We start from the raw sequence: 115,343 nt of genomic DNA, 5'->3' as shown, positions 1-115,343 counted from the left end.
CACCTCGAGGATGCCGCGCGCGATGACCTCCTCGACGACGTTGCCCGAGACGACCGATCCCAGCGTGTCGAAGATGGCCTGGCCCCAGGGGTTCATCTTCTCCTGAGCGTCGCCCGGAAGGTACCCGAGCTCCTGACCGCCCACGGCGAACAGCGGCCGGAAGACGATGATCTTCTTCTGCTGCTGGCGCTCGAGCACCGATTCGAGCGCCGCGCACAGGGCGAGCGCCGACTTGCCGGTGCCGGCCCGTCCGCCGAGCGAGACGATCCCGACCTCCGGGTCGAGGAGCAGGTCGATCGCGATGCGCTGTTCGGCCGAACGGCCGTGCAGACCGAAGACGTCGCGATCGCCGCGGACGAGCCGGAACCCCTCTCCGCCGGTAGCGCGTCCGAGCGCCGAGCCCCGCTCGGAGTGGATGACGAGGCCGGTGTTGACCGGCACGCCGCGCAGCTGCTCGCTGGTGCCGACCTCGGTCTCGTACAGATCGCTCATCTCGTCGCCCGAGAGCGCGAGAGAGGTGGTGCCGGTCCAGCCGGAGTCGACGGCCTGCTCGGCGAGGTACTCCTCGGCGGTGATGCCGAGCGACGCCGCCTTCACCCGCATCGGGAGGTCCTTCGACACGACCGTGACCGGCTGCCCCTCCTGTGCGAGGTGCATCGCGACCGCCAGGATGCGGGTGTCGTTGTCGCCCAGCCGCATCCCCGCCGGGAGCACGGAGGGATCGGTGTTCGTGAGCTCGACGCGGAGCGTCCCGCCCTCGCCGACCTCGACCGGGAAGTCGAGTCGCCCGTGCTCGACGCGGAGATCGTCGAGGTGGCGGAGCGCCTGCCGTGCGAAGTAGCCGATCTCGGGGTCGTGCCGCTTGCCCTCGAGCTCGGTCACCACCACGACCGGGATGACGACGGAGTGCTCCGCGAAACGGAACATCGCCCGCGGGTCGCTCAGCAGAACAGAGGTGTCGAGGACGTAGGTGCGCAGGTCCTGATCGGACGCCCCCGCATCCCGGTGCATGACACGACGCTGACTGTCGGTGATTCGTGCGGCCACAACCCACTCCCCGCCCCCGGGTGTGTCACCCGGATCTTCACGAGTCGACCGTTGGGTCACGGATCGTGATCGGCCGACCCGAACGGGCACCGTGCCCGTTGCGATGACAGTACGACCGTCACGCGTCGCCCGCGGCACGCGACACGCCCGGATATGTTGCGGGCTGATGAACGGTCGGTGAGGCGCGCTCAGCCGCCGAAGCGGCGGTGGCGCGAACCGTAGTCGCGGATCGCACGCAGGAAGTCGACCTCGCGGAGGTCGGGTCCCAGCGCCTCGACGAAGTAGAACTCACTGTGCGCCGACTGCCAGAGCAGGAAGTCGCTCAGTCGCTGCTCGCCGGAAGTGCGGATCACGAGGTCGGGGTCGGCCTGACCGACGGTGTAGAGGTGCTCGCCGATCTGCTCGGGCGTCAGGCTCTCGGCCAGCTCCTCCATCGACCCGCCGCGCTCGTGGTGCGCCGTGATGATGCTGCGCACCGCGTCGACGATCTCGCCGCGGCCGCCGTAGCCGACCGCGAGGTTGACGTGCAGGCCCGGGTTGTCGCGCGTGCGGTCCTGCGCTGTGCTGAGGACTCGCGCGAGATCGGGGGGCAGCTGGGCGGCTCGGCCGACGTGCTGGACGCGCCAGCCGGGCTCTTTCGAGAGCTCTTCGGCGAGCTCTGCGATGATCTCGATGAGGTCGGCGAGCTCGCCCGAGTCCCGTTTGGCGAGGTTGTCGTGCGAGAGCAGGTAGAGCGAGACCACCTGGATGCCGAGCTCATCGCACCAGCGCAGGAACTCGTGCATCTTCGCGGCTCCGGCTCGGTGCCCCTCCGCGGGCGTGGGGTAGCCGGCCAGGCGCGCCCAGCGCCGGTTGCCGTCGATCATCATCGCGACGTGGTGCGGGACGGTCTCGGGGGTCAGGTGACGACGCAGCCGCGACGCGTACAGGCGGTAGAGGGGGCCCCGCCCCTGATTCGAACCCACAGGCCTACGCTACCCCCAGCTCTCATGTGACCCGCGGCATGCACGAGAGCGTACGCTCGTTGTGTGACACGACCCTCTGTCGACGACGGCGCCGAGATGCCGCAGCTTCCGCTCCTGGACGCCGCAGCGGTGAGCGCGCAGGTCGAGCTCCGTCCGTCGTGGCGCGGCTGGATCCACGCGGCCACCTTCCCCGTCGCGATCGCCGCCGGCGTCGTGCTGATCGTCCTCGCGGAGGGCACACCGGCCAAGTGGGCCAGCGCCGTCTTCATGGCGACGTCGCTCCTGCTCTTCGGCAACTCGGCCCTCTACCACCGGTTCGACTGGAAACCGCGCACGAAGGCGATCCTGAAGCGGATCGATCACGCGAACATCCTGCTCCTCATCGCCGGCACCTACACGCCGCTGGCCGTCCTGGCGCTCCCGACCGACCAGACGGTCCTGCTGCTGTCGCTGGTGTGGGGCGGAGCGATCGCCGGCATCGTCTTCCGCGTGTTCTGGATCAATGCGCCCCGCTGGCTGTACGTCGCGCTCTACCTCGCCCTGGGCTGGGCTGCGGTCATGTACATCGTGCCGCTGTTCGAGGCGAACGCCGCCATGATGATCCTCGTCATCGTCGGCGGCCTGCTCTACTCGGGCGGCGCGGTCGTCTACGCCCTCAAGCGACCGAACCCGTGGCCGGGCCATTTCGGCTTCCACGAGATCTTCCACGTCTGCACGGTGCTCGCCTTCCTGTGCCACTGGACCGCGAGCCTGCTCATCGCCCTCGACCCGGCCTACCACGGCGGCTGACCGGGGTCGCCGGCCGCCTCAGCGCGGGACGCTGCCGCCGTCCGGGCGATCGACGTCGCGCCCGTCGGCGCCGGCGGCATCCGCCTCCTCGGCGTCCAGCTGCTCGCGGATCTCGGAGCGGTAGCGGCCGCGCCGGACGCGCCGCAGCATATCGAGAAGGAGCAGCACGACGGCGACCGCCAGCAGTGCGATCGCGGCGAAGCCCCAGGGCCCGGGTGTGACGGACGTCGGATTGACCGTGATCTCGGGGATCGGAGTCGCCGCCGACGTGAGCCACAGTAGGGAGTGCATTGATTCCTCGATCCGCGCCCGGAGCGCTTAGCCTGGAGCTACCAGCCTAATCCGCCCCGCACCTTCCGGAGACCGTCGCCATGTCCGTGCAGTCCGTCCAAGACAAGCTCGACGAGCGGTACGGGCGACGTCGCGGGGGCGCCTCGCGACGAGGCGCGATCATCGGAAGCGCCATCGTCGGCACGGCGATCGCGGCCCTCGTCACCTGGACGGCGCTCGCGGGCGCGGGGGCATCCGTCGACGCCGATGCGACCGGGTTCAGCATCGACGACGACGGCCACCACGCCACCGTCTCGTTCACGGTCGGCGGCGCGCGCGGCCAGGACGTCGCCTGCGCGCTCGAGGCGCAGGACACCGAGCACGGCGTCGTCGGATGGCGCATCGTCGAGTACCCCGCGAACGACGAACTCACCCGCAGCTTCACGGAGTCGATCCCCACGACCGCGGAGGCGACCGTCGGTTTGGTCGCGTCCTGCTGGATCCCGTAGTCTGGCAGTTCTCTCGCGCCCCGGCTGCTGCCGGGGCGTTCGACATAGGCGGCCGGGGGGCCGCCATCAGTTCAAGGAGACAGCATGTCGAACGACGCCCCCGTCACCTTCCTCACCCAGGACGCCTACGACCGCCTCGTCGCGGAGCTGGAGCACCTGTCGACCACGGGACGTGAGGAGATCGCGAAGCGCATCGAAGCGGCGCGCGAGGAGGGCGACCTCAAGGAGAACGGCGGGTACCACGCCGCGAAGGACGAGCAGGGCAAGCAGGAGGCGCGCATCCGCACGCTGCAGCAGCTGCTGAAGGACGCCACCGTCGGCGAAGCACCCGAGTCGGACGGAACAGTGCTGTCGGGCACGGTCGTGACGGCCGTCGTCGCCGGCGGCGACGAGGTCTTCCTCCTCGGCAGCCGCGAGATCGCTTCGGGCTCCGAGCTCGACGTCTACAGCGAAGCCTCTCCCCTCGGCGCAGCGATCCTCGGCCTGAAGGAAGGCGACAAGACCTCGTACACCGCGCCGAACGGACGCGACATCCCCGTCGAGATCGTCAAGGTCGAGACCTACTCGGGGCAGTGACCCCTCGCGCCGGCGGTCAGTCCCGGACGACCGTCGGCGCGAACCCCGCCTCTTCGAGCAGCGCGATCACCTGCGCGCCGTGCTCGACACCTCGCGTCTCGACGCTCAGCTGAAGCACGACCTCGCTGATCTGGAGCCCCTGCCCGTGCCGGGTGTGCAGCACCTCGGTCACGTTGGCGCCGGCGGCCGACAGCAGCTCCGACACGCGCGCGAGCTGTCCCGGACGGTCGGGCAGCGGGATCTGCAGGGTCATGTAGCGACCGGATGCCGCGAGCCCGTGCGCGACGACGCGCTGCAGCAGCAGCGGGTCGATGTTGCCTCCCGAGAGGATCGCGACGGTGGGCCCGCTCGCCCGCACCTTGCCCGCCAGAATCGCCGCGACTCCGACGGCGCCGGCCGGCTCGACGACCTGCTTCGCACGCTCGAGGAGCACGAGCAGGGCGCGGGCGATGTCGTCGTCGGTCACCGTCACGACCTCGTCCACGAGCTCGCGGATCACGGCGAACGGCGCATCGCCCGGTCGCGCCACGGCGATGCCGTCGGCGATGGTCGGCGTGGTCGCGACCGCGACAGGCTCCCCCGCCGCGAGGGAGGCCGGATAGGCAGCCGAATTCTCGGCCTGGACCCCGATCACCCGCACGGTCCGCCCCGCGGCGGCCGCGCGCGCCTTGACGGCGGCTGCGGCTCCCGCGACGAGCCCGCCGCCCCCGATCCCGACGAGCATCGTCTCGATGTCGGGTATCTGGTCGTAGACCTCGAGACCGAGCGTGCCCTGCCCGGTGATGACATCGGCGTGATCGAACGGATGGATCAGCACGGCACCCGTGCGCTCGGCGAACTCCGCCGCCAGGCGCAGGGGCGTCTCGACCGTCGCGCCCTCGAGGATGACGTCGGCCCCGTAGCCGCGGGTCGCGAGGAGCTTGGGCACCGGCACCCCGAGGGGCATGAAGATGGTGGCCGAGATGCCGAGTTTCTGGGCCGCGAGGGCGACGCCCTGCGCGTGATTGCCGGCGGAGGCCGCCACGACGCCGCGTGAGCGCTCCTCGGCGGTCAGCCGCGACAGACGGTAGGTGGCGCCGCGGATCTTGAACGAGCCGGTGCGCTGGAGGTTCTCGAGCTTGAGATGCACGGGCACGCCGAGGACGTCCGAGAGGTGCTCGGAGTACTCCATCGGGGTGCGCGTCGCGACACCCTCGAGAACGGCCGCGGCATCTGCCAGCTCGGCGAGGGTAGGTCCCGTCACGTTCGCGTGCTCCTGTCTCGGGGAACGGTGCTCCAGATCGCCTCGCCGGGCCTCAGCCCGACACCGGTCTCCCAGGAGCGGCGGGAGACGTAGAGCACGACGACGTTGACGAACGCGGCGAGCGGCACGGCGAACAGCGCACCGGGGATGCCGGCGATCATGGCGCCGCCGGCGACGACGATGACCACGGCGAGCGGGTGGACCTTGACCGCCGATCCCATGAGGAGCGGTTGGAGGATGTGCCCCTCCAGCTGCTGCACGCCGAGGACGATCACGAGCATCCACAGAGCGATCCACGGGCCGTTGTAGACGAGCGCCAGGAAGACGGCCAGAGCGCCGGTGACCACGGCCCCGACGAACGGGATGAACGCGCCGAGGAAGACGAGCACGGCGATCGGAGCCGCGAGGGGCACGCCGAGCAGGAGCGCGCCGAGACCGATACCGGTCGCGTCGATCGTGGCGACGAGGAGCTGCGTCCGCGCGTAGGTCACGACCGTGCGCCAGCCGGTGCGCCCGGCGCCGTCGACCGCGGGTCGGGCGGCGCGCGGGAACAGTCGCGTCACCCAGCGCCAGATGCCCCCGCCGTCGGCGAGGATGCAGAGCAGGATGAACAGCACGAGCAGCGCACCGGTCGCGACGTGGCCGACGGTCGAGCCGATCGCGAGCGCGCCGGTCCACAGGAGAGACGCCTGCTGCTCGAGGAACTCCCAGCCCTGCCGGAGGAGCCCGTCGATCTGCTCGGAGGTCAGGTGGAGCGGCCCGTCGATGAGGTACTGACGCAGCTGCCGCACCGCCTCGACCGTCCTCCCCTGGACGGACGCCCACTGCTGGCTGATCTGCCAGATCGCGAGCCAGAGGAGCCCGGTGATCACGGCGATCGTCGCCAGGACGCTGATGACGATCGCGGCCCAGCGCGGCACGCGGTGCGCGAGCAGCCAGGTGAAGCCCGGCCAGAGGAGTGCGGCGATGAGGATGGCGATGAGAAGCGGGATGACGAGGAGCTTCAACTGGATGACGATCCAGATCGCGACCCCCACCGCGGCCGCCACGACGAGGAAGCGCCACGCGTATGCCGTGGCGAGCCGCAGCCCGCGCGGCACGCTCGTCGAGGTTTCGGACGCGACCGTGCGGATGCGCAGGGCGTCGAAGAACGACCGCCCTGGTTTCTCGTCGCTCATCGGGCCAGTCTAGAACTCACGGAACGGCGGTCCGTTCTCAGAATTGGACGCGCGGAGGCTCGGCGATGGCGGTGCCGCCTTCGACCTCGAAGAACTCCCGCTCGGTGAAACCGAGGCTTCGCGCGAAAAGGTTGTTCGGGAAGACCTTGATCTTCGTGTTCAGCTCCCGCACGCCGCCGTTGTAGAAGCGTCGCGACGCCTGGATCTTGTCCTCCGTGTCGACGATCGCCTGCTGGAGCTGGAGGAAGTTCTGGCTCGCCTGGAGCTGGGGGTAGCCCTCGGCCACCGCGAAGAGCGACTTCAGGGCCTGCTGCACGTGCCCTTCCGCGATGCCGGCTTCGGCCGGACCGTTCGCCGAAAGCGTCTCGGCCCGAGCGCGGGTGACATTCTCGAAGACGGCCTTCTCGTGGGCGGCGTAGCCTCGCACCGTGTCGATGAGATTCGGCAGTAGATCGGCTCGACGCTTGAGCTGGACGGTGATGTCGCTCCACGCCTCGTCGACGCGGACGTTCAGCGCCACGAGCGAGTTGTACGTCGCCCACAGGTAGATGCCCACGGCCGCCGCAACGACGACGACGGCGATGACCGGGATCAGCCAATCCATAGAAGCCCCCTCTATTCCATCGACCATCCTAAACAAGCCGCACGGACGAACCTGGGTGCGGTCACGGATACGCAGGCCTTACCCGGGCAGCGGCGGGTGATGACGGCCCGATACGAGTGCCCCCGCTGGGACTCGAACCCAGACTGAAGCGATTTTAAGTCGCCTGCCTCTGCCATTGGGCTACGGGGGCCCAGAGTCCCACGTTACCGCCGCGCACGAGGACGCCCCCGCACCGGAAGAGTGCGGGGGCGTCCTCGTGCACGCAGTGGTCAGCTGTTCGCCGAGACCTTGTTGTCCTTCTCGGCGGGAGCGACGGCCTGCGCACCCTCGTCCTTGGCCACGCTCTTCGGGTCGATCGCCGGCTGGGGGTTCGCCTCTTCGGGCTTCGACGGCCGCGGACGCGCGGCGAACTCCTCGAAGGTGGCCCGCGGCGTGAGCGTCGCCTCCATCGAGACGTTGTCGCGTCCGAGCCAGAAGTTCATCCACCAGTCGCCCACGACGCGCCACTTGCGCTCCCACGACGGCATCGCGAGACCGTGGTAGCCGCGGTGCGCCACCCAGGCGAGGAATCCCTTGATGGCGATCTTGCCGGACTGGAAGACGCCGCTGCCGAGTCCGAGACCGGCCACCGCGCCGAGGTTCTTGTGGTAGTACTCGCGAGGCGACTCGCCCCGCAGCACCGCAACGAGGTTCTTCGCGAGGAGCTTCGCCTGACGCACCGCGTGCTGGGCGTTGGGCACGCAGTACCCGCCCACGCCGCCGCCCGTGAGGTCCGGGACGGCCGAGACGTCACCGGCTGCCCAGGCACCCTCGACGAATTCCTCGGGCGTGCCCACGCGCAGGTCGGCGCGGGTGCGGATACGACCGCGCTCCTCCACCGGCAGGTCTCCGCCGCGGACGACCGTCGGGTTCGCCATGACGCCCGCGGTCCAGATGATCAGGTCGGTCGGGATGACCTCGCCCGTCGACAGCGCGACGTTCCCGCCCTCGGCGCCCTGGACCTGCGTGTCGAGGTGCACGTTGGCGCCCCTCTTCGCGAGGCTCTTGAGCACCCACTGGCTGGTCTCGAGCGAGACCTCGGGCATGATGCGGCCCATCGCCTCGATGAGGTGGAAGTGCGTGTCCTCGAAGCGGAGCTGCGGGTAGTCCTTCAGGAGAGCGGACGCCATCGCACGGAGTTCGGCGAACACCTCGATGCCCGCGAACCCGCCGCCGACGACGACGACGGTGAGCAGGCGGTCGCGCTCGGGACCGGCGGGCAGGTTGGCCGCACGGTCGAAGTTCGTGAGGATGCGGTCGCGGATCGCCATCGCCTCCTCGACCGTCTTCAGGCCGATCGCGTTGTCGGCGATGCCCGGGATCGGGAAGGTGCGCGAGACCGCGCCGGCCGTCACCACGATCTGGTCGTAGTGGTGCTCCCACGGCTCGCCGTCGGCGGGCGTGATGGTCGCGACCTTGTTCGCGTGGTCGATCTTCGTGACCTTCGCCACGACGACGTTCGTGCGCTTCAGGTGGCGGCGCAGGCCCACGACGACGTGGCGACCCTCGATCTGACCGGCGGCGACCTCGGGGAGGAAGGGCTGGTAGGTCATGTACGGCAACGGGTCGACGATCGTCACCTCGGCCTCGCCCTTACGGAGGTGCTTCTCGAGCTTCCACGCGGTGTAGAAGCCCGCATACCCTCCACCGACGACGAGAATTCTGGGCACGGAAGTGGACACGTTCGGATTAACTCCTTGATCAGGGGCTCGACTAGCGCGACGCGCGGGCCGATCGGATGCGCCGGACAGCAGCGGTGACGCCGAGCGCCACCAGTATAGCGGCCAGCGAGAATCCCAGGAGCGGGACGGTCCCGTAGACGAGCGTGTCGACGGTCGGGAGCAGCGGAGGTCCCGGATCCGACCGCGCGTCGGCGGCGGGGAGCTCCGGCAGCACCACGGGTGTCGCGCTGGGGACCGGCGCCGGCTCCTGCTCGGCGCGACGGTAGATGCGGATCCACTCGGCCAGGTCGCCCATCGGGTTCGCCGAGACGGCCGGGACGTTCGCGGTGACCGCGGCACCGGCATCCAGCAGGCCGTATCCGTACAGCGGGTCGGGTGTGCTGCTGACGCCGGGCACCGGCCGAGCCGTGCGGATGATGCGGTTGATGACGTTCGCGGCATCCATCCCCGGATGGGCGGAGCGCACGAGCGCGGCGACGCCCGCGACGATGGGTGCCGCGCCGCTCGTTCCATCCCAGACGACGATCCGTCCGTCGGGCGAGACGCCGAGCAGCTCCTCGCTCGGGGCCGAGATGCCGATCGTGATGCCCTGCGTCGAGGCCTCCTGGCTGGCGGTTCCGGTGCGGTCGACCCCGCCCACGGTCAGGACGCCGGGGATCGTCGCCGGCGCGCCGACGCGGTCGGTGCCGGTGCCCCGGTTCCCCGCGGCGACGACCACGACGACGTCGTGGTCGTAGGCGTACATGAAGGCGTCGTCCCACGACGGATCCCACTCGAGCAGGTTGGTCGTGAACGAGAGGTTGATGACGTCGGCACCCTGATCGACCGCCCACACCATCGCCTCGGCGACCTGCGTCGTGAACGGGATGGCGGAGTTCTCGCCGAAACCGATCGAGAGCGAGAGCAGCTGCGCCTCGGGGGCGACGCCGATCATCCCCGCGTCGGGACCGGTGCCGCGACTCGCCGCGAGCGACCCGACCCAGGTGCCGTGGTTCTTGTCGGCGTCGCCGCCGACCGGAGTGCGCCCGTCCGCGCTCCCGACCCCCGAGAAGTCGGCGCCGGCCTTCACCGCCCCGCTGAACTCGGCGGGGCCCTGGGCGATGCCGGTGTCGATGACGGCGATCGTCGTGCCGGCGCCGCGCGTGGTCTCCCAGGCCGACCGGATGCCGTAATCGTCGAGCCAGTATTCGGCTGCCCGCGCGGGGTCTGGCGGTGGAACGGTCGCGCCCGCCGTCGTCAGAGCGATGACGATCGCGACGACCGCGAGCCGCGCGAGCCGAGACCTCATCCGCCTGCTCCGGGTGTCACGCAGACGCACCGCGCCGGCGACCACGACGACCGCTCGAGAGCGACGTCGCCGATCGGATTCACCCCTGGGCCGGCCGCGAGCGCGTGCGCGGCCACGGCGTGGAGGCACTTCACGCGCGTCGGCATTCCACCGGCGGAGATGCCGGCGATCTCGCCGGGTTCGCCGTACGCGGCGCGATCGGCGAGGTAGCGCTCGTGCGCCTCGCGGTAGCCCGCGGCGATGTCCTCGTCCTCGAGAAGAGCCTCGATCTCCTTCATGACGTGCGTCGCCTCGAGCTCCGACATCGCTGCCGTTGCTCCCGGGTGGGTCAGGTAGTAGAACGTCGGGAACGGACTGCCGTCGGGCAGCCGCGGCTCGGTGGCGACGACGGTCGGGTTGCCGCACACGCATCGCGCGGCGATGCCGACGACGCCGCGCATCGGTCGCCCGAGCTGCTCGCGCATGACCACGAGGTCGACGTCGGTCGCGGGCGTCAGAGTGGCGGCAGTCACGCTCTCAGGCTACCGTTCCGAGCCTGACGGGCTGCTGGGGCCGGCGGAGGGGTCACGGGGCGACGGCGGTCCGCGCGTCGCCCGCCGAGACCACGGAGCGGACGAACTGCGACATCCAGTCGGTCGACGTGCGCTCGACGTCCTCCGACACGGTGCCCGCCGTCTCGGGGATCGCCGACTCGGGCAGGTCGTCGTCGATCAGGTAGACGACTTCGCCGGGACGGACGTAGTAGAGCCGTTCCCGGGCCTGCGTCGTGATGAACGCCGGATCGGTCCACTGCTGACGCTCGGCCTGCAGCGCCTCGACCTCGTCCTGACCGACCCGGACCGACTCCTGGAGCGCCGCGATCTGAGCGCGCTGGTCGAGGTACGTGCCGACCGACGGGACGAGCACGAGGGCGGCGAGCGCGACGAGCCCCAGCATGATGAAGGCGAATCCCGACAGGCGGATGCCGCCGAGCCAGTCTCGTACGTCGACGCGCCGCCCGGCCGGCGCCGGCGACGCACGCCGTTGCGCCGAGGAACGCGGAGAGGGAGCCGTCGTCTTGACCACGGCTCCCCCTCTCGTTACGTTTCGGCGCAGATCAGCCCTGGAATCGCGGGAACGCTGCGCGGCCGATGAACTCCGCCGCGTCGCCCAGCTCCTCCTCGATGCGCAGAAGCTGATTGTACTTCGCCACACGCTCGGACCGAGCGGGCGCGCCGCTCTTGATCTGACCGGCGTTCACGGCGACCGACAGGTCGGCGATCGTCGTGTCCTCGGTCTCGCCCGAGCGGTGCGAGAGCATGGTGGTGTACCCGGCGCGGTGCGCGACCGAGATCGCGTCGAGCGTCTCGGACAGGGTTCCGATCTGGTTCACCTTCACCAGCAGCGAGTTCGCGGCTTTGCGGCGGATGCCGTCGGCCAGACGCGCGGGGTTGGTGACGAACAGGTCGTCGCCGACGAGCTGCACCTTGTCGCCGAGCTTCTCGGTGAGGGCGGTCCAGTTCTCCCAGTCGTCCTCGGCGAGAGCGTCCTCGATCGTGACGATCGGGAAGTCGTTCACGAGCTGCACGTAGTAGTCGGTCAGCTGCTCGGCGTTCCAGTCCTTGTTGTCGAGGCGGTAGACGCCGTCGCTGAAGAACTCCGTCGCGGCGACGTCGAGACCGAGGGCGATCTCGGAGCCGGGCGTGAAGCCGGCCTTCTCGATCGCCGTGACGAGGAACTCGAGGCCCTCGCGGTTGCTGGGCAGATCGGGCGCGAAGCCGCCCTCGTCGCCGAGGCCCGTCGCGTAACCGGCCGCCTTCAGCTCGCTGCGGAGAACGTGGTACACCTCGGTGCCCCAGCGGAGCGACTCGCTGAAGCTCTCGGCGCCGATGGGCGCCAGGAAGAACTCCTGCATGTCGATGCCGTTGTCGGCGTGCTCGCCGCCGTTGATCACATTGAACAGCGGAACGGGCAGAACGTGCGCGTTGGGACCGCCGAGGTAGCGGAACAGCGGCAGATCGGCCGAGTCGGCCGCGGCCTTCGCGACGGCCAGCGACACGCCGAGGATCGCGTTCGCACCGGTGCGCGACTTGTTCTCGGTGCCGTCGGTCTCGATCAGGATCTCGTCGATGATGCGCTGCTCGCTGGCGTCGACACCCTCGATCGCCGGGCCGAGCTCGTCGATGACGGCGTCGACGGCCTTCCGCACGCCCTTGCCGTTGTACCGGCTCTTGTCGCCGTCGCGCAGCTCGTACGCCTCGAAGGCGCCGGTGGATGCGCCGGAGGGAACGGCCGCCCGCTGGACGATGCCGTCGTCGAGCAGCACCTCCACCTCGACGGTCGGGTTGCCACGCGAATCCAGGATCTCGCGTGCGCCTACAGCCTCGATCAGTGCCACAGGGGTACTCCTTGCTTGTGGAGGGTGAGTCTCGGAACGTCGTCGGTCCGGATTCGAGTCTAGTGACCTGAGGCCCGCGCGCCCGGGTCGGTGTCTTCCGGAGTCGGATCGGCCACGACGCGCGCGGTCGCCTCGTCCGAACCGGCGAGCACGGCCAGGGCGATGCCGTCCCAGCCCTTCGCGTCGAGCGTCTGCAGCGCGGTCGCGTCGAACCGCGGGTCGCGCGCGAGCATCTCGAGTCCACGGCGGACGCCGGCGACCTGCTCGTCCTCGGTGGCCGGGTCGGCGACCCGACCGGCACGGACGACGTTGTCGACGACGACGATCGCGCCCGGTCGGCCCAGGCGGGCGGCGTGGTCGAGGTAGACGGTGTTCGACTCCTTGTCGGCGTCGATGAAGATCAGATCGAACGGCCCGTCGACGGTGGGCAGCACGTCGGCGGCACGACCGACGATCACCGAGACCCGGTCATCGAGCCCCGCGCGCGCGATGCTCCGACGGGCGATCTCGGCGTTGAGCGTTTCGGCTTCGATCGAGACGAGTCGCCCGCCATCGGGGAGGGCCCGCGCCATCGCGATCGCCGAAAAGCCGCCGAGCGTCCCGATCTCGAGCACGCGCTCGACGCGGCCGATGCGGATGAGCAGCTGGAGGAGCTTGGCGCTCAGGCGCGAAACCTCGATCGCGGGCAGTCCCGCGGCCTCCTGATCGGCGACCGCGCGCTCGAGGGCGTCGTCGCGTTCGAGCAGCGTCTCGGAGAGGTAGGCATCGGTACGGCGCCAGTCGGCGGGTGTGGGATCGGCCATCACCCCAGCCAATCGCACCGCGCTCGCGGGCGCCAGCATCCGATCGGCGGCGACCTCGGCGAGAGCGGCGACGACCGCCGGCAGCAGGGCGTCCGCGGTGCGCCGATATCCGAGTGCGCTCGGGTGGAACCGGTCGAGGCTGAACATCCGGTCGGGCTCGTCGACGAAGACCGGGCCCACGGTGCGACGCAGGGAGACCACACGCGCCCCGGCGGCGCGAGCTGCGGACTCCTGCGCCGCCGCGAGCGAGCGCGACGCGCGCGACGCGAAGCTCCGAAGCGGCTCCGGAACGGGCCGGAGGGCGCCGAGGTCGGGGCACGTGCCGACGACGACCGCGCATCCGTCGGCGCGCAGACGCGCGACGGCTCGCGCGAGGCTGCGCGCCGCCTGGCCGGCGGGAACGCGGTGGGTCACATCGTTGCCCCCGACGACGATGACGGCGACATCGGCACGGGCGTCGTCGCCGAGCGCGTCGATCTGCGCCATGAGCGTCGCCGACTCCGCACCGACGACCGCGCCGGTCCGAAGACGCACGGGTCGGTGCGCGCGCAGCGCCAACCCCTTCGCCAGTCGCGCGCCGAGGGTGTCCTTCCGCCGCGCGGCGCCGAGCCCCGCGGCCAGCGAGTCGCCGAGCATCACGAGTCGCACCGGCTCCCCCGCGAGCGATCCGCGCCAGAGCCGATCGGCGTCGAGAGCGGACTCGCCCAGCGGCTTGCCGATGCGATCGCGCGCGATCGCCGCCTGGCGACCGAGCACCCTGCGCGATGCCACGGCCACGGCTCCGAGCGAGAGCGCCGCGCCGCCGAGGGCGGCCGCCATCCGTCCGGCAGGGGATGTCATGGCGCCAGGACAGCACGCGCCGGTGAACGGATGCCGACGCTCGAACCACCGACGGGATAACGTTCCCGCGTCAGGCGGGCTCGGCGGCGACGCCCAGGTCGCGCACGAGGTAGACCCAGGGGAACGCCCGGCAGCCGATCTCCCACCCCTCGGCCCGCACGCTCTCCAGCGACACGCGCCACAGGATGCGTCGATGCTCCCACTGCGTACCGGTGCGCAGCATCCGGTGCGCGAGCATCCCCACCCCGACCGTGTGCCACCCCTGGCGCCCCGCCGCGTCGAGCTCGGGCAGTTCGTCGAAGGCGGTCACGGGGCCGAGCCAGCGTTCCTCTCCCGGGGGCGCGGCCGAGACATCGGCGCTTCCCGGCTCGGCGCCGAAACGCTGCTGCGCCGCCTGGCGGGACATGCCGAGCTCCGACCCGATCCGGGCCCAGCTCGCTCCCCCGGCCCGCGCCGCGGTGATCGAGCGGTGAAGCAGCATCCGCACGTCCGCCTCGGCCCGACTGCTGGCCGCGACGAGGCGGAGGTGTGCGTCGACGTCGAGGGGCGCCCCGATCGAGTCCGCGGACTGCGGAACGCGCGCGGCGGCGAGCACGGCCCGGCCGATGGATTCGGCCAGGACGTCCGGATCGTCGGTGCTCACGCAGCGGATTCCGAGGGTGCGCTCGCGGGCCGCCACGCGGGCGTCGCGGCCCCCCGCCGCATGCCGGTGACGAGACCCAGCAGATAGGCCGCGACGACGACCATGGCGATGCCGGACCCCAGCGCGAAGCCACCCCAGAACCCCGCCCAATCGAGGACGAGCGCCGTCAGCACCAGCACGGCACCGACGACCGCGGCGGACAGCGCGACGAAGCGGATGCGGGCGATCGGTTGCGACGGCGGCTGCGTGCGAGTCATCTGTCAATCTTGGATTGACAACCCTTGCCGCGTCAAGAGGCTCTTGACGTCAGGCGTCGAGCGATCGCGGCTCCAGGGCGGCGATGTCGTCGCCGGCGCGGAGCGACACGAACGAGGTGTAGCCGTCGGCGGCCGCCCGCTCGAGCATCGCCTTGACGTTCTTCGGGCGCTGCTCGAGGCGCACACGCGCCCCCGTGGCGACCACGTGCGCCTTCGCCGCGAGCAGCTCGCCCAGCGGCACGTCCCGGTCGTGCACCAGCACCACCGCGGGCTGCTGCCCGGCGTCGGCCACGCCGAGGAGGTCCACCAGCCTCTCGAAGCCGAGCGAGAAGCCTACCGCCGGCACGTCCGTGCCGAGGAATCGGCCGATCATGCCGTCGTAACGGCCACCGCCGCCGAGGGAGTACGACACCGACGTGTGGGCGAGCTCGAAGATGGTCCCGGTGTAGTACCCCATCCCCCGCACCAGGAACGGGTCGAAGACCAGCGGAATCTCGCCCGCCGCCGGACGCGCCGCACGCACGGCCTCGCCGATGCCCACGAGGTGATCGATGACCTCGGCTGAGACGCCCTCGGGCAGCCGCGCTCGGATGTGGTCGGCACCGAAGGCGGCTGCGTCCGGCGCGGGCAGGCGCAGGAAGCGCTCGAACCCGGCCACGGCGGACTCGTCCGCGCCGCGCTCGCGGAGCTCCGCGACGACCCCGTCGACACCGACCTTGTCGAGCTTGTCGATCGTGATGAGGATGCCGGGGCGCTCAGCCTCCCCGAAACCGAAGGCCGCGAGCATCCCGTCGAGCACCCGCCGGTCGTTCACGCGCACGGTTCCGCCCTCGAGGCCCAGCGCGTCGAGCGCGTCGAGACTCGCGACGATCAGCTCGGCCTCGGCGCGGGCCGTCGCGTCGCCGATGATGTCGATGTCGCACTGCACGAATTGGCGGTAGCGACCCTTCTGAGGCCGCTCGGCCCGCCACACCGGGGCGATCTGGATCGCGCGGAAGACCGACGGCAGCGCGGCGCGGTGCGAGGCGTAGAAGCGCGCGAGCGGCACCGTGAGGTCGTAGCGCAGACCCAGGTCGGTCAACGCGGCCGGGTCGTCGGCGGCGGCGCGGATCGTCTCGGCGTCGAGGCCCCGGGCGAGGACGTTGTAGGCGAGCTTCTCGTTGTCGCCGCCGATGCCGGCGTGCAGCCGCCCGTACTCCTCCATGACGGGTGTCTCGATCTCGTCGAAGCCGTGACCGCGGTAGCGGTCGCGGATGACGGCGAGGACGCGCTCGCGGCGGGATTTGTCAGCGGGCAGGAAGTCGCGCATGCCGCGCGGCGGGTTCACGGTGGGCACCGCCCTATCCTTCCAGGTCGCCGAACCCCTCCGTCCGGCGCACCTCCGCCTCGACACGGCGGAGCGCACCGCGGAGCGCCCGTTCGGCGTCGAGGCCGTGCACCCGCGCACCCGCCACGAGCGCGAGAAGCGCGTCCCCGAGCTCGTCCTCCGATGTCGGGACGGACCGCGGCGCGACGGGAGCGGCCGGACCGGCGACGCCGACGCGTTCGGCACGGCCCAGCACCTTCTGCGCGCGGGCGAGTCCCGGCATCCGCTCGGGGACCCCATCGAGCACGCTTCGGCGCTCCCGCTTCTCGGCGGCCTTCGCCGCGTTCCACAGCACGAGGACCTGCTCGGGCGTCTCGGCGGTCTCGCCCGCGAAGACGTGCGGATGCCGTCGCACCATCTTCTCGGTCAGCCCGCGCGCGACGTCGTCGATGTCGAACGGCTCCGCGGCGCCGCGCGACGCGATCTCGGCGTGGAAGAGCACCTGCCAGAGCAGATCGCCGAGCTCCTCGCGCAGGTCGGCCGAGGTGCCGGTCTCGACCGCCTCGATCACCTCGGCGGCCTCCTCCTCGAGATACGGCACGAGGTCGTCGTGGGTGATGGCGGCCGACCAGACGCAGCGGTCGCGCACGGCGCGCATCGTCTCGGCGGCCTGGCGGAGCGGGTCGGTCATGGCGTGTCCTTCCGGCGGGATCCCTCAGGCTAGCTCGCGAGGCACCCCGGTCGCCCGAGGCGCCCGCACCGGGACGGCGTATGACGGCCGTGTCGGGAGCATCGCCCCGATGCCAGTAATTTGGACGTGTGCGCGAGATGACCCGAACCGAAGCCATCGACATCGTCGGACGCTACGAGGCCGAGCAGGAGATTCCCGAGGCGATGCGCTCGGACGTCCGGATGCTCGGCTCGATGCTCGGCCAGGTGCTCCGCGAGAGCGGCTCGGCGGGGCTGTTCGAGGACGTCGAGCGGCTGCGCGGCGCGACGATCCAGGCCTACACCGACGAATCGCCCGAGGCGTTCGAGCGGGCCGCGGCCATCGCGGAGTCCTTCAGCGTCGCCCGAGCCGACGAGGTCGCCCGCGCCTTCACCGTCTACTTCCACCTCGTGAACCTGGCCGAGGAGCACCAGCGCGTGCGCCTGCTGCGCGAGCGCGCCGGCATCTCCGACCAGGACAGCGCGGGCGATTCGATCCCCGCGGCGTTCGCTCGGCTCTCCTCCGAGATCGGTGAGGACGAGGCCCGCCGTCGTCTGCGCGACATGCGCTTCCACCCCGTCTTCACCGCCCACCCGACCGAAGCCCGTCGCCGCGCGGTGTCGGAGAGCATCCGCCGCCTCGTCACGCTCCTCGACACCCTCGAGAACTCCTCGGCGGGCGGCGCCGAGCACCGTCGTGCGCGCCGCCGCATGCTGGAGGAGATCGACACGCTGTGGCGCACCTCGCCGCTGCGGGCCGAGAAGCCCACGCCCACCGACGAGGTCCGCGCGGTGATGTCCGTCTTCGACGACACGCTGTACACGACCATTCCGCTCGTGTACCGCCGCCTCGACGACGCCCTCCAGGGGGATGCCGCCGGCAGCACCCCGCCCGTGGTCGCGCCCTTCGTCCGCCTGGGCACCTGGGTGGGCGGCGACCGCGACGGCAACCCGTTCGTCACCGCCTCGGTCACGAAGAAGGCGGCGGGTATCGCCGCCGAGCACGTCCTGCTCGGCCTCGAGCGCAGCGCCGACCGCGTCGGCCGCGGCCTCACGATGTCGGGAGAGACGACCCCCGCGAGCCCCGCGCTCCTGGCCCTGTGGGACCGGCTCGCCGCCTCCGACGACGACGGCGCGACGAACGCCGTCAAGCGCGCCCCCGGCGAGCACCACAAGCGCGTCATGATGCTGCTCGGCCGCCGCATCCGGGCGACGCGGCTGCGTGACGCCGACCTCGCGTACACCGACCCGCAGGAGCTCCTCGCGGACCTGCGCACGGTGCAGGAGTCCCTCCGACTCGCCGGAGCCGCCCGTCAGGCCTTCGGAGCGCTGCAGCAGCTCATCTGGAGCGTCGAGACCTTCGGATTCCACCTCGCCGAGCTCGAGGTCCGTCAGCACTCCGCCGTCCACCGCACGGTCCTCGCGGAGTGCGAGGCCGGCGGGGAGCGCAGCGAGCTCGCGACCGAGGTGCTCGAGGTCTTCCGCACGATCGCCCAGGTGCAGAAGCGGTTCGGCCCGCGCGCCGCCGGCCGCTACATCGTCTCGTTCACGCAGTCGGCGACCGACCTGCAGAACGTCCACGCCCTCGCGCGCCACGCGGTCGGTCCCGAGGGCACGCCCCCGGTGCTCGACGTCATCCCGCTGTTCGAGACCTTCGCCGACCTGCAGGCGGCCCCGGGTATCCTGGCCGAGATCGTCGAGCATCCCGCCTTCGCCGCGCGCCTCGAGGCCACCGGGCGCCGGCTCGAGGTCATGCTCGGGTACTCGGACTCGTCGAAGGACGTCGGCCCGGTCGCCGCGAACCTGGCCCTGTACGAGGCGCAGGCGAAGATCGCCGCGTGGGCACAGGCCGAGCGCATCGAGCTCACGCTCTTCCACGGCCGCGGCGGCGCCCTCGGCCGCGGCGGCGGACCGGCCAACTCGGCGATCCTCGCGCAGCCGCCGCACTCCGTCGACGGGCGCTTCAAGCTCACCGAGCAGGGCGAGGTCATCTTCGCCCGCTATGGCGACCCGGACATCGCCCTCCGCCACATCGACCAGGTGGCCGCGGCCATCCTGCTGGCCTCGGCGCCCTCGATCGAGGAACGCAACAGTCGCGCCGCGGAGCGTTACGCCGACATCGCGGCGACGATGGACACCGCCTCCCGCGAGCGGTTCTTCGCGCTGGTCAAGGCACCCGGCTTCGCTCCCTGGTTCGCCACGGTCACCCCCATGGAGGAGATCGGACTGCTCGCGCTCGGCTCGCGGCCGGCACGCCGCGGCCTCTCGGTGGAATCGCTCGAAGACCTCCGCGCCATCCCCTGGGTGTTCGCCTGGACGCAGGCCCGCATCAACCTGGCCGGATGGTTCGGTCTCGGCACCGCACTCGAGGCCGTCGGCGACGAGGCGCTGCTGCGCGAAGCGTACGAGCAGTGGCCGCTGCTGCGGACGGTCATCGACAACGTCGCGATGAGCCTCGCGAAGGCCGACCCGCGTATGGCGCGGCGCTACCTTGCTCTCGGGGATCGCGACGAGCTCGCCGAGCTCGTGCTCGACGAGATGCTCCTCACCCGCGACTGGGTCATCCGCATCGCCGGCGGCGACGGACTGCTCGCCAACAAGCCGGTGCTGCAGCGTGCGGTCAAGATGCGCAGCCCCTACGTCGACGCACTGTCGCTGCTCCAGCTCCGCGCTCTGCGCGCCCTCCGCTCCGGCGATGCCGGCGCCGAGACGCCCCCCGAGTGGCAGCGCCTGCTGCTCCTCAGCGTCAACGGGGTCGCGGCCGGGCTGCAGAACACGGGCTGATCCCCCGCTTCACGCGTCGACGGAGTCGTCGCATTCTGCTTCATAGGGCCCAAGGTGACCGCAGAAGGCGACGAGTCCGCATGGTGCGTGTCGACGGAGTCGTCGCTTTCTGCTTGATGGGACTCCCGGTGACCGCAGCAGGCGACGAGTCCGGGCGTGCGCCGGAGACGGGACGCTCCCGGGCGCGCCGGCCTCGCATAGGGTGGTAACCCGTGTCTGCTGCTCCGACGTCCCCCGCCACCGCACCCGGCGAGGCGGGATCGACCCGTGTCTCGATGCTCACGCTCTCGACGTTCGTCGTGGGCTCGATGGTCGGCGCGGGGGTCTTCTCGCTCCCGGCCGGATTCGCATCCGAGACCGGAGTCGCGGGCGCCCTCGTCGCCTGGGCGATCGCCGGCGGCGGGATGCTGACCCTCGCGTTCGCGTTCCAGCTGCTCGCCGTGCGGCGGCCGAACCTCGACGCCGGCGTCTACAGCTACGCGCGGGCGGGCTTCGGGCGATACCTCGGATACGTCTCGGCCTTCGGCTACTGGGCGAGTGCGTGCGCCGGGAACGTCTTCTACTGGGTCTTCATCATGTCGACCCTCGGTGCCGTGGTCCCCGGGCTCGGCGCGGGCGACACGCCGCTGGCCGTCGCGCTGGCATCGATCGGTCTGTGGCTCTTCTACGTGCTCATCCGCCGCGGAGTCCGCGTCGCGTCGGCAGTGAACCGCGTCGTCAGCATCGCCAAGACGGTGCCGATCGTGCTGTTCATCGTCCTGTGCCTCACCGTCTTCGACCCCGCCGTGTTCGCCGCCAACTGGGCCGGCACGCCCGGCATCCCGATCTGGGACCAGATCCGCGCGACGATGCTCGTCACGGTCTTCGTCTTCATCGGCATCGAGGGCGCGAGCGTCAACTCGCGTCACGCTCGCTCGCGCCGCGACGTCGGACGCGCGACGCTCCTCGGCTTCCTCAGCGTCCTGGCCATCTTCGCCTCGGTGACCGTCGTCTCGTACGGCGTCCTGCCGCGCGACGAGATCGCCGCCCTCTCGGAGCCGTCGCTCGGCGGCGTCCTCGAGGCGGTCGTGGGCCCCGTCGGCGCGGTGTTCGTCGGCGTCGCGCTCATCGTGGCCGTCCTCGGCGCCTACCTGTCGTGGACGCTCATGGCCGCGGAGGTGCTGCTTCAGGCCTCGCGCTCCGGTGACCTGCCGCGCTTCCTCTCGCGGACGAATGCGCACGACGCCCCCGTCGGCGCGCTGACGCTGTCGACGGTGATGGTCCAGGTGCTGCTCGTGGTCGTGCTCTTCGCCGAGAACGCCTTCGACGTCGCACTCGACCTCACGAGCGTGCTGGTGCTCATCCCGTTCGTGCTCTCAGCGGCCTACGCGCTGAAGGTCGCCCTCGGCCGGGACGGCGGCGTCGACCCCGAGGGCGAGAGCCCGGCCCGCCGCCGACGGATGCTGCAGATCGCCCTCACGGTGATCGCCACCGCCTATACGGCGTTCCTCCTCTACGCCGCCGGTCCCGCCTATCTGCTGCTGTCGCTGCTCATCATCGTGCCCGGCTCGGTGCTGTACGTCGCCGCGCGCCGGCGGGCCGGCGAGCGGCCGTTCACCCCGGTCGAGGTCGTCCTCCTGGTGATCGGCATCGCCGGCGCCCTCGCGGCGATCGTCCTTCTCGCGACCGGCGCGATCACGCTCTGAGGCCGCCGGGAGCCGCCTCGCATCCGGCTCAGACCGTCGCCGACTCCTTCGCGGGCAGCGGGAAGAGCTGGTCGAGGAGCTGCCCCGTCCAGGTGATGAGGTCCGCGTCGCCGAGAGGCGTGCCGCCGGCCGACGGCAGCGGCACGACGAGCGCTTCGCCGCCGGCCAGCAGCTTGGCCTTCGGGTAGAGCCGCTGCACGCGGATACGCATGGACTCAGGCAGCCGCGCGGGCGCGATCCGCAGGTTCGCGCCCATCGCGACGACGTCGGTGAGACCGGACTGGGCGGCGCGCCGGCGCAGGCGTGCCACGGCGACGAGGCCGGTGACCTCCTGCGGCGGCCGGCCGTAACGGTCGGTGAGCTCGTCGACGACGAGATCGATCGCGTCGTCCTTGGCCGACACCGCCGCGGCCGCCGAGAGCTTCTGGTAGGCCTCGAGGCGAAGCCGCTCGCTGTCGATGTACTCGTCCGGGATGCGGGCCGCGACCGGCAGCTCGAGGCGGAGCTCGGCGGGTCCGTCGACCTCCTCGCCGCGGAACGTCGAGACCGCTTCGCCGATCATGCGCAGATACAGGTCGAACCCGACGCCCGCGATGTGCCCGGCCTGCTCGGCGCCCAGCAGGTTGCCCGCGCCACGCAGCTCGAGGTCCTTCAGGGCGACCTGCATCCCCGAGCCGAGGTCGTTGTTCACCGCGATCGTCTCGAGGCGGTCGGCGGCGGTCTCGCTCAGCGGCTTGTTCTCGTCGTAGAGGAAGTACGCGTACGCGCGTTCCCGGCCGCGTCCGACGCGTCCGCGCAGCTGGTGCAGCTGGCTGAGGCCGTACTTGTCGGCACGGTCGATGATGATGGTGTTCGCGTTGGAGATGTCGAGACCGGTCTCGACGATCGTCGTGGAGACGAGCACATCCGCGCGCCGCTCCCAGAAGTCGTCGACCACCTGCTCGAGCTGGTGCTCCCCCATCTGACCGTGCGCGACAGCGATGCGAGCCTCGGGCACCAGCTCGCCGAGCTGAGCCGCGACGCGCTGGATCGACTGCACGCGGTTGTGCACGAAGAACACCTGCCCTTCGCGCAGGAGCTCGCGCCGGATCGCGGCGGCGATCTGCTTGTCGCTTCGCGGTCCGACGTAGGTGAGGATCGGATGCCGGTCCTCGGGCGGGGTCGCGAGAGTCGACATCTCTCGGATGCCGGTGACCGCCATCTCGAGCGTGCGCGGGATCGGGGTGGCGCTCATCGCGAGGATGTCGACGCCCGTCTTGAGCTTCTTCAGGGCGTCCTTGTGCTCGACGCCGAACCGCTGCTCCTCGTCGACGATGAGGAGGCCGAGGTCTTTGAACACGACCTGCTCGGTGAGGATGCGGTGGGTGCCGATGACCATGTCGACGGTGCCGTCGGTGAGACCGGCGACGGTGTCGCGCGCCTCCTTCGCCGTCTGGAACCGCGAGAGCGACCGCACCTTCACGGGGAAGCCCGCGAAACGCTCGGAGAACGTCTCGAGATGCTGCTTGGCGAGCAGCGTCGTGGGCACGAGCATGGCGACCTGCTTGCCCTCCTGGATCGCCTTGAAGGCCGCGCGCACGGCGACCTCGGTCTTGCCGAAGCCGACATCTCCCGACAGCAGTCGGTCCATCGGGATCGGCTTCTCCATGTCGGCTTTGATCTCGTCGATCGTCTGCAGCTGGTCGGGGGTCTCGGCGAACGGGAAGGCCTCCTCCAGCTCGCGCTGCCACGGCGTGTCGGGACCGAACGCGTGCCCCTTCGAAGCCATGCGCGCGGAGTAGAGCTTGACGAGCTCGACGGCGATGTCGCGCACCGCCTTGCGAGCCTTGCCCTTCGCCGCGGCCCAGTCGCTGCCGCCCATCTTCGACAGCACCGGCGCCTCGCCGCCGACGTAGCGGGAGAGCTGGTCGAGCTGATCGGTCGGCACGAAGAGCTTGTCGCCCGGGTAGCCGCGCTTGGCCGGCGCGTACTCGAGCACGAGGTACTCGCGCTGGGTCTTGACGGCATTGCGGCCGCCCGACGAGACCTCGCGCTGGACGAGCTCGACGAACTTGCCGATGCCGTGGGTCGCGTGGACGACGACGTCGCCGGGCTTGAGCTGGAGCGGATCGACCACGTTCCGACGGCGCGAGGCGAGCTTCTTGACGACGCGACCGTCGCCGCCGATCGTGCGTCCGTAGAACTCGCTCTCGGTGAGCACCGCCAGCCGGGCCTCGGGTGCCTCGAAGCCGCGCTCGAGCGAGGCGACGACGCACACGGCCACCGGCTCGTCCGTCAGGTCCGTGACGTCACCGGCCGTGCGCGCCGCGATGCCGCGCTCGGCCAGGACGTCGCGAGCGCGATCGACGAGGCCCGGGCCCGACGCCGTGACCACGACCCGCCACCCCTGCGCGAGAAGGCCGCCGATGTAGGTCGTCGCGCCGTCGACGTTGCCCGAGAACGAGGGGATGGCCGACGCCGTGATGCGGCGGTCGACGTCTCCGCCGCCCTCGGTATCGGTGAGTCCTTCGGCCAGCGCATCGGCGGCACCGGAGTCGAACGCGCTCAGCTCCCACCACGGCCCCGAGCGCTCGCGCGCCGCCTCCCGCAGCTCGGGAAGGGTCAGGAAGTCGCCGGCCCGGAGGTCGACGGGACTGTCGGCGCCCGCCGTCGCGGCGCTCCACGCGGCCTCGAGGAACTCCCGGTTGGTCTCGCCGAGGGTGCGTGCGCGCGTCCGCGACCTCTCGGGATCGACGAGGGCGATCCCGGCCCCGCGCGGCAGATAGTCGACGAGCGGAACGACCCGGTCGACGAGCGCCGGGAGCAGCGACTCCATGCCCTCGACGGGGATGCCCTCGGACATCTTCTCGAGCATGCCGGTGAGGCTGGGGAAGGATGCCGTCATCCCCCGCGCGCGCTCGCGGACGGCATCCGTCAGCAGCAGTTCGCGTGCGGGCAGGAGCTCGGCCGAGGTGATCTCGCCGGGAAGCGATCGCTGATCGGCGATCGAGAAGGCGCGGATCTGGTCGACCTCGTCGCCGAAGAAATCGACGCGGAGCGGGTGGTCGGCGGCGGCGGGGAAGACGTCCAGGATGCCGCCGCGCACCGCGAACTCGCCGCGGCGCGACACCATGTCGACCCGGTGGTAGGCGAGCTCGACGAGCCGGCGTACGACGTTCTCGAGCTCGGCGCCGCGCGCTCCGACGACCAGGCGTACGGGCTCGGCCTCGGTCAGTCCTGCGGCGATGGGCTGCAGCGCCCCGCGCACCGACGCCGTGACGACGAGGGGGGCGTCGCCGTGATGCGCGGCCAGGGTGCGCAGCACCTCGAGTCGGCGTCCCACGGTCTCGGCACTGGGGCTCAACCGCTCATGCGGAAGCGTCTCCCATGCCGGGAAGTGCATGACGGCGGCGTCGGGTCGCAGGCACGTGATCGCCTGTCCGATCGTCTCGGCACGGCGGCCGGTCGGCGCGATCACGAGGATCACGGGAGGCTGGCCGGCGGCGCGGCGCCGGTCGATGAGTGCCGCCAGCAACGGCGCATCCAGGCCGTCGGCCAGGGCGACGTCGACGCTGCCGGAACTGCCGGCGGCCACCGCCTCCCGGAAGGAGTCAGCCTGCGAAAGGGCGCGCACGATCCCGGGAACTGTCACCGGAGAAGCCTACCTCCGGCCGCCGACACGGGCGCTCGGCCGGCCTCGACCTTTCTAGGATGGGCAGGGTGAGCACGCCCCCTCCGGCCGGGAATCCGGCCTTCGCCGCCCCCTACCGCGTCCCGCCGCCGGGAACCCTGCCGCCGTCCCCGGCGGCACGACGCTCGCGGGCCGTCGGCATCGCCGCCGCCGCGACCGCCGCGCTCACGCTGTGCGCGGCGGTCATCGCGAACGCCCTCGCCGGTGCGCGGTTCGGCGCGAGCGGCGCCATCGCGGACCTGCTGGCCAGCGGCGGCGACCTGCGAGCCCTGTCGCCCGTGCGCGGCTGGGTCCTCGTCGTCGAGATCGTCTTCTGGTCGGCGGCGGCCCTGTGGACGGCGGCGATCGTGCTGGGCATCGTCGCGGTGGTCGGCCGGCGCGGTCGCGCGCTCGGCGTCGCCGCCATCGTCACGGCCGCTCTGGGCCCGGTCGTCGCGCTCGCGGCCGGTTCCGCCGCCCTGGCCGTCACGGGCTGATCGGGGCCCGCTGGAGCTTCGACCGCCGCTCGGCGGCCGCGCGCTCAGCGTGGCGCGTGGAACCGCTGCTGAGCGGCGAGAAGGCCGTCTTCGACCACGGTCTCCACGGCGTCCGCCGCGTCGGAAACGAGGATCTCGAGGGTCTTCCGCTCCGCCGGCGAGAACGGATCGAGGACCCAGTCCGCCGGATCCTGCGCGCCGACCGGTCGGCCGATGCCGACGCGCACGCGTGGGAAGTCGGGCGTGCCGAGCGCTTTGGCGACGTCGCGGACGCCGTTGTGGCCGCCGTGACCTCCCCCGGTCTTGAGCTTGATGGTGTCGAACGGGATGTCCAGCTCGTCATGGACCACCACGACGCGTTCGGGAGCGACCCCGTAGAAGCTCGCGAGACCGGCGGCCGGCCCTCCCGAGACGTTCATGAAGGTCTTCGGCTTCGCGAGCACCATCTTCGCCGCGCCCGGCCGCAGCCAGGACTCGGCCGCGAGGGCGTTCGCCTTGTGGGACCGGAGCGTCTCACCTCGACGGCGGACCAGCTCGTCGATGACCATCTGCCCGATGTTGTGCCGCGTGGGAGCGTACCGCGGACCCGGATTGCCGAGTCCGATGATGAGCCAGGTGTCTGCCATGGCCTGCCTTCCGAACGACGGAGCCCGCCCCCACCGTGGTGAGAGCGGGCTCCGCAGGGGTGTGCCTTACTCGGACTTCTCGTCGCCCTCGGCCTCGGCCTCATCGGCCTGCTCGGCGGCGGTCGCCTCGTCGGCGGCCTCGATCTCCTCGACGGCCGCGAGGGTCGCAGCGGGCACCGAGACCGCGACGACGAGCGTCTCGGGGTCGGCCAGCAGCGCGGCGCCGCGCGGGAGCGTCAGGTCGGCGGCCGTGATGCGCGCGCCGTCCTCGAGGCCCTCGACGTCGACCTCGAGCGTGTTCGGAATGTGGGTCGCCTCGACCTCGAGCGAGATCGACGCCGCATCCTGCGTCGCGATGGTGCCCGCGAAGGGCTCGCCGGTGACGACGACGGGAACGTCGACGTGGACCTTCTCGCCCTTCTTCACGACGAGCAGGTCGATGTGCTCGATGATCTGGCGCACCGGGTCGCGCTGAACGTCCTTGACGAGCACGAGCTGCTCGGCGCCGTCGACGACGAGCTCGATGACCGCGTTCGCGCGGCGCACGAGCAGGAGCATCTGGTGGCCGGGCAGGGCGACGTGCACCGGCTCGGTGCCGTGGCCGTAGATGACGGCGGGGATCTGGCCGGCGGCACGCAGACGGCGGGCGAAGCCCTTGCCGAAGTTCGTGCGCGTCTCGGCGTTGACCTTGGTGTCGGTCTCGGTGGACATGCGTCTCTCCTTGCGGGCCGGAGAAGCCCTGGTAGCGGTATGCGGGTTCGACGCGAACGCGAGCGCGTGGAGAGGAAGCGTCCTGCACACACCCTCGTCGATCACGGATGCCGGTGCGTCACCGATGCGGTGACGTGCAGCATCCCTCGCCGAAGTACACGCCCACTCTACCAGCGCTCGGTAAGGTGGATGCGACGTCGTCTACGCCACGGAGGAATTATGGAATACGGCTGGCTCTCCCACGTGCTTCTGTGGGTCATCGGTGCGATGACGCTCGGATCGATCGTCTCGGTCACCCTCGCGCTGTATTCGATGGGCCGCCAGGGATACCGCAAGAGCTGACCGCACGCTCTCCCACCCGCTTCGCGCACGAGCGCGCCGCCCCTCGGGGACGGCGCGCTCGCGTCGTTCTCGGGCGGATGTCAGTCCGTCGGCCAGACGGCCACGACGACCTTGCCGGAGGACTGCGAGTCGCGCGCCGTCTCGAATGCCGACACCACGTCGTCGGCCTCGATGGTGTGGGTGACGACGCGCTCGATCCCGGGCTCCGCATCGAGCAGGCGGACCGCTGCGTCGATCTCGTCGGCGAACCGGAAGGTGCCCGAGTAGGTCACCTCCTTGGCGATGAACGGAGCGAGGTTCACCGGTCGCGGCTCGTTCGGCATCATGCCGACCTGCACGACGGCGCCGGCCGGCCGAGCTGCGCGCAGCGCCGCCGAGACGGATGCCGCGACGCCCGAGCACTCGAGCACGATGTCGTAGGCGTCAGCCGGCGGCTGCTCGACGGTGACGTCGAACGTGCGCGTCGCACCGACGGCGCGCGCCCGCTCCAGGGGCCCTGACAGGACGTCCGTCGCATGCACCTCGGCGGCTCCGGCCGCCACGGCTGCGGCGACGGCGAGCAGCCCGATCGGGCCCGACCCGGTGATGAGCACCGTGGCGCCGTCGACGGACCCGGCCTTCGCCAGGCCGTGCATCGCGACGGCGAGGGGTTCGGCGAGAACGGCGCGGGCGACCGGCAGCGTCGCCGGCAGCACCCGCACCATGCCGCGGTCGACGAGGATCTGCTCGGCGAGCGCGCCCTGCGTGTGGGGCCACGTCGACGCGCTGCCGAGGTATGCGCCGCCCGGCCAGAGATGAGGCGACTCGGCATACGCGGCCACGGGGGTGCCGAAGGTCGCGGGGTGGACCGTCACCGGGGTTCCGGACGGCCACTCCCCCGTCGGATCCAGATCGATGCGGCCCGACAGCTCGTGGCCCGGGACGAGGGGCTCGCGAACGACGAACGCGCCGTTCGCGCCCTCGAAGTAGTAGTGCAGGTCCGACCCGCAGATGCCGACGTACTCGACCCGGATCCGCACCTGACCGGCGCCCGGCTCGGGAGTCGGGACATCCCGGATGTCGATGTCCTGCTTGCCGGTGATGAATGCTGCGCGCATGGTGCCGCCTCTCGGTGGGCGGGTGGCGTCGGTGCCGCCGGGCGTCCGGAACCCCCGCGTTAGGATTCGGGTGCGCCGAGGGGTCGACTCGGCGCTCGAGGTGAGTCTACATAAAATAGTATCTTTCACTTTCTGTCATCACATGTTTGGGTGCTCTCATGGCGCAGGCTTCGCACGGTTCGGTGCTCGACGACCTCGGCGGCCGGATCGCCGCGGGTGAGCAGGCCCCCGGATCCGTGCTCACGCTCGCGGGCCTCGAATCGCACTACGGCGTCTCGCGCACGGTCGTCCGCGAGGCCGTCCGTGTCCTGGAGGCGATGGGCATGGTCGAGTCCCGGCGGCGCGTGGGCATCACCGTGCGGCCCATCGACCGGTGGAACGCCCTCGACACCCGCCTGATCGACTGGCAACTGCGCGGACCGAGCCACCGGCATCATCTCGCCGTCGTGACCGAACTCCGCGCAGCGATCGAGCCCGTCGCCGCAGCCCTCTCCGCTCGGCGCGCGAGCGACGTCGAGCGCGCCGAGATCGCGCGCCTGGCCGCCGAGCTCCAGCGCCTCGGCGCGGCGGGACTCGGCGACTCCGACGAGTACCTCGCGATCGACATCGCCTTCCACGAACTCATCCTCGACACGAGCGGCAATCTCATGCTCGCAGCGACGAAGGCGGCTATCTCGGCCGTGATCGCCGGACGCGCTCGCCTGGGTCTCACTCCGGGCGATCCGCACGACGTCGCGCTCGAGAACCACGTCGCGACCGCCCGGGCCATCGCCCGCGGCGACGCGGCTTCGGCCGAGGAGCACACCCGGACGTATGTCGAGGCGATCCTGTCGGAGGTCCGCTCGAGCTGAGGGGCGGGTCAGCCCGCAGCGGGATCGACCGGGCGCGTGCGCTCGTAGGCCTCCCGATAGCGGGCGAAACCGGCGTCGTACTGCTCCCGGAGCTGCGTCCGCGGCACGACGGTGCGCGTCGGGGCGGAGTCGAAGGCGGGATGACTCATCCCCATGCCGCTCGCGCTCAGTCCCATCCGCACGGCGCCGACGATCGAACTGTGCTGGCGGGTCGACGCCTCCATCTCGGCGCCGAACACGTCAGCCGTCAGCTGCGTCCAGAACGGTGACGACAGCACGCCTCCCGACAGGATGATGCGCCGCGGCATCCCGTTGAGAGCCGTCAGCTCGCGATAGCAGTGGAAGAGCGAGTACACGATGCCTTCGAGCACGGCCTGGTACATGTCCGCGCGCGAGTGCTGCGGCTCGAGGCCGAGGAAGCCGCCGCGGCGCTGATCCTGCCAGCCGGGACTGCGCTCGCCGAACAGGAAGGGCAGGAACACCGGCATCGAGCGGTCCTGCGCCGACAGCAGCGGCTCGATGTCGGCGTAGTCGGTCTCGGCCGGGAACAGATGGCCCTTCGCCCAGTCGACGCAGTTGCCGCACCCCGAGGTCGCCGCTCCGCTGAGCGGGCCGACCGGCGAGCGGTAGGCCCACGTGCTGCGGTTCGGCGAGAGAGCCGGATGCCGCGTCGAGAACCGCAGCGCTCCGCTCGTGCCCATCGAGAACGTCATGTCGCCGGGTTCGGTCGCGAGGTCGCCGATCTGGTTCAGCCCGCCGTCGGGTCCCGGAGTCAGCACGGGGATGCCCGCTCGCTGCCCCAGCAGTCGTGCTCCCTCCTCGGTGAGCGGAGCGGTGTCGGTCGCCGCCCGCAGTTCGGGCAGCAGCACCCCGGCGAGATCGAAGTGCGCGATGATCTCCGGGTCCCAATCGGCCGTCTCGGCGTTGAGCAGGCCGGTGCCAGATGCCACCGAGGCGTTCGTCCAGGTCTCGCCGGTCAGGCGCGCGAAGGTGACGGTGGCCTGATCGAGAGCGACCCGGCCGTCGATGCGGATGCCCTGCTCACGCAGGTGGACGAGCTTGAAGACGGGATAGCTGGCGTTCACCATGCACCCGGTGCGGCCCGAGAACCATCGCGCGAAGTCGTCGTCGAGCCGCAGCCGCGCGCAGAGCTCCCGCGCACCCGTGTAGGGCCATTCGTACACGGGCGTCGCGGGAGCCAGGTCGGGCTCGCGCAGGGTCAGCCCGTGCCAGGTGCCGCTGAGCACGACGAGGTCGACGCGAACGGTCTCGGCCGCCTCCCGCCCGAGCGCGAGCAGCTGTTCGACGAGATCGTCGGGGTCCCGCACCGCCGTGTCGGAGCCGCTCAGCACGAAGCGGCGATCGCGGACGTCGCTCCAGCCCGACTCGGTGTCGAAGAGCATCGCCTTCGCCGATGTCGTGCTGGATTCGAGAGCGAGGATGATCATGAGTCCTAGTCCGTCGTGAGGGGGCGGGGTGCCACATGCGGTGGCCGACCGGACCGAGGACGACCTCGGCCCAATGATATGATCATATCGGGATCGCCTCGCGGGCGAGGACCTGTCGACGCCGTGTCACGAAAGCGTGGGGCGGATGTCGCGGCAGTACGCTGAGACCGTGGGACGCACTCTCCCGCATCCCGTCCACCCGCACGCGAACCTGGAGCTACGCATGGCGTCGACCCCCTCACCGACAGGACCCTCGACCGATCAGGATCAGGCGCCGCACGAAGCGGCGACGGCCCACGAGGGCGCTCCCCGCCCCGAGGACGTCGACCGTCCGACGCCGACCGAGAGCTCCGCACCGTCCGAGGCGGGTACCGGATCGGCCAACATCGGCGTCGTGGGGCTGGCCGTCATGGGCTCGAACCTCGCACGCAACCTCGCGAGCCGTGACGGCAATACGGTCGCGGTCTTCAACCGCTCGCGCGGGAAGACGGACGAGCTCATCGAGACGCATCCCGAGGCCGAGTTCGTCCCCGCCTTCTCGTACGAGGAGTTCGCGGCGAACCTGCAGAAGCCGCGCACCGCCATCATCATGGTGAAGGCCGGCGGCCCCACCGACGCCGTCATCGACGAGCTGATGCGCGTGTTCGAGCCCGGCGACATCATCGTCGACGGCGGCAACTCCCTCTTCACCGACACCATCCGCCGCGAGAAGGCCGTCCACGAGGCCGGCTTCAACTTCGTCGGCATGGGCGTCTCGGGCGGCGAGGAGGGCGCTCTCCTCGGCCCGTCGCTCATGCCGGGCGGACCCGACGAGTCGTGGGTCACGCTCGGTCCCATCCTGAAGTCGATCGCCGCCGTCGCCGAGGGCGAGCCGTGCGTCACCCATGTCGGACACGATGGGGCCGGACACTTCGTCAAGATGGTGCACAACGGCATCGAGTACGCGGACATGCAGCTCATCGCCGAGGCCTACGACCTCATCCGACGCGGCACCGGCAAGTCCCCCGCCGAGATCGCCGACATCTTCGCCGAGTGGAACCGCGGCGAGCTGGAATCGTACCTGATCGAGATCACCGCCGAGGTGCTCCGCCAGACGGATGCTGCGACCGGCAGGCCGCTGGTCGACGTCATCGTCGACCAGGCCGGCGCCAAGGGAACCGGAGCCTGGACGGTCCAGACCGCCCTCGACCTCGGCGTGCCCGTCTCCGGCATCGCCGAGGCGGTGTTCGCCCGCTCGCTCTCGAGCCACCGCGAGCAGCGCGACGTCTCGGGCTCGCTGCCCGGACCCGACGACGCGTCGTTCACGGTCGAGGACCCGACCGCGTTCATCGAGCAGGTCCGCCTGGCACTGTACGCCTCGAAGATCGTCGCGTACTCGCAGGGCTTCGACGAGATCCGCGCGGGGGCGTCCCAGTACGGCTGGAACATCGATCTCGGCGCGGTGTCGAAGATCTGGCGTGGCGGCTGCATCATCCGCGCGCAGTTCCTCAACCGCATCGCGGACGCGTACGCCGCCGAAGCGGAACTGCCGGTGCTGCTCACCGCGCCGTATTTCGTCGAAGCCCTCGGGCGCGCCCAGGACGCGTGGCGCCACATCGTGCAGGCCGCCGCGGGTGCCGGCATCCCCGCCCCCGCGTTCAGCTCGTCGCTGTCGTACTATGACGGGCTCCGCGCCGAGCGTCTGCCCGCCGCTCTCATCCAGGGCCAGCGCGACTTCTTCGGTGCGCACACCTACAAGCGCATCGATAAGGACGGCACGTTCCACACGCTGTGGTCGGGCGACCGCTCCGAGGTCGAGGCCGAAGACACGCACTGACGCACCGCATCGGCGTCGACGGCCCCGGCGAGCATGAGCGCTCGCCGGGGCCGTCGGCATCTGCACGACCGAGGCGGCCTCAAAGCCAGTCGTTGCGCTTGAAGACGACGTACAGCCCCGCGCTGAGGAGCACCATGAATCCGATGGCCATCGGATAGCCCCACGGCAGGTCGAGCTCGGGCATGTATCGGAAGTTCATGCCGTACAGGCTCGCGACGAAGGTCGGCGCGAACCCGATGGCCGCCCACGACGAGATCTTCTTGACCTGCTCGTTCTGACGCACCTGCACCTCGGTGAGGTCGGCCATCTTCTCGTCCAGCCGCTGGTTGACGAGGGTCGCATGGATCGTGAGAGCGTCATCGAGCGTGCGACGCATCGCCTGGACGCGCTCCGAGACGTAAGCGGCCCGGCCGCGGAGGTCCGTCCACCCGGGCGTCTCGGCGCCGTCGAGGGCGATCCAGGAACCGAGACGCTCGAGGACGTCGGGCAGCGGTGTCGTCGCGTGCGCGAGATCGATCGCCTCGCGCTGGAGGTCGAAGATGCGCCGCGACACGGCCGGGTCGTCGCCGAAGAGCTGATCCTCGATCTCGTCGATGTCGTTCTCGACCCCGTCGAGGACATCGCGGTACCCGGCGAGGACGGTCTCGAACATCGCCCAGAGAATCGCGTGCGGACCACGTGCGATGAGGTGCGGGTGGTCGTCGAGGCGCCGGCGGATGCTCTCGAGGTCGAGGCGTCCCGATCGTGTGGCGGTGATCAGCATTCCGTCGACCAGGACGACGTCGACCTCGTCGCAGCGCACGGTCTCGGCCGCATCGTCGTAGGTGGCCGGCTGCAGCACGACGAACGCGTCGTCGCCGTAGCGCTCGAAGAGCGACCGCTGGTGGGTCCGGGCGAGCTCCCGCGCCGCGACCGGGTGCACGCCGACCTCGGCGACGATCTGTGCGAGCCGGTCGGTGTCGTCATCGACGATCGACACCCACGCGAAGCCGCCGGCGTCGCGGGCGGCCGCGCGTGCCGACCTCGCATCGCCCGCCGCGCCCGCCGCGTCGATGCGCGCGCCGCCTGCGTAGACGGCCGTCGTGACCTGGGTCATGACGCCACTGTAGAAGGCCGCGACCCGCCCGGACGGGTTCACAGGGCACGCATAGGACTATCCATAGCTTTGACATAGCTATGAGCGCACAATGGGCGCATGACCACCCCTGCCCCGGCTCCCCTGAAGCGCGCCGACGGATCTCCGCTGCGCGTCCTCGTCGTCGACGACGAGCAGATGCTCACCGATCTGCTGTCGATGGCGCTGAAGATGGAGGGCTGGGACGTCCGAACCGCCGGCTCGGGCTTCGAGGCGCTCAGCGAGGCGCGGGAGTTCGGTCCCGACGCGATGGTCCTCGACGTGATGATGCCCGACCTCGACGGCATGGCGGTGCTGCAGCGGCTCCGTCAGTCCGGCGATGACGTCCCCGTGCTCTTCCTCACCGCGAAGGATGCCGTCGCCGACCGTGTCGCGGGGCTCACCGCCGGCGGCGACGACTACGTCACGAAGCCGTTCAGCCTCGAGGAGGTCGTCGCGCGGCTGCGGGGTCTCATGCGGCGCGCCGGCACCGCTACAGCGGGCGGCGCCGATCCGATCCTGCGCGTGGGCGATCTCACGCTCAACGAGGACTCGCACGAGATCGAGCGGGACGGCGCCTCCATCGAGCTGACGGCGACGGAGTTCGAGCTTCTCCGCTACCTCATGCGCAACCAGCGACGAGTGGTGTCGAAGGCGCAGATCCTCGACCGCGTCTGGAACTACGACTTCGGCGGACGCTCCTCGGTCGTCGAGCTCTACATCTCCTACCTGCGCAAGAAGATCGACGCGGGACGCGAGCCGCTCATCCACACCGTCCGCGGCGTCGGCTACATGATCAAATCGCCCGCATGACGGCTGCGGCGACGGGCGCCGCGCCGAAGCGGCCCTGGCAGCGACGATGGAGTCTGCAGACGCGCCTCATGGTGACCGTCGTCGGGATCGTCGCGCTCACGCTCGTCGCGAGCGCGATCGGCCTCGCCACGATCATCGGGTCGGTTCTGACGAGCAATGTCGACACGAGCGTCGAGGCCTCGACCCGGCAGCTGAAGCTGTACGACACCTACGTCGGCCGCGTCCTGGATGCCGACCAGGTCCTCTCGGAGACGAACAGTCTGCCGGTGGGCTACGCCCTCGTCGTCACCGGTCCGACGGGCGACATCACCGCGGCGACGCTCGACGAGGACGACGGCGTCATGCCGCTCACATCGCAGCAGTCCGACGAGTTCCTGGCGGGCGCGGACAGCGCCGGAGCGACGACCGTCGAGATCACCGGCCTCGGCGCCTACCGGGTCGTGTCGTGGCAGGCCGGCCCGCTCACCGGCGTCGCGGGCCTGTCGCTCGCGCAGCTGAACGCGACGATCGCGCAGCTCGTCACGACGATCGTCCTGGTGACGAGCGGCGGCCTGCTCCTGTTGAGCGCGGCCATCGCCGTCGTCATCAACCGATCGTTCCGCCCGCTGCGCATCGTCGCCGCCACCGCGCAGCGTGTGGCGGCGCAACCCCTCGCGCGCGGCGAGGTCACCATCTCGGAGCGGGTTCCGGCATCCGAGACGGACGAGGACGACGAGATCGGCCGCGTCGGAGCAGCGCTGAACACGCTCCTCGACCATGTCGACTCGTCTCTGGTCGCACGGCATCGGAACGAGGAGCGGATGCGATCCTTCGTGGCCGACGCGAGCCATGAGCTGCGGACGCCCCTCGCGTCGATCCGCGGCTACTCCGAACTCTCGCTCCGGGCTCTGAGCGCCGGTATGCCGAACACCGAGGCGACGACGATCTCGGCACTCGAGCGGATTCAGGCGCAGTCGCTCCGCATGACGAGCCTCGTGGAGGATCTTCTGCTGCTCGCACGTCTCGACGAGGGCCAGGAACTCGTCTACGGCGCGCTCGATCTCAGCCAGCTCGCGGTCGAGTCGGTCGCCGACGCCCGGGTCGCAGGCGCCGACCACGAATGGGTGCTCGACGTCCCCGATCAGTCCGTGGTCGTCGCGGCGGACGGGTCCCGGATCACCCAGGTCGTCGCCAACCTGCTGGCGAACGCCCGCGTGCACACGCCCGCGGGCACCTCGGTGACCACCTCGGTGCGCATCGACGACGGAACGGCCGTTCTGGCCGTGCACGACGACGGCCCGGGCATCGACCCGGCCGCGGCCGACGAGATCTTCGAGCGGTTCTCGCGCGCCGATCGGTCCCGCGCACGCCAGACCGGCGGGACGGGCCTCGGACTCTCCATCGCCCGCGCCATCGTCTCGGCTCACGGCGGCTCGCTCACGGTGCGCAGCGAGCCGGGCTCGACGACGTTCGAGCTCCGCCTGCCCGCGCGTCCCGCCGACCCCGACGCGACCTGACCGCCCGCCCGTCAGCCAGCCAGCCGGCGGCCGCCGGGTCAGTAGCCCGCGAAGGCGTCGGTCGTCAGCGAGCGCGCACGACCGAGGGCGGGGGCGAGGTCGGCGATGAGACGCGGCGGTCCCGACACGAAGGCGTGCCGCTCCCCCAGGTCGGGCACGAGCGCGGCGAGCCGCGCCGCGTCGAGGCGAGCAGCACCCGCCCACGACCAGCTCTCCGGAAGATCCGCCGGCTCATCGCGTGTCACGACGAGGACCGGGATGCCGGCGGCGACGATGTCATCGCGGAAGGCGAGTTCCTCGGCGGTCGAGGCGACGTAGACCATCACCGCGTCGCGCCGCTCGCCCGCCAGTCGCATCTGCCGCAGCTGCGAGACGAACGGCGTCACCCCGATGCCGGCCGCGACGAGCAGCACCTTCGCATCCGTCCGAGCCGGCAGGACGAAATCGCCCCACACGCCGGTGACCGGAAGCTCCCGCCCCGGCTCCACACCCGCCAGCGCCTTCCTGTAGCTCGACTGCGACCCGTCGCGCATCGCGATCCGGACCACGGGAAGCTCGGCCGGCGCCGACACGATCGAGAACTCGCGCCGGGTGCCGCGCGCATCGGGACGAGCATGCGGCACCTCGAGCTCGAGATACTGCCCCGGCTGGAATCGGAATCCGCGATGCGCCCGGAACGTCAGTTCGCGCACCGACGGCGTCGGCGCGGACCGCCCGACGAACTGCAGCCGCACCGCGGCACGCCACGCGAAGGCGAAGGCGACGAGGTTGCCGATGATGAGTGCGCGTTCCTGTCCGAGACTGATCTCGCCGATCAGGATCGGCCACCCCGCGAGCGCCCCGACGATCGCGGCGACGAGATACTGCTGGCGACGACGCGGGGGCAGGGTCAACGGCTCGGAGAGCATGAAGGCCCCGAGGAAGAGGAACGGCGACGACCAGAGCACCGACGAGATGACGGTTCCGTCGACGGCGATGCCGACCTCGGCGTACTGCACGAACGTGCGGACGAGCGCGACCCCTACCGCCACGGCGAGGAAGACCAGGACGACCCGCACCTTCTCGGTGCGCACGAGAACGAGGCCGCCGAGGACGATCACCGGGATCGCGAGCACCGGCGACCCGATCCACCACGCGGATGCGCCCAGGTCGGGGAAGGGGATGCTCAGCACGGTCAGGATCGTCGCGCCGGCGGCGGCGGGGTTGAGGATGTGGCGCCCGCGCCAGGCGACGAGGTACTTCGACGCGGATGCCGCGACCCCTGCGATCGCGATGCCCGCCAGACCCGCGGGGTCGAGGGTGGGCCGCAGGACGAACAGCAGGATCAGTGCCGTGATGACCGCCGATTCGACACGCCAGGAGCGCCCGATCAGGCGCTGCGCGACAGCGTCGACCGCCACGATCGCGACGACCAGCACGAGCAGGGTCGCCGGCAGCGCGAGCGGCTCCCCCGCCAGATGCCCGGTCAGGGTGAGCACGAAGGCGACGACGGCCAGCAGCCCGAGCGCGACGAGCACGAAGCGGTACATCGACACGCGGCCGAGGGCGCCCACGGCGCGGTTGCGGACGGCGGTGAGAGAGGTCATACGAACAGCTCCGCTTCACAGGAGGGGGACCACTCGACGGACCCGTCGGTGCGCATCCGCACCCAGGACGCATCGCGCTCCGCGGCGAACCGCGGACCGCCGTCGAAGAACAGGGCGGTGGCGACGGCATCCGCCGTCATGGCGTCGGACGCGACGGCCCAGGTCGCGGCGTACTCGCGCACCGGTTCGCCCGTCCGGGCGTCGAGGACGTGATGCAGTCCCTCGCCCCACGTCCGCCGGTTCGTCGCCGACGCGCACAGCGCGCCGCGGGTGATCGTCCACACCCCGATCGCGCGCGTCGGCCGGTAGGGGTGCTCGAGCCCGATGCGCTGGGCGGTGCCGTCGACGAGGAGGTCGCCGCTGGCATCGACGACCAGCCAGCCGTCGAGTCGTCGTCGCAGCATCCCGTGCACGAGGTCGACGAGGCGTCCCTTGCCCACCGCACCCACGTCGATCGTCGCGCCGGTACGGAGTGTGAGCTCGGTGCCGGTGAGTCGGATCAGCTCCCGCCACGGCGGCGCGGGCTGGGCTCCGTCGTCGCGCAGCGAGTAGGCGGAGTCGTAGCCGCGCCGAGCCAGGGAGTCGCCGACGAGCGGATTAACGGCTCCGTCGGTGGCCGCGTCGAGCCGCGCGTAGAGCTCGAGCATCGGCGCGGCATCCGGGGGCGCCGCAACCGTGCCACCGCCGGCCAGGCGCGCGACGAGGGAGTCGTCGCGGAATCGCGACCAGGTGCCGTCGAAGTCCGCGACGAGCCGATCGACGGCGGCACGGTCCTCCGGACCGAGCTCGCACTCGCTGTCGATGCGCCACGCGGTCCCGATCGCCTCGAAGTCCCAGCGGGACGGCGAGAGCGACGTCACGTTCATGCCGCAGCGTCGGTGCGGATCTCCTCGACCGCGGCGTTGAAGCCGCCGCTCGTCAGCGACGAACCCGCGACGCGATCGACCGAGACATCGGCCAGGTCCTTGCCGACGACGAGCTCGTCGATGCCGCCGATGAACTGCGACTGGTACTGCTTGCTCTCGCGGCGGGTCGGCTCTCCGACCACCTCGACCTCGGTGACGACGTCGGATGCCACCGTGAGCGTGACGGTGATCGTCTCGGGCCCCTCCGGCGTCTGATACGTGCCCTCCGCGGTGTACGAACCGTCGGTGTAGGCACCGTCCGTCGAGCCGGCGGCCCCCGACGAGTCGGTGCCCGAGCCGGCGGAGGGAGTCGCCGTCGTCGAGGATGCGGCGTCGTCGGCGACGGGCTGCTCGGCGTCGGCCTGACCCGCGCAGCCCGCGAGGAGGGCGAGACCGGCGACGGATGCGGCGGCGGCGGTCACGCGAAGCGAACGGGGTACGGCAGTGGTGCGGATCATGGCGGTCCTCCGGTGTCGTGCCCCTCCGGGGGGAGGTGGGCTGATCCCACGCTAGCGGGCCGAATCCCCGTCACCCTTGGCGAAACCTATGCGTTTGCATCGAGGGCGGACGCCGATCGGAGCGCCGGCATCCGGCGCGCTATGCGCAGCCCTCAGGCGGCGCCGTCGAACATGCTCGTGACCGAGCCGTCCTCGAAGACTTCCTTGATGGCGCGCGCCAGCAGCGGCGCGATCGGCAGCACCGTCAGCCCGGGGAACCGCTTGTCGTCGCCGAGCGGGATGCTGTCGGTCACCACGACCTCGTCGATCGCGGCATCCTGCAGCCGCTCGGCGGCGGGGTGGCTGAAGACCGCGTGCGTCGCCGCCACGATGACGCGCTCGGCACCGCTGCTCTTCAGCGCCTGGGCCGCCTTCACGATCGTGCCGCCGGTGTCGATCATGTCGTCGACGAGGAGGCACACCCGCCCGCGCACATCCCCGACGATCTCGTTGACCGTGACCTGGTTGGCGACGTTCGGGTCGCGGCGCTTGTGGATGATCGCGAGGGGCGCGCCCAGGCTGTCGGACCAGGTGTCGGCGACGCGGACGCGGCCGGTGTCGGGCGAGACGACGGTGAGCTTCGCGCGGTCGTCCGCGCTCAGCGAGCGCTCGAAGTGCTCGAGCAGAACCGGCTTGGCGAACAGGTGGTCGACGGGGCCGTCGAAGAAGCCCTGGATCTGGGCGGCGTGAAGATCGACGCTCATGACCCGGTCGGCCCCGGCCGTCTTGAACAGGTCCGCGACGAGGCGCGCGCTGATGGGCTCGCGACCGCGACCCTTCTTGTCCTGACGGGAGTACGGGTAGTACGGGGCGACGACGGTGATGCGCTTGGCCGATGCGCGCTTCGCGGCATCCAGCATGATGAGCGTCTCCATCAGCCACTCGTTCACCGGCGGGCCGAAGGACTGGACGAGGAAGAAGTCGCAGCCGCGGATCGAGACCTCGAACCGCGTCAGGATCTCACCGGACGCGAACGTGCGGTGTTCGGTGGGAACCAGCTCGGTGCCCAGCGACGCGGCGACCTCGCGAGAGAGCTCGGGATGCGAGCCGCCGGATGCGACGACGAGCCGCTTCTTGGTCTTCGCGACCAGCCCGGGCGCGATGCCGCGAGCGACGTCGAGATCAACCGTGTTCTTCTTGCGAGCCATCGTCCGCTTCCTGTGAAGACCGCACGCGCGCCGCTGCTGCGGCCGCGCCAGTACCGGGTCTGTTCTTCTCGACCCACCCATCGACGTTGCGCTGGGGGGAGACGCTGAGGGCGAGGGCACCGGCCGGGACGTCCTTGCGGATGACCGCTCCAGCGCCCGTCTTCGCGCCCTCACCGATCTTAACGGGCGCCACGAACACGTTGTGCGAGCCGGCGTGCACCTCGTCGCCGATCACGGTGCGGTGCTTGGCGAGGTCGTCGTAGTTGGCGGTGATCGCGCCCGCACCGAGGTTCACACCGCGGCCGATCTCGGCGTCTCCCACGTACGACAGGTGCGGAACCTTGCTGCCCTCGCCGATGACGGAGTTCTTCGTCTCGACGAACGTCCCGATCTTGCCGCGCTCCCCCAGCCGGGTGCCGGGGCGGAGGTACGAGAACGGCCCCACCGTGGCGCCCGCGCCGATGACGGCGAGGGTCGCGTCGCTGCGGGTGACCGATGCCCCCGCGCCGACCTCGCAGTCGGTGAGCGTCGTGTCGGGGCCGATCGTCGCGTTCTCGGCCACGACCGTCGCGCGGAGGATGTGCGTGTTCGGCAGCACCGTGACGTCGGCGGCGAGCGTCGCTGTCACGTCGATCCACGTCGTCGCCGGGTCCTGCACCGTCACGCCCGCCAGCTGCCAGCGGCGCACCGTGCGGGCGTTGAGCAGCCGCCCCGCCTCGGCGAGCTGGACGCGGTCGTTCACGCCGACGATGAGGCCGGGGTCGGCGACGATCTGGGCCGCGACGCCGAGCCGATCGGCGCGCAGCAGGCCCACGACGTCGGTGAGGTACTTCTCGGCCTGCGCGTTCTCGGTGCTCACCCGCACGAGGGCCGCCCGCAGCGGCGATGCCTGGAAGGCGTAGACGCCGGCATTGATCTCGTCGACCGCGCGTTCGGCCTCGGTCGCGTCCTTATGCTCGACGATGCGGTCCACTCCCCCGGCCCCGTCGCGGATGACGCGTCCGTAGCCGGTCGGGTCGGCGAGCCGCGCGCTCAGCATCGTGGCGGCCGCGCCCGAGCCGCGGTGCGCCCGCACGAGATCACCGAGGGTGATGTGGTCGAGCAGCGGCACGTCGGCGCTGAGCACCAGCACGTCGCCGGCGAAGTCGGGGATCCGCTCGAGCGCGACCTCGACGGCGCGGCCGGTGCCGGGGATCTCGTCCTGGTCGACGACCACGACCTCGTCTCCGACGCCGAGGACGGCCTCGGCCACCCGGTCCCGCTCGTGGCGCACGACGACCAGCACGTGCGCGGGCGCGAGATCACGTGCCGTGTCGAGCACGTGGCCGACCAGCGGCCGCCCGCCGATGCGGTGAAGCACCTTGGGCAGCGACGACTTCATACGCGTGCCTTGGCCCGCGGCGAGGATGACGACGGCGAGGCCGGAATCGAGGGTGGTGTCGCTCATGCTCCGCCGCCAGGACTCGAACCTGGACCTCACAGCTCCAAAGGCTGTCGTGCTGCCATTACACCACGGCGGAACGCCGTCCCCGGGGACGGCCTGTCAAGTCTGCCAGAGGCCGGGCCGCATCGCCTGCGCACGCGCACCGGCGGCCGTGCTCGGCGGCTCCGTCGAGCACGGCCGCGATAATGGGCGCATGGCTCACGAGACCGACGAGGTCGACCGCATCGTCGGGGCGTGGTCGCTGCAGCGGCCGGACCTCGACTTCTCGCCGCTCGAGGTGCTCTCGCGCGTCGACCGCCTCTCACGCCACCTCGACCGCGCGCGGCGCGAGGCCTTCCGCCGAAGCGACCTCGAGCCGTGGGAATGGGATGTGCTCTCCGCGCTGCGCCGAGCGGGCGAGCCCTACCAGCTGAGCCCCAAGCAGCTGCTCCAGCAGACGCTCGTCTCGAGCGGCACCATGACCAACCGCATCGACCGCCTCGTCGGACGCCGTCTCGTTCGCCGCGAAGCCGACCCCGGTGACGGCCGGAGCGTGCTGGTCACGCTCAGCGACGACGGGCGGATCCGGGTGGATGCCGCGATCACACGGCTCGTGGACGCTGAAGCACTCCTGCTGGCCGGCCTCGCGAAGGGCGACCGCGACCGGCTCGCGAACCTGCTGCGCAAGCTCTCGCTCGGCTTCGACGCCTGACCGGCTCGCCCCGGCACCGGTCGCGAGCGCCGTGGCGCCGCGGCATCCGCGCCTGGCCTAGCCTGGAGAGGATATGGCGCATCTTCTGGGAGCCGAGGGGCTCCGTCTCGAGTACCCGACCAAAGTCGTCTTCGACGGCGTCTCGCTCGGCGTCGACGAGGGCGACCGCATCGGCATCGTCGGTCGCAACGGCGACGGCAAGTCGAGCCTCATGCGCATGCTCGCGGGGCTCGTCGAACCGGATTCGGGCCGGGTGACCGTCCGCGGCGGCGTCCGCGTGGGCGTTCTCTCGCAGGCCGACGAGCTCGACGACGACCTGAGCATCCGCGAGGCCGTCGTCGGCGACCTCGCCGAACACGAGTGGGCGGGCGACGCGCGCGTGCGCGACGTGATCGCGGGCCTTCTCGGAGACCTCGACTGGGAGGGGCCGATCCGAGGACTCTCGGGCGGACAGCGCCGACGGGTCTCGCTCGCCGCCCTCCTGGCCGGGGACTGGGATGTCATCTTCCTCGACGAGCCGACCAACCACCTCGACGTCGAGGGCATCGCATGGCTCGCCGAGCACCTCAAGCGACGGTGGTCGGCCGGATCGGGTGCCCTGCTGGTCGTCACGCACGATCGCTGGTTCCTCGACGAGATCTGCACCGCGACGTGGGAGGTGCACGATCGCATCGTCGAGCCGTTCGAGGGCGGCTACGCCGCATACATCCTGCAGCGCGTCGAGCGCGACCGACAGGCCGCAGCAATCGAGGCGCGGCGGCAGAACCTCGCTCGCAAGGAGCTCGCCTGGCTGCGCCGCGGCGCACCCGCCCGCACCGCGAAGCCGAAGTTCCGCATCGACGCGGCGAACGAGCTGATCGCCGACGTCCCCGAGATCCGCGACCCCGTCGCCCTCCAGTCGCTCGCCGTCACCCGGCTGGGCAAGGACGTCGTCGATCTGCTCGACGCGGGTGTGACGTACGGCGATCGCGTCGTCCTCGAGAAGGTCGAATGGCGGGTCGCTCCGGGCGAGCGCACCGGCATCCTCGGCGTGAACGGCGCGGGCAAGTCGACGCTCCTCGGACTCGTATCGGGCACGGTCGCGCCGACCGCCGGACGCGTCAAGCACGGCAAGACGGTCAAGGTCGCGACTCTCTCGCAGCGGATGTCGGAACTCGACGAGCATCTGCAGGACCCGGTGCGCGTGGTCGTGTCGCGGCTGCGCACGAGCTACACGATCGGTTCCGGCTCGAAGGCGCAGGATCTGACACCCGGACAGCTCCTGGAGCGCATGGGCTTCACGTCCGCACAGCTCTCGACCCCGGTGAAGGACCTCTCGGGCGGCCAGAAGCGACGGCTCCAGCTCCTGCTGGTGATCCTCGATCAGCCGAACGTGCTGATCCTCGACGAGCCGACGAACGACCTCGACACCGACATGCTGGCCGCCATCGAGGACCTCCTCGATTCGTGGGCGGGCACGCTCATCGTCGTTTCCCACGACCGCTACTTCCTCGAGCGCGTCACCGACCAGCAGTACGCGGTGCTCGGCGGCCGGCTGCGTCACCTCCCGGGCGGCATCGACGAGTACCTGCGCCTGCGTCGGGAGCAGCCCGCACGCACGGGAGCGGCCCCGGCGCCGGGCGCACCGGCGACCGGCGGGAGTGCCGCCGCGACGGTCTCCGGAGCGCCGGCGCTGGCAGGTTCGGATCGCCGCGCGGCCGAGAAGGAGGTCGCCTCGATCGACCGCCGCCTCGAGCGGCTGCAGCGCGACATCGGCGGGGTGGATGCGGAGCTCGCCGATGCGCACGAGGACTACGAGCGGCTGCTCCAGCTGCAGCGTCGTCGCGACGAGCTCGTCGCCGAGACGACGCAGCTCGAAGAGCGCTGGCTCGAGCTCGGCGAAGCGCTCGACGCCTGATCCGCATCCCCGCGAGAAAGCACTTTCGCGCCGAGACCGTGGGGTGAACCCACGATGTCGGCGCGAAAGTGATGTGTCGCGGTGCCCCGGAGGGCTGGATCGAGGTCAGACGAGACCGTTCTCCTCGAGCCACGCCTTCGCGATGGCGGCCGGCTCGAGCTTGTCGACCGTGCTCTGCACGTTCAGCGCGACGAGGGCCTCCGGGGTGAGCTTGGCACTCACGGCGTTGATGGTGTCGGCGACCTCCGCCTCGACGCTCGTGTTGACGACGGGGACGACGTTCGAGGCGAGGAACAGACCCTCGGGGTCCTCGAGGACGACGAGGTCGTCGGTCTGGATGCGCGGGTCGGCGGTGAAGACGTTCGCGATGTTGACGGTGCCGGCGACGAGGTCGTCCACCGTGGTCTCACCGGTGGCCTGGAACGCCGCCTGCACGCCGTAGGTCGCCTCGAGTCCGCTCGGTCCGTACGGGCGCTGCTCGAGCTCGGCCGGTCCGCCGAGCGTGAGCGGCTCGGTGACGTTGGCGAGGTCGGCGATCGTGGTGAGGTTCCACTGCTCGGCGAACGCCGCGGTCACGGTGTACGAGTCCTGGTCGCTCGCGGTCGCCTGGTCGAGGACGGTGAGGTTCTCGGGCAGCGCGTCGGCGAGGGCCGCGTACACATCCTCGGACGTACGGGCCTCGGTCTCGGCGTCGAAGTACTGCAGCAGGTTGCCGCTGTACTCGGGGAAGAGCGTCAGCGAGCCGTTCTCGAGCTCGGGCAGGTACGCCTCGCGCTGCCCGGTCGTGAACTGGCGGTCGACGGTCTTGCCGGCGCCCTCGAGAGCCTGCGCGTAGATCTCGGCGATGATCTCGTTCGAGTAGTAGTCCTGCGAGCCGATGACGATCGTGCCGTCGGCCGCGGGCGCGCTGGCGTCGCCGCCGCCGTCGGCGAGCGGGTCGGAGCCGGCGCAGCCTGCGAACAGGGTGGTGGCGGCGATCACGCCGACACCGGCCGTCAGCAGACGGCGGGTGGAGAAGCGAGACATGTTGTCCTCTTTCTGGTGCTGTGAATGGGGCAGGGGTCGGGTGGGTACGGGTGGGGTGGGGAGGGGTCAGGCCGTCGCCGCGACGGGACGACGCCGTCGCTCGGGGGCAGGCTCCGCGGCGCGGACGCCCCGCGGCACGCTCAGGCGCTGCAGCAGGGCGAAGATCGCATCGAGGGCGAGGGCGAGCAAGGCGAGAAGCAGCGCCGCGCCGAGCACCTGGTCGATCGCGCGCAGATCGATGCCCTGGATGATGCGGAAGCCGAGCCCACCGAGATCGGTGTAGCCGGCGATGGTCACGGTCGCGACGACCTGCAGCACGGCCGAGCGGAGACCGCCGATCAGCAGCGGCAGACCGAGCGGGACCTCGACGCGCCAGAGGATCTGCCACTCCGTCATCCCGACCGCCCGTGCGGCGTCGATCGTGCGACGGTCGATCGCCTCGAGTCCGCTGTAGGCGCCTGCCAGCAGCGCGGGGATCGCGAGCACGACGAACGTGATGAACGCGGCCTCGACCTTCTGGGTGACCCCGAGCAGGAGGATCAGCAGGATGAGCAGACCGAACGACGGGATCGCGCGCGCCGCGCCCGACACGGCGACGGCGAACTCGCGACCGCGACCGGTGTGTCCGATCGCCCATCCGATCGGCACGGCGATCACGGCGGCGATGAGCACCGAGATGAACGTGTAGAACAGCTGCTGACCGACGAGGACCGGAAGGGAGTTCGAGCCGCTGTACTGGGCGGGGTCGACGAGCCAGGCGATGGCATCGAGGAAGACGTTCATGCGACCGCCACCCGTCTGCGGCGTTCGCGTCGCGGCGCGCCGGCACGCGCCCAGGGCATCACGACGCGCCCCAGGAGGACGAGCAGCACGTCGATCACGAGCGCGATGACCGCGACGGCGACGATGCCCGCGAAGACCTCCTCGAGGAGGCGGCGCTGGATGCCGTTGGTGAACAGGTAGCCGAGGTTCGTGACTCCGACGAGGATGCCGACGGTGGCGAGCGACACGGTGGACACCGACATGACCCGCAGGCCCGCGAGGATCACGGGTCCGGCGAGCGGGAGGTCGACCGCCCAGAAGCGCCGGAAGCCGCCGTAGCCCATCGCCGTTGCGGCCTGACGGACGCCGCTGTCGACGGAGTCGAAGCCGTCGGCGACGGAGCGGGTCTGGATCGCGATCGCGTAGATCGTGAGCCCGACGATGAGGTTCGTCTCGGTGCGGATGCCGTAGCCCAGCACGCTCGGCAGGAGCACGAGCAGGGCGAGCGAGGGGATCGTGTACAGCAGTCCGGTCACGGTGATGACCCAGCCGCGCAGGAGGCGGTAACGCCATGCGACGAAGCCGAGCGGCACCGAGAGGACGAGGCCCAGGACGATCGCGATGACGCTCTGACGGATGTGATCGAGCGCCAGCGAGAAGATGAGATCGAGGTTCGACCAGATCCACGACACGTCAGGAGCCGCCCTCGACCAGCCGGCCCTGTGCGCGACCCTCGGAGTCCACCAGCACGGTGCCGCTCTCGGTGCGCTCGACGCGCAGCGCGCGCTTGCCGCGGTCGACGCCGATGAAGCTCGAGACGAAGTCGTCGGCGGGTTCGCGGATGATCTCGCTGGGAGAGCCGACCTGGAGCTTGTTCGCCCCGGCGGCCAGGATGACGACCTGGTCGCCGAGCAGGAACGCCTCGTCGATGTCGTGCGTCACGAACACCACGGTCTTGCCGAGCTCCCGCTGCAGGCGCAGCAGCTCCTGCTGCAACTCGTCGCGCACGATGGGATCGACGGCGCCGAACGGCTCGTCCATGAGCAGGATGTTGGGGTCGGACGCGAGTCCGCGGGCGACGCCCACGCGCTGCTGCTGTCCGCCCGAGAGCTGCGCCGGGTAGCGGTCGGCCATCTTCGGGTCGAGACCGACGGTCTCCATGAGCTCCAGCGCGCGCCGGCGTGCGTCGCGGCGGCTCGTCCCCGTGAGGACCGGCACTGTGGCGATGTTGTCCGCGACGGTGAAATGCGGCAGCAGCCCCGAGTTCTGCATGACGTACCCGATCCGTCGGCGCAGCTCGACGGGCGACCCGCTCAGCACGTTCTCGCCGTCGATCTCGATGACGCCCGAGGTCGGCTCGACCATCCGGTTGATCATCCGCAGAAGGGTCGTCTTGCCGCATCCGGACGAACCGACGAAGACCGTCGTCTTGTGCGAGGGGATGACGAGCGAGAAGTCCTGGACGGCCCGCGTGCCGTCGGGGAACTGCTTCCCGACGCCTCGGAACTCGATCACCCGCGGATCAGCTCTCGACCGTGACGGACGGATCGAACGCCACGTAGCCGGAGAAGTCGGTGCCCACGCGCTCGATCGCCGTGGCGTAGGGCGTCGGGTACGACCACGCGAGGTCGGTCCGGCCGGCCACGTCGAAGTACTGGGCGTCGCCCTTCCAGGGGCAGGTGTAGGGGGTCGCGCTGGGGCTCAGCGCCCCGTCGGCGATGCTCTTCGGCGGGAAGTACCAGTTCCCCTCGATGCGGACGAGATCGTCCTGATCGGCTTCGGCGATGATCTGTTCGCCCAGTCGTGCGCGCATGGTGCCGCCCTCCGTCATGGACCTCTCACGCTAGCGGCCACCGCTGACATCGGGGTCGTGTTGCGTCACAGCGGGAAATGGACTATCTCTGCCGGAATCGGCCGGACCGTCGTCAGTACCAGAACGCGACCCGCGGGGTCACCGGCCACCCGAAGGTGCGTGCCAGGCTCTCGACGTCGTCCGCCCTCACCCGCCCGGCGCGCCCGAGAGCGACCGCCGAGACGTCGCCGAGGTAGAGCGATGCGAGGACCGAGCTGTCGAGCGACACCGACGTCGCCCCGGGCGGCACGGCGTCCGCCGGCTCGAGCCGGGTCACCGCCGCGGTGCCGTCGGCGGCGACGTCGAGCATGACGCGACCGCCCGCGATGCCGAGCCGATCGGCCACCTCGAGTGCGAACCGCCCCGGCGCGGCGTACCGCCGCGCCTCGAGGGCTCCGGCGAGATCGAGGATGCGCAGGTACTGGTGGTCGAACACCGACACCGACGCCGCGCGCCGGTCGCCGATCATCCAGAGCACGGGCTCGTCGACGGCGCAGAGCTCCGCGTGCACGCGCGTGACGAGATCGAGCTCGAGCACGAAGCGCCACAGCGCCGCGTACGCCTCATCGGTCTCGGCGACGAGCGCCGTGATGGTCGCCGTGCCCTTGATGCGATCGCGGTCGTCGAGCGCGATCGTGTAGGCGAGGATGCCACGCACCTCCCCCGACTCGTCGCGGTACTGCACGCACCGCGTCGCTCCGCCGCGCTCGGCGTCGGGGGCCGTGCCGGTGAAGCGGTGCTCGTGCCCCGGCGGCAGCGAGACGTCACCGGGAACACCTCCGCGCGCGCGCTCGTGCAGCGCGACGAGCTCGCGCTGCGCAACGTCGCGAGCCGCATAGTCGAGACGGCCGCCCGGCACGGGACCGGCCCACCGCACGCGGCGGGTGTCGATGTCGATGATCGCGCCGGATCCGGCGGCGCCGAACCCGTAGCGGCCGTACAGCGTCGACTCGGTGACGGTGAGCGAGGCGAGCGGGATGCCGGATGCGGCCGCTGCGCGCAGCTCGCCCTCCAGGAGGGCGCGGGCGATGCCGCGTCGGCGGTGGGTCTGCGCGACGGTGACGGCGCTGATCGCGACGGACGAGGTCGACCCGCCGGGCACGGTGAGCTCCCCCGCCCAGGACGCGATCGTCCCGACCGCGACCTCGGGCTGGGCGCCGTCACGGTCGAAGACGCCGGTCAGGCGACGCTCGCTGTTGCGCTCCCGCGCGGCCGCGACCTGCGCGGCGCTCGGCTCGCCGTCTTGGAAACCGCGGACGACGCCCGCGAGCCAGCCGTCGAAATCCGGGGAACCGCTCGCCACGATCCGGTACTCGAGGCCGTGATTCCCGAGGGCCTCCTCCGACGCGGCGTCCACGGCGCCGGCGACCCAATCCTCCTGCTGCTGCGTCATCGGTGCATCACCTTCGCTCCCGGGACCGGTCCGTACACGTGGCGGGCGCGATGCCCGGCGGCTCCGAGGTCGTGCTCGAGACGACGAGCCGAATCCGCATCGGCGGCCAGGAGGGCGACCGTCGGTCCCGATCCCGAGACGATCCCCGCCACGGCTCCGGCGCCGGCGGCGGCGTCGAGCACGTCACGGAGCCGGGGTTCGAGCGAGCACGCCGCATCCTGGAGATCGTTGCGGAGCCCCGACGCGAGCGTGTCGACCGCGCCCGACCGCAGCGCCGCGAGCACCGTGGGATCGACCTCCGGGACGCCCGGTTCCGGGGCGATGTCGAGGCGGCTGGCCGCGCGGAGGCGGTCGAGCTCGTCGTAGACGGCCGGAGTCGAGAGCCCCGTGGTGCGCGAGACGAGCACCCAGTCGAAGCGTGCGCGAGCGAGCGCGGGACTCAGGCGATCGCCCCGCCCCGTGCCGACGGCGCTGCCGCCGAGGAGAGCGAAGGGGACGTCGGCGCCGAGCCGCGCCGCCATCTCGTGAAGGGCGAGGGACGTGAGGCCCGCGCCCCAGAGGGCGTCGCACGCGACGAGGGCCGCCGCGGCATCCGCCGATCCTCCGCCCATGCCGCCGGCCACCGGGACGGCCTTGCGGATGTCGAGGTGCACGCCGCCGAGATAGCCGATCTCGCGCGCGACCATGCGCGCCGCCCGCAGCGCAAGGTTGCGATCGTCGTCCGGCACCCCGGCGACGGGTCTGCCGGTCTCATCGACCACCCGCACGGAGAACTCGTCGTCGAGGCTTGCGACGACCTCCTCGTAGAGCGAGACGGCCTGGTAGACGGTGGCGACGTCGTGGTAGCCGTCGTCGTGGACGGCGCCGACCTCGAGGAACAGGTTGATCTTGCCCGGGGCCCGGACGCGCACCCGCTCGGGGACGACGCCGAGACTCATGAGCGGTCCGGATCCGCCCAGACATCGCCGATCCCGGCGGCGATCTCGTCGATGCGCCGCAGCTCGTCGGCGTCGAAGTCCGGCGCATCGAGCGCGGCGAGGTTCTCGTCGAGCTGCGACGTCCGCGACGCCCCGATGAGCGCCGAGGCGACCACGGGATCGCGGAGGGTCCAGCGAATCGCGAGCTGCGCGAGAGTCTGACCGCGGTCGCGCGCGATGTCCGACAGCGCACGCAGGCCCTTCAGTGCGCCCTCGGTGAGCCGTCCCTCCTCGGGAAGCGAGAAGCGCTGCATCGACCGGTCCGAGGTGCCGTCGTCGAGGTACCGACCGGTCAGCAGGCCCTGCTGCAGCGGCATGAATCCGATCACTCCCATGCCGTCGGAGCGGAGCTGATCGGTCAGGCCGTCCTCGATCCAGCGGTTGAGGATCGAATACGACGGCTGATGGATGACCAGCGGCGTGCCGAGGTCGCGTGCCACGGCGGCGGCCCGCGCGGAGTTCTCGGCCGAGTACGACGAGATGCCGACGTAGAGGGCCTTGCCCTGCCGGACGAGGGTGTCGAGCGCGCCGACCGTCTCCTCGATCGGCGTGGTGTCGTCCTCGCGGTGCGAGTAGAAGATGTCGACGTAGTCGATGCTCATCCGCTGCAGCGACTGCTCGGCGCTCGCGATGAGGTACTTCCGCGAGCCCTGGTTGCCGTAGGGGCCGTCCCACATGTCGTAGCCGGCCTTGGACGAGATGATCAGCTCGTCGCGGTACGGGGCGAAGTCCTCCCGCATCATGCGCCCGAAGTTCGTCTCGGCCGAGCCGTACGGCGGGCCGTAGTTGTTCGCGAGATCGAAGTGCGTGATGCCGCGGTCGAAGGCGTGGCGCAGCACCGAGCGCTGACGATCGAACGGGATGTTGTCGCCGAAGTTCCACCACAGCCCGAGCGAGATCGGCGGAAGGTATAGACCCGAGGAGCCGACCTGACGGTAGGTCGTCGACTCGTATCGGTCGGCGGCTGCGGCGTAGGGACGGGAGAGGTCTCCGCCGCGCGAGGCGGGGAAACGGGACGAGGCGGTCACGGTCCGAGCCTATCGACCCGGCCTGCCGCGGACGACCGCGCGACTGATCGAGGTGCGGGAAACACCGATGTAACGGAGAATGTCTAGTCTGCCCTTCGAATATTTCCCCCGAGGAGGAAACCCTGGCCCTTTCCGCTCTCCCCCGCCGCGAGAACCCCTGGATCGATCTGCCCGCCCGCCGCGCCGACGTCGTGCTCGACGAGGGTGTGCTCCGACTCGTCCACGACGAGACGACTCCGGACGCCGCCCGCACCGCCGACCTCCTGCTCGTCGCCGACGCGTTCGCGACCGCCGGCATCCGAGCCCTGCTCATCCGGCACGATCTCCACACGCCGGCGCTCGCGCTCGACCTCGCCGACGCCGCACGGGCACAAGCCGTGCTCCGCACCCTCGCGCAGGACGAGCCGCTCTATCTCAAGGCCAAGGGGACTCCGGCGGTGTTCGCCGACGAAGCCACCGTCCCCGCGGCGGTGCCCCACGCGCTCCGCGCCTACCGCCCGCGTGTCTCGGCCGGCGGCGGTCGCCGATACGACCACGAGTACGGCGTGCGGATCGAGTTCTGGCGCTTCGGCGAGACGACCGTCGAGGCGCCGCTGGCGAACGCCCTCATGCGGCGGATCACCCCCGCCCAGGACGTCCGCATCGTCACCGCGACCCGATACGAGCGCGAATGGAGCACCGTCGAGGGGATGCTGGACCCGCATCCGCGCGAGGTGACGCACGACGTCGACATGGTCTTCTCCTGGGTCGACGGCTCGGCGAGCGACTTCCAGCGCCAGCGCGCCGCGCAGCTGTCGGAGTACGTCGTCGGCGAAGGCGATGACGGGCCCGCCCGCTACCGTCACGTCGACGAGCTGCGGTACGCCCTGCGGAGCGTGCACATGTACGCCCCGTGGGTGCGCCGGATCTTCATCGCGACCGACTCCCCGGCGCCCGCGTGGCTCGCCGAACACCCGAGGGTCACGATCGTCCGCAGCGAGGAGTTCTTCGCCGACCCCTCGACGCTGCCGACGCACAACTCGCATGCCGTCGAGGCGCAGCTCCACCGCATCGACGGGCTCGCCGAGCACTTCCTTTACTCGAACGACGACATGTTCTTCGGGCGGCCCGTGCACCCGGAGCTGTTCTTCTCCCCCGGCGGGGTGTCGTCGTTCGTCGAGTGCGACGTCCGCATCGGCGCCGGCGACCCGCGCCTCGAGCGCTCCGGGCACGACAACGGCCTCCGCGTGAACCGCGCACTCCTGCAGGAGCGGTTCGGACGCGTGATCGTCCGCGATCTCGAGCACTGCGCGGCTCCGCTGCGCCGCAGCATCCTGAGCGAGCTCGAGGAGACGTTCCCCGACGACTTCGCCCGCACCGCGGGCTCGCGCTTCCGCGCCGCCACCGACATCTCGGTGACGAACTCGCTGTACCACTACTACGCGATGTTCACGGGGCGGGCCATCCCGTCGTCGGTGCCGCGCACGCGCTACGTGCAGACGACCCTCGCCCGATCGCTCGCCGGCATGGAGCGCCTCGCCAAGCGGCGCGACATCGACATGTTCTGTCTGAACGACGGCGGCGAGACCGAGGTGCCCGAGGAGCTGCGCGTGCGTTCGCTCCGTGACGTGCTCGAGCGCATGTTCCCGGTGCGGGCGCCGTGGGAGATCCCGGTCGTCAGCGAAGCACAGGCACGGGACGCGTCGGCGGCGCGCTCCGGCGTGAAGCGCTGACCGGCGCGATGCCGGCCTCGGCGAGGCGCCGCTGCGCCTCGCCGGCGTCGGTGTACTCGAGGGTCGTCGGCGCCTCGACCGGCACGACGGAGTGCACCACGGTCTCGTCGTAGACGTGCACGAAGTTGAACGACTGCGCGCCGTCCTGCGGACGGGTGCCGCCCACCGGGACCGTGAGGTCCTGCGCGTAGCAGGTGGATGAGGCGACCGACACCGGGATGCCGGCGAAGGTGGCGAACGTTGAGTAGTGCAGATGGCCCGCGATGATCGCGCGGACATCCGACCCGCGCAGCACGGCCGCCAGGGCCCGCTGATCGCGGAGCTCGACGCTCGCGGCGAGCGGCAGCACGCTCGGCACCGGCGGGTGGTGCATCGCGAGGATCGTCCCGAGCGGCGCCGGCGTCGCGAGCACGTCGCGCAGCCAGGCGAGCTGATCGGGCCGCACGTCGCCGTGATGCTCGCCGGGGACGCTGGTGTCGAGGGTGATGAGCCGCAGCCCGTCGATCTCGTCGACGCGGTCGGCCGCGGCATCCGAGCCCGGTTCGCGCCACAGAGTCTCGCGGAAGCCGGCGCGGTCGTCGTGGTTGCCCATCACCCAGAACAGGCGCGTTCCCAGACGCTCGGCGAACGGTTCGACGAGGTCGCGCAGCTCGGTGTAGGCGTCGCGCTCGCCCAGGTCGACGAGGTCGCCGGTGAAGACGATGCCGTCGGGTCGCAGCGCGGCGGTCTCGATGGCCGCGAGGGCCCGGCGCAGGTGCGCGGCCGCGTCGACGCGGTCGAAGAGCTGCGAGCCGGCGGCTCGCAGGTGGGTGTCGCTCAGGTGCAGCAGCACCCTCTCGGGTGCCGGGTACTCGGCGGTTCGCATCGTCTCTTCCGGTTCGGGTGATGCTCGCCGCGACGCTCGCGGCTCCCCCGAGATGTTACCGGCGTGTTTCGGGAGTTTCCGATGACGCGCGGATGAGCGTTCAGTGAACGGATGCCGCGAGCCGCTCGAAATCGTCGATCGAGAGCTGCTCGCCGCGGAGCGTCGGGTCGATCCCGGCCTGCTCGAGCGCCGCCGCGGCCGCAGCGGCGGACCCGCCGAGAACCGACGAGAGAGCCTGCCGGAGCATCTTGCGCCGCTGGCCGAACGCGGCGTCGATGAGCTCGAAGGTGCGCCGGCGCAGCGCCTCGTCTCCGCGCGGTTCGTCGGCGCGCTCGAACGCCACCAGCAGGCTGTCGACGTTCGGCACGGGCCAGAAGACCTGACGCGACACCGTGCCGGCGAGGCGCCACGCCCCGTACCAGGCGGCTTTCGCACTCGGAGAGCCGTAGACCTTCGACCCCGGCGGCGCGGCGAGCCGCTCGGCGACCTCGGCCTGCACCATGACGACCCCGCGCCGGAGGTAGGGGAAGGTCTCGAGGAAGTGCAGCAGCACCGGCACGCTGACGTTGTACGGCAGGTTGGCGACGAGCACGGTGGGTTCGCCCGGCAGCTCGGTCACCCGCAGCGCATCGGCGTCGACGACGGTGAGGCGGCCCTCGGGCACCCCGTGCCCCGCCGCCGTGGCGGGGAGGTGAGCGGCGAGACGGTGATCGATCTCGACCGCCGTGACCCGTGCCCCCGTCTCGAGGATCGCCAGGGTGAGCGAGCCGAGCCCCGGACCGATCTCCACCACGCGGTCGGCGTCGCTGACCTTCGCGGAGGTCACGATCTTGCGGACGGTGTTGGCGTCCACGACGAAGTTCTGGCCGAGCTTCTTCGTGGGCGTGACGTCGAGCTCGGCCGCGAGCGAGCGGATCTCGGCGGCACCGAGCAGGGTCACAGGCATGAGGACCAGCCTAGTTGCGGCGCGCTCACCCCGATGCGGCGGCGGCTCGGGCGGCGCCCGGTAGCGCGTCGAGGATGCGCGCGAGCGCGGCGTCGTCGTGGGCCGCGGTCAGGAACCACGCCTCGAAGGCCGACGGCGGGAGCGAGACCCCGGCGTCGAGCATGGCGTGGAAGTACGCGGCGTAGGCCGCGGCATCCTGTCGCGTGGCGGTCTCGTAATCGGGCACCCCGCCCGCGACCTCGGCACCGAAGAAGATGCTGAACAGCGTGCCGGCCCGCTGCACGACGTGCGGAACGCCGGCCTCGTCGAGGGCGGCGGACGCCGCGGCCGAGACCGTGTCTGCGGCGTGGCCGATGCGGGCGTAGACGCTCTCGTCCGCGAGGCGGAGCGTCGCGAGGCCCGCGGCGACCGCGACCGGATTGCCCGAGAGCGTTCCGGCCTGGTAGACGGGACCGAGAGGCGCGAGCAGGTCCATGATCTCCGCGCGCCCCGCGAGGGCCGCCACCGGCAGACCTCCCCCGACGACCTTGCCGAAGGTGAGCAGGTCGGGGGCGACGTCCTCGCCGGCCTCGCGCAGCACTCCCCAGTACCCCGACGCTCCGGAGCGGAACCCGGTGAGCACCTCATCGCTGATGAGGAGCGCGCCGTGCCGCGAGGTGATCTCGCGGAGGAACGTCGTGAACCCGGATGCCGGCGGCACGACACCCATGTTGGCGCCGGCGGCCTCGGTGATGACCGCGGCGATGTTCTCGCCGTGCTCGGCGAACGCCGCCTCGAGCGCCGCCTCGTCGTTGTAGGGCACGACGAGGGTCTGCGCCGCGATGGGCGCCGGAACCCCCGCCGAACCCGGCAGCGCGAGGGTCGCGAGGCCCGAACCGGCCTGCGCCAGCAGACCGTCGGAGTGGCCGTGGTAGTGGCCCGAGAACTTCACGAGCAGGTCGCGGCCGGTCGCACCGCGCGCCAGGCGGATCGCCGTCATCGTGGCCTCGGTGCCGGTCGAGACGAGACGGATCTTCTGCGCGATCGGGACGCGCCGGCGGATCTCCTCGGCCAGCTCGGTCTCGGCGGGCGTCGACGCGCCGAATGACAGACCCCGACCGGCCGCGTCGACGACCGCCGCGATCACTTCGGGGTGCGCGTGGCCCACGAGGGCCGGACCCCAGCTCGCGACGAGGTCGACGTAATCGCGCCCCTCGGCATCGGTGACGTACGGCCCTGCCGCCGAGACGTAGAACCGCGGCGTGCCGCCGACCGATCCGAAGGCGCGGACCGGCGAATTGACGCCGCCGGGGATGACGGCGCGGGCGCGCTCGAAGAGGTCGTCGTTGCGGCTCATGCCAGGTCCTTGCCCGCGCGGATCCACTCCGCGACTTCTCGTGCCCAGTAGGTCAGGATGACGTCGGCCCCCGCGCGGCGGATGCCTACGAGGGATTCCGCGATCGCGCGGTCGCGGTCGATCGCTCCGGCCCGGGCGGCGAGCTCGATCATCGCGTACTCCCCCGACACCTGGTACGCCCAAACGGGAACCGTCGAGGCGTCCGCGACGCGCGCGAGCACGTCGAGGTACGGACCCGCCGGCTTGACCATCACGTAGTCGGCGCCCTCGGCGATGTCCTGCACGGCCTCGGCGAGGCCCTCCCGGCCGTTCGCGGGATCGAGCTGGTAGGTGCGCCGGTCGCCCTCGAGCGTCGACTCCACCGCGTCGCGGAACGGACCGTAGAAGGCCGAGGCGTACTTCGCGGAGTACGCCAGGATCGCGACGTCGCTGTATCCGGCGGCGTCCAGCGCAGCACGGATCACCGCGACCTGGCCGTCCATCATCCCCGACAGCCCGAGCACTTCGGCTCCGGCACGTGCCTGCGCCAGGGCCATCTCGGCGTACACCTCGAGCGTCGCATCGTTGTCGACCGAGCCGTCGGCCGCGAGCAGTCCGCAGTGCCCGTGATCGGTGAACTCGTCGAGACAGAGGTCCGCCTGCACCGTGATGCGTCCGCGCGCGGCCTCCCGCGCGACCCGGATCGCACGGTTGAGGATCCCGTCGTCGGCCACGGCGCCCGAGCCCGTCGCGTCGCGGACGGCGGGGACGCCGAAGAGCATGATCCCGCCGATGCCGGCGTCGGCGGCATCGGTCACGACGCCGGCGATCGCCTCGAGCGGATGCTGCATCACGCCCGGCATGCTCGCGATCGGCAGCGGGGCGTCGATCCCCTCCTTGACGAAGACGGGCAGGACGAGCTGCGCGGCGGCGAGGTGGTTCTCGGTGGAGAGCCGCCGCATCGCGGGGGTGCGGCGGGTGCGGCGCAGTCGCCGCTCGGGGAACGTGCTCACGGGGATTCCTCCGTTGCCGGTCGCGCGTCGAGCTCTGCGATGAGGGCGTCGACGCTCTGGGAGTGTGCGGTGTGGTGGACGGTGAAGCCGAGCTTCTGCGCATCGCGGGTGGTGCCGGGGCCGATCGAGGCGATGAAGACCCCGTCGCCCGGGATGCCGACCTGGCGGCGGAGCTCGCGCCCGACGCTCAGCGAGGTCAGCAGGACCGTGTCGATCGCGCCGGTGCGGATGTCGGCCGCCACGATCGGATCGAGGTCGACGCCGACGGTGCGGTAGGCGATGCAGACGTCGACGTCGTATCCCTGCAGCTCGAGCTCGTCGCTGATGACGGCCATGGCGAGGTCGGAGCGCAGCACGAGGCAGCGGCCGGTCGAGCGGGGCGACCGGCCGGCGCACCACTGCGCGATCATGTTGGTCGCCGACGACGTGCCGACGGGAACGAACTCGACCTCGAACCCCGCGTCGGCCACGGCCCGCGCGGTGGGTCGTCCGACCGCGGCGATCCGCGTGCCGATCGGGATCGTCGCCCCTCGGGCGACGAGCTGCTCCACGGTCGCGGCGCTCGTGATGAACACCCACGCGTAGTTCCCGGCCGCGAGCCTGGCGAAGGCGGCATCCCGGGCATCGGTGTCGCGCGGCGGACGCGACTCGATGAGCGGGGCGATGACGGCCTCTCCGCCGCGGCGGACGATCTCGTCGCGGACGCGGGAACCCCAGGCGCCGCCGCGCGGGATGAGGACGCGGTGGCCGCGCAGTCCGCCGGTCACCGGCTCGTCCCCGGCAGATCGGCGATGTCGGCGGCACCGCCGTCCAGCAGCTCGGCGACGACGTCCGCGGCGATGCGCTCGCGCTCGTCCGCACGCGCGAGGTCGATGGAGAGCGAGCGGGTCGCGCGCACCGTGCGCTCGCCGCCCGGCGCGTAGACCTCGGCGAGGAACGTCGTGTCGGCGCCGAGACCGGTCGCCGAGATGCCCACAGGCGCCGCGCACCCGGCTTCGAGCCGGCGCAGCACGGCGCGCTCGAGCAGAGCGCGGGACGCGGATTCGGCATCGTCGATGAGACGCACGGCGCGGCCGATCGGGCCGTCGGCGTCGCCCGAGCGGATCTCGACCGCGAGGGCCCCCTGTCCGGCGGAGGTCGGCCAGCGGTCGAGCCCGAAGGTCTCCCCGATCGCCGATCCCCGGTCGATGCGGCGGAGTCCCGCCTCGGCCAGCACGATCGCGTCGTACTCGCCGCCGCGCATCTTGCGCAGCCGCGTGTCGATGTTGCCGCGGATGTCCCGCACCTGCAGATCGGGGCGACGACTGAGCAGCTGGGCCACGCGTCGCGGCGATCCGGTGCCGACGACGGCGCCCTCCGGCAGGGCGTCGAGCGATGCGCCCGCGACCGGCCCGCACAGGACATCGCGCTGCGGCGCTCGCGGCGGCACCGCGGCGATCTCGAGGCCCGGGTAGGGCGCGGTCGGCAGGTCCTTCATCGAATGCACGACGAGGTCGCAGTCGCCGCGCAGCAGCGCCTCGCGCAGCGCCGTGGCGAACACGCCCGTGCCGCCCATCTGCGCGAGCGACCCGGTGAGCACGTCGCCGTCGGTCGTGATCTCGACGAGCACGACCGGGATGCCGGTGGCCGCAGTGATCGCGTCGGCGACATGCTGCGACTGCGTCGTGGCGAGAAGGCTCGCGCGCGTCCCGAGCCGCAGCGAAGCGCCGCCCGCCGAGCCGAGATCCGTCATGGGGCGACCCCCGCGAGAGCCGGCTGGAAGCCCAGTCGTTTGTTCTCGCAGCATCCGGGACGGCATACGTCGTACCAGGGTCCGAGAGAGGTCACCGCGGGCCGCTCGGCGGCGGGCGTTCCGGCGAGACGCTCCTCGACCAGGTCGACGAGTCCCGCGACGTACGCCGGGTGCGTGCTCGGAGAGGCGGTGCGCACGGCGAACAGCCCGTGCTCCTCGGCCGTCTCCATGGCCTCGGTGTCGAGGTCCCAGAGCACCTCCATGTGGTCGCTGACGAAGCCCAGCGGCACGATCAGGACGGCCTTCCGACCCGCGGCGGGGAGCTCGGCGATGGCGTCGTTGATGTCCGGCTCGAGCCACGGCACCGACGGCGGGCCGGATCGGCTCTGGAACACCAGCTGCCAGGGGCTCGTCGTCCCGAGCTCCGCGACGATCGCCTCGGCGACGGCGGTGTGCTGGGCGACGTACGCGCCGCCGGGCCCGAACCCGCGTTCGGGGGGACCGGAGCGGTCCGCGTCGCTGTTCGGGATCGAGTGGGTCGAGAAGAGGATCTCGACGTCCTCATCGGCGATGCCGCGCTCGCGGATCCGCGCGAAGCCGTCGCGAAGGCCGTCGACGAACGGGGCGACGAAGCCCGGGTGGTCGAAGAACTGCCGCACCTTGTCGATCTCGACCTCGCCCGCCAGGCCGGTCGCCGCCATCGCGTCGGCGAGGTCCTCGCGGTACTGACGACACGAGGAGTAGGAGCTGTACGCGCTCGTGGCGACCGCGATCACGCGGCGCCGACCGTCCGCGTGGAGGTCGCGGAGGGCGTCGTCGACGTACGGCATCCAGTTGCGGTTCCCCCAGTACACCGGCAGGTCGAGGCCGCGCGCGGCGATCTCGGACTCGAGCGCCGCCTTCAGCTCGCGGTTGTGCTGATTGATCGGCGACACGCCGCCGAAGTGGCGGTAGTGGTGGGCGACCTCCTCCAGGCGCTCGTCGGGGATGCCGCGGCCCGCCGTGACGTTGCGGAGGAACGGCAGCACGTCGTCCTGCCCCTCGGGCCCGCCGAAGCCGAGCAGGAGGAGGGCGTCGTACGCGGTGGGCTCCGAGACGTGCTCGGGGCCGGCGCATGCCGCGGCGCTCGCGGCGGGGACGGCGCAGCCGGGGGCGCACGCCGGGGCGCTCTGTGCGCGCGGGGGCTTCGGACGGAACTCGGGAGCGCTCATCAGGACAGCACCTCCGCCAGCTCGGCGACCTCGATGCGGCGTCCGGTGTAGAACGGCACCTCTTCGCGCACGTGGCGCCGCGCGTCCGTGGCCCGGAGATCGCGCATGAGGTCGACGAGGCTGATGAGCTCATCGCTCTCGAGCGGCAGGAGCCACTCGTAGTCGCTCAGCGCGAAGGTCGACACGGTGTTCGCGACGACGTCGGTGAATTTCGCGCCCTGGCGCCCGTGCTGCGCGAGCATCGCCGAACGCTCCTCGTCGGGCAGCAGATACCACTCGTAGCTGCGGACGAACGGGTACAGGCAGAGCCAGTCGCGGGCGTGCTCGCCGCGGAGGTAGCCGGGCACGTGACGCTTGTTGAACTCCGCCTCGCGGTGCACGCCCATGGCGCTCCACTCGAGGTCGAACGCGGCCAGCGCCGTCGTGCGGCGAAGCGCACGGAGCGCGCGCTGCAGCGCGGCCGGATCGTCGTCCGAGCCGGGCGCCGCGTGCAGCCACACCATCAGGTCGGCGGAGCCGCGCATGCCGGTGACGTCGTAGAGGCCGCGCACGGTGACACCGGCCTCGGGCAGCGACGCCACGACGCGCTCGAGCTCCTCGAGGTCGGCGGCCGTCGTCGCGGCCGGTCGCGGGCGCGGGCCGGCGAGGATCGCGAAGAGGGTGTAGCCGAGCGGGATCTGTTCGGACATCAGGACTCCTTTCGGACGGGGGACGCGGCGGCGTCGGGGGTGGCGTGCGCCGCGAAGAGTTCTCGCGCGAGAGCGCGGGCGTGCGGGATCACCGAGGCGAGGCCGGTGCCGGCGGCCACGGCGCCGGTGACGTGGATGCCGTGGGTCACGGCATCCATCACGGTCGCCGTCCACGCATCGGACTCGGCGGGCACGACGGCGTCGCGCCAGCGGGTCGTGACGATCTCGCCGATGTCGTCGCGACCGACGCGGGCGCCGGTGAGCGCCGAGATCTCCCGGGCTACGGCGCCGGCGGAATCGAGACCGGCGGGCTCGTCGGCGCGCGCCGACAGGCGGACGAGATGCGTGCCCGCGGGCAGCGCGTCGCGCGCCCAGGCCCACTTCGCGTCGATGTGCGTGAGAGCCTTGGCGGCGGTGCGCGCATCGGGCGAGACGATGACGCCCGATCCGACCGGCTCGGCGGCCAGATCCGGCGCGGTGACCGCGGCCGTGAGCAGACGGACGGCGGGCTGGATGGGCGCGGTCGCCGCCTCGTCGATCTCGGCCGTCGGCACCCCGAGCACGGCGGCGGCGGCGCGCGGCCCCGAGGCCACGACCACACGGTCGGCGTGGAGCTCGCCGGCGTCCGTCCGCACGCTCACGCGACCGCCCTCGGGGCGGACCGCCTGCGCGGCGACACCCGTCCGCACCAGGGCGCCGCGTTCGCGGGCGAGCGTCTCGACGGCGTCGGCCAGCCGCCACATGCCGCCGGAGATGCCGCCCACGGCGGTGCCTCCGGGGGCGTTCGGCGCCACCTCGGCGGCAGCCGCGAGGAGCGACCCGGTGCGCTCGAGCGCCGCCCACATCTTGGGGTGCAGTCGCGGCAGGGGCACGGCAGCGGCCGGCTGCGAGTAGATGCTCCGGCAGAGCGGGTCGATGAGGTCGTGCAGGATGCCGGCGCCCAGACGCTCCTCGACGACGTCGGCGAGCGACGCGGTCGGGTCGACGGGCGCGGCCGTGACCTCGGCGGCGGCGCGGCGCGCGGCGCGCTCGCCGATGATCGCGACGACGTCGGCGGCGAGCGGGTCGGCCGGGATGCCGATGACGGTGCGCCGTGGAAGGGGCAGCCGGCTCCACCGTCCGCCGAGGCGCGGCGCGACGAGATGCGCGGGACCGGAGCGCGGCGAGACGATGTCGAGCGGCAGCGAGAAGTCCGCGACGAGGGCCGGCACGGCGTCGGTGCGCTTGGCGAACGACTCGGCGCCGAGGTCGACGTCGACGCCCGCGAGGCGGCCGCGACGCAGCATCCCCCCGGTGCGGTCGTCGGACTCGAGCACGAGCACGCTCGCTCCCGCCGTGGCAGCCTCGAGGGCGACCACGAGACCGGCGATGCCGGCTCCGACGACGATGAGGTCAGGCTGAGTGCTCATGCACGCCAATCGTGGACGGTGCGGACGACGAGGCCGGCGCAGCCGGCCGCAACGACGACCATGGACGACCCCGTCATGACGCACGCCAATCGTGGACGGTGCGGACGACCGAGCTGATCGCGCCGGGGTCCGCCTGCATCGGCACGCCGTGGCCGAGGTTGAACACGTGCGCACGGGCGGCGCGGCCGGCCTCGAGGATCTCGTGGATCACGCCGTCGCGCACCTCGGCCGGCGCGAACAGCAGGGCCGGGTCGAGGTTTCCCTGGAGCGTGAGCTCGTTGCCCACGCGGCGCGTCGCCTCGTCGAGCGGGATCCGGTAGTCGACGCCGAGGGCGTCGACGCCGATCGAGGCCATGTCGGCGAGGATCTCCCCCGTCCCGACGCCGAAGTGGACGAGCGGCAGATGGTCGATCCCCGCCTCGGCCGGGATGTCGAGGGCGCGGACGGCGTCGAACGAGGCGGCCGACGACGGCAGCACCGCGGCGCGGTAGTCCTCGGGGCGGAGCGCTCCCGCCCACGAGTCGAACAGCTGCGCGGCGCTCGCACCCGCCGAGACCTGCAGCGCGAGGAATTCCCCGGTGACCCGCGAGAGCCATTCGGTGAGGGCGGCCCATGCCGCCGGGTCCTCGTGGATGAGTCGGCGCGCCGCGAGGTGGTCCTTCGACGGCCCCCCTTCGACGAGGTAGGCGGCGAGGGTGAACGGCGCTCCCGCGAAGCCGATGAGCGGGAGCGGCTCGCCGCGGGCCTCGGACTCCTCAGCGAGCAAGCCGGTCGTGAGCTCGACGGCGCGCGCGATCGACCCGCCGCGCTCGCGCACGAGGGCGGGGTCGATCTCCACGGCGCGGGCGATGTCGGCGGGCGTCGCCAGCGGCGACGAGAACACCGGGCCGCGCCCGGCCTCGATCTCGACGTCGATGCCGATGAGCGCCAGCGGCACGATGATGTCGCTGAAGAAGATCGCCGCATCCACACCGTGCCGGCGCACCGGCTGGAGGGTGATCTCGCTCGCGAGCTCGGGGGTGAGGCACGCGTCGAGCATGCTGCCCTGCGACCGCAGCGCGCGGTACTCCGGCAGCGAGCGGCCGGCCTGACGCATGAACCAGACAGGGGTCTGCTCGGGACGTTCGCCGAGCAGAGCGCGCACGAGTCGGCTCGAGCCGGTCGCGTGCGCGACGAGGGGGTGGGCGGATGCCGGAATGATGATCTCCTCGAGTGAGTTAATCGATATACTAGTAGCGAATTCAGGGGGTTCTTCCGCACGTGCTCGTCGCTCTCACCGCTCATCAGCGCTCGACGCCGCTCGATTCTCTCGAGCGACTCTCCGTCATCGGCGACGACGTCGGCACCCGCTTGACACAGGCGCACGACGCCATCCAGGGCGCCGTCGTCCTCGCCACGTGCAATCGCTTCGAGGCCTACTTCGACCTGCGCGACGACGACGACTTCCCCTCGACGATCCCGGCGATGGATGCCGCGATGGAGGAGATCGCCAAGCTGAGCGACCTGTCCTACCGCGACGTCCGCGAGACCGTCGACTTCGCCCACGGCAACAAGGTCGCCCACCACCTGTTCTCCGTCGCGTCCGGGCTCGACTCGGTCGCCGTCGGCGAGGACGAGATCGCCGGGCAGGTCCGGCGCGCTCTCGAGGGAGCGCGACGGAACGGGCAGACGACGGCCCCTCTAGAGCACCTGTTCCAGCGCGCGACCGAGACGTCCCGCGCCGTGAAGAACAGCACGCGCATCGGGGAGTCGGGCCGCTCGCTCGTCCGCCTCGCCCTCGAGCTCGCCTCGTCGCGGATCGCGGACTGGTCGGCCGCGCGCGTGCTGCTCGTCGGCACCGGACGGTACGCCGCGGCATCCCTCGCGGCGCTCCGCGACAAGGGAGCGGTGGACGTGCGTGTCCACTCGCGCTCGGGGCGCAGCAGGTTCGCCCAGCGCGAGCACCTCGTCGCCGTCGACGCCGACGCCTACGGCGCCGAGGCCGCGGCCGCCGACGTCATCATCACGTGCACCACGACGACCGACAGCTACGCGCTGACCGCGGCCGACCACGCAGCGCGTCGCACCGGCGCCGCCGGGACGCAGCTGATCATCGACCTGGGCCTCCCCCGCAACGTCGACCCGGCCCTCCGCGACGTCGCCGACATCGAGCTGCTCGATCTCGAGACGATCCGCGTGCACGCACCGATCGACGAGTTCGCCACCCTCGGCGAGGCGCGCGAGATCGTCGCGGGCGCCGCCGCACGGCACGCCGCCGCGCGCCGCGTGCACGAGGTATCGCCCTCGGTCGTCGCGATGCGGGGATACATCACCGGCATCCTCGACGACGAGATCGACCGCGCGCACCGGCGCGGCGACTCCCCCGAGGTCGAGGCGGCGCTGCGGCACTTCTCCGGCGTCCTGCTGCACCGCCTCATCGCGCAGGGGCACACGCTCGCGTCCTCCGGCGCGGGATCGACGTGGGCCGACGCGGTGCGCTCGGTCTTCCCGATGTCGGCAGAGCGGGAGCCCGCCGAGCGGCGACCGGACACCCGTTCCCCTGGCGAAGCAGCGGGCCGCCCGTGACGAGACAGGTGACCCTCAAGGACATCGCGCTGCGCGCGGGTGTCTCGACGGCCGCCATCTCGCAGGCGCTGAACGACCGCGGGAGCCTCCGCCCCGAGACGCGCGAGCGCATCAAGGCGCTCGCGGCCGAGCTCGGCTATCAGCCGAACAAGTACGCCGCCGCGCTGCGCAGCGGCCGCACGATGTCGGTCGGATTCGTCGTCCCCGAAGGCGCCGAGCTCGACCTCTCCAAGCGCGGCGCGCTGCACCGCACCCGCCACATCGGCGCGATGGTTCGCGCGGCGGCCGACCAGGGCTTCACGGTGACGATGCTCCCCGCGGCGCGACCCGACCTGCTGCGCGGCGCGCAGATCGACGTCGTGTACTTCGCCGAGGTGGCCGCCGACGACTCGCTGCTGCGCGAGGCGATCGCGCGCGGCATCCCGGTCGCCACCAACGATCTTTACGTCGACACGCAGCGCTCGATCACCGTGCGGACCGGCTACGACGAGGCGGTGCGCGCCGCGCTCGGGCTGCTCGAGGCGCGCGGTGCCCGCCGGATCGGGTTCCTCGTGGATGACGCCGGGTCTCCCCGCGACGAGATCGGCGAGACCGCCTATCGCGCGTGGAGCACGGTGCGCGGCCGCGATCCCCTCGTCGCCCACCTCGACGCCGAGCACGACGCGCTGCCGCGGCGGGTGGCCGAGCTGCGCGACGCCGGCGCCGACGCGATCTTCTCGTTCGCCGAGGAGGGCCCGGCGATCTACCTGCAGCTCGATGCGATGGACCTCGTGATCCCGCGCGACGTGCAGCTCATCGCCCTGTGCACGTCCGACTGCGCCGTGAACGCTCGGCTGGGTGTCACGCACGTCTGCGTGCACCCCGAGCAGGCCCCCGCCGCGATGTTCCGCGCCCTGGGCGCCGTGCGCGACCTCGACCGCGACGCGCCCGATGTCGTCGACCTCCCCTGGGAGCTCGTCCGCGGCTCCTCGACCCGCTGACGGCTCACCGGGGTCGCCGGGGCAGCCGGGGGTCAGAACTCGCCGTAGACGGCGAGCGTATTGGCGGCGACCTGCGCGGCGAGCTCGTCGACCTCGATGCCGAGCTCGGCGGCCATGAAGCGCAGCGTGACTGGGATGAGGTAGGGGGCGTTCGGCCGGCCGCGATGCGGAGCGGGCGTCAGGAACGGTGCGTCGGTCTCGACGAGGATGCGCTCGATCGGCGTCACCGCGAGGGCGTCGCGGAGGTTCTGCGCGTTCTTGAAGGTGATGTTGCCGGCGAAGCTCAGCCAGTAGCCCCGTTCGGCGGCGATGCGCGCCATGTCGGCATCGCCTGAGAAGCAGTGGAAGACCGTGCGCTCGGGCGCTCCCGCCCGCTGCAGCGTCTCGAGCACGGCGTCATGCGCATCGCGATCGTGGATCTGCATCGCCACACCGTGCTTCTTCGCCAGCGCGATGTGCGCCTCGAAGCTCTCGAACTGCGCGGGAAGACCTTCGTCGCCCGTGCGGAAGAAGTCCAGGCCCGTCTCGCCGATGGCTCGCACGCGGGGCTGCGCGGCGAGCTCGTCGATCACGCCGATGGCCTCGGCCAAGCGGCCGGCTGCCGCATACACCGGCGCCTCGTTCGGATGGATGGCGACCGCGGCGAGCACACGGGGGTGGGAGGCCGCGGCCCACGCCGACCAGCGGGACGACTCGATGTCGCCGCCGGCCTGCACGACACCGAGGACGCCGACGGCGGCCGCGAGCTCGAGTTGCTCCTCGAGCGAGCGCGGCTCGTCGCCGTCCTCGATCTCGAGGTGCGTGTGATTGTCGTAGACGGGCACCGTGAGCGGCTCGGGGGCCTCCGGCCAGCGCACATCCCGCGCCGACTGCTCGCGCCGTCGCACGTACTGCGAGACGTCGTCCGTCGACTCGCCAGAGACGGCGGGTCCCGAGCGGGTCGGATCCGCGGAGTCTGGCGAGTCGACCACGGGCGTCAGGCCGTCTGCTCGACGCGCGGGAAGAGCGGCGTCAGGCCGGTGACGGTGGTTCCGGGCGACAGGATGGCCCAGGTGCCGGCATCGCGGACGGGCTGATCCTCCAGCCGCGCATCGATGCCGAGCGCGGTCCAGAGCTTCGCCGTCGACTCGGGCATGACCGGCGAGAGGAGCACGGTCAGGGCGCGCAGGCCCTCCGCCGCGGTGTAGAGGACCGTGCCGAGCCGGGCGCGCTGCGCCTCGTCCTTCGCGAGCGCCCACGGCTCGTTCTCGGTGATGTACCCGTTGAGAGCATCGACGATCGTCCAGATCGCACCGATCGCCTCGTCGGGCCGGAACCGCTCCATCGCCGCGTCGGCGGCGGTCGCGGCATCCGCCACCACCTGCTGGATGACGAGGTCGCCGTCGGTGTACTCCGCCGCGGGAGGGACGATCCCCTCGAAGTAGCGCTCGATCATCGCCACGGTCCGCGAGGCGAGGTTGCCGAAGCCGTTGGCGAGCTCGGCCTGGTAGCGCGCCGAGAGGTCCTCCCACGAGAACGAGCCGTCCTGCCCGAACGCGATGGCCGAGAGGAAGTAGAACCGGTACGCGTCGGAGCCGAAGACGTCGGTGATCTCGGTCGGCGCGATACCGGTGAGCTTCGACTTCGACATCTTCTCGCCGCCCACGAGCAGCCAGCCGTGCGCGAAGATGCCGCGCGGCACGTCGAGCCCGGCGGCCATGAGCATCGCCGGCCAGATCACGGCGTGGAAGCGGAGGATGTCCTTGCCCACGACGTGATACGCGGGCCAGCGGCGGGCGAAGTCGTCGGGGTCGGTGCCGTAGCCGATGGCGGTGGCGTAGTTCAGCAGCGCGTCGACCCAGACGTAGATGACGTGCGACGGGTCCCACGGCACCGTGATGCCCCAATCGAACGCCGACCGCGAGATCGACAGATCCTTCAGACCCGATCTCACGAACGAGACGACCTCGTTTCGCGCCGATTCGGGGCGGACGAAGTCGGGGACGGTCTTGTACAGGTCGAGCAGGCGATCCTGGAATTCGCTGAGCTTGAAGAAGTAGTTCTTCTCCTGCAGCAGCTCGAGCGGCTTCGAGTGGATCGCGCAGACCTTCAGGCCCTCGAAGGCACCCGTGCCGTCGACGATCTCGGCCTCGGGCTTGAACTCCTCGCAGCCGACGCAGTACAGCGCCGCGTACTCGCCGGCGTAGATGAATCCACGGTCGAAGAGCGTCTGCACGAACGCCTTGACGCGCTCCTCGTGCCGCTCCTGCGTCGTGCGGATGAAGTCGTCGTTGGCGACGTCGAGCGTGCGCAGTAGCGGGAACCACGACTCCTCGACGAGCTTGTCGACCCACTCCTGCGGGGTCACGCCGTTCGCCGCGGCGGCGCGGAGCATCTTCTGCCCGTGCTCGTCGGTGCCGGTGAGCATCCAGGTGTCGTCGCCGGCCTGGCGGTGCCACCGCGCGAGGGTGTCGACCGCCACCGTCGTGTACCCGTGCCCGATGTGGGGCAGATCGCTGGGGTAGTAGATCGGCGTGGTGATGTAGAAGCTGCGGCCGTTGCTCACCCGGAGATTCTAGTCAGGCACGGCACGGGGGCCGCGCCGTGTGACGGGCTCAGGCCGTCTCGCGCACGACCAGCGTCGTCGGCAGCACGAGCGGATCCGGCTCGCTGCCGCCGATGACCTGCAGCACCATGTCGACCATCGCCGAGCTGATGTCGCTCCAGGGCTGGCGCATCGTCGTCAGCGGCGGGTCGTGCGTGGCGGCGAGTCCCGAATCGTCGAAACCGGCGACGGCGACGTCCTCCGGAACCCGTCGGCCCGAGCGCCGCAGGGCCGCGATGGCGCCGACGGCCATGACGTCGGATGCCGCGAACACCGCGTCGATGTCGGGCGCGCGCTCGAGCAGCCGCGCCATCGCCGCGGCGCCGGCATCGCTCGAGTAGACGTCCTGCTCGACGAGGTCCGGGTCGAACAGGTCGCCCATCTCGTCGCGGAACCCCTCGAGCCGGTGACGGCCGCCGGGGGTGTCGTTGGGACCGGTGATGACGGCGATGCGGCGATGGCCGCGGCCGCGCAGGTAGCGCGTCATCTCGCGAGCGGACTCCTGCTCGTCGACCGACACGGTCGGCACGTGAGCGCGGTCACCGAGGGGAACGCCGGTGCAGACGGTCGGGATGCCGGCGGCGACGAGCGACCCGAGGAGGGGGTTCGACTCGTGCGACGAGATCAGCAGCACCCCGTCGACGTGGCCGGCGCGGACGTAGCGCTCGACGTTCGCGCGCTCGGCGGCGGTGTCGGCGATCATCAGCACGAGCGTCATCGACCGCTGCGCGAGCGCCTCGGTCGCCCCGCGCAGGAGGAGCGCGAAGGTGGGGTCGGCGAACAGCAGGTGCTGGGGCTCGGTCAAGAGGAAGGCGAGCGAGTTCGAGCGTCCCGTGGCGAGGCTGCGCGCGGCGTGGTTGGCCGTGTAGCCGGTCGCCACGATCGCCTGCTCCACCGCCTCGCGAGCCACCGGCGACACCCAGTGCCCGCCGTTGATGACCCGCGACACGGTGCCGTGCGAGACACCGGCCGCCGCCGCGACGTCGCGGATGGTCGGCTTGCGCCCCGCGCCGGTGGTGCCATTCACGCCGCGAGTCTATTGCGCCCGGGTCGTCGCGGAGGCCATGTTTCTGTGACCGGTCACAGTTCGGTAACGAGAGCCGTCTTCCGCGCACCCGTCGGCGTATGCTGAAGCGCGGCTGTGACCGGTCACAGGACGATCGCCCCGGCCGCGGACGAGCATCACGACCGAGACCCGAGGAAGAGTTTCATGCCTGCGAGCCCCTGGCCGGCCATCGACGGGATCGCCTACGGCGGCGACTACAACCCCGAGCAGTGGCCCCGCGACGTGTGGCCCGAGGATGTGCGCCTCATGCGCGAGGCGGGCGTGAACCTGGTCAGCGTCGGCATCTTCTCGTGGGCCCTCATCGAGGTGAGCGAGAACGTCTTCGACTTCGGCTGGCTCGACGAGATCCTCGGCCTCCTGCACGAGGGCGGGATCGCCGTGGACCTCGGCACTCCGACGGCCTCGCCGCCGGCATGGTTCTTCGCCGCTCACCCCGACGCCCGCGCCGTCAACCGCGACGGCGTCCCGATGGGCTTCGGCTCGCGCGGCATGGCGTCGCATTCCCACCCGGCCTACCTCGACGCGTCGACGCGCATCGCCGATGCCCTCGCAGCACGCTACGCCGAGCACCCGGCGGTCGTGATGTGGCACGTGCACAACGAGTACGGCGTGCCCGTCGGCGAGGACTACTCCCCCGCCTCCGTCGCGGCCTGGCGCGCATGGCTGCGGACGCGCTACGGCTCGCTCGACGGACTGAACTCCGCCTGGGGAACCGCATTCTGGGGCCAGCACTACGGCGACTGGGAGCACGTCGGCGCGCCGGCGACCGCCCCCTCGACCCTCAACCCCGCGCAGAAGCTCGACTGGGCACGGTTCACCGACGACCGGCTGCGGGCATGCTTCGTCGCCGAGCGCGACGCGATCCGCGCGCACTCGGACCTCCCGGTCACCACGAACTTCATGGCCAACCAGCACACGGGCACCGACCTGTGGGCCTGGGCGCGCGAGGTCGACATCGTCTCCGACGACCACTACCTGTGGGCCGCCGACGAAGAGGGCGAGATCGGTCTGGCGATCGCCGCCGACCTGTCGCGCTCGGTCGGCGGCGGCAAGCCCTGGATCCTCATGGAGCACTCGACGTCGGCGGTCAACTGGCAGCCGCGCAACGTCGCGAAGCGCCCCGGCGAGATGGCCCGCAACTCCCTCAGCCATTTCGCTCGGGGGGCCGACGGCATCCTGTTCTTCCAGTGGCGCGCCGGACGCTCCGGAGCCGAGAAGTTCCACTCCGCGATGCTCCCGCACGCCGGCGCCGACTCGCGCGTCTTCCGCGAGGTCGTCGACCTCGGCGCGACGCTCGGCCGGCTCGGCGAGGTGCGCGGGTCGAGCGTTCCGGCCGAGGTCGCGATCCTGTGGGACTTCGAGTCCTTCTGGGCGCAGGACCTCGAATGGCGTCCGTCCGAGGACCTCTCGCACGGCGAACGCATCCGCGCGTACTACGAGGCGCTGTGGCGCGAGGGCATCACGGTCGACTTCGCCCTCCCCGGCCACGACCTCTCGGGCTACAAGCTCGTCATCGCGCCGGCCCAGTACCTGCTGCGCCAGGCGGACGCCGACAACCTCAACGCCTACGTCGCCGCCGGCGGCACCCTCGTGGTGTCGTACTTCTCGGCCGTGGTCGACGAGAACGACGCCGTGCACGCCGGCGGATTCGCCGCGCCGCTCCGGCCGGCGCTCGGCATCCGCGTCGAGGAGCACCTGCCGCTGCGCGAGGGCGTGACGACGACCGTTCGCTTCGGCGACGACGATCTCACCGCCGACGTCTGGCACGAGCACCTCGTCCTCGCCGGCGCGCAGACGCGCGGCTCGTACGTCGACGGCCCCGGAGCCGAGATGCCCGCGGTGACCCGGAACGTCCACGGTGCGGGCGTCGGCTGGTACGTCAGCACGCGTCCGGATGCCGCGGGCCTCCGCGCGATCCTCGACGAGGTGCTCGCCGACGCCGGCGTGGCGCTGCCCGGCATCCCCGCAGGACTCGAGGTCGTCCGCCGCCGCGGCGCCGACGCCGACTACGTCGTCGCCATCAACCACGCGGCATCCGACCTCTCGCTCGACCTCACCGGCACCGACCTGATCTCCGGGTCGGATGCCGCGGGCTCGCTGACCGTGCGTGCCGGCGACGTCGCCGTCGTCCGCACGCAGCGCGCAGCATCCGGGGGTGGTCGCTGACCATCCCCACCCCCGGAGGACGGTGCACGTCCTCCGGATCGCACTGAGAGAACGCCCCGGCCGCCCGGCCGAGGCACCACACATCGGTCGTGACGGCGCGACCTCGCACGAGGCGCCGGATCGACCACCATCGGAAGGAAGATCCATGCGCAAGATCGGGATCGGAGTCGTCGCCCTCGCGACGTCGTCCCTCCTGCTGGCCGGATGCGCCGGCGGCAGCACTCCGAGCGAGAGCGGCGATGCCGCCGGCGGCTCGGGCAACGCCCTCGTGATCTGGACCGACGAGAACCGCGCTCCCGCGATCGAGGCAGCCGCCGAGGCGTTCACCGCCGAGACCGGCACGCAGGTCGAGCTCGTCCAGAAGAACTTCGAGGACATCCGCAACGACTTCATCAACCAGGTCCCCACCGGCGAGGGTCCCGACATCACCGTCGGCGCGCACGACTTCCTCGGCGCTTTCGTCGCCGCCGGTGTCGTCGACACGATCGACCTCGGCGCGACGGCCGACGAGATCGAGCAGGTCGCCGTCGACGCGTTCACCTACGACGGCCAGCTCTACGGCTTCCCGTACGCGCTCGAGTCGATCGCCCTCATCCAGAACACCGACCTCGTCGGCGAAGAGGCACCCACGAGCTGGGACGACATGATCGCCCGCGCGCAGGCGGCCGGCGCCGAGCGACCGCTCGTCATCAACACCGCCGGGCAGACCGGTGACGCGTACACGATGTACGGCTTCCAGACGTCGTTCGGCGCTCCGGTGTTCGTGCAGGACGACTCGGGCTCGTACACCTCCGAGGTGGGTATGGGCGGCGCGGCCGGCGAGGCCTTCGCCACGTGGCTCGGCGCTCACGGCGAAACGGGTTCGGGCGAGATCTCGACGACCGTCGACTACGACACGAACAACGAGCTGTTCGCGGCCGGCACCGCCGCATACACGATCCAGGGCCCCTGGGCGATCGCGGACCTCACCGCGAACGGCGTCAACATCAAGGTGAACCCGATCCCCTCGGCCGGCGGCGAGACCGCTGCTCCGTTCGTCGGCGTGCAGGGCTTCTACGTCAGCTCGCAGAGCAAGAACGCTCTGCTCGCCCAGGAGTTCCTCACCACCTACCTCGCCACCGATGAGGCCCAGAAGGCGCTCTACGAAGCCGACCCCCGCCTCCCCGCGTGGAAGACGCTCGCCGAGGAGGTCTCCTCGGATCCGAACGTCGCCGGCTTCCTCGCCTCCGCCGCGAACGGCGTGCCGCAGCCGTCCATCCCCGAGATGGGCTCGGTGTGGGACCTCTGGAACGCCGCGCAGGTGCAGATCATCAAGGGCGCCGACCCCGTCGGCACCTGGAACACCATGGTCGCCGACGTCCAGGCAGCCATCGGCTGATCACCTCCGGGGGCGGAGCGACCCTCCGCCCCCGGCCCCCTCTTTCGAAGGAGAAGCAATGTCGGTGCCCCAGGGAACCGTGAGCGAGAGCGCGCCGCCGGCGGACTCGCCCCTCCGGTCGTCAGCGACCGAGCCGCACGGCCGGCGGTGGAACGGTCTCGGATGGGGCTTCCTCGTGAAGCTCCTGCTCATGGCGATCGTCAACGCGTTCGGCCTCATGGGCATCGTCGCGGCGGTCCAGGCGGAGTCGTGGATCATCGCGACCGCCGCGGCCGTCCTGCTCATCGCCGCCGACATCGTCTACTTCACCAAGCGCGCGCTGCCGCTGAAGTACCTGCTGCCGGGCCTCGGCTTCCTGCTGGTGTTCCAGGTCTTCATCTTCGGCTACACCGCCTACATCGCCTTCACGAACTACGGCGCCGGCCACGTCGGGTCGCAGGAGCAGGCGGTCGCCGCCGCCCTCGCTCAGGGCGAGCGCCGCATCGACACCTCCCCCAGCTACCCCCTCGCCGTCGTCGAGCGCGGCGGCGAGTACGGCTTCGCCATCAACGACGACGGCGACGTCCGCGCGGGCGGCCCCGAGAGCCCCCTCGAGTCCGTCGGCGAGACCTCCGCGACCGGCGCGCCCACGGACGTCCCGGGATGGAACATCGTCCCGCGCGGCACGTTCCTCGGCGATCCGACCCTGCAGCAGCAGGTCGTCGAGCTCCGCGTCCCCGTCTCGGACGACCCGAACGACGGGTCGATCCGCACCCGTGACGGCTCGACCGGCGCCGTCTACCTCTCCACGCTGTCGTGGGACGCCGACGCCCAGACGATCACCGACTCCGCCACCGGAGTCGTCTACACCGCCACCGAGTCGGGCACCTTCGCCGCGGACGACGGCACGACGCTTCCCACCGGATGGGTCGTGCAGGTAGGCGCCGACAACTTCCTGCGGCTGTTCACCGATCCCGCTCTCCTCGAACCGCTCGCGCTCGTGACGCTGTGGACCTTCGTCTGGGCGACGCTCTCGGTGATCGTGCCGTTCGCTCTGGGCCTCATCGTGGCGATCATCTTCAACGATCCGCGCGTGCGCGGTCGGAAGATCCTGCGGACGCTGTTCATCCTGCCGTACGCCTTCCCGGCGTTCATGTCGGCGCTGCTGTTCCGCGGCATGTTCAACGCGGAATTCGGCGTCATCAACGAGTTCTTCTTCGGCGGCGCGAACATCGACTGGCTCGGCGACCCCTGGCTCGCGAGGCTGGCGGTCCTGTTCGTGAACGTCTGGCTCACCTATCCGTACTACTTCCTCGTGTGCACCGGAGCGCTCCAGGCGCTCCCGTCCGACACGCTCGAGGCCGCCTCGATCGACGGCGCCGGCCGCATCCGTCAGATGCGGTCGATCATCCTGCCGCTCGTGCTCGTCGCGACCGCCCCGCTGCTGATCTCGTCGTTCGCGTTCAGCTTCAACAACTTCACCGTCATCTACATGTTCAACAGCGGTGGGCCGGCGATCCCCGGCGCCCCGTACGCGCTCGGCGCGACCGACATCCTGATCTCCGCGATCTGGGACATCTCGGGCGTCTCGGGCGGCGCCGCCGACTACGGTCTGGCCAGCGCCCTGTCGATCATCGTGTTCATCGTGGTCGGCGTGATCTCCGCCCTGGCGTTCCGCCAGACCCGCAAGCTGGAGGAGTACCAGTGATGTCGACCACCACCGTTCCCGCCGCGACCGCGGGCGTCACCGGCCGCGCGGCCGGACGCGCCGCCGGCCCCGGACGCCCCGTCGGCGCGCGCCGCCGTCGCTGGCTGCTCGACGTGGGGTGGAAGTACCTCGTCGCGCTGGTCATCCTCTTCTACGCGATCTTCCCGCTCCTCTACGTCGTGTCAGCGTCGCTCAACCCCCGCGGCAACCTCGCGGCGAGCAATCAGCTCTTCGGGGTGTTCGACGCCGGGAACTTCGTCGCACTCGGCGGCACGGCGTACTGGACCTGGTACGGCAACACGCTGCTCGTCAGCGGCGCCTCGGCCATCGGCGCCGTGTTCATGGGCGCCGCGGCCGCGTACGCCTTCTCGCGGTTCCGCTTCCGCGGTCGACGGCCGGGCCTGACCGCCCTGCTCATCATCCAGATGTTCCCGCAGGCGCTCGCGTTCGTCGCCATCTTCCTCATGCTGCTGGCCCTCGGCGAAGTGTTCCCGGTGCTCGGCCTGAACTCGAAGATCGCGCTCATCTGCGTCTACCTCGGCGGCGCGCTGGGCGTGAACACCTTCCTGATGTACGGCTTCTTCAACACCATCCCCATGGAGCTCGACGAATCGGCCAAGATCGACGGCGCGACCCACGCCCAGATCTTCTGGCGGATCATCATGCCCCTCGTGACGCCGATCCTCGCGGTCGTGGCGCTCCTGGCGTTCATCGCCTCCTTCGGCGACTACATCATCTCCAAGATCGTGCTGGTCTCCCAGGAGAACTGGACGCTCGCCGTCGGGATGTACCAGTGGGTCTCGAACCAGCTCTCCAGCAACTGGGGTCTGTTCGCCGCCGGCGCCGTGCTCGCATCGATCCCCGTTCTCGCGCTGTTCCTCGCGCTCCAGCGCTACATCATCGGCGGTCTCACCGCCGGCTCGGTCAAGGGCTGATCCCGCCCGCGCCCTCCCCCGCCCGTGTCCGACGCCACCGCGTCGGACACGGGCGGCGCTCGAAAACACCATCGGTACGATCCCGGTCTCGTCGTCGAGCCCGGGGGAAGGTCAGCATGCACCGCACATCACGCACCGCCAGAGGGACGCTCGCGACTCTCGCCGCGGCATCCCTCGCCGTCTCCACCCTCGCTCTCGGCGCTTCCGCCGCGAACGCCGCACCCACCGAACCCGGCGCCGACCCCGTCGCGGCCGGCATCACCGTCCCGAAGGTCGATGGTCTCGGCGCCGACTTCATCGGCGGCGTCGACGTCTCGTCCGTGCTGTCGCTGGAGGAGTCCGGCGTCGTCTTCCGAGATGAGACCGGACAGCCGGGCGACCTCTTCGAGATCCTCGCCGACGCCGGCGTCACCGACGTCCGCATCCGCGTCTGGAACGACCCCTTCGACGCCGCGGGCAACGGCTACGGCGGCGGCGACGTCGACGTCGACCGCGCGGTCGAGATCGGGTCGCGCGCGACCGCTGCGGGCCTCGGCGTTCTCGTCGACTTCCACTACTCGGACTTCTGGGCCGATCCCGCCAAGCAGCACGAGCCGAAGGCGTGGGCGGGTCTCGACATCGACCAGCGCGCCGCGGCGCTCTACGACTTCACCGCCGACGCACTGGCCGACTTCGCGGCCGCGTCGGTCGACGTCGAGATGGTGCAGGTCGGCAACGAGACGAACAACGGCGTCGCCGGCGTCACCAGCTGGGACGACCGCGCGAAGCTCTTCTCGGCCGGCTCGGCCGCCGTGCGGGCCAGCGCACCCGAGGCGCTCGTCGCCCTCCACTTCACCAATCCCGAGACGGTCGGGCGCTACGCCTCGATCGCACAGGAGCTGGAGGCCCGCGACGTCGACTACGACGTCTTCGCCTCGTCGTACTACCCCTTCTGGCACGGGTCGACGGCGAACCTCACGGCCGTGCTGTCGCAGATCGCCGACGACTACGACAAGAAGGTCATCGTGGCCGAGACCTCGTGGGCGTACACGCTCGACGACGGCGACGGGCACGGCAACGTGATCGACCTGCCCGCCGAGGCGACGCAGTACCCCGTGAGCGTGCAGGGTCAGGCGTGGGCGCTCCGCGACGTCATGGCGGCCGTGGCGGCCGTCGGCGACGCCGGATTGGGCGTCTACTACTGGGAGCCCGCGTGGCTCCCCGTCGGTCCGCCCGACCGTCTCGACCAGAACAAGCTGCTGTGGGAGGCGCACGGCTCCGGCTGGGCGTCGAGCTTCGCCGGCGAGTACGACCCCGAGGACGCCGGTGAGTACTTCGGCGGTTCGGCGTGGGACAACCAGGCGCTCTTCGGCTTCGACGGCACGCCCCTCGAATCGCTGCGGACGTTCTCGTACGTCCGCACGGGAGCCGTCGCGCCGCTGCAGATGATCGGCGTCGAGCAGGTGTCGGTCTCGATCGAGGACGGCGAGGCGCTGACGCTGCCCGAGACCGTCGCGGTGTCGTACAACGACCGCTCGACGCGCGACGAGGCGGTCGTGTGGACCCCGGATGCCGGTCCCATCGCCGGTCCGGGCACGTACACCTTCACCGGAGCCGTCGCCGGCGGATTCGAGACCGCCGCGACGGTGACGGTGCGCGAGCGCAACTACCTCGTCAACGGCGGATTCGAGGACGCCGACCGTTCGATGTGGCGACTCACCGGCACCGGGGCGACCCTGGGCGGCGCCGAGAACCCGCGCACCGGCACGCGGTCGACGAACTTCTGGCTCGCGACGGACTACGCCTTCTCGCTCGAGCAGACCGTCACGGGCCTGCCGGCGGGCACCTATCGGGCGAGCGCCTCGGTGCAGGGCGACAACGAGCAGGCGGGCGACAGCATCCGGATCACGGTCTCGCGTGGCGGCGGCGCCGCATCCGACGACCGGCCCGCGCCGCGCGCGGTCGCGACCTCGCCCGCCGAGGCATCCGCGGCATTCGAGCTGAACGGCTACCGCGCGTGGTCGAGCCCGAGCACCGACGCCATCGAGGTCGGCGCGAACGGCACGGCCACCGTGCGGATCGACGCGAGCCTGTCGGCCCTCGCGTGGGGAAGCATCGACGACGTCACGCTGGTCCGCGTCACCGCGGCCGCGGACACCGCCGAGTTGGCCGCAGCGGTCGCTCGGGCGGACGGTCTCGATCGCGACGCGTTCTCGTCGGCATCCCTCAGGGACGTCGACACCGCAGTGGTCCAGGCGCGCTCGGTGCTCGCCGCGCTCGTGCCCACCCAGTCGGCGACCGACGGCGCCCTCTCGGCGCTCACGGCGGCCCTCGACGCACTCGTCGCGGTGACCCCCGATCCGGGCACCGGCACCCCCGGAACGGGCTCGGGCACGGGTACGGGGACGACCGGCGCCCCCGCCGGCACCCCCGCCGGAACCGGTGGCTCGTCCGCCGCGGCAGGGTCGCTCCCGGCGACCGGCGGCACCGCACCGTGGGCTCCGCTGGGGCTCGGCGCTCTGCTGCTCGCGGCGGGCGGGCTCGTGCTCGCCGTCCGTCGCCGCGCCGTCCGGGGCTGACCCCGGATCGCCGAGACAGCACCGGAGCACCGAGACAGCAGCTGCCAGCTGCCGTCTCGGTGCTCGCTTGCTGTCTCGCGGACGTCGGGGGCGGGGGGATCAGGCGCGGCGAGCGGCGAGCGCGGCCTGATACAGGTCGCGCGACGACAGCCCGGTCGCGGCGGCGACCTCGGCGGCGGCGTCCTTCAAGCGGATGCCGTCACCGACCAGTCGCTGGACCTGCGCGAGCGCGTCCTCCGGATCGACCTCGCGCGCACCGGCACCCTCGACGACGACGACGATCTCGCCGCGGACGCCCTCGGCGGCCCAGGCCGTCAGCTCGGCGAGCGTTCCGCGGGCGACCTCCTCGTGCAGCTTCGTCAGCTCGCGGCAGACCGCGCCCCGCCGGTCGCCGCCGAAGCCCTCGGCGAGCGCCGCGAGCGTCTCCGCGATTCGCGAGGGCGCCTCGAAGAAGACGAGCGTGCGCTGCTCGGTCGCCAGCTGGGCGAACAGGCGCCGGCGTTCTCCCGCCTTGCGGGGTGGGAAGCCCTCGAACGCGAACCGGTCTGTCGGCAGGCCCGACACTGCGAGCGCCGTGAGCACGGCGCTCGGACCCGGCAGCACCGTCACGGCCACCCCCGCGGCCGCCGCCGCGGCGACGAGACCGTAGCCGGGGTCGCTGACCGTCGGCATCCCGGCATCGCTCAGCACGAGCAGGTCGGATTCGCGCGCGAGCTCGACGAGTTCGTCGGCCCGCTGCTTCTCGTTGTGGTCGTGGAGCGCGAGAAGGCGCGGCCGGTTCGCGACGCCGAGCGCCTGCAGCAGGCGCTGCGTCGTGCGGGTGTCCTCCGCGGCGATCACGGTGGCCGCCTCGAGGGCGCGGACCAGCCGGACGGACGCGTCCCCCAGGTTGCCGATCGGGGTCGCGGCGAGGATGATCACCGCCCCAGCTTAGGCTGGAGCCGTGACGTCGACCGCCGAACCGCTGCTCCCCGAGGCGCGGCCGACCCGGCTCGATCGCTGGCGCATCCGACTCGCGTCCGACCCCGTGTTCGCGCGCCGCGCGGCGTGGATCGCGCCGCTGACCGTCACCCTCCTCGCGGCGCTCCTGCGCCTGTCGAACGTCGGCCACCCTCACGCGATCGTCTTCGACGAGACCTACTACGTGAAGGACGCCTGGAGTCAGTGGATCCTGGGCTACGCCGCGACATGGCCCGAGGGCGCCGACGAACGCTTCCTCGCCGGCGAGACCGACATCTTCACGGACGACGGCAGCTTCGTCGTCCACCCCCCGCTCGGCAAATATCTCATCGGGCTGCCGATGGCGATCCTCGGCGCCGATTCGACGTTCGCATGGCGTCTCGGCACGGCTCTCGCCGGCACGGCGTGCGTGCTCGTGCTGTACTTCCTCGCCCGCGCCCTGTCGGGCTCGATCATCACGGCCTCGCTCGCCTCGGGCCTCCTCGCGATCGACGGCCTTGGCATCGTCATGAGCCGCGTGGCCCTCCTCGACATCTTCCTGACGCTGTTCGCCCTCGTGGCGTTCTGGTTCGTCGTCCTCGATCGCCGAGACCATCGGACGAAGCTCGCCGAGCGCACGTTCTCCCGATGGACGGACGACGGCCCGCCGGCATGGGGCCCCGTCCTGTGGAACCGCCCCTGGGTCATCGCGGCCGGTGCCGCGGCGGGCGCCGCCACCGCCGTCAAGTGGTCGGGCGTCTGGGTGCTCGCGGCGATCGGGCTCTACCTCGTCGTCAGCGACGCGCTCGCCCGCCGCCGTCACGGCGTCGTCTTCTGGCCCGCCGACGCGGCGTTCCGGCAGGGCATCGCCTCCTTCCTGCTCCTCGTCCCCGCGGGCTTCGTCGTCTACCTCGCGTCGTGGACCGGATGGCTCGTGACCGACGGCGGTTACGACCGCCACGTCGCGGACGCCTCGCCGGCCGCGGGCATCTGGTCGTGGGTGCCGCTGTCGCTGCAGAGCCTCTGGCAGTACCACGAGCGCATCTACGCCTCCACCTCGGCGATGGCGACGCCGCACGCCTACGGCAGCCCCGCCGTGCAGTGGCCGCTGCTGCTGCGGCCGACCTCGATGTACGCCGGGAGCACCGCCGACGGCACCGATGGCTGCGCCGCCGCCAACGGATGCTGGCAGATCCTCTACAGCATGCCGAACCCGCTCGTGTGGTGGGCGAGCGTCCTGGCCGTCGGCTACGTGGGCTACCGGTTCGTCCGGTTCCGCGACGGCCGCGCCGCCGTCGTCCTCACCGCCGTCGCCGCCACCTACCTGCCGTGGCTCCTCTTCCCGGCGCGGACGATCTTCCAGTTCTACACGGTACTCATCCAGCCCTTCCTGCTGCTCGCGCTCGTCTTCGCGATCGCGGCCTTCGTCGGCCGTCCGGAGGCCGACCCCGCCCGGCGCATCAGGCGGGAGCGCATCGTCGTCGTGTTCCTCGGCGTCGTCGTCGCACTCGCCGTCTTCTGGTACCCGCTGTGGTCGGCGATCGAGGTGCCGTACGACTTCTACCGCCTCCACAACTGGCTCCCGGGCTGGGTCTGACGGGCGCGACGCGGGTCGGGCCTAGGCTGGGCAGGTGTTCACCTACCCCACTCCCGCGGATGCCGGAACCGCCGGATACGCGATGGTCGCCGACCGGTTCGCGCTCCTGCTGGGGGCGGAGGCGGGTGCGGGGATCGCTGCGGATCTGTGGTCGACGATGACCGCCGCCGATGCCGCGTTCGAGGACGTCCTCTCGGTCATCGCAGCGATCGGCATCGGCGCGCTGCCCGACTTCGCGCTGGTCGAGCTCGTCGACGTGGCGACCAGCTCGGTCTCGGTCGCCGTCCGCGGCACCGCGACGATCGACCTGCACGGTCCGCAGCGCAGCAGCTACGCCGGGGGCGGCGTGGGAACGTGGGTCGAGGGATCGGCGCGAGAGGTGGCCGGCATCTCGCTCTCGCTCGCCGGAGACGACGACGGCGGTCCGCTGCCGCTCGGCCGGGGGGTTGCCCGCTCCAACGGCCTCCGCTGGGGCGCCGAGACGGCACCCTCACCCGCGCCGATCGAGGCGGTCGCGGCATCCCGTGAGCACATCGTGGAACCGACCGCGTTCCTCGGCGACCTCGACCCGCTCGAAACCGTCGCGATCGATCGCGGCGACCTCGCCGCCGCCGTCGGACCGCGGCGCACTCCGCCGCCGGCGGAGCCGAGCGAGGCCGACGGACACGGCGACGCCGTCGAGGACGAGACGATCCTCGGCTCGCGCCGTCCGCGCGTCGCCGACGCTCCCCCGCCGGGCCGCACCGCTCGCCTGCGGGTCGACCCCGGCGGCGAGGTGCCGCTCGACCACCCCGTGGTCCTCGGCCGGGGTCCGCGCGCCGCCGATCACCCGGGCGCGCGCATCGCCGCCGTCCCCTCTCCGCGCAAAGAGGTCTCGAGCACGCACCTCGAGGTCCGCCTCGACGGCGACGAGCTCGTCCTGCGCGATCTCGATTCCACGAACGGGACGGTCGTCCGCCGTCCGGACGGCGATGTGACGCTTCTGCGGGGCGGTGCGACCCTGCGCGTCGAGGTCGGCACCGTCCTCGACCTGGGTGACGGCGTGATCGTCGTGTTCGACACCACGCCGTGATCGCCGGTCAAGCGATTTCCGGCAGTTCGCTCCGTATGTTAGAAAAAATTCACGGAGCAATGATTCCGGGGGGCCACGACCGAGCCGCCCCGCGCACAGGGGGGAGCTGAGCCGTGGCGTCGCGACTGCCGTCCGCACCTCCCGGGATCTCCGGCTTCACCTACGTCCGTCCCCTCGGAACCGGCGGATTCGCCGACGTGTTCCTCTTCGAGCAGAACCTGCCCCGTCGCCCCGTGGCCGTGAAGGTCATGCTCGAGGACGTCGTCGACGAGAGTCTGCTCCGGATGTTCAATGCCGAGGCCGACGTGATGGCGCGGCTGAGCGCCCACCCGTCGATCCTCACGATCTACGAGGCCTCGATCTCGGCGGACGGTCGGCCCTACATCGTGATGGAGTACTGCCCGACGTCGCTGACGAACCGCTACCGGCGCGAGGTGATCCCCGTCGCCGAGGTGCTCCAGCTCGGCGTGAAGATCGGGTCGGCGCTCGAGACCGCCCACCGCGCCGGACTCCTCCACCGCGACATCAAGCCCTCCAACATCCTCGTGACCACCTTCGGCTCGCCCGTCCTCTCGGACTTCGGCATCGCCGCGGCGATCAGCGAGCGTCCGAGCGCGGACGAGGTATTCGCGATGTCGGTGCCGTGGAGCGCGCCGGAGATCGTCGACGAGCGTGTCGCCGGGTCCGTCGCGGCCGAGGTGTGGGGTCTCGGCGCGACGCTGTATTCGCTGCTGGCCGGGCGGAGCCCCTTCGAGCGCGCCGGAAGCGGCCAGAACACCCGCGACCAGCTCAAGTCGCGCATCCGCAAGGCCGCATACACCCCGATCGAGCGCGCCGACGTCCCCGCCCGCCTCGAGCAGGTGCTCGCCCGCTCGATGAGCCGCGACCCCGCGCAGCGTCACGCGTCGGCGGCGGAGCTCGCCCACGAGCTCCAGCTCGTGCAGCACGAGCTCGGCATGCCGCACACCCCGATGGAGGTCGCCGGCGACGCCTGGGCCACGGCGGGCGCCGCCGTCGACTTCGCGGACGACCGCTCCCGCGGCCCCGTCCGCCCCTCGGTCGCCTACGAGTCCCGTCGCCCCGCCCGCGCGACGCGCGCGCCCGAGCGTCGCCCCGACGAGGGCACGATCCTCGCGGGCGCCGAACCCGCGCGCGGCCTGAGCACCGGGGTCAAGATCGCCCTGCTGGCGGGCGGCGGCGTCCTGCTCGCCGCCGGCGGCGCGCTCACGACCCTCCTGCTCGTCGGCGGGATCGGCTGAACCGATGGCCCGTCCCGAATCCCCGCGTCCCCGGATGCGACGCAGCACCGCGATCGGCATCGCCGCCGTGACCGCCGTCGTCGGCGTCGTGAGCACCCTCGCCGTCGTCTGGCCCGGGTACGACGCCCAGCAGACCCCGCCCGAAGACCCGACGGTCTGGGCTCTGCAGAACGGCACCGGCAGCGGCTACGCCCGCGTGAACCTCGACCTCGGCGAAGTCGACACGGTCAAGCAGGTCGAGAACGGCACCTCGCTCGCGCAGACGGCCGACCGCCTCTTCGTCTTCAGCGACGGCGGCGCGCAGTACTCCGACGTCGACCTGGCACGGCCGGCGGACCTCACCGACGAGGCCGAGGACGCGTTCGCACCGACCCCGCCGGGAACCGCCCAGATCGCCGCCTCCGGCGACTGGCTGGCGTACCGGACGGATGCCGGCGGCGTCTTCGGAAGCACGCTCTCGGGCGGGGGCGAGGCCGTCCCGGTCGACCCGTACGCCGACGTCGAGACCCCGGAAGGGCAGGACCGTCCCCGATTCGTCGCGACCGCCGTCGCCGTCGACGAGGGCGGAACGATCTACGCCTACTCCGCGGCCGAGAGCCGTGTCGTCCGCGCCGAGGCCGGCACCGGCCGCATCCTCGGCGACGACGCGACGCCGGCCGCTCCGGCCGACGCCCAGCTGACCGCCGTCGACGGACGCTGGCTGCTGCTCGACAGCGCGACCGGCGACGCCTGGACGGCGGGACGGGACGAGGCCGTGCCCACCGGCACGAGCCCGGGCGCTCTCGTGCAGCAGGCGACGCGCGCGGCAGGTCCCGTCGTGATCGCGGACGTCGACGGCGTCGTCGAGGTCTCCCCCGATGCCGGAACGGCCGAACGCGTCGTCGACGAACCGGGACTCGGCACTCCCGCGACACCGGTCGCGCAGGGCGGCTCGGTGCACGCCGGGTGGCTGCGCGAGGGTGAGAGCTCGGGCTCGCTGTGGTCGACCGCAGCACCGGACGACCTCGTGTCCCTCGACTACGCCGGCGCCGACATCGGAGACGGTGTCGACCCCTCGTTCATCGGCAACGGCACCCGCCTGGCCCTCAACGATCGTCGATCGGGCTGGGTCTGGAAGGCGCCCGGCGGCGAGCTCATCCCCTCGTCTCAGCAGTGGAACCTCGAGCCGCAGACCGAGATCGAGCAGCAGAACGACGCCACCTCCGAGCGGGTGCTCGACCCGAAGCCCCCCGTCGCCGTCGACGACGCGTTCGGCGTGCGCGCGGGCTCCGTCGCGCTCCTGCCCGTGCTGCTCAACGATCACGATCCCAACGAGGACGTCCTGAGCATCGACGTCGCTTCGCTCGAGAACGTGGATCCGGCGTTCGGCAGCGCGACGGTCACCGGCGCTCAGCAGCAGATCGCCCTGTCGGTCTCCCCCGAAGCGACCGGGACGGCGACCCTCCGCTACCGCGTCACCGACGGCACGAGCGCCGACGGCCTGTACTCGGAACTCGCGACCGTCACCGTCACGGTCGTCCCCGACGAGCAGAACACCGCACCGGTCTGGTGCGGCGTCGAGGGGTGTCTCGCCACGTGGCCCTCGCTGTCGGTCACTCCCGGCGGCACCGTGTCGGCCGAGGTCCTCGACGGCTGGGTCGACCCCGAGGGCGATCCGATCTTCCTCGCCGGCGCCACGCTCGACGGCGGCATCGGAACGGTCACGACCTCTCCCGAGGGGACGCTGACCTACCAGCATCCCGATCCGAACGCGACCGAGGCCGTCACGGTCTCGATCGGCGTGACGGTGTCGGATGCCCGCGGCGCCACCACCATGCAGCCGCTCACCGTCGCGGTGACCCCGGCTCCGGAGCTGACCGCCGACTCGTTCGCCGTCACCGGTGTCGTCGGCGAGCCGCTCGACATCTCGGTGGCCTCGTCGGTCACGGGGGCCGCCGGCGCGGTCTCGCTGACGAGCGTCGTCGCCCTCGACGACGCGCAGTCGACCGCGACGGCGAATCCCGCGGCGCTCAGCATGGTCTTCACGGCGACCGAGCCGGGTTCGTACATCGTGCAGTACACCGTGCGCGACACCCTGTCCGAGGCCAGCGCGATCGTCCGCGTCACGATGCAGTCCCCCGACGCGGCGACGATCGCCACGCCGCCGCTGACCGCGTTCGTGCGCCCGAACGAGGACGCGACGATCGACGTCTTCTCCGCGGTCTCGAACCCCGCCGGGCTCGTCCTGCTCCTCAGCGACATGCGGCCCGAGAGCGACCCGCTCGCGTCGCTCGGCGTCGACCTCGTCGGGCAGAGCCTCCTGCGCGTGAGCGGCACGACCGACTCCGGCGAGCCCGGGCGCCTCGGCGTCGTGCGCTATACGGTCTCGGACGGATCGGGAACGGCGGCGGCGACCGCTCAGGGCGAGCTGACGGTCATCCTCCTCCCCGCCGCGACAGCAGAGCCGCCCATCGCGGTCGACGACGCCGTCACGGTGCGGGCGGGCACGCAGATCGACATCCCGGTGCTCGAGAACGACAGCGCCCCGTCGGGCGCGCTCATCGCGATCGACCCCTCGTCGATCGTGAACGAGACCGGCGGCGGCCTCGCCTTCGCCACCAACCGTCTCGTGCGCTACCTCGCCCCCGAGGAGGCGGGGACCTACGCCCTGAGCTACACGATCTTCCGGCTCGGCTTCCCCGAGGTCACCGACACGGCGCGCGTGACCGTGACCGTGGTCGGCAACGAGAGCAATCAGGCCCCTCTGCCCCGCACGCTCGTCGGACGCGTGCTGAGCGGTCAGTCGGTCAGCATCCCGCTCGACGCCTACGCCGTCGATCCCGACGGCGACCCGGTCGTCCTCGATCGCATCACCGAGCAGCCCCCTCAGGGGTCGGCCACCATCTCGGCGGACGGATCGGCCATCGTCTACACGAGCCCCGACGGCTTCAGCGGTCAGGTCCGCTTCCGCTACCAGGTTCGCGATCCCGCGGGTGCGACCGGCGTCGCCGACGTCCGGGTCGGCGTCATCGACACCCAGACCGACCCGCGCCCGGTGACCTACAGCGACTATCTGCAGGTGCAGGTCGGCGCCGAGAGCACCGCGGTCGTGCGCCCCGCCGACAACGACATCGACCCCGCGGGCAGCGAGCTCGAGCTCGTCGGCGTCCGCCCCAACGCCCCGGAGGGCTCCCCGGAGTTCGACGGCCTGCAGGCGCTCATCGCCTCGGTCGACGACGGTACGGTCACCCTCCGAGCGGGCGATGTCCTCGGCACCTTCTCGTACGCCTACACGGTCCGCAATCAGCAGGGCGACACGGCGACGGGACTCGTGGTGGTCAAGACCGTCCGCGAACCCGTGCCCGACTATCCCGTCGTCCGCGACACCGTGCTCACCGTCGAGACGCGCGAGGACTTCCCCCGCGGCGTCGACGTCATCGACGGCCAGGTGTCGTGGAACACCGGCGACGTCTCGGGCCTGTCGATGAGCCTGTGGGGCGATCCGACCGACCTCGAGACCGACGGCTGGGAGATCTCCGGCGAGCTCCCCGCCCGTTCGCGGCTCATCCCCTTCGAGGTCACCGGCACCGCGTTCGACGGCAGCGAGGCGACGTCGTACGGCTTCCTCCGCGTGCCCGGCGACGCCGACGTCCGGCTCGCGCTGCGCGATAACCTCCCCCCGCTCGCCGTCCGCGAGGGCGAGAGCGTCGAGTTCGACATGGCGGGCGCCGTCCGCGTGCCGAGCGGGACGACCCTCGTCGTGGATGCCGCGGGCGTGCGCGCCGGCGGAGCCCGGGGCGAAGCGGTGTGCACGGCGGTATCGGGCACGACGATCCGCTACGACGCGGGCGCCGGCGCACCGTTCACCGACTCGTGCGTCGTTTCGGTGCGGCTGAGCACGCAGGAGGACGTCACCTACCTGACCCTTCGCGTCGCCGTCGAGGCCGAGATCCCGCAGCCGACGCTCCGGAGCGCCTCGCTCACCGTGAGCCCCGGCGCGAGCCAGACCTACGACCTCGCGCAGATGGTGCAGTGGGCGGGTGCGACCGACTGGGACGCCGTGCAGTACGCCGGCGCCCACGGCGGCGACCAGTTCGCCGTCGAGGTCTCGGGCGGCACCGCCACGATCACGGCGGCGGACGCCGCGCGCCCGGGTCGCCAGGAGCCGGTGGCGATCTCGCTGCCGAGCCACCCCGACGCGCCCGGTGCGAACCTCCTCCTGACGGTGGGACCGGCTCCCTCCACGCTTCCCAAGGGCGGATCGGCCGTGCAGACGTGCTCGCAGACGGGCGGCAGCACCTCCTGCACGATCGAGGTCATCGGCGGCGGCGGTGAGGTGAACCCGCTGCCGGGCACGCCGCTCCGCCTCGTCGGCGCCTCGGGTCCGGGCAACTGCGCGGGCGTGTCGTTCTCGCGGGCGAGCGACACCGCCGTGCGCGCCACGTGGGCCGGCGACGCCCCGGGTGCGGCCGAGTGCACGGGCACGTTCACCGTCGAGGACGCGCAGGGCCGGCAGTCCAGCGGTGAGCGCAACGGGCAGGTGATCCTCGACCTGCAGGGCCTCCCGGCCAACCCCACCCGCATGGAGTGGACCTCGTACGCGGCCGACACCGTGACCCTGCGCGTCACCTCCGACGGCGGCTCCTACCCGGCCGTGCAGGGCTACCGCATCACGGCGGGCGGCCGCGAGGTCGCGACGTGCCCGGCGAACGGCGCGTGCTCGCCGATCGCGGCGCCCGTCGGCGAGAAGATCACCTACGAGGCGCGCGCGTTCAGCTCGGTCGGCGATTCGCGCTCGACGGTCCGCGCCGAGGCGTGGTCGTACCGTCCGCCGGCGCAGCCCGCCGGGTCGTCGTTCCAGCCGCTGCCGACGCGCGACGGTCGCGGCGGTGTCGCGACGGTCACCGTCACGGGCCTCGACAGCACCGCGGGGAGCGTCCGCCTCTCGGGCGGCGCGCAGGGCTCCGACACCCGCCCGGTCGTCGGCGGCACCGCGACCTTCACGAACTACAACGTCGGCGCGAATCAGAGCACGACACTTGTCGCGACGCCGCTGACGACCTTCGATCTGCCCCCGATCGCGGCCGGCTCGAGCGAGGGCCGCTCCCTCGACGTGCGCGCGCACGGCGTCGGAACTCCGACGCTCACCCTGTCGGAGACCAACACCTCGAATTCGATCCGGGTGACGGCGGCGATCACGCCGAACGGCGAGGGCACGCAGACCCTCATCGGCTTCAGCGACCAGTCGGCCGAGGCCTGCCGCCCGACGAGCTCGGCCACGAGCCAGCAGTTCGACGCGCAGGCCTTCCGCCGCAAGACCGTCTGGGCGTGCGCCGAGCACACCTACGACGGCTCCGGCGGCTTCGGCACGGCGCGAGCGGACATCTCCGCGCGCCCGGTCGGCGACGTCGAGGCGCCTCGGGGGATGACCTTCCGAGTCTCTCCGAACCCGACCGGAAACGCGCAGAGCGGCTACACCTACGCGGTGGAGGGAACCCACAGCGATCCGGGTGCGCCGCCTTTCGAGGATGCTCGCCTCGTCTACTTCCTCAACGGCGGGCGGCAGGATGCCTTCTCGCCGCGCCTGAACGAACCGAACCAGCAGTGGTCCGCCCGGTGGTGCGACAGCTTCTTGGGTGCGGACGTCCGATGCTCGGATCCGATCGACATCAGCCCCGCCTCGGGCAGCGCCTCCAGCCCTGTCTCCGTCGTAGTGCAACGGCTCCCGTCCTGTGTCGAGTCCGATCAGTCCGCGCCGCAGTGGAATCCGGGGTGGGACCGGCAGCTGACCTACGAGATCACTTCCCGGGGCACCGGAACCGCCGGGGCGATCCGCGCGGTCGAGTACACGGTGTCGTGGACGGGCAGACTCGCGCCGCTGGCGCCGTTCTCGGTGACGGTGACGTGCGAGCGCGCCCCGGAGCCCGAGCCGACACCCGACCCGACGACGACGCAGCCACCCGCCGAACCCGCCACCCCCTGACCCCGCCGCACGGCATCCGAGAGGACCCCCATGAGCATCACCCCGGAGCAGACCACCTGGTTCCAGGAGACGTTCGCGAAGCTCGTCGACAACGTCGAGCAGGTCGTGCTGGGCAAGCGGCACGTCATCGAGCTCGCCTTCACGGCCATGGTCTCCGAGGGGCATCTGCTGCTCGAGGACTTCCCCGGCACCGGCAAGACCTCGCTCGCCCGGGCGATGGGCCAGACCGTTCAGGGGTCGAGCACCCGCATCCAGTTCACGCCCGACCTCCTCCCGGGCGACGTGACGGGCATCACCGTGTACGACCAGAGCCGCGGCGAGTTCGAGTTCCACCAGGGGCCGATCTTCGCGAACATCGTGCTCGCCGACGAGATCAACCGCGCGTCGCCGAAGACCCAGTCCGCGCTCCTCGAGGTCATGGAGGAGGGCCAGGTGACCGTCGACGGCGTGTCGCGACCCGTCGGCGTGCCATTCCTCGTCGTCGCGACGCAGAACCCGGTCGAGCAGGCGGGCACGTACCGTCTCCCCGAGGCCCAGCTCGACCGCTTCCTGCTGAAGACGACGCTCGGCTACCCCGATCACGCGGCGACGGTTCGCATCCTCGAGGGCACGGCATCCGCCAAGCGCGAGCTCACCCCCGTCATCACCCCGCAGGGCGTCGTCAGCATGGCCGACCTCGCCCGCGGCGTCTACCTCAACGGCCTCGTGCTCGACTACATCGCGCGCATCGTCGAGGCGACGCGCCTCGCGACGGAGGTGCGTCTGGGCGTCAGCGTCCGCGGTGCGATCGCCCTGACGAAGGCGGCCAAGACCTGGGCACTCGCCCACGGCCGCAGCTACGTCGTCCCCGACGACGTGAAGGCCCTCGCCGAGCCCGTGCTCGCGCACCGGCTCATCCTCGACCCCGAGGCCGAGTTCGACGGCGTGACCGCCGGCGCGGTCATCGGACAGGTGCTGCTCGACACCGTGCCGCCGGCCGAGAAAGAGACCGTGTGAGCTTCAACACCGAGTCGCGCCTGACCCGTACGTCCGTGGCGGACGGCACGGGTCTCGCGCGTACCCGATTCGGCACCTCCGCACGGACCACGGTCCTCGCGGTGCGCGGCGTGCAGTCGTGGCGGCGCGTCCGCCGCGCGGCCGTCGCGACCGGCCGTTGGGTCGCCGAGACCGTCACGGTCGCCGGGTGGCTCATGATCGGCGCCGCGGCGGTGGGCCTCGGCGTCGGCCTGGTGTTCGGGTGGCTCGAATTCGCCGTCGCAGGCTTCGCGGCCGTCGTGCTGCTGGCGCTGTCGATCCCGTTCCTCTTCAGCGCCCGCGCCTACGACGTCGATCTGCGCGTGGAGCACGATCGGGTGGTCGCGGGCACCCAGGTCGAGGGCACGCTCGTCGTGCGCAACGTCGGCACCTCCCCCGCCCTGCCGGGACGCATCGACGTGCCCGTCGGCGACGGTCTCGTGGACGTCCACGTCCCGCTCCTCCGCGCCGGCCACGAGCACACCGAGCAGGTCGTCGTGCCCACGCAGCGGCGCGGGATCATCACGATCGGTCCCGCCCGCACCGTCCGGGGCGATCCGCTCGGCATCCTCAAGCGCGAGGGCACGTGGGACGACACGCACACCCTCTACATCCATCCCGTCACGACGCCGCTGCGGGCGAGCACGACGGGGTACGTCCGCGACCTCGAGGGGAGCGCGTCGCGCACGATCGTGGACGCCGACTTCTCCTTCCACGCCATCCGGCCGTACGTGCCCGGCGACTCGCAGCGGCAGATCCACTGGAAGTCCACCGCGAAGACCGGCACGCTCATGGTGCGTCAGTACGAGGAGACCCGCCGCAGTCGCATGATCATCGCCCTCGCCCTCGGCGAGGACGAGTACGCCTCCGACGACGAGTTCGAGCTCGCCGTCAGCGCCGCGGCGAGCCTGGGGGTGCGCGGAATCCGCGACGGCCGCGACATCGGGGTCGTCGTCGGCGGCGAGGTGCCCGAGTTCGCGCGGCGCACGGTGCGCACGGTGCGCGAGCTCGTGACGATCACCTCGCGAACGCTCCTCGACGACCTCTCCGGCGTCGAGCGGACCGAGCTCGTGAGTCCGATCCGAGACGTCGCGTCGCTCGCCGCCGAAGCGGCGCCCGACGTCTCGATCGCCTACCTCGTCTGCGGCTCGGCGCTCACCGCGGCGCAGCTGCAGTCGGCCGCCCTGGCCTTCCCCGCAGACGTCGGCGTCGTCGCCGTCGTGTGCGACCCGCAGGCCGAACCCGGGTTCAAGCGACTCGGCTCGCTGTCGGTGCTCTCGATCGGTCTGCTCGACGACCTCCGGAACCTCCTCGCGAAGGCGGCGCAGACGTGAGCGCGCCCGGCCGCCGCGATCTGCGGGCGCAACGTGACACGCAGCGCGGTTCGCGTCGCGCGTCGAACGCCCGCATCCGGTTCCTCGTCGTGCAGGCTCTGCTGCTCGACCTCGTCGTGCTCGTCGGAGCGGCGGCCGCCTTCCCGATCTACGCCGGGAACCGGTTCGTCCTCCTCGTCGCCGTCGCCCTCGCAGCCGCCCATGCGATCGCCCTCGCCGGACTGCGCTGGCGCTGGTCGGGCTGGTGGGTGGCCCTCGTCGTCTTCGGCGCCTACCTGCTGCTGGGGCTGCCGCTGGCGGCGCCCACGACGCTCGGATCGCTGCCCGAAGCCGCCCGGGGCCTCCTCGCCGTGGCGACCGCGCCGGTGACCGGGTGGAAGGACCTGCTCACGCTCCAGCTGCCCCTCGGCAGCTATCAGGCGACCCTCGCCCCCGCCCTCCTCGTCTTCCTCGCCGTGCCGACGGCGGCGATCTCCCTCGCCTGGCGGACGACCCGCGGCTGGCCCGCGGCCGTGGTGCTCGCTCTCCTCCCCACCGTCTTCGGGGTCGCCTTCGGCGCCACCGCGCTGGCGGCTCCGATCGTCGTCGGCCCCCTGTCCGTGCCTCGCGAAGCCGTCGTCGGCGCCGCAGCGATCGTCGCCGCCCTCGGCGCCGTCGTCTGGCGCACCACGCACGATCGCCGCCGCGCCGTGGCCGCCGCCGTCGCCGCCTCCGGCGTCCGATCCAGCGCGCGACCGCTCCGCACCCTCGGCACGCGCGCCGCGATCGCCGGCGGCATGGTCGTGGCCGCGGTGGGTCTCGCCGGCTTCGCGGCGCCCGCCGTCCTCGCCGGTGGCGAGCGCGAGGTGCTGCGGGCGGGAGTCGATCCGCGGCTCGAGATCGCCGACGAGGTCAGCCCGCTCGCCCAGTACCGAGCGTCGTTCGCGGACGACCGGTTCGACGACGTCCTCTTCCGCATCGACGCACCCGCCGGCGCGGACCGCGTCCGCCTCGCCACCCTGCCGTTCTACGACGGCCGCTTCGCCCGCGTCGTCGACCCGGGGGCGGGAACCGCCGACCCGCGGACCGCGTTCGCCCGCGTCCCGGCGACGCTTCCCGCCCCCGGCGGCACCGCGACGGGCGCGGTACGCGTCACGATCGACGACTACGACGCCGCCTGGGTGCCGACCGTCGGGGCGGTGACATCGCTCGCCTTCGGCGGGTCGGATGCCGCGGCACTGGCCGACGGCTTCTTCTACAACTCCGAGACCTCCGGCGCCGTGCAGCTGGGCGAACCCGGGCTCGGCGCGGGCGTCGCCTACGAGCAGGGCGCGGCGATCCTCGAGACGACGGACGCGCTCGCCTCGCTCGTCCCGGCGCGCGGCGCCGCCTCCCTGGGCGAGGAGATCGTCCCCGCGAGCGTCTCCGAATGGATCGAAGCGCAAGCCGTCCCCGGTGGCGGCGCCGGGCTCGAGACGCTCATCGACCGCCTCCGCGCGCGCGGATTTCTGAGCCACGCGCTGTCGCTGACCGCCGACGCCGTGCCCGCGTGGGCAGCCGAGCTCGGTGACTACACGTTCCAGCCGAGTCGTGCCGGCCACTCCTCGGACCGCATCGACGCCCTCTTCACCGATCTCATCACACGCGAGAACGAGGTCGGCGGCGATGACGACGCCGCGCTCGTCGCCGCCGTCGGCGATGACGAGCAGTTCGCGGTCGCCGCGCTCATGATCGCCGACCAGCTCGGGTTCGACGCCCGCGTCGTGGTGGGGATGCGGCTCGCCTCGTCCGACGACGACCTGGCGGCGTGCGCCGACGGTGTGTGCACGGCGGGCGATCTGTCGGCCTGGATCGAGGTGCGCGGCACCGGGTCCGCGTGGGTGCCCGTCGACGTGACGCCGCAGCACACGCTCTTCCCCTCGCCCGACGTCGAGCAGCGCCAGGACCCGCAGATCCCCACGGACGTGCGCCAGGAGCAGGCCGAGTCGGTGCTCCCCGCCGACGCCAACCCGGCCGACGGCGGCGCGCAGCCGGACGACGACACCGCGCAGACGGCCGACTTCGGCGCCCTGTGGGCGACCCTCCGGATCGGCGGCGCGTCGCTCCTGGTGCTGCTCGTGCTCGTCGGCCCGTTCGCGCTCGTCCTCGCCGCGAAGGCGCTCCGCCGCCGTGATCGCCGGCGCGCCGACGATGTCGCCGAGCGCTTCACGGGCGGCTGGCAGGAGTATGTCGACGCCGCGCTCGACCATGGACGGCCGGTTCCGCGTTCGCAGACCCGCTCCGAGCTCGCGGCGCAGTACTCCGCCGACCTGGACGGCAGCGATTCGCTGCGACTGGCGACGTGGGCCGACCGTTCCGTCTTCGACGTCGTCCCGCCGTCGGAGACCGAGAGCGACGAGTTCTGGCGCATCGTCGAGGCGGAGCGGGCGCGGTTCGACGACGGGCTCGGGTGGTGGGCGCGGATGCGCGCACGGGTCTCGCTGCGCTCGGTCCTCCGTCGCGGCCGCGGCTCCGGGAGCCGCCGTGCGGTCAAGCGGGCGAGCCGCGGCGCCGAGGGTCGATAGGGTGTCGGACGGCGGAGCGGTCCGCGTGAGAGAGAGCAGGACACGACGTGAGGTCGATTGAGGTGTCGCAGGCGATCGCGGCGATGGTGGGCGGCAGCGGAGCCGGCGGGCTCGACTCCGGGATGCTCCTGATCGTCACGATCCTGCAGGTGATCATCGGCGCGGGCATCTACGTGTGGCTCGCCCTCGCCCTCTCGGCGGTCTTCCGCAAGACCGGGATCGCACCGTGGAAGGCCTGGGTTCCGGTGCTGAACATGTGGGAGCTGTTCGCTCTCGCGGGGATGCGCCCCTGGTGGTCCGTCGTCCTGGCCGGCGGCGCCGTCCTCGTCGCGATCGTCACGGGTGTCATCACCGGCGCGCTCGCCGGTGCCGCTCTCGCAGCGGGATTCTCGGGCGATGCCAGCGGCGCTCTGGCGGCGGTGACGGCATCCGTCGTCGTCCCCGGCCTCATCTGGCTCGCCTTCGCCGCTTTCGCCGTGGTCGTCCACGCGAAGATGCTCGCGCGACTCGGCCGCGGCTTCGGCCTCGGGCGCGGCTTCGTCGTCCTCGGCGTGCTCCTCTTCCCCGCGTGGGCGAGCATCGTCGGCTGGGGTGCACCGCGCTGGATCGGCCCGCGCCGCGACCAGGAGCCCGCGCTCTTCGGCGACGTCGCCGAGCCGGCGCGCCCTGCCGCCGACAGGGCCGCGGGAGCACCCGTCGCGCCGACCGCCGCGCCGCCCGCCGCGCCCGGCGTCCCCGCGTCCGCCGCCTTCGCGCCCGCACCGTTCGGTGGCGGCGCCGCGCCGACAGCGGACGCGGCGCCGCCCGCACCCGCATCATCGGCGGCGAACCCGTGGGCCCCGCCGCCCCCGCCCGCGTATGCCGCACCGTCGGCTCCCGCACCATCGCCGCAGCCGCAACCGCACCCGCCCGCAGCCGCGCCGGCTCAGCAGCCCGCGCCCGTTGCGCACCCCGCCGCGGCATCGGTCGCCGGCATCCCCGCCGCGTCCGACGAGCTCGACGAGCGCACCGTCCTCGCGGCTCGCCGCGCACCGGCCGCGACTCTCCGGCTCCCCGGCGGCCAGACCGTGGCGCTGACGGGCGACGCCGTCGTCCTGGGCCGCAATCCCCTCGCACCCGACGACGCGCCGGCGGCGCAGGTCGTCTCGGTCGACGACGCCACGCGCACCGTCTCCAAGACCCACGCCCTGCTCCGGCGGACGCCGCAGGGGTGGACGATCACGGATCTCGCCTCGACAAACGGCGTCTTCGTCGGAGAATCCGAGGACGAGGTGACCGGAACGGCGCCCGTCTCGGGGCTCTTCCACCTCGGCGACGCAGAACTCGCCATCTCCGAGGCGTGATGATCGGATCATCGCCCGCGACCGACATCTCGGTCACCAGCGGCAGCCACACCGACACCGGTCTCCGCCGGTCGGTCAACGAGGACGCGCTGCTGGCCGACTACCCGGTGTTCATCGTGGCCGACGGCATGGGCGGTCACGAAGCGGGCGACCGTGCCGCGGCAGCCGTCGTCGAGGAGTTCCGCGCCCTCGTGGGGCGCGAGGACCTCCGGCCCGAAGACGTCGCCGCGACGGTCGAGCGCGCTCACGCCGCCGTCTCGACCATCGCGGCCGGCACGACCCGCGGCGCCGGGTCCACCCTCACGGGGGTCGTCGCCGTCCGGCAGCACGACATCCCCCACTGGCTCGTCGTGAACGTCGGCGACTCGCGGGTCTACCGGCTGCTCTCCGAGCGCCTCGAGCAGCTCACGATCGATCACTCGGTGGCCCAGGAGATGGTGGATGCCGGTCAGCTGACCCGTGAGCAGATGGCGACCTACGAGGGGCGCAACGTCATCACGCGCGCCATGGGCGGCGAAGGCAGCCGCGCGGATTTCTGGCTGCTGCCGATCGTCACGGGCGAGCGCATCGTCGTCTGCTCGGACGGTCTGACCGGTGAGATCACCGACGAGGCCCTGCGAGCGGGGCTCATGATGGGCGGATCGCCCGCGCAGACCGCGCATTCGCTCGTGGGCCAGGCGCTCTCCCATGGCGGACGCGACAACATCTCGACGATCGTCCTCGACGTCGTCGCGGGCGGCATCCATCCGCGCCTCGAGGACACGACGGGCGGCTTCGTGCACAGCGAGTCGGTCACCTCGACCATCGAGGTCGCGACCGCACGGTCGTCGCGGAGGCGGACGACGCATGGGTGAGATCATCGACGGCGTGCCGGCCGGGCTGAGCGGCGACCAGGAGCGCACGACTCTCTCGTCGCGCCGAACCGCTCGCCGCGACGAGCCGTCGGGACAGGCGTCGGAACAAGCGCCGACCGACGCGGCTCCGGCCGCGGAGCCGGATGACGCCGAGGACCGCACGACGCTCTCCCCCCGGCGCAGCCCGATGCCCGCGCCCCAGGCCGATGCCGGGTCCGTCCCCGAGGACGACCACACGACGCTCTCGTCCCGCCACGTGCCCGGAGACGACCGCACCACGCTCTCGTCCCGCCACGACCCCGGAGACGACCGCACCACGCTCTCGTCCCGCCACGTGCCCGGAGACGACCGCACCACGCTCTCGTCCCGCCACGTGCCCGGAGACGACCACACGACGCTCTCGTCCCGCCACGACCCCGAGCGGGACGATGACCGTACGACGCTGTCCCCTCGTCGGGTTCCTCCCGCCGCGCCCGAAGACCCCGAGATCGACACCCCCGAGCCCGAGACGCCCGTCGATGACACCGTCTTCACGGCTCGCCCGGTGGAGCCCTCGATCGTCCGCGGCCGACTCGACACGGTGCGCGCCGCCGCCGTCCCCGGCACGAACCGCGAGCGGTACCGTCCGCGCGACGAGACTCCCGTCGCCCCCATCCGTCGCACGCACGTCGCTCCCCCGGTCGCGACGACGGACCCGGGCGACCGCCCCCGCCGCCGGCGGCGTGCGCTGCCGGTCGCGCTCGTCGCGATCGGATCGCTGCTCGTGGCCGGCGGTGCGGTGACCGCGGTGACGATGCTCGTGACGATGTCAGCCGGAGGAGGATCATGACGCGCGAGGGAGCCCGGGACGACGTGTCGGACGACGCGACGGAGGACCTGACCGACGACGCCCCGGCGGCGATCGACGAGAGCGTCGCCATCGAGTTCTGCGGCGAGTGGTTCCGGCCCGTGTCGGGCCGGACGTACGCGATCGGACGGGATGCCGATCTCGTCATCGACACGAATCCCTATCTTCACCGCCGGCTCCTCGCGATCGACGCCGAGCACGGCCTGTGGTGGCTCTCGAACACCGGGCAGTCGATCTCCGTCAGCCTCGCCACTCCCGACGGCGCGTACCAGGCGGTCCTCGGCCCCGGGGCGCGGGTGCCGCTGGTGTTCCCCGCCCTCGTCGTAATGTTCACGGCCGGCGCGTACACCTACGAGCTCACCGTCCACACCGAGGGGGCGCGGTTCTCGGTGCGCGACAGCTTCCCCCGTCCCGTCGACGACCACGTCGGAAGCACCACGATCGGAGCCGTCGCCCTCACCTCGAGCCAGCGCCTCCTGCTGCTGGCGATGTGCGAGCCGATCCTCCGCGGCGGTCTGGTCGGCTCGAGTCAGGTGCCCACCTCCGCGGCTGCGGCCGAGCGTCTCGGATGGCCGCTGACGACGTTCAATCGCAAGCTCGACAACGTGTGCGACAAGCTCGACCGCGAGGGTGTCCAGGGCCTGCGCGGCGGGGTGGGGAAGCTCGCCACCAATCGCCGCGCGCGACTCGTCGAGCACGCCGTGCTCTCCCGGCTCGTGACGGCCGCCGACCTGCCGCTGCTCGACGCGGTCGGCAGCGAGAAGACCTGACCTCCCCGACGTCGTACGATGGAGGGCTGTGTCCTCGACTGCCCCCGTGATCTCGTTCCCGCCGGAGCTGCCCGTCAGCGCTGCCCGCGCCGAGATCGCGCGCGCCATCGAGGCGCACCAGGTCGTCATCGTCGCCGGCGCGACCGGCTCGGGCAAGACGACGCAGCTGCCGAAGATCTGTCTCGAGCTCGGCCGCACGAGCATCGCGCACACGCAGCCCCGGCGCATCGCGGCGCGCACCGTGGCCGAGCGCATCGCGGCCGAGATGGAGGTGCCGCTCGGCGGCGCCGTCGGGTACAAGGTCCGTTTCACCGACCAGGTCTCCGCCGACACGCGCGTCGCCCTGGTGACCGACGGCATCCTGCTCAATGAGATCCATCGCGACCGGCTGCTCCGCCGCTACGACACGATCATCATCGACGAGGCCCACGAGCGCTCGCTGAACATCGACTTCCTCCTCGGATACCTGCGTCGCATCCTGCCCGAGCGACCCGATCTGAAAGTCATCGTCACCTCGGCCACGATCGATCCCGAGAGCTTCGCCGCGCACTTCGCGGATGCCGCCGGCGCCCCCGCCCCGATCATCGAGGTCTCCGGACGCACCTATCCCGTCGAGGTCCGGTACCGCCCGCACGAGGGCGACAGCGCGGACGACAGCGGCGAGGACGACGTCGACGGTCTCGTCGCCGCGCTGCGCGAGCTCGACCGCGAGAGCGACGGCGACGTGCTCGTCTTCCTCCCCGGCGAGGCCGAGATCCGTGACGCGATGGACGCCGTCCGCGGCGCCTACGCGAAGGACGCGCGCCCGACCGAGGTGCTGCCGCTGTTCGGCCGCCTCTCGGCGGCAGAGCAGCACCGCGTGTTCGAGCCGTCCGCCGTCGCCGGGGTGCGCCGACGCGTCATCCTCGCGACGAACGTCGCCGAGACCAGCCTGACGGTGCCCGGCATCCGCTACGTCGTCGACGTCGGCACGGCGCGCATCTCGCGGTACAGCAACCGCTCGAAGATCCAGCGCCTGCCCATCGAGGCGATCTCGCAGGCCTCCGCGCAGCAGCGCGCCGGGCGGGCCGGACGCACCTCGCCCGGTATCGCCGTCCGGCTGTACGCGGAGGACGACTTCCTCGCCCGGCCGGAGTTCACCGAACCCGAGATCCTTCGGACGAGCCTCGCGTCGGTCGTCCTGCAGATGCTCGCGCTGGGCTTCGGCGACATCGGCGACTTCCCCTTCCTGACACCGCCCGACTCGCGCGGCGTGAAGGCGGCCTTCGATCTGCTCGTCGAGCTGCGGGCGGTGCGCCGCGACGGCGCGTCGGGGTGGCGGCTGACCGACATCGGGCGCGACATCTCGCGGCTCCCCATCGACCCGCGTTTCGCACGCATGCTCGTCGAGGCGCGGACGAGCGGCGTCACGCGCGACGTCCTGGCGATCGTCGCCGGCATGTCGATCCAGGACGTCCGCGAGCGGCCGGAGGAGCAGCGCGAGGCCGCCGACCGGATGCACGCGCGGTTCGCGGACCCCACGAGCGACTTCCTGACGCTTCTGAACCTCTGGAACCACCTGCAGGACCAGCAGCGCGAGCTCGGCTCGAGCGCCTTCCGCCGCGCCTGCCGCGCGGAGTTCCTGAACTACGTCCGGGTGCGGGAGTGGTTCGACGTGCACCGGCAGCTCTCGACGCTCGCGCGATCGGGCGGACGGCGCGGATCGCGGCGCGACGAGCCCGCGAGCACCTCCGAGAGCGCGGCGGCAGCCGATCCGGATCGCGTGCACCGCGCGATCCTCGCCGGCCTGCTGTCGCAGATCGGCATCCTCGACACGCGCGAGAAGGGCGGCGGCGGGCGCGCCGCGGGCGGCAAGCCGCAGCGCCCCCGCGCCGAATTCCGTGGCGCGCGCGGCGCGCGTTTCGCGATCTTCCCCGGGTCGGCTCTGCGCAAGGCGACTCCCGATGCCGTCATGGCTGCGGAGCTCGTCGAGACGTCACGGCTGTACGCGCGCACCGTCGCGGCCGTCGACCCCGCGTGGGCCGAGGATCTCGCCGGCGATCTCGCGCACCGCTCGCTGAGCGACCCGCACTGGTCGAAGGATGCCGGGGCCGCCGTCGCCGCCGAGAAGGTCACCCTCTTCGGGGTCGAGATCGTGCCGCGTCGCCGCGTGCAGCTGGCACGTCACGACCGCGAGCAGGCCCGCGAGATGTTCCTGCGCCATGCTCTCGTGGAGGGCGAGTGGAATGTCTCGCATCTCGACAAGCGTCTGTCGGCGTTCGAGCGTCGGAACCTCGAACTGCGCCGCCGGCTCGAGAAGATCGAGGAACGCGAGCGGCGCCGCGACATCCTCGTGGGCGACGAGGCCGTGTACGCCTTCTACGACGCGCGCATCCCCCGCGACGTCTTCGACGTCCGCTCCTTCGAGACCTGGTGGCGCGAGGCCGCCGCCCGCACGCCGCGCCTGCTCGACATGACCGAGGCGGATCTCGCCGGCGACGCCGCCCGCACAGATGAACGGGCCTTCCCGGCCCGCTGGCGGCAGGGCGACCAGGTCCTCTCGCTGGCCTACCGCTTCGAACCGGGCTCACCCGACGACGGCGTGAGCGTCGTCGTCCCGCTGGCCCTGCTCGCGTCGGTGCGGACCGACGGTTTCGACTGGCAGGTGCCGGGCCTGCGCGACGAGCTGATCGCGGGTCTGCTGCGCGCGCTGCCGAAGGTCATCCGCCGGCACGTCGTCCCCGCCGCCGACTGGGCGACCCGCTTCGCGGACGAGCTCGCCGCCGAGGGCCCCGAGTCCCACGACGGGCTGCCGAGACAGACCCTGCGCGAGGCCCTGGCGGCCCGCATCCAGCGCGTCGCGAACCAGCGCGTCTCGGCCGACGACTTCGATCTCGAGCGCGTCCCCGCTCACCTGTCCGTGTCGTTCCGCGCCGTCGACGAACGCGGGCGCGCCCTCGGCTCCTCGCGCGATCTGACCGAACTGCAGGAGCGTCTCGCCGGTCGCAGCCGGGCGTCCGTCGCCCGATCGCTCGCGAAGGCGGCGCCGGGCCCGGGGCGCCGCGCCGCCGCTGACGTGCCGAGCGGACCCGGCCGGGACCCCGCCGTGGACGAGGGCGCGCCCGGTGCCGTCGCCGAGCAGTCGGGCCTGACCGCGTGGTCCTTCGGCGACCTGCCGGACGTCGTCGACACGCGGGTCGCCGGCGGCGTCGTCCGGGGTTACCCGGCCCTCGTGGACGACCGGACCTCGGTGACTCTGCGGATCGAGGCGACCCCCGAGCGCGCAGCGAGGCTGACGCACGGCGGGGTGCGCCGCCTCCTCCTCCTGGCCGTGCCCTCGCCGTCGGCGTACGTGCTCGAGCACCTCACCGCACCCGAGAAGCTCGCGCTCGCGGCGTCGCCGTACTCGTCCGCCAAGGCGCTCATCGAGGACGCCCGCACCGCCGTCGCCGATGCCGTCCTCGCTCGCATCGGACGTCCTGTCCGCACGCCGGCGGACTTCGTCGCCGCACGCGATGCGTTCTCTTCGGGGGTGGTCGACGAGCTGTTCCGGACGGTCTCGCTCGCCGCTCGCATCCTGACGCTGCAGCGCGAGGTCGAGCGGGCGATCCGAGCCGAGAACTCCATGGTGCTGCTGGCCGCCCTGGGCGATGTGAAACAGCAGCTCGCGGGCCTCGTGCATCCCGACTTCCTCTCGCGCACCGGCATCGCGCGCCTCGTGCACCTGCCCCGCTACCTGCAGGGGGCGCTCGAACGCGTGCGGACCCTCGCCGACAACCCCGGCCGCGACCGGCAGCGACTGAGCGAGTTCGAGCGCGCGGCCGCGCTCTACGCCGAAGCCGGTGGCACCGTTCCGCTCGACACGGACGCTCCGGCGCACCTCGTCCGTGCCCGCTGGCTGCTCGAGGAGTACCGCGTCAGCCTCTTCGCGCAGCGTCTCGGGACGGCGGAGGCGGTTTCCCTCCAGCGTGTGACGAAAGCGTTGGCCGGCAAGGAGTGAGACGCCGTAGCGTGGGCACCATGGCCTACGCAGTGACGTACTCCCAGTTCGGCGGACCCGAGGTGCTCAGCCTCGACGAGATCGCGCTCGACCCACCCGGCGCCGGTCAGGTCGCCGTCCAGGTGACCGCGGTGGGTGTCAACCCGATCGATCACAAGCTGCGCGCCGGCATCCGTCCGTCGGCGACGATCGCGAAGCCGCGCCGCCTCGGCAACGACGGCGCGGGCGTCGTGACGGCCGTCGGCGACGGTGTCGAGGGATTCCGCGTCGGGGACGCCGTCGTCGTCTTCGGCGCGAGCGGCGTGTACGCGACCGACATCGTCGTGGCCGCGGCGAACCTCGCCCCGCTGCCCGCGACGGTCTCGCCGGCCATCGGCGCAGCGCTCGGCATCCCGGTCGCGACGGCCTACCAGTCGCTCCGGTCGCTCGATGTCGGCCCCGCCGACACCCTGGTCGTGCACGGCGGTTCGGGATCGGTGGGTCAGGCCGCGATCCAGTTCGCCCGGCTTCGGGGCGCGGCGGTCGTCGCGACCGCGAGCGCAGCCCGCGCCGAGCGCATCCGATCGCTCGGAGCGATGCCGGTCGAGTACGGCGACGGCGTGACCGACCGCATCCGGGCCGCCGCACCGCAGGGCGTCACCGTCGCGTTGGACTGCGCCGGCACCGACGAGGCGCTGCAGTCCTCGCTCGATCTCGTCGCCGATCGCTCGCGGATCGCGACGATCGTCCGGGGCGCGGATGCCGCGGGCCTGGGCATCCAGGCCTACTCCGGCGGCAGCCCCGAACCGCTCACCGAGCAGCAGGTGGCCTGGCGGGCGGAGGCGATCCCCGTGGTCGTCGCCCTGCTGTCGGCCGGCGCGTTCTCGGTCGAGCTCGGCCCCGAACTGCCTCTCGCCGACGCCGCCGAGGCGCACCGTCTCGTGGCAGCCGGCACCCCCGGCAAGATCACCCTGCTCCCCTGATCCTCCGATCTCCCCCACCGACGAAGGTGGCGCTCCCGCCGGCATCCTGCGAGGGATACCCGGCGTGAGCGCCACCTTCTGTTCGTGCGGGGTCAGTTGCCCGAGCGTCGCTTGTTGTAGACGTCGAAGGCGACGGCGAGCAGCAGCACGAGGCCCTTCACGGCCTGCTGCCACTCGATGCCGATGCCCATGATCGACATGCCGTTGTTGAGCACACCGATGATGAGACCGCCGATGATCGCGCCGCCGATCGTACCGACGCCGCCCTGCACCGCCGCGCCGCCGATGAACGCCGCGGAGATGGCCTCGAGCTCGAAGCCGTCACCGGCCTTGGGACCGGCGAGGTTCAGTCGGGCCGTGAAGATGAGACCCGCGAGAGCGGCGAGCACGCCCATGTTCACGAAGAGCCAGAAGTCCGCGCGGCGCGTCTTGATGCCCGACAGCTCGGCGGCGTGACGGTTTCCGCCGATCGCATAGATGTGCCGCCCGAACACGGTGCGGTTCATGACGACGCCGTAGACCAGGACCAGCACCGCCAGGACGATGAGCGTCACCGGGATGCCCTTGTACGAGGCGAGCGCCCACGTGAACCAGCCGATGACGAGCGCGATGAGCGCGAGCTTGGCGACGAACCAGACGAGCGGCTCGACGTCCTGCGAGTACTTCTGGCGGCCGGCGCGGGTGCGCGACTGCTGCACGACCAGCGCGACGATCGCGACGGCACCGATGAGGAGCGTGAACAGGTCGGGGTCCGACTCGCCGAAGATGCCCGAGAGGAAGCCGTTGCCGAGGGCGCGGTACTCCGTCGGGAACGACCCGATGTTGGCGTTGCCGAGCACGACGAGCGCGAGTCCGCGGAAGATCAGCATGCCCGCGAGGGTCACGATGAACGCGGGTATGCCGACGTAGGCGACCCAGAATCCCTGCCAGGCGCCCACCAGAGCTCCGATGAGCAGGGAGAGGGTGATCGAGAGCCACCACGGCATCCCCATCTGCACGGCGAAGACACCGGACACGGCGCCGATGAACGCGGCGACCGAGCCGACCGAGAGGTCGATGTGGCCCGCGATGATGATCATCACCATGCCGATCGCGAGAACGAGGATGTAGCCGTTCTGCACGACGAGGTTCGACAGGTTCTGCGGGCGCAGCAGGATGCCGTTGGTGAGGACGGCGAACAGCGCCACCACCGCGATCAGCGCGATGAAGATGCCGTTCTTGCCGAGGTCGGCGAGGATGTGTCCGAGCCACCGCGTGAAGCGGTTCTCGGTCGGGTTCAGGCCGCCGCCGGCGGCGGTGTTGTCTGGCGCGAGAGTGTTCTGCGACATGATCGTGTCTCCTGCAGCCCTCAGCGGGGCTTCTCCATGGTCATGAGTTTGAGGACCGACTCGGGTGTCGCGTCGGCGATGGGCATCTCGCCCGTGATGCGCCCCTCCGAGAGGGCGTACACGCGGTCCGAGATGCCGAGCAGCTCCGGCAGCTCCGAGGAGATGACGATGACGCCCTTCCCGGATGCCGCGAGCTTGTTGATGATGGTGTAAATCTCGTACTTGGCGCCCACGTCGATGCCGCGGGTGGGCTCATCGAGGATGAGCACGTCGGGATCGGAGTAGATCCACTTCGACAGCACGACCTTCTGCTGGTTGCCGCCCGAGAGCTTCCCCGTCTTCGCCAGCACGTTCGGGGCCTTGATGTTCATGCTCTTGCGGTACTGGTTGGCGACGGCGAACTCCTCGTTGTCGTTGACGAGGCCGGCCTTCTCGAGCTTGCGCAGGGACGCCATCGAGATGTTGCGCTTGATGTCCTCGATGAGGTTCAGACCGTACGTCTTGCGGTCCTCCGTCGCGTAGGCCAGGCCGTTCTCGATCGCCTCCGACACCGTGCGGGTGCGGATCTCCTTGCCGCGCATGAACACCTTGCCGGTGATGCGGGTGCCGTAGCTGCGCCCGAACAGGCTCATCGCGAACTCGGTGCGCCCGGCGCCCATGAGGCCGGCGATCCCGACGATCTCGCCGGCGCGGACCGTCAGCGAGACGTCGTCGACGACGACGCGCGTCGGATCCTGCGGGTGATGAGCGGTCCAGTTCTCGACGCGCAGAAGCTCTTCGCCGATCTGCGGCTCGTGGTCGGGGTAGCGGTGCTCGAGATCCCGGCCGACCATGTCCTTGATGATGCGGTCCTCGGTCACGTCGGTCTTGGCGATCGTCTCGATCGTCTTGCCGTCGCGGATCACGGTGACGGTATCGGCGACCTTCTTGATCTCGTTCAGCTTGTGACTGATGATGATCGAGGTGATGCCCTCTTCGCGCAGGCTCAGGATGAGATCGAGCAGGTGATCGGAGTCCTCGTCGTTGAGCGCCGCGGTCGGCTCGTCGAGGATGAGGAGCTTGACCTCCTTCGAGAGGGCCTTGGCGATCTCGACGAGCTGCTGCTTTCCCACGCCGATCTGGTTGACCTTCGTGGTCGGGTTCTCGCGCAGGCCGACCCGCCGCAGCAGATCGGCGGCCGCGAAGTTGGTCTTGTTCCAGTCGATGAGCCCGCCCGCGCCGCGCCGCTCGTTGTTGAGGAAGATGTTCTCGGCGATCGACAGGTACGGGCTGAGCGCCAGCTCCTGGTGGATGATGACGATGCCGCGCGCCTCGCTGTCGCGGAGGTTCTTGAACTCGACCGTCTCGCCCGCGTAGACGATCTCGCCGTCGTAGGTGCCGTGGGGGTAGACGCCGGAGAGGACCTTCATGAGCGTCGACTTGCCGGCGCCGTTCTCTCCGCAGATCGCGTGGATCTCGCCGCGTTCGACGGCGAGGTTGACGTTCGAGAGGGCTTTCACCCCGGGGAAGGTCTTGGTGATGCCCCGCATCTCGAGGATGGGTTCGGTCATGGAGGTTCTCCTTGGGAGGGCCCCGGGCGGACGACGCTCGTGCGCCGCCCGTCCGGGGCCGGGATGGACGTCAGCCGTTGATCTCGTCTTCGGTCCAGTAGCCGGTGTCGACGAGCGTCTCGGTGATGTTGTCCTTGACGACGATGACCGGCTGCAGCAGCTGCGACGGCACGACCTTCACGCCGTTGTCGTAGTCGGTCGTGTTGTTGACCTCGGGCTCTTCGCCGTTCAGCAGCGCGACGGCCATGTCGACGGCGACCTGGGCCAGCTCACGCGTGTCCTTGAAGATGGTCGCGTACTGCTCACCGCGGTTGATCGCCTTCACCGAGTCGATCTCGGCGTCCTGGCCGGAGATGATCGGCCACTCGGCACCGACGGTGTAGCCGGCGTCGGTGAGAGCGGAGATGATGCCGCGCGAGATGCCGTCGTAGGGCGAGAGCACCGCGTCGACCTGCGAGCCGTCGGAGTAGTTCGCCGTGAGGATGTCCTCCATGCGGCTCTGCGCGGTCTCGCCGTCCCAGCGGAGGGTCGCGACCTGCTCGATGTCGGTCTGGCCCGACTTCACGACGAGCGTGTCGTCGTCGATGTAGGGCTGGAGGACGTCCATGGCTCCGTTGAAGAAGAAGAACGCGTTGTTGTCGTCGAGCGAACCGGCGAAGAGCTCGATGTTGAACGGTCCGGCAGGAGCGTCAGCGATCGGGGTGCCGTCGAGCTCGGTCAGGCCGAGTCCGTTGAGCACCGACCACGCCTGCTGCTGTCCGACGAGGAAGTTGTCGAACGAGGCGTAGTAGTTGACGTTCTCGGAGTCGCGGATGAGGCGGTCGTAGGCGATCACCGGGATGTCGGCGTCGGCGGCATCCTGGAGCACCTGCGTGAGCGTCGTGCCGTCGATGGAGGCGACGATGAGCGCCTCGGCGCCCTTGGTGATCATGTTCTCGATCTGCGAGACCTGCGTGGGGATGTCGTCCTCGGCGTACTGCAGGTCGACGCTGTACCCCTGGTCCTCGAGCGCGGCCTTGACGGCATCTCCGTCCTGGATCCAGCGCTCGGAGCTCTTGGTCGGCATGGCGACGCCGATGAGGCCTCCGTCGCCCTCGCCGCCGCCGCTCGCGCCGCCACCGCCGCTGCCCGCGCAGCCCGAGAGGGCGAGTGCGCCGACGACCAGGGTGGTCGCTGCGAACAGGATCTTCTTGCTGTTCACTGTGTGTGTCCTTTCCCGTGACATCACTGTCTGGTGGAGTTGTGACCGCGCCCCGGTGCGGGGCTACCGGCGGTCGTCGGTGGTCTGTCCGTAGACGTTCTGGTACCGGTCGTACAGCTTGTCGATCGCGTCCTGCGGGATCGGGATCAACTCCCCCGCCGCCCGCGCGAGATGCACCGTGCGGGCCACGTCCTCGACCATCACCGCAGCCTTCACGGCATCCTTCGCACTGGACCCGATCGTGAACGGCCCATGGTTCTGCATCAGCACCGCCCGGGAACGATGACCCGACAGCGTCTCCACGATCCCCCGGCCGATCGAATCGTCCCCGATGATCGCGAACGGACCCACCGGGATCGGACCCCCGAACTCATCCGCCATCGCCGTGATCACGCACGGGATCTCCTCACCCCGCGCCGCCCACGCCACCGCATACGTCGAATGCGTGTGCACCACACCACCCACCTCGGGCATGTTCCGATACACATACGCATGAGCGGCCGTATCACTCGACGGCGACCGATCACTGCCCGGCGTGCCCGCCACGACATCCCCGTCCAGATCGCACAGGATCATGTTCTCCGGAGCCAGATCGTCATACGACACCCCCGACGGCTTGATCACGAACAGATCCGCCCCCGGTACCCGCCCCGACACGTTCCCACCCGTCCACACCACCAGGCCGTAACGCACCAACTCCGCATGCAACGACGCCACCTCCGCCCGCACCCGAGCAATGGCCACCTCGACCTTGACGCTGTCGACGTAGGCCGCACTCTGCGAGTCCTTGCGTGCCACGGTGCATGCTCCTTCGGCCCCGACCTCGATGGCGGGATGAGTGTGACGATCCGATGTGACCGTTCACATCGGATGACAATATAGCCCCGAGCACGTCGGCGATGTCAACTCGCGGCGTGTCTCGGCTTGATAACGGGTCAGCGGCGCCGCGCGGTGGACGCGCGCACCACGAGCTCGGGCATGAGGACCGGCGGCTCGGCGTCGTCTCCCGCGCCGAGGAGGAGATCGACGCACCGGCGTCCGAGGTCCGCGAAGTCCTGGCGCACGGTCGTCAGCGGCGGCCAGAAGTGAGCCGCCTCGGGGATGTCGTCGAATCCGACGATGCTGATGTCCCGCGGGCAGTCGAGCCCCTCGTCGCGGACGGCGTGGAGCAAGCCGAGCGCCATCTGGTCGTTCGAGGAGAAGATCGCGGTGAAATCGCGGACGCGCAGCAGCTCGCGACCGGCGTAGTAGCCGAATTCCGCCGTCCAGTCGCCGAGGACCGGGGCCGTCGTGGGGATGTCCCAGGCGCCCATCTCCTCGAGGAAGCCGCGCATGCGCGCCTCCGCCTCGATCCAGTCCTGCGGGCCGGTCAGGTGGTAGATCGACCGGTGTCCGAGTTCGATGAGATGCCGCGTGGCCAGTCGCGCTCCGGCGATCTGGTCCACGGACAGGGCGTGCCCGGGGTCGACCTCCGCGGACTGCAGCGTGACGTACGGGATGCTCAGGGCCTGCGCCGCGATCGCGCGGATGACGCGCACCTGCGGCGCGATGACGACGAGGCCCTCGACGGCCTGGGCGACCAGATGCGCCAGTCCCGCCTGTATCGACCCCGGGTCGGCGGCATCGATGTTGGCCGTCGAGACCCAGTAGCCGCGATCGCGAGCCGCCGCCTCGATGGCGGCGATGGACGACGCCGGCCCGTACTGCGTCGCTGACGAGGTGAGCACGCCGATCGTGTGCGACCGGCTCGTCACCAGGGCGCGCGCAGCGCGGTTGGGACTGTAGTCCAGCTCGGCCATGACGGCGAGGATCCGGTCGCGCGTCTCGTCCCGGATGCTCGGATGGTTGTTCAGCACGCGCGACACGGTCTGATGGGACACGCCCGCCAGACGCGCGACATCCCGGATGCTGGGCCGGCGGCCGGCGGCGTCCTCGCTCATGATGCCTCCGGGTCGGTGCGCGGGGGTGGCGATGCGGATCGCGGTGCCCGCGGGCGACGGCACGCTCGAGCCGGTATGCGCACCGGGTCGATGCGCACGATCACATCGTGAGAGTCATTATGCACCCCGGATCCGGTCGCGCGCCGTATGCCGATGTGACTGTCACACGCGCGGGTGCGTCGGGCATGTGACAGACGATCAGGACGTCACATCGTCCCGCGCGACCTGCCGCGGTCGCGCGCACGCCTAAGCTGTGCGCATGTCGGACCTCTCGCGCTTCCTGCCGCTGAGCCAGCGCCGCGGACGCGACGACGCCGACGTGAGCGTCGATCGCCGTGCCCAGGTCTCCCAGGTCGTCCGTGCCGCCCTTCGCCATCTGGCGGGCGAGGACGTCCGTGCCGCCTTCGTCCGCGACGCCGGCCTGGCCGATGCGGGCCCGCTCGACGAGGGCACGGCCGGGCGGATCGCCGCCGGGCCGCCGCTGCGGTTGACCGACCTCGTCCGTGTCGTCCGAGCCGTGCTCGTCCATGTCGCCGATCCCGTCGAGCTGCCGGCGCCCGTCATGGGAGCCGTGGCGCTGGCGGCATCCGCGTCGGCGCCGTTCGCCCGTCGAGCGGCGATCTCCGGGCACACGGTGCGCGCCGCCGACGCCGAATGGTCGATCGGTCGGGGTCCCGAGCTCGTCGCGTCCTCTCGCCAGATCGTCGCCTTCCTGCTCGGCCTCTCCGACGAGGCGCCGCGACGGCCGGCGAACTGACGACGGATCACGCGAGGCGTATCAGCGCCCGGTAGAAGTCGATCCCCCGCAGCCAGACGTCGACACGGATGCGCTCGTCCGCCGCGTGCAGAGCCTCCCGCTCGGCGGAGCTCAGACGGAAGGGCGCGAAACGATAGACGTTGTCGCTGATGGCGGTGAACCACCGGCTGTCGCTCGCGCCCAGCTGCAGGTAGGGGGTCGGCACGACATCGTCGCCGAACGTGTCGATCACCGCCCGTGACAGGCGACGCCAGGGCTCCCCGCGCCACGGCGAGACAGCCGAGGGGTCCGAGCCGTGCCGCAGCTCGACATCGACGGCCGGATCCGCGACCGCCCGGCGCACGCGCGCCAGCGCTGCCGCGACGGTGTCGCCCGTCAGCAGCCGGATGTTCACTGCGGCGCGCGCAGTACTCGCGAGGACATTCTCGCCCGGAGCTCCCGACAGCTCGGTCACGACGCTCGTCGTCCGCACGAGGGCGTTCGTCTCGGGTCCGAACCGCGGCATCGCCCGTACCAGGACCGTTCCGGTCAGACCGAGCGCTCCGTAGATCCGGCCGTGCGGGCCACGAGCGTGCGGCGCGAGGGTCGCTAACATGGCGCGAACGGGCGGAACGAGTCGAACGGGGAACGGCCGCCGATGCAGACGCACGATCGCGCGTGCCAACCGCGCCGTGGCCGGCAGCCGTGACGGCGTCGAGGCGTGACCGCCGGGTTCGCGGACCGTCAGCCCGACGGTCATCACTCCGCGCTCGGCGACGCCGATCATCGCGGTCTCGACGTCCACGCCCGGTACCGCACCCGAGACGACGGCACCACCCTCATCGAGGACGAGAGCCGGGCGGACGCCACGGGCGGCGAGAAGCTCGACGATCGCGGGGGCCCCGGTGCCGGCGACCTCCTCGTCATGCCCGAAGGCCAGGTAGACGTCGTTCTCCGGCACGAGTCCGCCCGCCAGGAGCGATTCGACCGCCTCCAGGATCGCCACGAGAGCGCCCTTGTCGTCGATCGCGCCGCGCGCGACGATCGTCGCGTCCGCACCCTCTCCGACGATGGTCGCCGCGAACGGCGGATGCGACCATTCCCCCTCGACCACGGGAACGACGTCGTAGTGGGCCATGAGCACGACCGGCGCGGCGTCGGACCTGCCCGGCCAACGCAGGAGCAGTGACCGATCGGCGACGACCTCGCACTCCAGCGCGGAGTGCACGCGCGGATAGAGCCGCACCAGGGCCTCGCGGAAGGCGGTGAAGGCGGCCTCGTCCACCTCGTCCCACCGCGCGTGCGAGACGGTCGGGATGCGCAGGAGCTCTCGGAAGCGCTCGACGGCGGCGGTGTCGGGATCCACATCGCGAGCCTACGGTGCGGCCCTCGCCCCGGCGAGGGCTCGCTGGCTAGGCTCGCCGTATGACCGACAGCACTTCGACCGCGATCCCGCACGCCGGCCTGCGATGGGGCATCCTCGCGACGGGCGGCATCGCCCACGCGTTCGCGCGCGACCTGAGAACGGCCGGGCGCGAGATCGTCGCCGTCGGTTCCCGGAGCGACGAGTCTGCCGCCGCGTTCGCAGCCGAGTACGGGATCCCGCGAGCGCACGGCTCCTACGAGGCGCTCGTCGCCGATCCCGAGGTCGACATCGTCTACGTCGCGACGCCGCATCACGCTCACAAGGATGCCGCGGCATCCGCCATTCAGCACGGCAAGCACGTCCTCGTCGAGAAGGCCTTCACGCTCACCCGCGACGAGGCCGTCGCCCTCCGCGACCTCGGCGCGGATACGGGGGTGCTCGTCATGGAGGCGATGTGGACGCGCTACCTGCCCCACATGGTGCGCATCCGCGAGATCATCGCCGCCGGCACGCTCGGCGAGGTGCGGACGGTGTTCGCCGATCACACGCAGCGGATCTCCGACGATCCCTCCCACCGTCTGAACGACCTCGCGCTCGGCGGAGGCGCGCTCCTCGACCTCGGCATCTACCCCGTGTCGTTCGTCTGGGACGTCCTCGGCGAGCCGGCTCAGGTGCACGCTCTCGCTCGCCTGGCCGAGACCGGCGCCGACGCGGAGGTCGCCACCGTCATGAGGCACGCCTCCGGCGCCGTCTCGACGACCGTGTCGTCCTCGCGCGGGGCGGGCCCGAACACGGCGCACATCGTCGGGACCGAGGCGCGGATCGAGATCGACGGCGTCTGGTACGCCGCGACCGGCTTCCGGGTGCTCGCGCCCGACGGGGCCGTGCTCGAGGAGTACCGCTCCGAGATCGACGGCCGAGGGATGCAGTTCCAGGCCCTCGAGGCCGAAGCCCTCGTCGCGGCGGGCCGTACCGACGGTGACGTGCTCCCCATCGCCGAGACGGTGGCGATCATGGGCACCCTCGATGAGATCCGCCGGCAGATTGGCGTGCGCTACCCGCAGGAGGGCTGAGCCGACCCCGCGGCCCGGTCTCGCGATATCGGGTGATCGCCGCCCCGTCTCAACGCGCCGCGCGCGTCGACCACCATGCCCAGAGCACGAGCACCGGCTGGAAGAAGAGGCGCACGAACCGGCGTCGGTCGGTGTCGAGACCGAACGCGCTCCGACGCCGCCGCCACTGGTCGATGTTCCCGGGGAACACCGCCACGAAGAACGCCGCGAGGAGCGCACCGACACGGCCCCGCTCGCGCGGCAGCGTCAGGAGCGCGAGGCCGAAGAGCGCCTCGACAGCGCCCGAGGCGACCACGACGCCGTCGCGGTCGATGGGCAGCTTCTCCACCACGAGATCCGGCACCTGAGCCTGGAAATCCCGTCGTGCCCAGAACAGGTGACTCAGTCCGGCGAAGATCATCGCCCCGGCGAGCAGCCAGCGCAGCGCAGTTCTCATCCGCTCATTGTCTCCGACCGGCGGGGGTACGTCACCCGCTTGCGCTCGCCCCGACCGCGCCGGGTTCCGCGCCGATCCACGAGTAGGCTGTCGAGGTGCTCGGCGACCTGGATCTCTCGCGGCTCTCCCGCTGGCCCGACATCGAAGCGCCGGGACTCGTCGCGACCGACGGAGCCGATCGGCTGATCCTGGCCCGTGCCCGCGCCGACATCGCCGCGGCACCCCACGCGGTGGTCGTCATCGGCGACGCCTACGGGGCTCTTGCTCTCGGCGCAGCGGATGCCGGGGCCACCGGCATCCGGGTGCATCAGGATCCCCTGAGCGGTGAGCGGGCCCTCGCAGCGAATGCCGCCCGCCTTCTGCCAGCGGCGGAGTACCGCTCCCTCTCCCTCGACGGCGAGCTCACCCGCGGCGCGCGCGTCGTGCTGCTTCGACTCCCCCGCTCCCTCGACGCCCTCGCCGACATGGCGGACGTCATCTCGGCGCACGCGGCACCGGACGTCGTCGTGTACGCCGGAGGACGCGTCAAGCACATGGCCATCGCGATGAACGACGTGCTCCGCGCGCGATTCTCGCGGCTGGATGTGACGCACGCCGAGGCCAAATCGCGCGTTCTCATCGCTCGAGAGCCCCGCGCGGCCAACCCTCCACACCCGACCAGGGGCCGATCGGGCGACCTCGAGATCCGCGCGTTCGGCGGCGCGTTCGCGGGGGCACGCATCGACATCGGCACCCGCCTCCTCCTCGACGCGATTCCCGACGACCCCGCCGGTGGCGACGCGGCCGACCCCCTCATCGACTTCGCGTGCGGTACGGGGGTGGTGGCGGCTTCACTGGCCCTCAGGTTCCCGGAACGTCGGGTGTACGCCTCGGATCAGTCGGCCGCCGCGGTGGCCTCGGCGACGGCGACCGTGCAGGCCAATGGTCTCGCCGACCGCGTCGAGGTCGTCCGCGACGACCTGCTCATGCGACGCGCGGATGCGAGCGGGTCGTTCATCGCGCTGAACCCTCCGTTCCATTCCGGCGCGGCCGTCAGCGACCGTGTCGCACCCCGCCTGTTCGCCGATGCGGCGCGGGTGCTGCGGCCGGGAGGCGAGCTCATCTGCGTCTGGAACTCCGCGCTCCGTTATCGTCCCGCGCTCGAGAGCATCGTCGGCCCCACGCGGCAGCTCGCCCGGAACGCCAAGTTCACCGTCACGACGTCCCGTCGGCGCTGAGCCGGCTCGCGCAGCGCCGACGGGTCCGCCGCTCAGTGGTAGCGGCCGCTGTAGGCGTTGAGCGCCTGCTGCCCGCCGAGGTGCGCGTACAGCACGTTCGAGTCCGCCGGGATCTGCCGAGACGACACGAGGTCGATCAATCCGGCCATCGACTTGCCCTCGTACACCGGGTCGAGGATGACGCCCTCGAGGCGACCCGTGAGGTAGATCGCCTCGTCGGTGGAGGCCACCGGGATGCCGTACTCGTCGCCGGCCCACCCTTCGCGAACGTCGATCTCGTCATCGCGGAGATCGCGGCCGAGCCCGATGAGATCCGCGGTGCGGCGCGCGATGCGGTCGACCTGCTCGCGGGTCTTCTCGATCGTCGCCGACGCGTCGATGCCGATGACCCGACGCGGACGGTCGCCGAAGTTCTCAGCGAGGTCGGCGAACCCGGCGATCATGCCTGCGTGAGTGGATCCGGTCACGGTGCAGACGACGATGGTGTCGAAGAAGACGCCCAGCTGCTCCTCCTGGGCTCGCACCTCGTGCGCCCAGTTGGCGAACCCGAGGCCGCCGAGGCGGTGGTCGCTCGCCCCGGCGGGGATCGCGTAGGGCTTGCCGCCGGACTCTTCGACCTCTCGGAGCGCGTCCTTCCATGAGTCGCGGAACCCGATGTCGAATCCTGCGGGCGACAGGCGCACATCGGCTCCCATGAGCCGCGACAGCAGGATGTTGCCCACGCGGTCGCCCACCGCGTCGGGCCAGTTCACCCAGTTCTCCTGCACCAGCACCGCCTTCATGCCGAGGTGAGCGGCGACCGCCGCGACCTGACGCGTGTGGTTCGACTGGATGCCGCCGATCGACACGAGGGTGTCTGCGCCGTGCGCGAGGGCGTCGGGGATCAGGTACTCGAGCTTCCGCACTTTGTTGCCGCCATACGCGAGGCCGCTCGAGACGTCCTCCCGCTTCGCCCAGACGCGGGCACCGCCCAGATGGGAGGAGAGGCGCTCGAGCTGGTGGACGGGGCTCGGCCCGAACGTGAGCGGGTAGCGCGGGAAATCGGCGAGGGTCATCGGAGTCCTTCGGGGTCGGTGGAGCGTGGGGGGTCTCAGCGGGCCAGGAGGCGTTCGAGCGTCAGCCAGTTCTCGCGGACCGCCTCGGCAGCACCCGCAGCATCACCTGCGGAGCACCGGCGGATGATCTCCGCGTGCGCGGCGACGGAATTCCGGCCGTCGAGCGAACCGAAGCGCGCGCGCTCGAGACGGCGCAGCAGCGGGGTCACGCTCTCGAGCAGACCGGGAAGCAGCGGATTCGCGCTCGCACGAACAGCCACCGCGTGGAACGCGTCGTCCGCACGAAGGGCGCCGTCCACATCGCGGGCATCGAGCGCCTCGGCGAACGCCCGGTTCGCAGACGTCATCTCGGAAAGGTCCTCCGACGTCAGCTGGAGCGCACCGTCGCGCATGGCGAGCTCGTGCAGCGCGGCGGCGATGCGCTGCGCGGCGAAGGCCTCGCGCTCGTCGAGCGGCGCGACCTCGGTGGCCTTCGCACGACGCGTGCGCACCAACCCCGCCTGCTCGAGACGGGCGATCGCTTCACGGATGGGAGTCCGGCTGACACCGAGCCACTCTTCGAGCTCTGCGTCGCGCAGTCGCGCGCCGGGCTCGAGCCCTCCCGTGACGATCGCGTCGCGCAACGCCGTGTACGCGTGCTCGCGCATCGAAGCAGGGCGGGAAACCGAGGCCAGTGGCATGCAATATATTGCACACCATCAAAGAATGCGGGTCAAATCGATCGACCGGCTGACGTCGGGTTCCGGAACAAGAACGTCCCGGAAACGAAAAATGGCCACCCAGCTTTGGGTGGCCATTTCACGAAAGAAGTCCGGCGGTGTCCTACTCTCCCACAGGGTCCCCCCTGCAGTACCATCGGCGCTGTGAGGCTTAGCTTCCGGGTTCGGAATGTGACC

At 71.5% G+C, this 115,343-nt stretch carries 95 protein-coding genes, 2 tRNA genes and 1 rRNA gene (1 of these 98 running past the window's edge); 37 read left to right on the top strand and 61 right to left on the bottom strand.

The annotated features are described in order from the left end of the window. Together F6B42_RS06330 and F6B42_RS06325 are read right to left on the bottom strand one after the other, a co-directional pair. Nucleotides 1–1,011 carry the 5' portion of a PhoH family protein gene (locus F6B42_RS06330; protein WP_150419536.1) on the bottom strand. It extends 309 nt beyond the left edge of the window, so the window shows 1,011 of its 1,320 coding nt (coding positions 1–1,011); its start codon is at nucleotides 1,009–1,011; its stop codon lies beyond the left edge, outside the window. Nucleotides 1,012–1,235: 224 nt separating this feature from the next. Beyond that, on the bottom strand, nucleotides 1,236–2,012 hold the full coding sequence (locus tag F6B42_RS06325) for an isoprenyl transferase (RefSeq protein ID WP_150418797.1): 777 nt from the start codon (nucleotides 2,010–2,012) through the stop codon (nucleotides 1,236–1,238). Between the two features lie 96 nt (nucleotides 2,013–2,108). On the opposite strand from F6B42_RS06325, the gene trhA reads away from it, so the two are divergent. Then, nucleotides 2,109–2,801 carry a PAQR family membrane homeostasis protein TrhA gene (trhA, locus tag F6B42_RS06320; protein ID WP_150419535.1) on the top strand — a complete coding sequence of 231 codons (693 nt, stop codon included), beginning with the start codon at nucleotides 2,109–2,111 and terminating at the stop codon, nucleotides 2,799–2,801. An 18-nt stretch (nucleotides 2,802–2,819) separates the two neighbouring features. On the opposite strand, the gene F6B42_RS06315 is transcribed toward trhA, so the two are convergent. After that, entirely contained in the window at nucleotides 2,820–3,092 is a 273-nt protein-coding gene (locus F6B42_RS06315; RefSeq protein ID WP_150418796.1) for a hypothetical protein, read from the bottom strand. Nucleotides 3,093–3,172: 80 nt separating this feature from the next. On the opposite strand from F6B42_RS06315, the gene F6B42_RS06310 reads away from it, so the two are divergent. Next, a complete protein-coding gene (locus tag F6B42_RS06310; RefSeq protein WP_150418795.1) occupies nucleotides 3,173–3,580 on the top strand; it encodes a DUF4307 domain-containing protein in 408 nt (135 codons plus the stop codon). An 84-nt stretch (nucleotides 3,581–3,664) separates the two neighbouring features. Next, on the top strand, nucleotides 3,665–4,156 hold the full coding sequence (gene greA / locus F6B42_RS06305) for a transcription elongation factor GreA (RefSeq protein ID WP_150418794.1): 492 nt from the start codon (nucleotides 3,665–3,667) through the stop codon (nucleotides 4,154–4,156). A 16-nt stretch (nucleotides 4,157–4,172) separates the two neighbouring features. On the opposite strand, the gene ilvA is transcribed toward greA, so the two are convergent. From ilvA to F6B42_RS06230, 14 genes are all read right to left on the bottom strand, one after another. Then, on the bottom strand, nucleotides 4,173–5,399 hold the full coding sequence (ilvA, locus tag F6B42_RS06300) for a threonine ammonia-lyase (RefSeq protein ID WP_150418793.1): 1,227 nt from the start codon (nucleotides 5,397–5,399) through the stop codon (nucleotides 4,173–4,175). Continuing rightward, nucleotides 5,396–6,577 (bottom strand): AI-2E family transporter, encoded by a 1,182-nt coding sequence (locus F6B42_RS06295; protein ID WP_150418792.1) that lies wholly within the window; start codon nucleotides 6,575–6,577, stop codon nucleotides 5,396–5,398. The genes ilvA and F6B42_RS06295 overlap by 4 nt, the downstream gene beginning before the upstream one ends. Before the next feature lie 37 nt (nucleotides 6,578–6,614). Continuing rightward, nucleotides 6,615–7,181 carry a LemA family protein gene (locus tag F6B42_RS06290; protein WP_150418791.1) on the bottom strand — a complete coding sequence of 189 codons (567 nt, stop codon included), beginning with the start codon at nucleotides 7,179–7,181 and terminating at the stop codon, nucleotides 6,615–6,617. Nucleotides 7,182–7,298: 117 nt separating this feature from the next. Further along, nucleotides 7,299–7,371, bottom strand: a tRNA-Leu gene (locus F6B42_RS06285). A 79-nt stretch (nucleotides 7,372–7,450) separates the two neighbouring features. Beyond that, on the bottom strand, nucleotides 7,451–8,890 hold the full coding sequence (locus F6B42_RS06280; RefSeq protein ID WP_150418790.1) for an NAD(P)/FAD-dependent oxidoreductase: 1,440 nt from the start codon (nucleotides 8,888–8,890) through the stop codon (nucleotides 7,451–7,453). Between the two features lie 43 nt (nucleotides 8,891–8,933). Then, nucleotides 8,934–10,190, bottom strand: a complete 1,257-nt coding sequence (locus tag F6B42_RS06275) for a S8 family serine peptidase (protein WP_150418789.1) — start codon at nucleotides 10,188–10,190, stop codon at nucleotides 8,934–8,936. Beyond that, nucleotides 10,187–10,654: a DUF501 domain-containing protein gene (locus tag F6B42_RS06270; protein ID WP_150419534.1), complete on the bottom strand. Its 468-nt coding sequence runs from the start codon at nucleotides 10,652–10,654 to the stop codon at nucleotides 10,187–10,189. The genes F6B42_RS06275 and F6B42_RS06270 overlap by 4 nt, the downstream gene beginning before the upstream one ends. Nucleotides 10,655–10,754: 100 nt before the next feature. Continuing rightward, complete coding sequence (locus F6B42_RS06265; RefSeq protein ID WP_223878388.1) at nucleotides 10,755–11,255, bottom strand: septum formation initiator family protein; 501 nt, start codon at nucleotides 11,253–11,255, stop codon at nucleotides 10,755–10,757. 31 nt (nucleotides 11,256–11,286) lie between these two features. Further along, nucleotides 11,287–12,567, bottom strand: coding sequence for a phosphopyruvate hydratase (gene eno / locus F6B42_RS06260; RefSeq protein WP_150418788.1), 1,281 nt, complete (start codon nucleotides 12,565–12,567; stop codon nucleotides 11,287–11,289). Between the two features lie 59 nt (nucleotides 12,568–12,626). Beyond that, nucleotides 12,627–14,210, bottom strand: coding sequence for a GDSL-type esterase/lipase family protein (locus F6B42_RS15115; protein WP_317983615.1), 1,584 nt, complete (start codon nucleotides 14,208–14,210; stop codon nucleotides 12,627–12,629). Between the two features lie 70 nt (nucleotides 14,211–14,280). Then, nucleotides 14,281–14,853, bottom strand: a complete 573-nt coding sequence (locus F6B42_RS06245; protein WP_150418787.1) for a hypothetical protein — start codon at nucleotides 14,851–14,853, stop codon at nucleotides 14,281–14,283. Continuing rightward, nucleotides 14,850–15,110: a hypothetical protein gene (locus F6B42_RS06240; protein ID WP_150418786.1), complete on the bottom strand. Its 261-nt coding sequence runs from the start codon at nucleotides 15,108–15,110 to the stop codon at nucleotides 14,850–14,852. The genes F6B42_RS06245 and F6B42_RS06240 overlap by 4 nt, the downstream gene beginning before the upstream one ends. A 49-nt stretch (nucleotides 15,111–15,159) precedes the next feature. Next, nucleotides 15,160–16,419: a histidine--tRNA ligase gene (gene hisS, locus F6B42_RS06235; protein WP_223878435.1), complete on the bottom strand. Its 1,260-nt coding sequence runs from the start codon at nucleotides 16,417–16,419 to the stop codon at nucleotides 15,160–15,162. A gap of 31 nt (nucleotides 16,420–16,450) precedes the next feature. Beyond that, nucleotides 16,451–17,107 (bottom strand): MazG family protein, encoded by a 657-nt coding sequence (locus F6B42_RS06230; protein WP_150418784.1) that lies wholly within the window; start codon nucleotides 17,105–17,107, stop codon nucleotides 16,451–16,453. Nucleotides 17,108–17,235: 128 nt separating this feature from the next. Between F6B42_RS06230 and F6B42_RS06225 the strand changes: the two genes are divergently transcribed. Next, nucleotides 17,236–19,908, top strand: coding sequence for a phosphoenolpyruvate carboxylase (locus F6B42_RS06225; RefSeq protein ID WP_150418783.1), 2,673 nt, complete (start codon nucleotides 17,236–17,238; stop codon nucleotides 19,906–19,908). A 275-nt stretch (nucleotides 19,909–20,183) separates the two neighbouring features. Continuing rightward, nucleotides 20,184–21,593: a basic amino acid/polyamine antiporter gene (locus F6B42_RS06220; RefSeq protein WP_150419531.1), complete on the top strand. Its 1,410-nt coding sequence runs from the start codon at nucleotides 20,184–20,186 to the stop codon at nucleotides 21,591–21,593. Nucleotides 21,594–21,621: 28 nt separating this feature from the next. Here the strand turns inward: F6B42_RS06220 and mfd are convergent, their stop codons facing one another. Beyond that, nucleotides 21,622–25,224 (bottom strand): transcription-repair coupling factor, encoded by a 3,603-nt coding sequence (gene mfd / locus F6B42_RS06215; RefSeq protein WP_191089291.1) that lies wholly within the window; start codon nucleotides 25,222–25,224, stop codon nucleotides 21,622–21,624. A 68-nt stretch (nucleotides 25,225–25,292) separates the two neighbouring features. Between mfd and F6B42_RS06210 the strand changes: the two genes are divergently transcribed. Then, the gene (locus tag F6B42_RS06210) at nucleotides 25,293–25,739 is read left to right on the top strand and encodes a hypothetical protein (RefSeq protein WP_150418782.1); all 447 of its coding nucleotides are present in this window, start codon (nucleotides 25,293–25,295) and stop codon (nucleotides 25,737–25,739) included. Nucleotides 25,740–25,783: 44 nt separating this feature from the next. On the opposite strand, the gene pth is transcribed toward F6B42_RS06210, so the two are convergent. Both pth and F6B42_RS06200 read right to left on the bottom strand, forming a co-directional pair. Next, nucleotides 25,784–26,365 carry an aminoacyl-tRNA hydrolase gene (pth, locus tag F6B42_RS06205; protein ID WP_150418781.1) on the bottom strand — a complete coding sequence of 194 codons (582 nt, stop codon included), beginning with the start codon at nucleotides 26,363–26,365 and terminating at the stop codon, nucleotides 25,784–25,786. A gap of 66 nt (nucleotides 26,366–26,431) precedes the next feature. Beyond that, the gene (locus tag F6B42_RS06200) at nucleotides 26,432–27,076 is read right to left on the bottom strand and encodes a 50S ribosomal protein L25/general stress protein Ctc (protein WP_150418780.1); all 645 of its coding nucleotides are present in this window, start codon (nucleotides 27,074–27,076) and stop codon (nucleotides 26,432–26,434) included. Nucleotides 27,077–27,295: 219 nt separating this feature from the next. On the opposite strand from F6B42_RS06200, the gene F6B42_RS15065 reads away from it, so the two are divergent. Further along, a complete protein-coding gene (locus F6B42_RS15065) occupies nucleotides 27,296–27,418 on the top strand; it encodes a hypothetical protein (RefSeq protein WP_263405870.1) in 123 nt (40 codons plus the stop codon). A gap of 80 nt (nucleotides 27,419–27,498) precedes the next feature. Here the strand turns inward: F6B42_RS15065 and F6B42_RS06195 are convergent, their stop codons facing one another. After that, nucleotides 27,499–28,515 (bottom strand): zinc-binding dehydrogenase, encoded by a 1,017-nt coding sequence (locus tag F6B42_RS06195; protein ID WP_150418779.1) that lies wholly within the window; start codon nucleotides 28,513–28,515, stop codon nucleotides 27,499–27,501. Nucleotides 28,516–28,673: 158 nt separating this feature from the next. Between F6B42_RS06195 and F6B42_RS06190 the strand changes: the two genes are divergently transcribed. Further along, on the top strand, nucleotides 28,674–29,366 hold the full coding sequence (locus tag F6B42_RS06190) for a FadR/GntR family transcriptional regulator (RefSeq protein WP_150418778.1): 693 nt from the start codon (nucleotides 28,674–28,676) through the stop codon (nucleotides 29,364–29,366). A gap of 8 nt (nucleotides 29,367–29,374) precedes the next feature. Here the strand turns inward: F6B42_RS06190 and F6B42_RS06185 are convergent, their stop codons facing one another. Then, on the bottom strand, nucleotides 29,375–30,814 hold the full coding sequence (locus F6B42_RS06185; RefSeq protein ID WP_150418777.1) for a gluconokinase: 1,440 nt from the start codon (nucleotides 30,812–30,814) through the stop codon (nucleotides 29,375–29,377). A 223-nt stretch (nucleotides 30,815–31,037) separates the two neighbouring features. On the opposite strand from F6B42_RS06185, the gene gndA reads away from it, so the two are divergent. Continuing rightward, on the top strand, nucleotides 31,038–32,630 hold the full coding sequence (gene gndA / locus F6B42_RS06180) for an NADP-dependent phosphogluconate dehydrogenase (RefSeq protein ID WP_150419529.1): 1,593 nt from the start codon (nucleotides 31,038–31,040) through the stop codon (nucleotides 32,628–32,630). Between the two features lie 79 nt (nucleotides 32,631–32,709). Here gndA and F6B42_RS06175 read toward each other — a convergent pair whose 3' ends face one another. Then, nucleotides 32,710–33,726 (bottom strand): magnesium and cobalt transport protein CorA, encoded by a 1,017-nt coding sequence (locus F6B42_RS06175; RefSeq protein WP_150418776.1) that lies wholly within the window; start codon nucleotides 33,724–33,726, stop codon nucleotides 32,710–32,712. Nucleotides 33,727–33,825: 99 nt separating this feature from the next. Here F6B42_RS06175 and F6B42_RS06170 point away from each other — a divergent pair, with 99 nt between their 5' ends. Together F6B42_RS06170 and F6B42_RS06165 are read left to right on the top strand one after the other, a co-directional pair. Further along, nucleotides 33,826–34,557 (top strand): response regulator transcription factor, encoded by a 732-nt coding sequence (locus F6B42_RS06170; RefSeq protein WP_150418775.1) that lies wholly within the window; start codon nucleotides 33,826–33,828, stop codon nucleotides 34,555–34,557. Then, a complete protein-coding gene (locus F6B42_RS06165) occupies nucleotides 34,554–36,053 on the top strand; it encodes a sensor histidine kinase (protein ID WP_150418774.1) in 1,500 nt (499 codons plus the stop codon). Before F6B42_RS06170 ends, F6B42_RS06165 begins: the two co-directional genes overlap by 4 nt. A 38-nt stretch (nucleotides 36,054–36,091) precedes the next feature. Here the strand turns inward: F6B42_RS06165 and F6B42_RS06160 are convergent, their stop codons facing one another. The 6 genes from F6B42_RS06160 to F6B42_RS06135 form a co-directional block, all read right to left on the bottom strand. Then, nucleotides 36,092–37,639 (bottom strand): FAD-dependent oxidoreductase, encoded by a 1,548-nt coding sequence (locus F6B42_RS06160; protein ID WP_150418773.1) that lies wholly within the window; start codon nucleotides 37,637–37,639, stop codon nucleotides 36,092–36,094. Further along, on the bottom strand, nucleotides 37,636–38,505 hold the full coding sequence (locus F6B42_RS06155) for an FAD:protein FMN transferase (RefSeq protein WP_150418772.1): 870 nt from the start codon (nucleotides 38,503–38,505) through the stop codon (nucleotides 37,636–37,638). The genes F6B42_RS06160 and F6B42_RS06155 overlap by 4 nt, the downstream gene beginning before the upstream one ends. Next, entirely contained in the window at nucleotides 38,502–39,002 is a 501-nt protein-coding gene (locus tag F6B42_RS06150) for an FMN-binding protein (protein WP_150418771.1), read from the bottom strand. The genes F6B42_RS06155 and F6B42_RS06150 overlap by 4 nt, the downstream gene beginning before the upstream one ends. A gap of 152 nt (nucleotides 39,003–39,154) precedes the next feature. Continuing rightward, nucleotides 39,155–40,189: a ribose-phosphate diphosphokinase gene (locus F6B42_RS06145; RefSeq protein WP_150418770.1), complete on the bottom strand. Its 1,035-nt coding sequence runs from the start codon at nucleotides 40,187–40,189 to the stop codon at nucleotides 39,155–39,157. Beyond that, nucleotides 40,164–41,636, bottom strand: a complete 1,473-nt coding sequence (gene glmU / locus F6B42_RS06140) for a bifunctional UDP-N-acetylglucosamine diphosphorylase/glucosamine-1-phosphate N-acetyltransferase GlmU (protein ID WP_150418769.1) — start codon at nucleotides 41,634–41,636, stop codon at nucleotides 40,164–40,166. Before glmU ends, F6B42_RS06145 begins: the two co-directional genes overlap by 26 nt. A 1-nt stretch (nucleotide 41,637) precedes the next feature. Then, nucleotides 41,638–41,709: transfer RNA gene (locus F6B42_RS06135), tRNA-Gln, on the bottom strand. Between the two features lie 117 nt (nucleotides 41,710–41,826). On the opposite strand from F6B42_RS06135, the gene F6B42_RS06130 reads away from it, so the two are divergent. Both F6B42_RS06130 and F6B42_RS06125 read left to right on the top strand, forming a co-directional pair. Then, nucleotides 41,827–42,324, top strand: coding sequence for a MarR family winged helix-turn-helix transcriptional regulator (locus F6B42_RS06130; RefSeq protein WP_150418768.1), 498 nt, complete (start codon nucleotides 41,827–41,829; stop codon nucleotides 42,322–42,324). 73 nt (nucleotides 42,325–42,397) lie between these two features. Next, nucleotides 42,398–44,221, top strand: coding sequence for an ABC-F family ATP-binding cassette domain-containing protein (locus F6B42_RS06125; RefSeq protein ID WP_150418767.1), 1,824 nt, complete (start codon nucleotides 42,398–42,400; stop codon nucleotides 44,219–44,221). A 105-nt stretch (nucleotides 44,222–44,326) separates the two neighbouring features. On the opposite strand, the gene F6B42_RS06120 is transcribed toward F6B42_RS06125, so the two are convergent. The 8 genes from F6B42_RS06120 to F6B42_RS06085 form a co-directional block, all read right to left on the bottom strand. Beyond that, nucleotides 44,327–45,247 (bottom strand): ABC transporter substrate-binding protein, encoded by a 921-nt coding sequence (locus F6B42_RS06120; RefSeq protein ID WP_150418766.1) that lies wholly within the window; start codon nucleotides 45,245–45,247, stop codon nucleotides 44,327–44,329. Between the two features lie 66 nt (nucleotides 45,248–45,313). Beyond that, the gene (locus tag F6B42_RS06115) at nucleotides 45,314–46,030 is read right to left on the bottom strand and encodes an ABC transporter permease (RefSeq protein WP_150418765.1); all 717 of its coding nucleotides are present in this window, start codon (nucleotides 46,028–46,030) and stop codon (nucleotides 45,314–45,316) included. Next, nucleotides 46,027–46,701, bottom strand: a complete 675-nt coding sequence (locus F6B42_RS06110) for an ABC transporter permease (RefSeq protein ID WP_150418764.1) — start codon at nucleotides 46,699–46,701, stop codon at nucleotides 46,027–46,029. Before F6B42_RS06110 ends, F6B42_RS06115 begins: the two co-directional genes overlap by 4 nt. 1 nt (nucleotide 46,702) lies before the next feature. Further along, a complete protein-coding gene (locus F6B42_RS06105) occupies nucleotides 46,703–47,524 on the bottom strand; it encodes an ABC transporter ATP-binding protein (RefSeq protein ID WP_150418763.1) in 822 nt (273 codons plus the stop codon). 7 nt (nucleotides 47,525–47,531) lie between these two features. Then, nucleotides 47,532–47,822 carry a DUF427 domain-containing protein gene (locus F6B42_RS06100; RefSeq protein WP_150418762.1) on the bottom strand — a complete coding sequence of 97 codons (291 nt, stop codon included), beginning with the start codon at nucleotides 47,820–47,822 and terminating at the stop codon, nucleotides 47,532–47,534. Nucleotides 47,823–47,934: 112 nt separating this feature from the next. Next, complete coding sequence (locus F6B42_RS06095) at nucleotides 47,935–49,254, bottom strand: GNAT family N-acetyltransferase (protein WP_150418761.1); 1,320 nt, start codon at nucleotides 49,252–49,254, stop codon at nucleotides 47,935–47,937. Continuing rightward, the gene (locus F6B42_RS06090) at nucleotides 49,251–50,192 is read right to left on the bottom strand and encodes a 4-(cytidine 5'-diphospho)-2-C-methyl-D-erythritol kinase (RefSeq protein ID WP_150418760.1); all 942 of its coding nucleotides are present in this window, start codon (nucleotides 50,190–50,192) and stop codon (nucleotides 49,251–49,253) included. Before F6B42_RS06090 ends, F6B42_RS06095 begins: the two co-directional genes overlap by 4 nt. Further along, nucleotides 50,189–51,259, bottom strand: a complete 1,071-nt coding sequence (locus tag F6B42_RS06085) for an aldo/keto reductase (protein WP_150418759.1) — start codon at nucleotides 51,257–51,259, stop codon at nucleotides 50,189–50,191. Before F6B42_RS06085 ends, F6B42_RS06090 begins: the two co-directional genes overlap by 4 nt. Before the next feature lie 101 nt (nucleotides 51,260–51,360). Here F6B42_RS06085 and F6B42_RS06080 point away from each other — a divergent pair, with 101 nt between their 5' ends. Beyond that, on the top strand, nucleotides 51,361–52,971 hold the full coding sequence (locus tag F6B42_RS06080; protein WP_396652463.1) for a stealth conserved region 3 domain-containing protein: 1,611 nt from the start codon (nucleotides 51,361–51,363) through the stop codon (nucleotides 52,969–52,971). Here F6B42_RS06080 and F6B42_RS06075 read toward each other — a convergent pair. The 10 genes from F6B42_RS06075 to hemE form a co-directional block, all read right to left on the bottom strand. Continuing rightward, nucleotides 52,916–53,836 (bottom strand): phosphodiesterase, encoded by a 921-nt coding sequence (locus tag F6B42_RS06075; RefSeq protein ID WP_150418757.1) that lies wholly within the window; start codon nucleotides 53,834–53,836, stop codon nucleotides 52,916–52,918. The genes F6B42_RS06080 and F6B42_RS06075 overlap by 56 nt on opposite strands. 100 nt (nucleotides 53,837–53,936) lie before the next feature. Continuing rightward, entirely contained in the window at nucleotides 53,937–54,782 is an 846-nt protein-coding gene (gene rsmA, locus F6B42_RS06070; RefSeq protein WP_150418756.1) for a 16S rRNA (adenine(1518)-N(6)/adenine(1519)-N(6))-dimethyltransferase RsmA, read from the bottom strand. Nucleotides 54,783–54,807: 25 nt separating this feature from the next. Continuing rightward, complete coding sequence (gene hemL, locus F6B42_RS06065; protein WP_150418755.1) at nucleotides 54,808–56,118, bottom strand: glutamate-1-semialdehyde 2,1-aminomutase; 1,311 nt, start codon at nucleotides 56,116–56,118, stop codon at nucleotides 54,808–54,810. After that, complete coding sequence (gene hemB / locus F6B42_RS06060) at nucleotides 56,115–57,110, bottom strand: porphobilinogen synthase (RefSeq protein ID WP_150418754.1); 996 nt, start codon at nucleotides 57,108–57,110, stop codon at nucleotides 56,115–56,117. Before hemB ends, hemL begins: the two co-directional genes overlap by 4 nt. After that, nucleotides 57,107–57,877 (bottom strand): uroporphyrinogen-III synthase, encoded by a 771-nt coding sequence (locus tag F6B42_RS06055; protein WP_150418753.1) that lies wholly within the window; start codon nucleotides 57,875–57,877, stop codon nucleotides 57,107–57,109. Before F6B42_RS06055 ends, hemB begins: the two co-directional genes overlap by 4 nt. Further along, nucleotides 57,874–58,842, bottom strand: coding sequence for a hydroxymethylbilane synthase (gene hemC / locus F6B42_RS06050; RefSeq protein ID WP_150418752.1), 969 nt, complete (start codon nucleotides 58,840–58,842; stop codon nucleotides 57,874–57,876). The genes F6B42_RS06055 and hemC overlap by 4 nt, the downstream gene beginning before the upstream one ends. Continuing rightward, entirely contained in the window at nucleotides 58,839–60,053 is a 1,215-nt protein-coding gene (locus F6B42_RS06045; protein WP_150418751.1) for a ferrochelatase, read from the bottom strand. Before F6B42_RS06045 ends, hemC begins: the two co-directional genes overlap by 4 nt. Continuing rightward, nucleotides 60,053–60,742 (bottom strand): hydrogen peroxide-dependent heme synthase, encoded by a 690-nt coding sequence (gene hemQ / locus F6B42_RS06040; protein ID WP_150418750.1) that lies wholly within the window; start codon nucleotides 60,740–60,742, stop codon nucleotides 60,053–60,055. The genes F6B42_RS06045 and hemQ overlap by 1 nt, the downstream gene beginning before the upstream one ends. Next, a complete protein-coding gene (locus F6B42_RS06035; protein ID WP_150418748.1) occupies nucleotides 60,742–62,151 on the bottom strand; it encodes a protoporphyrinogen/coproporphyrinogen oxidase in 1,410 nt (469 codons plus the stop codon). Before F6B42_RS06035 ends, hemQ begins: the two co-directional genes overlap by 1 nt. Nucleotides 62,152–62,224: 73 nt before the next feature. Continuing rightward, the gene (gene hemE, locus F6B42_RS06030; RefSeq protein WP_263405869.1) at nucleotides 62,225–63,295 is read right to left on the bottom strand and encodes a uroporphyrinogen decarboxylase; all 1,071 of its coding nucleotides are present in this window, start codon (nucleotides 63,293–63,295) and stop codon (nucleotides 62,225–62,227) included. Nucleotides 63,296–63,411: 116 nt separating this feature from the next. Here hemE and F6B42_RS06025 point away from each other — a divergent pair, with 116 nt between their 5' ends. Together F6B42_RS06025 and F6B42_RS06020 are read left to right on the top strand one after the other, a co-directional pair. After that, nucleotides 63,412–64,716 (top strand): glutamyl-tRNA reductase, encoded by a 1,305-nt coding sequence (locus F6B42_RS06025; RefSeq protein WP_150418745.1) that lies wholly within the window; start codon nucleotides 63,412–63,414, stop codon nucleotides 64,714–64,716. Then, a complete protein-coding gene (locus F6B42_RS06020; protein WP_150418743.1) occupies nucleotides 64,713–65,696 on the top strand; it encodes a LacI family DNA-binding transcriptional regulator in 984 nt (327 codons plus the stop codon). Before F6B42_RS06025 ends, F6B42_RS06020 begins: the two co-directional genes overlap by 4 nt. A 32-nt stretch (nucleotides 65,697–65,728) precedes the next feature. Here F6B42_RS06020 and F6B42_RS06015 read toward each other — a convergent pair whose 3' ends face one another. From F6B42_RS06015 to F6B42_RS06005, 3 genes are all read right to left on the bottom strand, one after another. Further along, nucleotides 65,729–66,583, bottom strand: a complete 855-nt coding sequence (locus tag F6B42_RS06015) for a TatD family hydrolase (RefSeq protein ID WP_223878433.1) — start codon at nucleotides 66,581–66,583, stop codon at nucleotides 65,729–65,731. 89 nt (nucleotides 66,584–66,672) lie between these two features. After that, complete coding sequence (gene metG, locus F6B42_RS06010; RefSeq protein ID WP_150418740.1) at nucleotides 66,673–68,241, bottom strand: methionine--tRNA ligase; 1,569 nt, start codon at nucleotides 68,239–68,241, stop codon at nucleotides 66,673–66,675. 49 nt (nucleotides 68,242–68,290) lie between these two features. Further along, nucleotides 68,291–69,307 (bottom strand): LacI family DNA-binding transcriptional regulator, encoded by a 1,017-nt coding sequence (locus tag F6B42_RS06005; RefSeq protein ID WP_150418739.1) that lies wholly within the window; start codon nucleotides 69,305–69,307, stop codon nucleotides 68,291–68,293. 183 nt (nucleotides 69,308–69,490) lie between these two features. Here F6B42_RS06005 and F6B42_RS06000 point away from each other — a divergent pair, with 183 nt between their 5' ends. The 5 genes from F6B42_RS06000 to F6B42_RS05980 all read left to right on the top strand — a co-directional run bounded on the left by F6B42_RS06000 (nucleotide 69,491) and on the right by F6B42_RS05980 (nucleotide 78,070). Continuing rightward, a complete protein-coding gene (locus F6B42_RS06000) occupies nucleotides 69,491–71,512 on the top strand; it encodes a beta-galactosidase (protein ID WP_150418738.1) in 2,022 nt (673 codons plus the stop codon). Between the two features lie 145 nt (nucleotides 71,513–71,657). Continuing rightward, a complete protein-coding gene (locus tag F6B42_RS05995) occupies nucleotides 71,658–72,890 on the top strand; it encodes a sugar ABC transporter substrate-binding protein (RefSeq protein WP_150418736.1) in 1,233 nt (410 codons plus the stop codon). 58 nt (nucleotides 72,891–72,948) lie between these two features. Continuing rightward, complete coding sequence (locus F6B42_RS05990) at nucleotides 72,949–74,577, top strand: ABC transporter permease subunit (protein ID WP_150418734.1); 1,629 nt, start codon at nucleotides 72,949–72,951, stop codon at nucleotides 74,575–74,577. After that, a complete protein-coding gene (locus tag F6B42_RS05985) occupies nucleotides 74,577–75,512 on the top strand; it encodes a sugar ABC transporter permease (protein WP_150418732.1) in 936 nt (311 codons plus the stop codon). The genes F6B42_RS05990 and F6B42_RS05985 overlap by 1 nt, the downstream gene beginning before the upstream one ends. A 116-nt stretch (nucleotides 75,513–75,628) precedes the next feature. Continuing rightward, nucleotides 75,629–78,070 (top strand): glycosyl hydrolase 53 family protein, encoded by a 2,442-nt coding sequence (locus tag F6B42_RS05980; protein WP_150419528.1) that lies wholly within the window; start codon nucleotides 75,629–75,631, stop codon nucleotides 78,068–78,070. A gap of 99 nt (nucleotides 78,071–78,169) precedes the next feature. Here F6B42_RS05980 and rsmI read toward each other — a convergent pair whose 3' ends face one another. Then, nucleotides 78,170–78,991, bottom strand: a complete 822-nt coding sequence (gene rsmI, locus F6B42_RS05975; RefSeq protein ID WP_150418731.1) for a 16S rRNA (cytidine(1402)-2'-O)-methyltransferase — start codon at nucleotides 78,989–78,991, stop codon at nucleotides 78,170–78,172. 22 nt (nucleotides 78,992–79,013) lie between these two features. Between rsmI and F6B42_RS05970 the strand changes: the two genes are divergently transcribed. The 13 genes from F6B42_RS05970 to F6B42_RS05910 all read left to right on the top strand — a co-directional run bounded on the left by F6B42_RS05970 (nucleotide 79,014) and on the right by F6B42_RS05910 (nucleotide 102,545). Beyond that, nucleotides 79,014–80,606, top strand: coding sequence for a dolichyl-phosphate-mannose--protein mannosyltransferase (locus F6B42_RS05970; protein ID WP_150418729.1), 1,593 nt, complete (start codon nucleotides 79,014–79,016; stop codon nucleotides 80,604–80,606). A gap of 34 nt (nucleotides 80,607–80,640) precedes the next feature. After that, entirely contained in the window at nucleotides 80,641–81,678 is a 1,038-nt protein-coding gene (locus tag F6B42_RS05965) for an FHA domain-containing protein (RefSeq protein WP_150418728.1), read from the top strand. 113 nt (nucleotides 81,679–81,791) lie between these two features. Continuing rightward, on the top strand, nucleotides 81,792–82,937 hold the full coding sequence (locus tag F6B42_RS05960; protein ID WP_150418727.1) for a serine/threonine-protein kinase: 1,146 nt from the start codon (nucleotides 81,792–81,794) through the stop codon (nucleotides 82,935–82,937). Between the two features lie 34 nt (nucleotides 82,938–82,971). Beyond that, nucleotides 82,972–88,899, top strand: coding sequence for an Ig-like domain-containing protein (locus F6B42_RS05955; protein WP_150418725.1), 5,928 nt, complete (start codon nucleotides 82,972–82,974; stop codon nucleotides 88,897–88,899). A gap of 30 nt (nucleotides 88,900–88,929) precedes the next feature. Next, on the top strand, nucleotides 88,930–89,895 hold the full coding sequence (locus tag F6B42_RS05950) for an AAA family ATPase (RefSeq protein ID WP_150418723.1): 966 nt from the start codon (nucleotides 88,930–88,932) through the stop codon (nucleotides 89,893–89,895). Continuing rightward, the gene (locus F6B42_RS05945; protein ID WP_150418722.1) at nucleotides 89,892–91,247 is read left to right on the top strand and encodes a DUF58 domain-containing protein; all 1,356 of its coding nucleotides are present in this window, start codon (nucleotides 89,892–89,894) and stop codon (nucleotides 91,245–91,247) included. Before F6B42_RS05950 ends, F6B42_RS05945 begins: the two co-directional genes overlap by 4 nt. Further along, complete coding sequence (locus F6B42_RS05940) at nucleotides 91,244–93,790, top strand: transglutaminase-like domain-containing protein (RefSeq protein ID WP_223878386.1); 2,547 nt, start codon at nucleotides 91,244–91,246, stop codon at nucleotides 93,788–93,790. The genes F6B42_RS05945 and F6B42_RS05940 overlap by 4 nt, the downstream gene beginning before the upstream one ends. 47 nt (nucleotides 93,791–93,837) lie before the next feature. Then, complete coding sequence (locus F6B42_RS15060) at nucleotides 93,838–95,133, top strand: DUF5684 domain-containing protein (RefSeq protein WP_150418721.1); 1,296 nt, start codon at nucleotides 93,838–93,840, stop codon at nucleotides 95,131–95,133. After that, entirely contained in the window at nucleotides 95,133–95,987 is an 855-nt protein-coding gene (locus F6B42_RS05930) for a PP2C family protein-serine/threonine phosphatase (RefSeq protein ID WP_150418720.1), read from the top strand. Before F6B42_RS15060 ends, F6B42_RS05930 begins: the two co-directional genes overlap by 1 nt. Further along, nucleotides 95,980–96,816, top strand: a complete 837-nt coding sequence (locus tag F6B42_RS05925; protein WP_150418718.1) for a hypothetical protein — start codon at nucleotides 95,980–95,982, stop codon at nucleotides 96,814–96,816. The genes F6B42_RS05930 and F6B42_RS05925 overlap by 8 nt, the downstream gene beginning before the upstream one ends. Continuing rightward, nucleotides 96,813–97,604, top strand: a complete 792-nt coding sequence (locus F6B42_RS05920; RefSeq protein ID WP_396652455.1) for a hypothetical protein — start codon at nucleotides 96,813–96,815, stop codon at nucleotides 97,602–97,604. The genes F6B42_RS05925 and F6B42_RS05920 overlap by 4 nt, the downstream gene beginning before the upstream one ends. A 28-nt stretch (nucleotides 97,605–97,632) precedes the next feature. Next, on the top strand, nucleotides 97,633–101,583 hold the full coding sequence (gene hrpA / locus F6B42_RS05915) for an ATP-dependent RNA helicase HrpA (RefSeq protein WP_150418716.1): 3,951 nt from the start codon (nucleotides 97,633–97,635) through the stop codon (nucleotides 101,581–101,583). A 20-nt stretch (nucleotides 101,584–101,603) separates the two neighbouring features. Further along, nucleotides 101,604–102,545, top strand: coding sequence for a quinone oxidoreductase family protein (locus tag F6B42_RS05910; RefSeq protein ID WP_150418715.1), 942 nt, complete (start codon nucleotides 101,604–101,606; stop codon nucleotides 102,543–102,545). 92 nt (nucleotides 102,546–102,637) lie between these two features. On the opposite strand, the gene mmsB is transcribed toward F6B42_RS05910, so the two are convergent. The 5 genes from mmsB to F6B42_RS05885 all read right to left on the bottom strand — a co-directional run bounded on the left by mmsB (nucleotide 102,638) and on the right by F6B42_RS05885 (nucleotide 108,564). Further along, nucleotides 102,638–103,873: a multiple monosaccharide ABC transporter permease gene (mmsB, locus tag F6B42_RS05905; protein WP_150418714.1), complete on the bottom strand. Its 1,236-nt coding sequence runs from the start codon at nucleotides 103,871–103,873 to the stop codon at nucleotides 102,638–102,640. A 20-nt stretch (nucleotides 103,874–103,893) separates the two neighbouring features. Further along, nucleotides 103,894–105,423 (bottom strand): multiple monosaccharide ABC transporter ATP-binding protein, encoded by a 1,530-nt coding sequence (gene mmsA, locus F6B42_RS05900; protein ID WP_150418712.1) that lies wholly within the window; start codon nucleotides 105,421–105,423, stop codon nucleotides 103,894–103,896. Nucleotides 105,424–105,493: 70 nt separating this feature from the next. Then, a complete protein-coding gene (chvE, locus tag F6B42_RS05895; RefSeq protein ID WP_191089290.1) occupies nucleotides 105,494–106,648 on the bottom strand; it encodes a multiple monosaccharide ABC transporter substrate-binding protein in 1,155 nt (384 codons plus the stop codon). 39 nt (nucleotides 106,649–106,687) lie between these two features. Next, the gene (locus F6B42_RS05890; protein WP_396652454.1) at nucleotides 106,688–107,422 is read right to left on the bottom strand and encodes an L-ribulose-5-phosphate 4-epimerase; all 735 of its coding nucleotides are present in this window, start codon (nucleotides 107,420–107,422) and stop codon (nucleotides 106,688–106,690) included. A 137-nt stretch (nucleotides 107,423–107,559) separates the two neighbouring features. Continuing rightward, the gene (locus tag F6B42_RS05885) at nucleotides 107,560–108,564 is read right to left on the bottom strand and encodes a LacI family DNA-binding transcriptional regulator (protein ID WP_150419524.1); all 1,005 of its coding nucleotides are present in this window, start codon (nucleotides 108,562–108,564) and stop codon (nucleotides 107,560–107,562) included. Nucleotides 108,565–108,823: 259 nt separating this feature from the next. Between F6B42_RS05885 and F6B42_RS05880 the strand changes: the two genes are divergently transcribed. Next, on the top strand, nucleotides 108,824–109,321 hold the full coding sequence (locus F6B42_RS05880) for a hypothetical protein (protein WP_150418709.1): 498 nt from the start codon (nucleotides 108,824–108,826) through the stop codon (nucleotides 109,319–109,321). 7 nt (nucleotides 109,322–109,328) lie between these two features. On the opposite strand, the gene F6B42_RS05875 is transcribed toward F6B42_RS05880, so the two are convergent. Then, nucleotides 109,329–110,666 (bottom strand): M20/M25/M40 family metallo-hydrolase, encoded by a 1,338-nt coding sequence (locus tag F6B42_RS05875; RefSeq protein ID WP_150418707.1) that lies wholly within the window; start codon nucleotides 110,664–110,666, stop codon nucleotides 109,329–109,331. Between the two features lie 59 nt (nucleotides 110,667–110,725). On the opposite strand from F6B42_RS05875, the gene F6B42_RS05870 reads away from it, so the two are divergent. Continuing rightward, entirely contained in the window at nucleotides 110,726–111,739 is a 1,014-nt protein-coding gene (locus tag F6B42_RS05870) for a Gfo/Idh/MocA family protein (RefSeq protein ID WP_150418705.1), read from the top strand. A gap of 49 nt (nucleotides 111,740–111,788) precedes the next feature. On the opposite strand, the gene F6B42_RS05865 is transcribed toward F6B42_RS05870, so the two are convergent. After that, entirely contained in the window at nucleotides 111,789–112,175 is a 387-nt protein-coding gene (locus tag F6B42_RS05865) for a DoxX family protein (RefSeq protein ID WP_150418704.1), read from the bottom strand. Nucleotides 112,176–112,270: 95 nt separating this feature from the next. On the opposite strand from F6B42_RS05865, the gene F6B42_RS05860 reads away from it, so the two are divergent. Beyond that, the gene (locus tag F6B42_RS05860) at nucleotides 112,271–113,392 is read left to right on the top strand and encodes a class I SAM-dependent methyltransferase (RefSeq protein WP_223878385.1); all 1,122 of its coding nucleotides are present in this window, start codon (nucleotides 112,271–112,273) and stop codon (nucleotides 113,390–113,392) included. Nucleotides 113,393–113,424: 32 nt separating this feature from the next. Here F6B42_RS05860 and F6B42_RS05855 read toward each other — a convergent pair whose 3' ends face one another. The 3 genes from F6B42_RS05855 to rrf all read right to left on the bottom strand — a co-directional run. Further along, complete coding sequence (locus F6B42_RS05855) at nucleotides 113,425–114,447, bottom strand: 1-aminocyclopropane-1-carboxylate deaminase (protein ID WP_150418703.1); 1,023 nt, start codon at nucleotides 114,445–114,447, stop codon at nucleotides 113,425–113,427. 35 nt (nucleotides 114,448–114,482) lie between these two features. Beyond that, entirely contained in the window at nucleotides 114,483–115,094 is a 612-nt protein-coding gene (locus tag F6B42_RS05850; RefSeq protein ID WP_223878384.1) for a GntR family transcriptional regulator, read from the bottom strand. 162 nt (nucleotides 115,095–115,256) lie between these two features. Further along, nucleotides 115,257–115,343: ribosomal RNA gene (rrf, locus tag F6B42_RS05845) — 5S ribosomal RNA — on the bottom strand; the annotation flags it as partial.

Origin of the sequence: Microbacterium radiodurans, assembly GCF_008710705.1 — a bacterium.
Lineage (GTDB): Bacteria > Actinomycetota > Actinomycetes > Actinomycetales > Microbacteriaceae > Microbacterium > Microbacterium radiodurans.
Note: the sequence above shows the minus strand (reverse complement) of the source record. Positions and strands in the feature narration are given on the sequence as shown.

Excerpts from the sequence above, each read along its gene's own strand:
- trhA (WP_150419535.1), top strand. The coding sequence starts at position 2,109 with ATGCCGCAGCTTCCGCTCCTGGACGCCGCAGCGGTGAGCGCGCAGGTC.
- F6B42_RS06315 (WP_150418796.1), bottom strand. The coding sequence starts at position 3,092 with ATGCACTCCCTACTGTGGCTCACGTCGGCGGCGACTCCGATCCCCGAG.
- F6B42_RS06310 (WP_150418795.1), top strand. The coding sequence starts at position 3,173 with ATGTCCGTGCAGTCCGTCCAAGACAAGCTCGACGAGCGGTACGGGCGA.
- greA (WP_150418794.1), top strand. The coding sequence starts at position 3,665 with ATGTCGAACGACGCCCCCGTCACCTTCCTCACCCAGGACGCCTACGAC.
- F6B42_RS06295 (WP_150418792.1), bottom strand. The coding sequence starts at position 6,577 with ATGAGCGACGAGAAACCAGGGCGGTCGTTCTTCGACGCCCTGCGCATC.
- F6B42_RS06290 (WP_150418791.1), bottom strand. The coding sequence starts at position 7,181 with ATGGATTGGCTGATCCCGGTCATCGCCGTCGTCGTCGTTGCGGCGGCC.
- F6B42_RS06275 (WP_150418789.1), bottom strand. The coding sequence starts at position 10,190 with ATGAGGTCTCGGCTCGCGCGGCTCGCGGTCGTCGCGATCGTCATCGCT.
- F6B42_RS06270 (WP_150419534.1), bottom strand. The coding sequence starts at position 10,654 with ATGCGCGAGCAGCTCGGGCGACCGATGCGCGGCGTCGTCGGCATCGCC.
- F6B42_RS15115 (WP_317983615.1), bottom strand. The coding sequence starts at position 14,210 with ATGACATCCCCTGCCGGACGGATGGCGGCCGCCCTCGGCGGCGCGGCG.
- F6B42_RS06240 (WP_150418786.1), bottom strand. The coding sequence starts at position 15,110 with ATGACTCGCACGCAGCCGCCGTCGCAACCGATCGCCCGCATCCGCTTC.
- hisS (WP_223878435.1), bottom strand. The coding sequence starts at position 16,419 with ATGCGCGACTTCCTGCCCGCTGACAAATCCCGCCGCGAGCGCGTCCTC.
- F6B42_RS06230 (WP_150418784.1), bottom strand. The coding sequence starts at position 17,107 with ATGACCGACCCGCTCCGCCAGGCCGCCGAGACGATGCGCGCCGTGCGC.
- F6B42_RS06220 (WP_150419531.1), top strand. The coding sequence starts at position 20,184 with ATGCTCACGCTCTCGACGTTCGTCGTGGGCTCGATGGTCGGCGCGGGG.
- pth (WP_150418781.1), bottom strand. The coding sequence starts at position 26,365 with ATGGCAGACACCTGGCTCATCATCGGACTCGGCAATCCGGGTCCGCGG.
- F6B42_RS06200 (WP_150418780.1), bottom strand. The coding sequence starts at position 27,076 with ATGTCCACCGAGACCGACACCAAGGTCAACGCCGAGACGCGCACGAAC.
- F6B42_RS15065 (WP_263405870.1), top strand. The coding sequence starts at position 27,296 with ATGGAATACGGCTGGCTCTCCCACGTGCTTCTGTGGGTCATCGGTGCG.
- F6B42_RS06195 (WP_150418779.1), bottom strand. The coding sequence starts at position 28,515 with ATGCGCGCAGCATTCATCACCGGCAAGCAGGACATCGACATCCGGGAT.
- F6B42_RS06190 (WP_150418778.1), top strand. The coding sequence starts at position 28,674 with ATGGCGCAGGCTTCGCACGGTTCGGTGCTCGACGACCTCGGCGGCCGG.
- F6B42_RS06185 (WP_150418777.1), bottom strand. The coding sequence starts at position 30,814 with ATGATCATCCTCGCTCTCGAATCCAGCACGACATCGGCGAAGGCGATG.
- gndA (WP_150419529.1), top strand. The coding sequence starts at position 31,038 with ATGGCGTCGACCCCCTCACCGACAGGACCCTCGACCGATCAGGATCAG.
- F6B42_RS06175 (WP_150418776.1), bottom strand. The coding sequence starts at position 33,726 with ATGACCCAGGTCACGACGGCCGTCTACGCAGGCGGCGCGCGCATCGAC.
- F6B42_RS06170 (WP_150418775.1), top strand. The coding sequence starts at position 33,826 with ATGACCACCCCTGCCCCGGCTCCCCTGAAGCGCGCCGACGGATCTCCG.
- F6B42_RS06165 (WP_150418774.1), top strand. The coding sequence starts at position 34,554 with ATGACGGCTGCGGCGACGGGCGCCGCGCCGAAGCGGCCCTGGCAGCGA.
- F6B42_RS06160 (WP_150418773.1), bottom strand. The coding sequence starts at position 37,639 with ATGACCTCTCTCACCGCCGTCCGCAACCGCGCCGTGGGCGCCCTCGGC.
- F6B42_RS06155 (WP_150418772.1), bottom strand. The coding sequence starts at position 38,505 with ATGAACGTGACGTCGCTCTCGCCGTCCCGCTGGGACTTCGAGGCGATC.
- F6B42_RS06150 (WP_150418771.1), bottom strand. The coding sequence starts at position 39,002 with ATGATCCGCACCACTGCCGTACCCCGTTCGCTTCGCGTGACCGCCGCC.
- F6B42_RS06145 (WP_150418770.1), bottom strand. The coding sequence starts at position 40,189 with ATGGCTCGCAAGAAGAACACGGTTGATCTCGACGTCGCTCGCGGCATC.
- glmU (WP_150418769.1), bottom strand. The coding sequence starts at position 41,636 with ATGAGCGACACCACCCTCGATTCCGGCCTCGCCGTCGTCATCCTCGCC.
- F6B42_RS06130 (WP_150418768.1), top strand. The coding sequence starts at position 41,827 with ATGGCTCACGAGACCGACGAGGTCGACCGCATCGTCGGGGCGTGGTCG.
- F6B42_RS06125 (WP_150418767.1), top strand. The coding sequence starts at position 42,398 with ATGGCGCATCTTCTGGGAGCCGAGGGGCTCCGTCTCGAGTACCCGACC.
- F6B42_RS06120 (WP_150418766.1), bottom strand. The coding sequence starts at position 45,247 with ATGTCTCGCTTCTCCACCCGCCGTCTGCTGACGGCCGGTGTCGGCGTG.
- F6B42_RS06115 (WP_150418765.1), bottom strand. The coding sequence starts at position 46,030 with ATGAACGTCTTCCTCGATGCCATCGCCTGGCTCGTCGACCCCGCCCAG.
- F6B42_RS06100 (WP_150418762.1), bottom strand. The coding sequence starts at position 47,822 with ATGCGCGCACGACTGGGCGAACAGATCATCGCCGAAGCCGATCAGGAC.
- F6B42_RS06095 (WP_150418761.1), bottom strand. The coding sequence starts at position 49,254 with ATGACGCAGCAGCAGGAGGATTGGGTCGCCGGCGCCGTGGACGCCGCG.
- F6B42_RS06090 (WP_150418760.1), bottom strand. The coding sequence starts at position 50,192 with ATGAGTCTCGGCGTCGTCCCCGAGCGGGTGCGCGTCCGGGCCCCGGGC.
- F6B42_RS06075 (WP_150418757.1), bottom strand. The coding sequence starts at position 53,836 with ATGCGAACCGCCGAGTACCCGGCACCCGAGAGGGTGCTGCTGCACCTG.
- rsmA (WP_150418756.1), bottom strand. The coding sequence starts at position 54,782 with ATGCCTGTGACCCTGCTCGGTGCCGCCGAGATCCGCTCGCTCGCGGCC.
- hemL (WP_150418755.1), bottom strand. The coding sequence starts at position 56,118 with ATGAGCCGCAACGACGACCTCTTCGAGCGCGCCCGCGCCGTCATCCCC.
- hemC (WP_150418752.1), bottom strand. The coding sequence starts at position 58,842 with ATGACGGATCTCGGCTCGGCGGGCGGCGCTTCGCTGCGGCTCGGGACG.
- F6B42_RS06045 (WP_150418751.1), bottom strand. The coding sequence starts at position 60,053 with ATGAGCGCTCCCGAGTTCCGTCCGAAGCCCCCGCGCGCACAGAGCGCC.
- hemQ (WP_150418750.1), bottom strand. The coding sequence starts at position 60,742 with ATGTCCGAACAGATCCCGCTCGGCTACACCCTCTTCGCGATCCTCGCC.
- F6B42_RS06035 (WP_150418748.1), bottom strand. The coding sequence starts at position 62,151 with ATGAGCACTCAGCCTGACCTCATCGTCGTCGGAGCCGGCATCGCCGGT.
- F6B42_RS06000 (WP_150418738.1), top strand. The coding sequence starts at position 69,491 with ATGCCTGCGAGCCCCTGGCCGGCCATCGACGGGATCGCCTACGGCGGC.
- F6B42_RS05995 (WP_150418736.1), top strand. The coding sequence starts at position 71,658 with ATGCGCAAGATCGGGATCGGAGTCGTCGCCCTCGCGACGTCGTCCCTC.
- F6B42_RS05990 (WP_150418734.1), top strand. The coding sequence starts at position 72,949 with ATGTCGGTGCCCCAGGGAACCGTGAGCGAGAGCGCGCCGCCGGCGGAC.
- F6B42_RS05985 (WP_150418732.1), top strand. The coding sequence starts at position 74,577 with ATGTCGACCACCACCGTTCCCGCCGCGACCGCGGGCGTCACCGGCCGC.
- F6B42_RS05980 (WP_150419528.1), top strand. The coding sequence starts at position 75,629 with ATGCACCGCACATCACGCACCGCCAGAGGGACGCTCGCGACTCTCGCC.
- F6B42_RS05955 (WP_150418725.1), top strand. The coding sequence starts at position 82,972 with ATGCGACGCAGCACCGCGATCGGCATCGCCGCCGTGACCGCCGTCGTC.
- F6B42_RS05950 (WP_150418723.1), top strand. The coding sequence starts at position 88,930 with ATGAGCATCACCCCGGAGCAGACCACCTGGTTCCAGGAGACGTTCGCG.
- F6B42_RS05930 (WP_150418720.1), top strand. The coding sequence starts at position 95,133 with ATGATCGGATCATCGCCCGCGACCGACATCTCGGTCACCAGCGGCAGC.
- F6B42_RS05925 (WP_150418718.1), top strand. The coding sequence starts at position 95,980 with ATGGGTGAGATCATCGACGGCGTGCCGGCCGGGCTGAGCGGCGACCAG.
- F6B42_RS05920 (WP_396652455.1), top strand. The coding sequence starts at position 96,813 with ATGACGCGCGAGGGAGCCCGGGACGACGTGTCGGACGACGCGACGGAG.
- F6B42_RS05910 (WP_150418715.1), top strand. The coding sequence starts at position 101,604 with ATGGCCTACGCAGTGACGTACTCCCAGTTCGGCGGACCCGAGGTGCTC.
- mmsB (WP_150418714.1), bottom strand. The coding sequence starts at position 103,873 with ATGTCGCAGAACACTCTCGCGCCAGACAACACCGCCGCCGGCGGCGGC.
- mmsA (WP_150418712.1), bottom strand. The coding sequence starts at position 105,423 with ATGACCGAACCCATCCTCGAGATGCGGGGCATCACCAAGACCTTCCCC.
- chvE (WP_191089290.1), bottom strand. The coding sequence starts at position 106,648 with ATGTCACGGGAAAGGACACACACAGTGAACAGCAAGAAGATCCTGTTC.
- F6B42_RS05885 (WP_150419524.1), bottom strand. The coding sequence starts at position 108,564 with ATGAGCGAGGACGCCGCCGGCCGCCGGCCCAGCATCCGGGATGTCGCG.
- F6B42_RS05880 (WP_150418709.1), top strand. The coding sequence starts at position 108,824 with ATGTCGGACCTCTCGCGCTTCCTGCCGCTGAGCCAGCGCCGCGGACGC.
- F6B42_RS05870 (WP_150418705.1), top strand. The coding sequence starts at position 110,726 with ATGACCGACAGCACTTCGACCGCGATCCCGCACGCCGGCCTGCGATGG.
- F6B42_RS05865 (WP_150418704.1), bottom strand. The coding sequence starts at position 112,175 with ATGAGAACTGCGCTGCGCTGGCTGCTCGCCGGGGCGATGATCTTCGCC.
- F6B42_RS05855 (WP_150418703.1), bottom strand. The coding sequence starts at position 114,447 with ATGACCCTCGCCGATTTCCCGCGCTACCCGCTCACGTTCGGGCCGAGC.
- F6B42_RS05850 (WP_223878384.1), bottom strand. The coding sequence starts at position 115,094 with ATGCGCGAGCACGCGTACACGGCGTTGCGCGACGCGATCGTCACGGGA.